The organism is Algicola sagamiensis DSM 14643 (genome assembly GCF_000374485.1).
Lineage (GTDB): Bacteria > Pseudomonadota > Gammaproteobacteria > Enterobacterales > Alteromonadaceae > Algicola > Algicola sagamiensis.
The window spans coordinates 253,194-368,536 of record NZ_KB894492.1 but is presented as its reverse complement, the minus strand read 5'-3'; the positions used below and the strand labels follow the sequence as shown (position 1 = coordinate 368,536).

General features: G+C 42.9%; 100 protein-coding genes, 2 tRNA genes and 1 pseudogene (2 of these 103 cut by a window edge). 42 read left to right on the top strand and 61 right to left on the bottom strand.

The window, feature by feature from the left end; genetic code table 11:
• On the top strand, positions 1-256 hold the 3' end of the coding sequence (gpsA, locus tag C505_RS0105305; protein ID WP_018691554.1) for an NAD(P)H-dependent glycerol-3-phosphate dehydrogenase. Its footprint begins 740 nt before the window's first position; the window shows 256 of its 996 coding nt (coding positions 741-996); its start codon lies off the left edge, out of view; the stop codon is at positions 254-256.
• Positions 257-262: 6 nt separating this feature from the next.
• Here gpsA and C505_RS0105300 read toward each other — a convergent pair whose 3' ends face one another.
• The 5 genes from C505_RS0105300 to rsgA form a co-directional block, all read right to left on the bottom strand.
• Complete coding sequence (locus C505_RS0105300; RefSeq protein WP_157368821.1) at positions 263-3,322, bottom strand: GGDEF domain-containing phosphodiesterase; 3,060 nt, start codon at positions 3,320-3,322, stop codon at positions 263-265.
• 89 nt (positions 3,323-3,411) lie between these two features.
• A complete protein-coding gene (locus C505_RS0105295; RefSeq protein WP_018691552.1) occupies positions 3,412-4,098 on the bottom strand; it encodes a glycerophosphodiester phosphodiesterase in 687 nt (228 codons plus the stop codon).
• Between the two features lie 2 nt (positions 4,099-4,100).
• Positions 4,101-4,964: a DMT family transporter gene (locus C505_RS0105290; protein WP_018691551.1), complete on the bottom strand. Its 864-nt coding sequence runs from the start codon at positions 4,962-4,964 to the stop codon at positions 4,101-4,103.
• A gap of 16 nt (positions 4,965-4,980) precedes the next feature.
• Positions 4,981-5,856, bottom strand: coding sequence for an archaetidylserine decarboxylase (gene asd / locus C505_RS0105285; RefSeq protein WP_018691550.1), 876 nt, complete (start codon positions 5,854-5,856; stop codon positions 4,981-4,983).
• 11 nt (positions 5,857-5,867) lie between these two features.
• Positions 5,868-6,920: a small ribosomal subunit biogenesis GTPase RsgA gene (rsgA, locus tag C505_RS0105280; protein WP_018691549.1), complete on the bottom strand. Its 1,053-nt coding sequence runs from the start codon at positions 6,918-6,920 to the stop codon at positions 5,868-5,870.
• A 124-nt stretch (positions 6,921-7,044) separates the two neighbouring features.
• On the opposite strand from rsgA, the gene orn reads away from it, so the two are divergent.
• From orn to C505_RS0105245, 7 genes are all read left to right on the top strand, one after another.
• Positions 7,045-7,596 (top strand): oligoribonuclease, encoded by a 552-nt coding sequence (gene orn, locus C505_RS0105275; protein ID WP_018691548.1) that lies wholly within the window; start codon positions 7,045-7,047, stop codon positions 7,594-7,596.
• 120 nt (positions 7,597-7,716) lie between these two features.
• A tRNA-Gly gene (locus C505_RS0105270) sits at positions 7,717-7,792 on the top strand.
• A gap of 31 nt (positions 7,793-7,823) precedes the next feature.
• A tRNA-Gly gene (locus C505_RS0105265) sits at positions 7,824-7,899 on the top strand.
• Between the two features lie 153 nt (positions 7,900-8,052).
• Positions 8,053-8,550, top strand: a complete 498-nt coding sequence (locus C505_RS0105260; RefSeq protein ID WP_026317764.1) for a DUF4442 domain-containing protein — start codon at positions 8,053-8,055, stop codon at positions 8,548-8,550.
• 153 nt (positions 8,551-8,703) lie between these two features.
• Positions 8,704-10,923, top strand: a complete 2,220-nt coding sequence (locus C505_RS23490) for a putative bifunctional diguanylate cyclase/phosphodiesterase (RefSeq protein WP_018691547.1) — start codon at positions 8,704-8,706, stop codon at positions 10,921-10,923.
• A gap of 39 nt (positions 10,924-10,962) precedes the next feature.
• On the top strand, positions 10,963-11,763 hold the full coding sequence (amrB, locus tag C505_RS0105250; protein WP_157368819.1) for an AmmeMemoRadiSam system protein B: 801 nt from the start codon (positions 10,963-10,965) through the stop codon (positions 11,761-11,763).
• Between the two features lie 120 nt (positions 11,764-11,883).
• Positions 11,884-12,543, top strand: a complete 660-nt coding sequence (locus C505_RS0105245; protein WP_169337005.1) for a substrate-binding periplasmic protein — start codon at positions 11,884-11,886, stop codon at positions 12,541-12,543.
• Here C505_RS0105245 and coaD read toward each other — a convergent pair.
• Positions 12,540-13,019, bottom strand: a complete 480-nt coding sequence (gene coaD / locus C505_RS0105240) for a pantetheine-phosphate adenylyltransferase (protein ID WP_018691544.1) — start codon at positions 13,017-13,019, stop codon at positions 12,540-12,542. The two genes, C505_RS0105245 and coaD, sit on opposite strands and share 4 nt — an antisense overlap.
• Positions 13,020-13,174: 155 nt before the next feature.
• On the opposite strand from coaD, the gene prlC reads away from it, so the two are divergent.
• The 4 genes from prlC (at position 13,175) to C505_RS0105220 (ending at position 19,633) form a co-directional block, all read left to right on the top strand.
• A complete protein-coding gene (prlC, locus tag C505_RS0105235; RefSeq protein WP_018691543.1) occupies positions 13,175-15,193 on the top strand; it encodes an oligopeptidase A in 2,019 nt (672 codons plus the stop codon).
• A gap of 415 nt (positions 15,194-15,608) precedes the next feature.
• Positions 15,609-16,346, top strand: coding sequence for a substrate-binding periplasmic protein (locus C505_RS0105230; protein ID WP_169337004.1), 738 nt, complete (start codon positions 15,609-15,611; stop codon positions 16,344-16,346).
• 80 nt (positions 16,347-16,426) lie between these two features.
• Positions 16,427-18,748 carry a response regulator gene (locus tag C505_RS0105225; protein WP_018691541.1) on the top strand — a complete coding sequence of 774 codons (2,322 nt, stop codon included), beginning with the start codon at positions 16,427-16,429 and terminating at the stop codon, positions 18,746-18,748.
• 105 nt (positions 18,749-18,853) lie between these two features.
• A complete protein-coding gene (locus C505_RS0105220; protein ID WP_018691540.1) occupies positions 18,854-19,633 on the top strand; it encodes a class I SAM-dependent methyltransferase in 780 nt (259 codons plus the stop codon).
• 584 nt (positions 19,634-20,217) lie between these two features.
• Here C505_RS0105220 and uvrA read toward each other — a convergent pair.
• From uvrA to C505_RS0105140, 14 genes are all read right to left on the bottom strand, one after another.
• Positions 20,218-23,040, bottom strand: coding sequence for an excinuclease ABC subunit UvrA (gene uvrA / locus C505_RS0105215; protein WP_018691539.1), 2,823 nt, complete (start codon positions 23,038-23,040; stop codon positions 20,218-20,220).
• Positions 23,041-23,206: 166 nt separating this feature from the next.
• Positions 23,207-23,356, bottom strand: coding sequence for a hypothetical protein (locus C505_RS24225; protein ID WP_018691538.1), 150 nt, complete (start codon positions 23,354-23,356; stop codon positions 23,207-23,209).
• 75 nt (positions 23,357-23,431) lie between these two features.
• Positions 23,432-23,887 (bottom strand): structural protein, encoded by a 456-nt coding sequence (locus tag C505_RS0105205; RefSeq protein WP_018691537.1) that lies wholly within the window; start codon positions 23,885-23,887, stop codon positions 23,432-23,434.
• Positions 23,884-24,207: a hypothetical protein gene (locus tag C505_RS21520; RefSeq protein WP_018691536.1), complete on the bottom strand. Its 324-nt coding sequence runs from the start codon at positions 24,205-24,207 to the stop codon at positions 23,884-23,886. The genes C505_RS0105205 and C505_RS21520 overlap by 4 nt, the downstream gene beginning before the upstream one ends.
• A gap of 13 nt (positions 24,208-24,220) precedes the next feature.
• Positions 24,221-24,880: a hypothetical protein gene (locus C505_RS0105195; RefSeq protein ID WP_018691535.1), complete on the bottom strand. Its 660-nt coding sequence runs from the start codon at positions 24,878-24,880 to the stop codon at positions 24,221-24,223.
• The gene (locus tag C505_RS0105190) at positions 24,877-25,572 is read right to left on the bottom strand and encodes a hypothetical protein (protein WP_018691534.1); all 696 of its coding nucleotides are present in this window, start codon (positions 25,570-25,572) and stop codon (positions 24,877-24,879) included. Before C505_RS0105190 ends, C505_RS0105195 begins: the two co-directional genes overlap by 4 nt.
• 2 nt (positions 25,573-25,574) lie before the next feature.
• A complete protein-coding gene (locus C505_RS0105185) occupies positions 25,575-26,258 on the bottom strand; it encodes a hypothetical protein (protein ID WP_018691533.1) in 684 nt (227 codons plus the stop codon).
• A gap of 177 nt (positions 26,259-26,435) precedes the next feature.
• On the bottom strand, positions 26,436-26,576 hold the full coding sequence (locus C505_RS24220; RefSeq protein ID WP_018691531.1) for a hypothetical protein: 141 nt from the start codon (positions 26,574-26,576) through the stop codon (positions 26,436-26,438).
• Positions 26,577-26,579: 3 nt separating this feature from the next.
• Positions 26,580-26,837, bottom strand: coding sequence for a hypothetical protein (locus C505_RS0105170; protein WP_018691530.1), 258 nt, complete (start codon positions 26,835-26,837; stop codon positions 26,580-26,582).
• 9 nt (positions 26,838-26,846) lie between these two features.
• A complete protein-coding gene (locus C505_RS0105165; protein ID WP_018691529.1) occupies positions 26,847-27,677 on the bottom strand; it encodes a major capsid protein P2 in 831 nt (276 codons plus the stop codon).
• Positions 27,678-27,773: 96 nt separating this feature from the next.
• The gene (locus tag C505_RS24815; RefSeq protein WP_018691527.1) at positions 27,774-27,899 is read right to left on the bottom strand and encodes a hypothetical protein; all 126 of its coding nucleotides are present in this window, start codon (positions 27,897-27,899) and stop codon (positions 27,774-27,776) included.
• A gap of 203 nt (positions 27,900-28,102) precedes the next feature.
• Positions 28,103-28,369 (bottom strand): hypothetical protein, encoded by a 267-nt coding sequence (locus C505_RS21515; RefSeq protein WP_018691526.1) that lies wholly within the window; start codon positions 28,367-28,369, stop codon positions 28,103-28,105.
• 9 nt (positions 28,370-28,378) lie between these two features.
• Positions 28,379-28,783, bottom strand: coding sequence for a type II toxin-antitoxin system YafO family toxin (locus C505_RS0105145; protein WP_018691525.1), 405 nt, complete (start codon positions 28,781-28,783; stop codon positions 28,379-28,381).
• Positions 28,780-28,959: a hypothetical protein gene (locus tag C505_RS0105140; protein ID WP_018691524.1), complete on the bottom strand. Its 180-nt coding sequence runs from the start codon at positions 28,957-28,959 to the stop codon at positions 28,780-28,782. The genes C505_RS0105145 and C505_RS0105140 overlap by 4 nt, the downstream gene beginning before the upstream one ends.
• Positions 28,960-29,148: 189 nt before the next feature.
• Between C505_RS0105140 and C505_RS0105135 the strand changes: the two genes are divergently transcribed.
• Complete coding sequence (locus tag C505_RS0105135; protein WP_157368815.1) at positions 29,149-29,652, top strand: hypothetical protein; 504 nt, start codon at positions 29,149-29,151, stop codon at positions 29,650-29,652.
• A 25-nt stretch (positions 29,653-29,677) separates the two neighbouring features.
• Here the strand turns inward: C505_RS0105135 and C505_RS0105130 are convergent, their stop codons facing one another.
• The 10 genes from C505_RS0105130 to C505_RS0105080 form a co-directional block, all read right to left on the bottom strand.
• The gene (locus tag C505_RS0105130) at positions 29,678-30,346 is read right to left on the bottom strand and encodes a hypothetical protein (protein ID WP_018691522.1); all 669 of its coding nucleotides are present in this window, start codon (positions 30,344-30,346) and stop codon (positions 29,678-29,680) included.
• Complete coding sequence (locus C505_RS0105125) at positions 30,333-30,824, bottom strand: hypothetical protein (protein WP_245556332.1); 492 nt, start codon at positions 30,822-30,824, stop codon at positions 30,333-30,335. Before C505_RS0105125 ends, C505_RS0105130 begins: the two co-directional genes overlap by 14 nt.
• 25 nt (positions 30,825-30,849) lie before the next feature.
• A complete protein-coding gene (locus C505_RS23485) occupies positions 30,850-31,344 on the bottom strand; it encodes a hypothetical protein (protein WP_018691520.1) in 495 nt (164 codons plus the stop codon).
• On the bottom strand, positions 31,341-31,523 hold the full coding sequence (locus C505_RS0105115; RefSeq protein ID WP_018691519.1) for a hypothetical protein: 183 nt from the start codon (positions 31,521-31,523) through the stop codon (positions 31,341-31,343). The genes C505_RS23485 and C505_RS0105115 overlap by 4 nt, the downstream gene beginning before the upstream one ends.
• The gene (locus C505_RS21505; protein ID WP_018691518.1) at positions 31,516-33,459 is read right to left on the bottom strand and encodes a replication endonuclease; all 1,944 of its coding nucleotides are present in this window, start codon (positions 33,457-33,459) and stop codon (positions 31,516-31,518) included. The genes C505_RS0105115 and C505_RS21505 overlap by 8 nt, the downstream gene beginning before the upstream one ends.
• Positions 33,456-33,770, bottom strand: a complete 315-nt coding sequence (locus C505_RS0105105; RefSeq protein ID WP_018691517.1) for a hypothetical protein — start codon at positions 33,768-33,770, stop codon at positions 33,456-33,458. The genes C505_RS21505 and C505_RS0105105 overlap by 4 nt, the downstream gene beginning before the upstream one ends.
• A 181-nt stretch (positions 33,771-33,951) precedes the next feature.
• Complete coding sequence (locus C505_RS24215; RefSeq protein WP_157368813.1) at positions 33,952-34,128, bottom strand: hypothetical protein; 177 nt, start codon at positions 34,126-34,128, stop codon at positions 33,952-33,954.
• A 218-nt stretch (positions 34,129-34,346) separates the two neighbouring features.
• Positions 34,347-34,709 (bottom strand): hypothetical protein, encoded by a 363-nt coding sequence (locus C505_RS0105090; protein WP_018691514.1) that lies wholly within the window; start codon positions 34,707-34,709, stop codon positions 34,347-34,349.
• Positions 34,706-35,017, bottom strand: coding sequence for a helix-turn-helix transcriptional regulator (locus C505_RS21500; RefSeq protein WP_018691513.1), 312 nt, complete (start codon positions 35,015-35,017; stop codon positions 34,706-34,708). The genes C505_RS0105090 and C505_RS21500 overlap by 4 nt, the downstream gene beginning before the upstream one ends.
• A complete protein-coding gene (locus C505_RS0105080; protein WP_018691512.1) occupies positions 35,014-35,268 on the bottom strand; it encodes a hypothetical protein in 255 nt (84 codons plus the stop codon). The genes C505_RS21500 and C505_RS0105080 overlap by 4 nt, the downstream gene beginning before the upstream one ends.
• A 110-nt stretch (positions 35,269-35,378) precedes the next feature.
• Between C505_RS0105080 and C505_RS21495 the strand changes: the two genes are divergently transcribed.
• A complete protein-coding gene (locus C505_RS21495; protein ID WP_018691511.1) occupies positions 35,379-35,792 on the top strand; it encodes a helix-turn-helix domain-containing protein in 414 nt (137 codons plus the stop codon).
• A gap of 766 nt (positions 35,793-36,558) precedes the next feature.
• Here C505_RS21495 and C505_RS0105060 read toward each other — a convergent pair.
• Positions 36,559-36,738 (bottom strand): hypothetical protein, encoded by a 180-nt coding sequence (locus C505_RS0105060; RefSeq protein ID WP_018691508.1) that lies wholly within the window; start codon positions 36,736-36,738, stop codon positions 36,559-36,561.
• 346 nt (positions 36,739-37,084) lie between these two features.
• Positions 37,085-38,257, bottom strand: a complete 1,173-nt coding sequence (locus C505_RS0105050) for a tyrosine-type recombinase/integrase (protein WP_018691506.1) — start codon at positions 38,255-38,257, stop codon at positions 37,085-37,087.
• A gap of 299 nt (positions 38,258-38,556) precedes the next feature.
• On the opposite strand from C505_RS0105050, the gene C505_RS0105040 reads away from it, so the two are divergent.
• Together C505_RS0105040 and ssb are read left to right on the top strand one after the other, a co-directional pair.
• The gene (locus C505_RS0105040) at positions 38,557-39,921 is read left to right on the top strand and encodes an MFS transporter (RefSeq protein WP_018691505.1); all 1,365 of its coding nucleotides are present in this window, start codon (positions 38,557-38,559) and stop codon (positions 39,919-39,921) included.
• Positions 39,922-39,950: 29 nt separating this feature from the next.
• Positions 39,951-40,583, top strand: coding sequence for a single-stranded DNA-binding protein (gene ssb, locus C505_RS0105035; RefSeq protein WP_018691504.1), 633 nt, complete (start codon positions 39,951-39,953; stop codon positions 40,581-40,583).
• A 371-nt stretch (positions 40,584-40,954) separates the two neighbouring features.
• Here ssb and C505_RS0105030 read toward each other — a convergent pair whose 3' ends face one another.
• The gene (locus C505_RS0105030; protein ID WP_018691503.1) at positions 40,955-41,683 is read right to left on the bottom strand and encodes a carbonic anhydrase family protein; all 729 of its coding nucleotides are present in this window, start codon (positions 41,681-41,683) and stop codon (positions 40,955-40,957) included.
• Between the two features lie 245 nt (positions 41,684-41,928).
• On the bottom strand, positions 41,929-42,297 hold the full coding sequence (locus tag C505_RS0105025) for a hypothetical protein (RefSeq protein WP_018691502.1): 369 nt from the start codon (positions 42,295-42,297) through the stop codon (positions 41,929-41,931).
• 167 nt (positions 42,298-42,464) lie between these two features.
• Between C505_RS0105025 and C505_RS21490 the strand changes: the two genes are divergently transcribed.
• A complete protein-coding gene (locus C505_RS21490) occupies positions 42,465-45,059 on the top strand; it encodes an ExeM/NucH family extracellular endonuclease (protein WP_018691501.1) in 2,595 nt (864 codons plus the stop codon).
• Between the two features lie 186 nt (positions 45,060-45,245).
• Positions 45,246-46,232 carry a glycosyltransferase gene (locus tag C505_RS21485; RefSeq protein ID WP_018691500.1) on the top strand — a complete coding sequence of 329 codons (987 nt, stop codon included), beginning with the start codon at positions 45,246-45,248 and terminating at the stop codon, positions 46,230-46,232.
• Between the two features lie 103 nt (positions 46,233-46,335).
• Here C505_RS21485 and glnG read toward each other — a convergent pair whose 3' ends face one another.
• The 7 genes from glnG to C505_RS0104980 all read right to left on the bottom strand — a co-directional run bounded on the left by glnG (position 46,336) and on the right by C505_RS0104980 (position 55,284).
• Positions 46,336-47,733 carry a nitrogen regulation protein NR(I) gene (glnG, locus tag C505_RS0105010; RefSeq protein WP_018691499.1) on the bottom strand — a complete coding sequence of 466 codons (1,398 nt, stop codon included), beginning with the start codon at positions 47,731-47,733 and terminating at the stop codon, positions 46,336-46,338.
• Positions 47,730-48,785: a nitrogen regulation protein NR(II) gene (glnL, locus tag C505_RS0105005; protein ID WP_018691498.1), complete on the bottom strand. Its 1,056-nt coding sequence runs from the start codon at positions 48,783-48,785 to the stop codon at positions 47,730-47,732. The genes glnG and glnL overlap by 4 nt, the downstream gene beginning before the upstream one ends.
• Before the next feature lie 70 nt (positions 48,786-48,855).
• Complete coding sequence (locus tag C505_RS21480) at positions 48,856-49,470, bottom strand: DUF4124 domain-containing protein (protein WP_157368811.1); 615 nt, start codon at positions 49,468-49,470, stop codon at positions 48,856-48,858.
• A gap of 139 nt (positions 49,471-49,609) precedes the next feature.
• The gene (glnA, locus tag C505_RS0104995) at positions 49,610-51,016 is read right to left on the bottom strand and encodes a glutamate--ammonia ligase (RefSeq protein WP_018691496.1); all 1,407 of its coding nucleotides are present in this window, start codon (positions 51,014-51,016) and stop codon (positions 49,610-49,612) included.
• 289 nt (positions 51,017-51,305) lie between these two features.
• Positions 51,306-52,784 (bottom strand): carboxypeptidase M32, encoded by a 1,479-nt coding sequence (locus tag C505_RS0104990; protein ID WP_040439441.1) that lies wholly within the window; start codon positions 52,782-52,784, stop codon positions 51,306-51,308.
• 46 nt (positions 52,785-52,830) lie between these two features.
• Complete coding sequence (locus C505_RS21475; RefSeq protein ID WP_018691494.1) at positions 52,831-54,513, bottom strand: methyl-accepting chemotaxis protein; 1,683 nt, start codon at positions 54,511-54,513, stop codon at positions 52,831-52,833.
• A 123-nt stretch (positions 54,514-54,636) separates the two neighbouring features.
• A complete protein-coding gene (locus tag C505_RS0104980) occupies positions 54,637-55,284 on the bottom strand; it encodes a glutathione S-transferase family protein (protein ID WP_018691493.1) in 648 nt (215 codons plus the stop codon).
• 201 nt (positions 55,285-55,485) lie between these two features.
• Between C505_RS0104980 and hrpB the strand changes: the two genes are divergently transcribed.
• The 3 genes from hrpB to C505_RS0104965 are packed head-to-tail and all read left to right on the top strand — an operon-like array spanning position 55,486 to position 62,512.
• On the top strand, positions 55,486-57,924 hold the full coding sequence (gene hrpB / locus C505_RS0104975; protein WP_018691492.1) for an ATP-dependent helicase HrpB: 2,439 nt from the start codon (positions 55,486-55,488) through the stop codon (positions 57,922-57,924).
• A 3-nt stretch (positions 57,925-57,927) separates the two neighbouring features.
• Positions 57,928-60,252, top strand: a complete 2,325-nt coding sequence (gene mrcB, locus C505_RS21470) for a penicillin-binding protein 1B (protein ID WP_018691491.1) — start codon at positions 57,928-57,930, stop codon at positions 60,250-60,252.
• A gap of 55 nt (positions 60,253-60,307) precedes the next feature.
• Entirely contained in the window at positions 60,308-62,512 is a 2,205-nt protein-coding gene (locus C505_RS0104965; RefSeq protein ID WP_018691490.1) for a winged helix-turn-helix domain-containing protein, read from the top strand.
• 213 nt (positions 62,513-62,725) lie between these two features.
• On the opposite strand, the gene C505_RS0104960 is transcribed toward C505_RS0104965, so the two are convergent.
• Positions 62,726-64,639 carry a bifunctional metallophosphatase/5'-nucleotidase gene (locus C505_RS0104960; protein ID WP_018691489.1) on the bottom strand — a complete coding sequence of 638 codons (1,914 nt, stop codon included), beginning with the start codon at positions 64,637-64,639 and terminating at the stop codon, positions 62,726-62,728.
• Between the two features lie 597 nt (positions 64,640-65,236).
• Here C505_RS0104960 and C505_RS0104950 point away from each other — a divergent pair.
• Together C505_RS0104950 and C505_RS23480 are read left to right on the top strand one after the other, a co-directional pair.
• Entirely contained in the window at positions 65,237-66,403 is a 1,167-nt protein-coding gene (locus tag C505_RS0104950; RefSeq protein WP_018691487.1) for an anthrax toxin-like adenylyl cyclase domain-containing protein, read from the top strand.
• Positions 66,404-66,635: 232 nt separating this feature from the next.
• Positions 66,636-67,142 (top strand): hypothetical protein, encoded by a 507-nt coding sequence (locus tag C505_RS23480; protein WP_211215054.1) that lies wholly within the window; start codon positions 66,636-66,638, stop codon positions 67,140-67,142.
• An 81-nt stretch (positions 67,143-67,223) separates the two neighbouring features.
• On the opposite strand, the pseudogene glpK reads toward C505_RS23480, so the two are convergent.
• Positions 67,224-68,656: pseudogene (gene glpK, locus C505_RS21460) on the bottom strand (glycerol kinase GlpK).
• Positions 68,657-68,709: 53 nt separating this feature from the next.
• Positions 68,710-69,075: a hypothetical protein gene (locus C505_RS0104935; protein ID WP_018691485.1), complete on the bottom strand. Its 366-nt coding sequence runs from the start codon at positions 69,073-69,075 to the stop codon at positions 68,710-68,712.
• 348 nt (positions 69,076-69,423) lie between these two features.
• On the opposite strand from C505_RS0104935, the gene ccoG reads away from it, so the two are divergent.
• The 4 genes from ccoG (at position 69,424) to C505_RS0104915 (ending at position 73,280) form a co-directional block, all read left to right on the top strand.
• Positions 69,424-70,845, top strand: a complete 1,422-nt coding sequence (gene ccoG / locus C505_RS0104930; RefSeq protein WP_018691484.1) for a cytochrome c oxidase accessory protein CcoG — start codon at positions 69,424-69,426, stop codon at positions 70,843-70,845.
• 188 nt (positions 70,846-71,033) lie between these two features.
• Positions 71,034-72,023, top strand: coding sequence for a serine/threonine protein kinase (locus C505_RS0104925; RefSeq protein WP_018691483.1), 990 nt, complete (start codon positions 71,034-71,036; stop codon positions 72,021-72,023).
• Between the two features lie 51 nt (positions 72,024-72,074).
• On the top strand, positions 72,075-72,734 hold the full coding sequence (locus C505_RS0104920; RefSeq protein WP_018691482.1) for a thiol:disulfide interchange protein DsbA/DsbL: 660 nt from the start codon (positions 72,075-72,077) through the stop codon (positions 72,732-72,734).
• An 81-nt stretch (positions 72,735-72,815) separates the two neighbouring features.
• On the top strand, positions 72,816-73,280 hold the full coding sequence (locus C505_RS0104915) for a DUF523 domain-containing protein (protein ID WP_018691481.1): 465 nt from the start codon (positions 72,816-72,818) through the stop codon (positions 73,278-73,280).
• Here C505_RS0104915 and C505_RS0104910 read toward each other — a convergent pair.
• Positions 73,269-75,641 carry a zinc-dependent metalloprotease gene (locus tag C505_RS0104910; protein ID WP_018691480.1) on the bottom strand — a complete coding sequence of 791 codons (2,373 nt, stop codon included), beginning with the start codon at positions 75,639-75,641 and terminating at the stop codon, positions 73,269-73,271. The genes C505_RS0104915 and C505_RS0104910 overlap by 12 nt on opposite strands.
• Positions 75,642-75,789: 148 nt before the next feature.
• On the opposite strand from C505_RS0104910, the gene C505_RS0104905 reads away from it, so the two are divergent.
• The 4 genes from C505_RS0104905 to C505_RS0104885 all read left to right on the top strand — a co-directional run bounded on the left by C505_RS0104905 (position 75,790) and on the right by C505_RS0104885 (position 79,422).
• Positions 75,790-76,761: a class 1 fructose-bisphosphatase gene (locus C505_RS0104905; protein WP_018691479.1), complete on the top strand. Its 972-nt coding sequence runs from the start codon at positions 75,790-75,792 to the stop codon at positions 76,759-76,761.
• A gap of 139 nt (positions 76,762-76,900) precedes the next feature.
• A complete protein-coding gene (ppa, locus tag C505_RS0104900; protein ID WP_018691478.1) occupies positions 76,901-77,428 on the top strand; it encodes an inorganic diphosphatase in 528 nt (175 codons plus the stop codon).
• Between the two features lie 365 nt (positions 77,429-77,793).
• Positions 77,794-78,651 carry an RNA polymerase sigma factor RpoH gene (gene rpoH / locus C505_RS0104895; protein ID WP_018691477.1) on the top strand — a complete coding sequence of 286 codons (858 nt, stop codon included), beginning with the start codon at positions 77,794-77,796 and terminating at the stop codon, positions 78,649-78,651.
• A 297-nt stretch (positions 78,652-78,948) separates the two neighbouring features.
• Positions 78,949-79,422 (top strand): peroxiredoxin, encoded by a 474-nt coding sequence (locus C505_RS0104885; RefSeq protein ID WP_018691475.1) that lies wholly within the window; start codon positions 78,949-78,951, stop codon positions 79,420-79,422.
• A gap of 68 nt (positions 79,423-79,490) precedes the next feature.
• Here C505_RS0104885 and C505_RS0104880 read toward each other — a convergent pair whose 3' ends face one another.
• Complete coding sequence (locus tag C505_RS0104880) at positions 79,491-81,548, bottom strand: S8 family peptidase (protein ID WP_018691474.1); 2,058 nt, start codon at positions 81,546-81,548, stop codon at positions 79,491-79,493.
• A gap of 478 nt (positions 81,549-82,026) precedes the next feature.
• Between C505_RS0104880 and ftnA the strand changes: the two genes are divergently transcribed.
• The 3 genes from ftnA to C505_RS0104865 all read left to right on the top strand — a co-directional run bounded on the left by ftnA (position 82,027) and on the right by C505_RS0104865 (position 85,226).
• Positions 82,027-82,554: a non-heme ferritin gene (gene ftnA, locus C505_RS0104875; protein WP_026317757.1), complete on the top strand. Its 528-nt coding sequence runs from the start codon at positions 82,027-82,029 to the stop codon at positions 82,552-82,554.
• A gap of 34 nt (positions 82,555-82,588) precedes the next feature.
• Complete coding sequence (locus tag C505_RS0104870; protein WP_018691472.1) at positions 82,589-83,770, top strand: BaiN/RdsA family NAD(P)/FAD-dependent oxidoreductase; 1,182 nt, start codon at positions 82,589-82,591, stop codon at positions 83,768-83,770.
• 349 nt (positions 83,771-84,119) lie between these two features.
• Complete coding sequence (locus tag C505_RS0104865; protein WP_018691471.1) at positions 84,120-85,226, top strand: DSD1 family PLP-dependent enzyme; 1,107 nt, start codon at positions 84,120-84,122, stop codon at positions 85,224-85,226.
• A 110-nt stretch (positions 85,227-85,336) separates the two neighbouring features.
• On the opposite strand, the gene C505_RS0104860 is transcribed toward C505_RS0104865, so the two are convergent.
• Positions 85,337-86,263, bottom strand: a complete 927-nt coding sequence (locus C505_RS0104860) for a restriction endonuclease (protein ID WP_018691470.1) — start codon at positions 86,261-86,263, stop codon at positions 85,337-85,339.
• 256 nt (positions 86,264-86,519) lie between these two features.
• Here C505_RS0104860 and yghU point away from each other — a divergent pair, with 256 nt between their 5' ends.
• Complete coding sequence (yghU, locus tag C505_RS0104850; RefSeq protein WP_018691468.1) at positions 86,520-87,377, top strand: glutathione-dependent disulfide-bond oxidoreductase; 858 nt, start codon at positions 86,520-86,522, stop codon at positions 87,375-87,377.
• Positions 87,378-87,508: 131 nt separating this feature from the next.
• Here yghU and C505_RS0104845 read toward each other — a convergent pair whose 3' ends face one another.
• From C505_RS0104845 to C505_RS0104835, 3 genes are all read right to left on the bottom strand, one after another.
• Positions 87,509-87,994, bottom strand: a complete 486-nt coding sequence (locus C505_RS0104845) for a hypothetical protein (protein ID WP_018691467.1) — start codon at positions 87,992-87,994, stop codon at positions 87,509-87,511.
• A gap of 214 nt (positions 87,995-88,208) precedes the next feature.
• Positions 88,209-88,679 (bottom strand): glycoside hydrolase family protein, encoded by a 471-nt coding sequence (locus C505_RS0104840; RefSeq protein ID WP_018691466.1) that lies wholly within the window; start codon positions 88,677-88,679, stop codon positions 88,209-88,211.
• A 413-nt stretch (positions 88,680-89,092) separates the two neighbouring features.
• Positions 89,093-89,740 (bottom strand): LexA family protein, encoded by a 648-nt coding sequence (locus C505_RS0104835; protein WP_040439340.1) that lies wholly within the window; start codon positions 89,738-89,740, stop codon positions 89,093-89,095.
• 490 nt (positions 89,741-90,230) lie between these two features.
• Between C505_RS0104835 and leuA the strand changes: the two genes are divergently transcribed.
• From leuA to leuD, 4 genes are read left to right on the top strand one after another with little or no spacing between them, the layout of a single operon-like run.
• Positions 90,231-91,787 (top strand): 2-isopropylmalate synthase, encoded by a 1,557-nt coding sequence (gene leuA / locus C505_RS0104830; protein ID WP_026317754.1) that lies wholly within the window; start codon positions 90,231-90,233, stop codon positions 91,785-91,787.
• Between the two features lie 4 nt (positions 91,788-91,791).
• Positions 91,792-92,856, top strand: coding sequence for a 3-isopropylmalate dehydrogenase (gene leuB / locus C505_RS0104825; protein ID WP_018691463.1), 1,065 nt, complete (start codon positions 91,792-91,794; stop codon positions 92,854-92,856).
• 9 nt (positions 92,857-92,865) lie between these two features.
• Complete coding sequence (gene leuC / locus C505_RS0104820; RefSeq protein ID WP_018691462.1) at positions 92,866-94,302, top strand: 3-isopropylmalate dehydratase large subunit; 1,437 nt, start codon at positions 92,866-92,868, stop codon at positions 94,300-94,302.
• 11 nt (positions 94,303-94,313) lie between these two features.
• Positions 94,314-94,922, top strand: coding sequence for a 3-isopropylmalate dehydratase small subunit (gene leuD / locus C505_RS0104815; RefSeq protein ID WP_018691461.1), 609 nt, complete (start codon positions 94,314-94,316; stop codon positions 94,920-94,922).
• Between the two features lie 70 nt (positions 94,923-94,992).
• On the opposite strand, the gene C505_RS0104810 is transcribed toward leuD, so the two are convergent.
• The 3 genes from C505_RS0104810 to pdxR form a co-directional block, all read right to left on the bottom strand.
• Positions 94,993-97,017, bottom strand: a complete 2,025-nt coding sequence (locus C505_RS0104810) for a hypothetical protein (protein ID WP_018691460.1) — start codon at positions 97,015-97,017, stop codon at positions 94,993-94,995.
• Positions 97,018-97,265: 248 nt separating this feature from the next.
• Entirely contained in the window at positions 97,266-97,700 is a 435-nt protein-coding gene (locus C505_RS0104805) for a hypothetical protein (RefSeq protein WP_157368807.1), read from the bottom strand.
• 18 nt (positions 97,701-97,718) lie between these two features.
• Positions 97,719-99,146 (bottom strand): MocR-like pyridoxine biosynthesis transcription factor PdxR, encoded by a 1,428-nt coding sequence (pdxR, locus tag C505_RS21455; protein ID WP_018691458.1) that lies wholly within the window; start codon positions 99,144-99,146, stop codon positions 97,719-97,721.
• A 595-nt stretch (positions 99,147-99,741) separates the two neighbouring features.
• On the opposite strand from pdxR, the gene map reads away from it, so the two are divergent.
• Positions 99,742-100,491 carry a type I methionyl aminopeptidase gene (gene map / locus C505_RS0104790; RefSeq protein WP_018691456.1) on the top strand — a complete coding sequence of 250 codons (750 nt, stop codon included), beginning with the start codon at positions 99,742-99,744 and terminating at the stop codon, positions 100,489-100,491.
• A gap of 166 nt (positions 100,492-100,657) precedes the next feature.
• Here map and C505_RS0104785 read toward each other — a convergent pair whose 3' ends face one another.
• Positions 100,658-101,182, bottom strand: coding sequence for an O-acetyl-ADP-ribose deacetylase (locus C505_RS0104785; protein WP_018691455.1), 525 nt, complete (start codon positions 101,180-101,182; stop codon positions 100,658-100,660).
• A gap of 183 nt (positions 101,183-101,365) precedes the next feature.
• Here C505_RS0104785 and C505_RS0104780 point away from each other — a divergent pair, with 183 nt between their 5' ends.
• Positions 101,366-103,414, top strand: a complete 2,049-nt coding sequence (locus tag C505_RS0104780; protein ID WP_018691454.1) for a beta/gamma crystallin-related protein — start codon at positions 101,366-101,368, stop codon at positions 103,412-103,414.
• 41 nt (positions 103,415-103,455) lie between these two features.
• Here C505_RS0104780 and C505_RS0104775 read toward each other — a convergent pair whose 3' ends face one another.
• From C505_RS0104775 to C505_RS21445, 4 genes are all read right to left on the bottom strand, one after another.
• A complete protein-coding gene (locus C505_RS0104775; RefSeq protein WP_169337002.1) occupies positions 103,456-104,469 on the bottom strand; it encodes an MBL fold metallo-hydrolase in 1,014 nt (337 codons plus the stop codon).
• Positions 104,470-104,528: 59 nt separating this feature from the next.
• Entirely contained in the window at positions 104,529-106,394 is a 1,866-nt protein-coding gene (locus C505_RS21450) for a polysaccharide biosynthesis protein (protein WP_018691452.1), read from the bottom strand.
• Positions 106,395-106,458: 64 nt separating this feature from the next.
• A complete protein-coding gene (locus C505_RS0104765; protein ID WP_018691451.1) occupies positions 106,459-107,466 on the bottom strand; it encodes a GNAT family N-acetyltransferase in 1,008 nt (335 codons plus the stop codon).
• A gap of 278 nt (positions 107,467-107,744) precedes the next feature.
• Entirely contained in the window at positions 107,745-108,431 is a 687-nt protein-coding gene (locus C505_RS21445; protein WP_018691449.1) for a glycine-rich domain-containing protein, read from the bottom strand.
• Between the two features lie 239 nt (positions 108,432-108,670).
• Here C505_RS21445 and C505_RS0104755 point away from each other — a divergent pair, with 239 nt between their 5' ends.
• Entirely contained in the window at positions 108,671-109,417 is a 747-nt protein-coding gene (locus tag C505_RS0104755; protein ID WP_211215053.1) for a substrate-binding periplasmic protein, read from the top strand.
• Here C505_RS0104755 and C505_RS24715 read toward each other — a convergent pair.
• From C505_RS24715 to polA, 3 genes are all read right to left on the bottom strand, one after another.
• The gene (locus tag C505_RS24715) at positions 109,409-110,341 is read right to left on the bottom strand and encodes a GNAT family N-acetyltransferase (protein ID WP_407636611.1); all 933 of its coding nucleotides are present in this window, start codon (positions 110,339-110,341) and stop codon (positions 109,409-109,411) included. The two genes, C505_RS0104755 and C505_RS24715, sit on opposite strands and share 9 nt — an antisense overlap.
• A 101-nt stretch (positions 110,342-110,442) precedes the next feature.
• On the bottom strand, positions 110,443-112,128 hold the full coding sequence (locus tag C505_RS0104740) for a M1 family aminopeptidase (protein WP_211215052.1): 1,686 nt from the start codon (positions 112,126-112,128) through the stop codon (positions 110,443-110,445).
• A gap of 609 nt (positions 112,129-112,737) precedes the next feature.
• Positions 112,738-115,343: the 3' portion of a DNA polymerase I gene (gene polA / locus C505_RS0104730; protein ID WP_018691444.1), read on the bottom strand. It continues 127 nt past the right edge of the window; 2,606 of the gene's 2,733 nt are visible here — the last part of the coding sequence; its start codon lies off the right edge, out of view — the gene reads right to left on this strand; the stop codon is at positions 112,738-112,740.

Genomic DNA, 115,343 nt, shown 5'->3' with positions numbered 1-115,343 from the left:
TGACAATCAATCTCGCAATCGGCGCTTTGGTCTTGCCCTTGGTCAAGGTGAGTCAACTGACAATGCGATGCAGAAGATTGGTCAAGTTGTAGAAGGATATCGAAATGCCAAAGAGGTGCATATACTCGCTAAGCGTATCGGTGTTGAGATGCCCATCTGTGAACAGGTGTATCAAGTCCTATACGAAGGGAAAGATGTCCAGCAAGCAGCCATGGATCTGTTAGGTCGTGAGCAACGTGCAGAACACGATAGTTAGGGATAACTAGATGAGAGCGGTTGGCAACTTCTCCTCCTTTAAGCACAGAATCAGTTCTTCTGGGGGGAGCGGTTTGCTAAAGTAATATCCTTGAAGCTCATCACACCCCATCACACTGAGAAATTTCACCTGCTCTGCTGACTCAACCCCTTCTGCAACAACATGCATATTCAAATATTTTGCTAGCCGAATAATGGTTGCTGTGATATTTCTGTCTTGCTCTTCTGTATCCAGGTGACAGATGAAGGACCGATCAATTTTCAACTTATCAATCGGAAAGCGTTTTAAGTAGCTCAGTGATGAATGCCCAGTTCCAAAGTCATCCAATGCAATTGAAAAACCATAATCTTTCAATCGTCTCATTTGTTGTAAGGCAAAATCAGGGGCTTGCATCATCGCTGTTTCTGTAATTTCCAGCTCAAATTGAGCAGGTGAAACACCATATTTCGAGACAAGAGAAAAAACTTCTTGAGCCATTGAGTCTTTTTGGAAATGAAGTGAAGAAATATTAATCGCCACTTTCCCACGAAGCATCCCCTGGTCCTGCCACTGTTTCACTTGCTGACAACAATGTTCCAGAATGTACATTGTCAGTGGAATGATCATGCCATTTTCTTCAGCAATCGGGATAAATTCGCCAGGACCAATTGGGTCTCCATCACGAAACCATCTCACTAAAGCTTCCGTCCCAACAACTTTTCCACTCTCAGAAGAAATTTTTGGTTGGTAAAAGACCGTAAACCCTTTGCTCTTTAAAGACTGCCACATCTCAGACTCAATGCGAAGTTGTTCTGGAGTTGAGACATCAATCTCTCGATTAAATATACAAAAGCCGTTTTTTCCTGCTTGTTTCGCATGCGTCAGTGCTGCATCCGCAGATCGCATTAAGTGCTTCGCATCCATCCCATGCATCGGAAATAATGAGATCCCAATTGAGGTTGTAGCTGTGATTGGCACACCATCAATCATAATTGGCTCACGAAAACAATTACTCAATCTTGTTGCAACATGTTCTGCGTGAAGATCCGGAGCCTCTCCAAGTAGATAAGGAGGGATCATGATGGCAAATTCATCCCCTCCCAGGCGAGAAAGAATGTGTCCTCGCTCCAAATTTTGTTCCAAAATTTGTGCCACCTGCATGAGTAACTCATCACCACTTTTTAATCCAAGCGTATCATTAATTTTGTGAAACTTATCAATATCAACAATCATGACGATAAATGATGGAAATTGCTCCGAAGCAGAGTAAATCGCTTTATCTAAGTGCTCAAAGAACAGTGTTCTATTCGGTAGTTTCGTCAGGGAATCACGTGTTGCCAGCTTTCTAAGTTCTCGTTCGTTCTGCATCCGAAAAGTGATATCGGTGAACATACCAATGAAATGGACCTGGCGATAACCAGTGCTTTCCTGATCAACCCGGGTAATGGACAAATCCATCGAAAAATCATCGCCATTTTTGCGGCGAGACCAAACCTCACCAGACCAAAAACCATATGCATTTACCTCTTGCTCGATGAGATAACCCAGTCGACGATGATCCCCTCCATGACTGAATAATGTCATTGGAGAACCGCACATTTCATCAAGAGTAAAGCCTGTGATCTCAGAAAATGCCTGATTAATATATGAAATCTCAAAATCTTGATTGGCAATCCAAACACCCTCATGCGTATTCTCAAGCAATGAGTGCAAAAGATCATCCGCTTGTTTCTGTCGGAGCCGAAGCCAAAAAACCATCGCTACCATACCGATTAAGCTCAATGCGGCAAGAAGTGCCAATATTTTTTGTACTGAAAAGTCGAAAGTTCGCCCAGATACCATGTGATTCAGTTGTATTCGAGAAATATTTTGCCAATGCTGATTCACATCCTGTTGCTGTATGATGAGTTCTGATTTCGGAGCAATATTGTAAAATTGATAGGATATTGGTCTTTCCCCTTCCAAAAGCCAATCCTTCATATCGGGAGAAAACAAGAAACGATAACGTGCTGAAGCAGGTTTAAATCTTGATATCTCAATATGCGCCTGTTGAATTTGTTTAAAAAAGTTATAACGCTCACTAAATAAATACTGCTCACTTTTATCCCCCTTCATCAGTATTTTTAATGATGAAATCCTTGGTTTTGTCAGATAGTAATCTGCAATATTTGGCTGATCATGAACAAAACTCAGATTTGACTGACTCAGTAACCAAATCCCCCCTTCACGATTCGGTACAATTGCATCGATAGAGTTCAGATTATTGTTAAGAAAAATTTGACGATGAAGTTGTGTATCAGGGTAAATATGTTGCACCAAGCTCGAATTCACTAACCATATAGAACCATCAATACCTTGCTTTGATCGAGCATGGGTCGGATAAGGATATTTTTTGACAAATTGAATCGAAAAATCGATCAGGCTGATTTTATACCATGCCCCCTGTTCTGAAAGGGCCCAAATATGCTGCTGTGTGGGTTGAAGAAAAATTATTTTTGCATCAATAATTGGATGGCGCTGCAACACATTCTTAAGTGGATTGTAATGAAAAACCATTCCATTTTGATCAAAAAACCAGACCAATTGATTTTCTGAAACAACAGGGTTCATTGGAAAAAATTGTTTATTTAGCCTTGTACTCTGAAGGACACGTCCATTTGCATCATAATATTTCAGTTGATCCTCAAATAAGACCACAAGGTGGTCATTGGGTAAAATCGCAAACTGGCTCGCATTGGCATGTGGATGAAACCGTAATACTTTTGTAAAGCGATTCGTCCTCATTGAATAGTATTCGAGATATTCTTCTCCTAATAGCCAAATTTGGTCTGGCTGGTAATAATAAAATGTTTTAAAAGATTGATTGAAAGAATCATTGACAGCAAATTGACGGAGCTTCTTCCATTGTTGGCCATCAAATCGCAAAGCACTTTCCTTAGATAAGATCCATGGGAATCCCTGTTGGTCCTGAATCATTTGATTTTCAATGGGTTGAATATCATGAGGAAGCGGTACAGAAAAATGTACGCGACCGTATGAAAAAAAGCTGCTTATTGATAAAAAGAAGTAAAGAAACGTTCTGAACACGTCCTTGTTCCTTTATGTTTGAGCTGCTTCAATCTTAGTCATGAAATGGGTAATTTTCCAGCTATCCATACTGACTGGCATCAATTAGTTTAAAGATTTTCAATCTGTTGCTTTGCACGGCTTGGATCATTGGAAAAAATACCATCGACACCAATCTCCATGAGGTGCTCAATGTCCTCAGCGCTATCCACCGTATAGACAAATACTTTCGATCCGAGTTGATGTACTTCATCAACTAGGGATTTTGTCACATAATCAACTGCAAAATTAATGGAATAGGGTTGAAAAGTTTTATATATCTGATCAAAATTTAGCGGGATACCTTCGAAAAGAACACCAATTGGAAACTCTGGTGCTTCCTCATGGACATCTTTGAGCACGCGATGGTGGAAAGAAGAAATATGGATCTGACTGGCGTTGAAACCCAAATTTAAACAGGCATCCCGTAATAATGTAACGAAATGCGTCACAGCCACCTCATTCTTGATTTCAACATTCAATAAACACTGACCATGAATTTGTGATAATACTTCAGCCAATGTTGGAATTTTCTGTCCATCGACCCGTAGTTGCGATGGATTATCGCATGTTGCGAGCGTTCCGGTATTCCCCGTTAATCTCATCAGATCTCGATCATGAAAAACATACAGCACATCGCCGACTTGCTGCACATCAAGTTCAATTCCTTCAACGCCCTTGTCCAATGCACTGCAAAAAGATAAGCAAGTATTTTCCGGAAAGTGAGCACTATCACCGCGATGAGCTATCACCAACATATTTAGTTACTCTGTTTTGTCGCCAAACGAGTCTCAATAATCGCTGTCGTAACAACGAGGATGCCACCAAGAACCGTTTTCCAATCAGGGATTTCTTGAAGAAGTAGTATAGCTAGAATCGTCGCATATAAAGGTTGCATACAGGAAATTAGACTCACTGTTTTGACTTTTAGGTGGCGGAAAACGCCTGCAAACATCGCATGGGGCAAAGCGGTGAAGACTGTACCAACCAATAATAATAATAGAATTGAATCCATCGTCAGCTCAGTTGGTGAGGTCTCCAACCCAATCACAAGTACTGCACTGGCAACAATTGTCTGGTAAAGCATCGCATGCTGGCCGCTATATTGGGAAAATTTGTGTTTATGCAGAATATTTCTCAGCGTAAAAAGCAGCGCAGAGAGAATGCTGATAAGAATTCCCTGTGTCGTATGATTGTCGATACTAAACTCCGGCATCATCAAATAGATGCCAAAAAATACAATCAAACCTGCAAATAAGTCAGTGAATTTTGGCAATTGCTTTGAAAACAGCGGTTCCAGTAATATCGTGATCACTGGATAGCTAAAAAAGGCAATGATCCCAATCGCAACTGTTGATAATTGCATTCCCTGGAAATAGGTTACCCAATGAAAACCAACCAATAAGCCGAGAAGAATCGCAATAAAATAGTCCTGAATACGATGCAACCGGATCCGCTGTTTAGCCAATATAAGAAATGAAAATAGAGCCAATGCAGCGACAAAGGCACGGAAACAGGTTATATCCCAGGCTGGAAGTGGGATCAGCTTAGAAAACAGCGCTGTACCGCTAAACAACAGTACAGACGCATGGAGAGATAAAATGCTTTTATGCTTATCAATCATTCAGTTACCACAAACATCAATCGTCCGTCTCAGACAATGTGGCAAAGTGTTCACCCATTCTTGTCACAGTACCGGATTGATTTTCAGGTAGGAACGCTAAAGTTTCTGATGGAAAACAAAGGATCACAGTGGAACCGAGTTTAAACCGTCCCATCTCCTCGCCTTTCTTCAGATGAATCGCTTTGTCACCTTCTGTCGGGTACGACCAGTCACATATTTGTGGCCCAGTCGGTGGTGTTACTGTGCCTGCCCAAACCGTTTCAATACTTGCAACTATCGTTGCACCTACTAATACCATGGCGAAGGGACCGATTTCAGAATCAAAAATCGCTACAACACGTTCGTTTCGTGCAAAAAGATTCGGCACGTTCTCTGCGGTAAGCGGATTCACAGAAAATAGATCCCCTGGAATATACACCATCTCACGCAGCGTTCCATCCAATGGCATATGGATTCGGTGGTAGTCTTTTGGTGCGAGATAAATTGTCGCAAATTTACCCGCCTGAAAGTCTTGAGCGCGCTCTTCGCTTCCCCCAAGCAACTCTACAAGACTAAATTCATGCCCCTTGGCCTGAATCAACTGCTCATCAACAATATCACCCAACTGGCTTACAGTGCCATCTACAGGGTGAACGATATGGTTTTGTGTCATATCAATTGGACGAACACCATCTTTTAGCTGACGGGTAAAAAACTCATTGAAGGTTTGATAGTGAGAAGCTTGCGAGTATTTCGCTTCCTCCATGTTGATCCCGTAAGCTTTGATAAATGCTTTGATCACACCAGTAGTGACGGGCCCTGCTTTCGCACCCGCAAAAGCACCAACAAGACGAGAGAGGCTATGTTTAGGCAAAGCATATTGCAAACCAATTTTAAATTTGTCTAAATTCACTGTGTTATCTCTTATTTCTCAAATTTTCGCCCTGTGGGCTTATTCGCCAAGCTTTCGATAATCCGTTGATAGCTATCAAATCGTGCTTCGCTGATTTTTCCAGCGTCCACCGCTTCGATCAACGCACAGCCCGGATCGTTTTTGTGTTGACAGTCACGAAAGCGACAACAACCAATCAAGTCACGAAACTCAATAAAGCCATTTAGAATCTGATCCTGAGACAAGTGCCAAAGTGAAAACTCTCGCACACCAGGAGAGTCGATCAGTTGCCCCCCCTGCGGTAATTGATGTAATCGTGCAACCGTCGTTGTGTGTTGTCCCAGGCCACTGTTTTCGGAAACAATTTGTGTCAGGATATTCGACTCAGGATAAATTGCATTGACCAAAGAAGATTTACCGACACCAGACTGACCAACAAATAAATTCACTTTGTCTTTCAACTTTGAGGTAACATTCTCCATACCTTCCTGTGTTTTCGTCGAAATATAGACAACCTCATAGCCAAGCTCTCGATAAGCATCCATTGTTTCATCGACAATATCTTTCATATCCGGTGTGATCAGGTCAATCTTATTCAGAACAAGGATGGGCTGCATCCCCATTTCTTCAGCCGCGACGATATAGCGATCGATAATGGATGGCGTCAGTGCAGGTAAAATGGCCGATACTACCCATAATTGATCAATATTGGCTGCTACTGGCTTGATCCCATCATAAGCATCTGGTCGGATCAGTACACTTTGTCGTTCATGAACGGCAACAACAACACCTGCAATATCATTTTCAGATTCCAAATTTTTTGCGCGACGCCATTCAACATGATCACCACAGACCAAGTTGTCGATTGCTCGTCGAATGTTACAACGAACAATATCGCCATTTTCTCCCTGAATATCTGCATGTTGGCCAAATCTGCTGATCACAACACCGGGTTCTTGCGGCCCAAATTGCTCGTTCGATAAGTCATCAATGAAGCCTTTTGGTTTTCTATTTTCGAGACATTTTTGCAGATTTGCCTGTATTCGACGGGTCTGGGTTTTGGTTAGTTTCTTTCGTTTTGCCACATTTGCTCTATAACTAAATTATATTGGTAACGGATAAAGCGGTTTCATTCAAGGTTCTGGCGTAATATGATATATCAAATTAAGTCAAATGATAAAAGGGATTTCCACCTAAGGCGTAGACTGTATGTCATTTAGCGATAATAACCTTGTCTGGATCGATCTTGAAATGACTGGCCTAGAGCCACGTCATGATAAAATTCTTGAAATAGCGACCATTGTAACAGATAGCGAACTCAACATTCTTGCTGAAGGACCTGTCATTGCCATCCACCAAACTGATGAAGTATTGGATAACATGGATGAGTGGTGCGTCAAACAGCATGGAAAGAGCGGCCTCACAGACCGTTGTCGACAGAGTAAAGTCGATGAGCAATATGCAATAGACGAAACAATCAGCTTTCTGAAGCAGTATATTTCTCCCGGTAAATCTCCGATGTGCGGTAACAGTATTTGTCAGGACAGACGCTTCTTACATCTTCACATGGAAGAGTTGGAGTCGTATTTCCATTACCGTAATCTTGATGTCAGTACGATTAAGGAGTTAGCAAGACGTTGGCGTCCTGAATTGCTCCAGAATTTCAAGAAAAAAGGAACTCACCTCGCATTAGAGGATATCCGCGAGTCTATCCAAGAGCTGCAGATGTACCACGATTTATTTTTCGATTTACCAAAATAATTACATAAATCGCTTGCAATCATCTCTCAATTTTGTAGAATGCGCTCCGCTTTCGATAGTTTCCTATGGAAGGCGGTGTGTGTTTGCACAGCTGTGTATTCATACCTCAGTACAGTTGATGCGGGAATAGCTCAGTTGGTAGAGCACAACCTTGCCAAGGTTGGGGTCGCGAGTTCGAGTCTCGTTTCCCGCTCCAAACGTCAAGCCGTACAATCATTCTTATCGATGCGGGAATAGCTCAGTTGGTAGAGCACAACCTTGCCAAGGTTGGGGTCGCGAGTTCGAGTCTCGTTTCCCGCTCCAAAGATTCATCACTCAAATCACTTTCTTAAAACGAATCTTCTCATTGATTTCAATCTTTGTATGCTTTCCTTTCATCTGATGAATGAATTCCTTCTTGAAAAAAAAGTTCTGTCACGGCATGCTTGCTTCACCTTCACTCATCGGACCTGTATTATGAGCCAAAAAAATCGCTTAGCCAAAGCAACAAGTTTTATCAGCCGACTTCCACAAAAGTGGCAATCTTTTCTTTTGAGCCAGCTCTTCAATCGCCAGGTTAAGTTTGCAGGTACAGCTGGGATCCGCGTCATGTCCCTTTCCAATGATGGTTGTCACCTCCAACTCAACAATAAAAAGCGGGTACAAAATCATATTGGTTCTGTTCATGCCGCAGCAACGGCTTTACTTGCAGAGTCAGCGAGTGGTATCGCATTCGGCTACCACGTACCAGACGATAAAATCCCACTATTGAAAACCATGCATATTAACTATGTGAAGCGTTCTAGTGGAAACTTAACAGCACAGGCTCAATTAACACCAGAGCAAATTGAGCAAGTCACATCACAGGAAAAAGGAGATATCTCTGTACGGGTCACAGTCACGGATGAGGCAGATATTCAACCTGTCGAAATCACGATGGAATGGGCTTGGATCCCTAAAAAACGTAAATCTTAAGCTCTCTTGGCTTTCAGTAGATGATTGAAAGCCTTGTAAAAAATTTTTCAATTGCGCCGTTGGTGCGGAAACTTCAAGCTAAGTCGTTCGATTTAAACCCAGCTCAACTATACTTTATCATTAAGTTTCTGGCATATTTTGGGTGTATAGGTATTGAAGTTTCCGTATCCGACAGAGCTGCATAAAACTCAGCAATGGCGGCGACCCGCTCTATACGCATTTATTTCGAGTGCATTTGTCCTGTTATTCACATTTGGACTTTATTTCGAGCAGGACAAACATGAACGCGTCATTTATGGGCTAGAAGTTGAAAACAGACTCGATGCCCTATCCACAAAAGTTGCTGGTTTAGTTGAGCGGAATATTGCCATTCTCTATGGCCTTCGCGCAGATATCGCTGCCAATTCTGGTATTTCACAGGCTCGCTTCGAACATCTGGCTATCGCACTCATGTCTCAAGGGCTCCATGTTCGCCATATTGGGCTTGCCCCTGATTTAATCATTCAAATGGTTTATCCAATGGAAGGGAACACGCTCGCCATTGGCTTGAATTATCTTGAGCACCCGAAACAAAATCAATCCGTGATCCGTGCCATTGAAACAGGCAAGATAATCATGGAAGGACCTGTTCAACTCATTCAGGGTGGTGAAGCTTTCATCACTCGAGTTCCAGTGACCAATCTGAGGACCAATGAATTATGGGGTGTCATATCAGCGGTAATCGATTATCGATCCCTGTTCCATGAAGCGGGTATTCATAACCTGCCAGAAGGTACTCAGGTTGCAATTCGCTCCATTGAAATTGACCAACAACAAAGTGGTGTTCAGCTTGGCGATCAATCTATTTTTCATCAAGCCTCAACCAAAACAGAATACATTCATCTGTCCATTGGCAAATGGCAAATTGGCTTGCATGATGATGCGCAGTCATATGCCTCTAGAATATCTTTTTTTATCATCGTCATTGGCATAGGTGCTTCAATATTGGTTGGTACGACTGTATTTTACGGCATGATACAGCAAGTACACCGAGATGCAGCACAGAGAAAAGTGGAGCATCAAGCTGCATTTGATAATCTAACTGGGCTATCCAATCGTTACCTCTTTAATCAGCGACTTCATAATATGATTGCCGAAGCAAAGCGCTTTGATAAACAGCTTGTCCTGATGATTATCGACCTAGATAACTTCAAGAAGATTAATGAAAGCTGTGGTCATGAAGTCGGTGATGAGCTATTGAAACACGTTGCGATTACTTTACGTCGCGAATTTCGTGGCAATGATTTAATCGCACGCTTAAGTGCTGATGAATTTGCTGCTGTCATCAAAGACTCTACCGCTGCTGTACAAATAGAATTGGTTGCGGAGCGGCTGATTGAATCACTGTCAAAACCTATCAAGATCGGGGAACATGATCTTGTGAGTAGCGCCAGTATAGGTATCGCAATCTTCCCCGATGACGGAGATAACAATATCTCTATTCTTCAGCATGCTGATCGAGCAATGATTGCAGCCAAAAAAGCTGGGCGAAATACGATTCAGTTTTTCAACACAAATATGCGTTCAGAAGCTGATCTCTATGTCCGTATTCATCATGAAATTCTCACCGGGATCCCAGAAGAGCAATTTATCATGATGTATCAACCGATTCTGGATATTAAGAAAAATAAATTTACCAAATGTGAAGCCTTGGTACGCTGGTATCACCCGCAACGTGGGATGGTCTCGCCTGCTGAGTTTATTCCAGTTGCTGAAAGCACAGGTTGTATCCGTCAATTAGGCCACTGGTGTCTGGAACGTGTTTGTAAGGACTTTATCCACTTTAAAGAACTGGGCTTTGAGTTGACCATTTCAGTCAACCGTTCCGTTGTTGAATTTAATTCCGTGGAACAAGCGAAACGTTGGTTGGATATGATGACGGCCTATCAAGTTCCAACCTCGCATTTAGTGTTTGAGATCACTGAATCGCTCTTCATGGAAACTGGCTCCCACCAAGATGCCTGTATTGAATTACTCAAAGAAAACGGGATCCGATTCGCTATTGATGACTTTGGTACAGGTTATTCCGCGCTGAATTACCTTCGTCGTCAGCCGGTCGATTACGTCAAAATTGATCAGTCATTTATTCGTGACATGGCTGAGATACAACAAGACCGCGCCTTAGTTGAATCATTGATCCAGTTATCACATATCCTCGGAATTGAGGTCATTGCAGAAGGAGTCGAGTATCAGGAACATTTATCATGGTTGCAGACTTGGCAGTGCGACCATGCTCAAGGATTTCTATTTGAGAAAGCTTTACCGCCAGAGGAGTTCGTCGCGTTCTTGCGGGCACATCAATCCGGTTTTTCGGAGGAAGACTCTTCGCAGTAGCGCATCAAGAAGTAACGTCAGATATGACAGGTGATGTGAGTGATCAAAGTTTGTATGAAAGTCAGACCTCCAGCTGTGGCAGGTATTTATTACCCTGAATCAAAGAAGGAACTCAAAAAACACATGGATGAGTTAGTCAAAGGCAAAGCAATCTCCATGTCTTTGCCAAAAGCACTCCTTGTGCCTCACCGCAGTATTACCACAGAGGGCGCTCTCGCTGCACAAGGGTATAAATTATTGAAGAGACACAAAGAAACCATCACAAAAGTAATTATACTTGCACCTGCACATCATTACCCACTCGTCGGTTGTGCAGTATCCAGTCACGATGCTCTCGAAACACCATTGGGTGAAATTCCGATTGATAAACCTCTACGTCAACGTTTACTCAACAGTGCTATCGTTGTCACAAATGACTTACCGCATGTGATGGAACACTCAATTGAGCTTCAATTGCCTTTTTTACAAACTTGCCTCAAGTCCTTTTCGATTATTCCCATTGCGGTCGGTAAAGTCAGTGTGAGAGATATGCTTGCAATGTTCCGCATGATCCCTGAGCAACAGTCCGTTCTATTTGTATTTAGTGCTGAACTGAGCGGCTGTTTTGATAAAGACACCGATATGGCGCCAATCGAATCCATCACGAATGATATTTTAACGCAACAACCCATCTTAAATCGGCAAGGGGTCTGTGGCGGTTCTTTGTTGAATGCAATGATTTCTTGGAGCGAGCTCTGTGGCTGGCGACCAAATTTTCTGGCATGTAATGGTGTCTCTATCGAAACCGCCTCTTCGGTCGTTTTCGCTTTTAATCCACCCAAGAAGTCAGCGGATGAATAAATTTAGCACTATATTTTTATGAAAAATCATCAAGACCTCTATGAAATGAAGTGTAAATTTCTGTTGCTGCTTGCTTGCCTCTGTATGCTTACTTGTCCTGCTTCCGCCAAAGAATTTCAAATGGTAACGGAAGAGTATCCTCCATATAACTACTTGAAAGATGGGCGTGTTGAGGGCGTTAGCGCTGATATGGTCCGTGCTGTGTTAGCAGAAGTAGGGATACAGGCGCCCATGAATATTTACCCGTGGGCACGCGCTTATGAAATGGCTCGGGCACAGGAAAATGTCATGATATTCTCCATTAGCCGTTTCCCACAACGTGAACGTCTTTTTCAGTGGGTTGGTGTCATCGCGCCAATTAATTTTTATATTTTTGCGTTAAAAGATAGAAATGATATACGTATTGACTCATTAGATGATGCGAAGAAATTTACGATCGCGACGGTTCTCAGAGATGCCTTGGAACAGTTTTTAACATCAGAAGGCTTTCAAAAAATGCGAAAACTTTCCTCCAACGAACATGCAATGGAGATGATGATGAAAAAGCGCGTTGACCTTTGGCCTAATTCAGAGCTTGCGGGATATCATATGCTCCGCAGTAAAGGCTACTCAAAAGATATGGTTCGCAAAGTCTATCATTTAGATGGATTCTCAAAAGGTGATTTGTATATCGCATTTGGACCAAAAACATCAAAAATTGTTGTTGATAGTTTTCGTGACGCGCTTGAGCGCGTCAAAAAGAAAGGTGAGTATGATAAAATACTCAGTCGGTTTCGCTAAGCAAGCTTTTTCTTTAGTGCCTCATGGATCAGAGGTGAAACAAATTCCGTCACATTCCCACCATGCAATGCGACTTCTTTGACCAAGGTTGAAGAAATGAATGAGTATTCCTCTGCTGGCGTCAAGAACACACTTTCTAAATCTGGATTCAATCGACGATTCATATTTGCTAATTGAAATTCATATTCAAAATCAGAGACTGCTCTTAAACCGCGGATCAGAATATTGGCACCTTTATCTTTTGCGAACTGCGCCAGTAATCCCGAAAACCCAATAACGCTCACATTTGGAATGTGGGTTAACGCTTTTTCACATAGATCAACGCGTTCATCCAGCGAAAATAAGGGTTGCTTCGTCGGATTTGCTGCAATCGCCAGGATCACTTCATCAAATAGCTTCCCCGCTCTTTCCACTAAATCGATATGCCCTTTTGTGATTGGGTCAAATGTTCCAGGATACAATGCAATTCGTTTCATTTTTTATTCACTAATCAAGAGGAGTTATTCCTCGTCATACGTTGTCCCAAAGTCTATCATGTTTTCAAATCAATCAAAGTGCTGCATATCAGTTGAAACTTGAGAGGATCACCCTCACATAAACACAAAGACTTCGAAGGAGGAATCAAGGGCCCATGACAAAACTGCCTCAATTTTCACAAATCAAAACTGACGAGATCAAAAGCAACATCGAACAAGCGATCGCACACTGTAAAAAAACAATTGATAATGTGCTCTGCGATCCTGCCCCAATTTCCTGGCAGAATAAGATTGTCCCAATGGATGAAGCTGATGATGCCTTTTCTCGCCTCTGGTCCCCAGTTTCTCATATGAACAGTGTGGTCAATTCACCGGAGCTTCGTAACGCTTATGAGTCCTGTTTACCGCTTCTTTCGGAGTACAGCACGTTTATCGGGCAACACAAAGGACTCTACGATATTTACCAATCGCTTTCTGAACAGGATGACTTCAAGTCGCTCTCCAAAGAGCAACAGAAGACGATCACTGACCAACTCAGAGATTTCCAACTCTCAGGGATTGCACTACCAGAAACGCAGCAGAAGCGATATGGCGAGATTGTTGCACGTTTGTCTGAGCTAAGCTCGAAGTTTTCTAATAACGTCTTAGATGCAACGCTCGCTTGGCACAAACACATTCAAGATGAATCACAACTCAGTGGCTTGCCAGAGTCTGCAATTGCAGCCGCAAAACATACAGCAGAGCAAAAGTCGCTTGATGGCTGGGTCTTTACCTTAGAGTTTCCAAGTTACTTGCCTGTGATGACTTATGCGGATAACCGCGAACTTCGTAAAGAAATGTACGAAGCATTTACAACAAAAGCTTCCGATCAGGGACCAAATGCAGGCGAGTTTGATAATTCAAATTACATGGAAGAAATTTTAGCATTGCGCCATGAACTGGCACAGTTACTCGGCTTCTCTTCTTATGCTGATAAATCGCTTGCAACAAAAATGGCTGAATCGCCGAAGCAGGTCCTAGAGTTTCTTGAAAACTTAGCAAAACGCTCTAAAAAACAAGCTGAAAAAGAACTCGCTGAATTGCAGCAATTTACAACTGACAACTACCAAATGACGGATTTGCAAGCCTGGGATATCGCATATTACAGCGAAAAATTGAAGCAGGAAAAATACGCAATTTCTGACGAAGAGCTCCGTCCTTACTTCCCCGAAAGACGAGTCGTCTCTGGTCTATTTGAAGTCATGAATCGTTTGTTTGGATTAAAGATTTCTGAACAAACTGGTGTAGATACCTGGCACCCAGATGTACGTTATTTTAATATTACCGATGCACAGGGTAACCACCGTGGTAGCTTCTATTTGGATTTATTTGCTCGTGAACATAAGCGTGGTGGCGCTTGGATGGATGAATGTCATGTTCGCCGAATCAATCAAGAAGGCGACCTACAACATCCAGTTGCCTATCTCACATGCAACTTTAATAAACCGATTGGGGATAAGCCTGCCCTATTCACTCATGACGAAGTTGTGACGCTCTTCCATGAGTTTGGTCATGGGATCCACCATATGCTGACCCAAATGACTGTACCATCTGTATCAGGCATCAATGGTGTCGCATGGGATGCTGTCGAATTGCCGAGCCAATTTTTAGAGAATTGGTGCTGGGAAGAAGAAGCCCTCGCGTTTATTTCGGGTCATTATGAATCTGGAGACCCCCTGCCAAAAGATATGTTGGATAAACTGCTTGCTGCCAAGAATTTCCAATCAGCCATGTTTATGGTTAGGCAGTTAGAATTCGCACTCTTTGATTTCCGTATGCACCATGAATACGATCCAGCATCAGGTGGCAGGATCCAACATATTCTTGATCAAGTTCGAGAATCAGTTTCTGTCATCATTCCACCAGCATTTAACCGATTCCAACATGGTTTCTCACATATTTTTGCAGGTGGCTATGCTGCTGGCTACTACAGCTACAAATGGGCTGAAGTTTTATCGAGTGATGCGTACGCCCGCTTTGAAGACGAAGGGATATTCAATCAAGAAACTGGCCGCTCATTCTTGCAAAATATCTTAGAAAAAGGCGGCAGTCAGGAGCCTATGGATCTCTTTAAAGCCTTCCGTGGTCGAGAGCCAGAAATTGATGCCCTCCTTCGCCATTCTGGGATTGCTTAAACCTCAGTAACCCCCTTTCTCTTGACCAGCGATCCCCTTCGCTGGTCTATACTTGTTTTATATGCTGCGCATACTCTGATATTGCTTACATTGGCTTATGAAACACGTTGTTATCTCAACCCGGCTACCCGTCATTATTCTTCCGCCCGTGTTCGCAACAAACCTTGTTCAACCCGTTTCTGGTGCATACCCGCCTTTTATGTCTGAGAAAATGCCTGACAAAGGAATGAAGTCAACAATGCTCGAGAATGATTCGTAAAGAAGGATGCACCGATACATTTATACAAGTAAATAATCTAACATTCAGGAAATTAAGAAAATATTCAACCATGCTTCTATGAAGGAATTTAACCCGATACTCCAACAGCTCAAAGATAGCGGAGAGTTTGCAAAACGACTTGAATAGATGAAAACGATGAAAATTTACATAATGATTTTTCTATTTAGCATCATACTCCCACTCAAGGCAGCTAACCCCATCAAGTTTACTGTCGGTGAATACCCGCCTTTTACCTCAAAGGATCTTCAGGGTTACGGGCTAGTAACTCAGACTGTCAAAGCAGCCTTTAAAACACAAGGTTATGAAATCGAAATTAAATTTTATCCATGGAAACGTGCTTATGAGTTCGCAAGACACGGTGAACATTACAACGGAACTTTTATCTGGTATAAAACGCCTGCCAGAGAAAAACATTTTCTCTATAGTGATCCCATCATGATTGAGGCGCAGGTTCTTTTTCATTTAAAGTCGTTAAACGTCGAGTGGAAAGAACATGACGATCTGAAAAAGTACCGTTTGTGCGGTGTTATCGGCTACTCCTATGGTAGTGATATTGATTTTCTTCTCAAAGCCGGGAAGCTGCGCATGGATAGATATCCAGAAAGCCCCCAATGTATCAAGATGATCTTAAAAGATCGGGCAGATATCATGATTCAGGTGAAGGAAGTGGGCCTTGCTGAAATCCATGCAGCTTTAGGTGATGTGAATTCGCAAGCATTTACTTATCACCCGGAGCCAACGTATGCAAATAGCTCGTTTCTTCTCCTGTCAAAGTCGCGTGAAGAGAATAAGAAGATCTTAGAAGTTTTCAACAAAGGACTTGCTGAAATCAAAAAGAATGGCACTTATCAAACCCTATTTTCAACAAAGTAAAGAAATCTCAAGCCTACTTTCGCGTTTCATATTTAGAAACTAACCTTTGTAGACAGAATGCAAGGTTTTGAGTGAGTTTGATGGAGGCATATCAGCACGTCAACAGTAATCCAAATCGTAAAATTGCAGTCAAATGCATTTTTGCGTTACTTGTGCTTATCTCCATCTTAACCATCGGAAAACTAACGATACAGTATTTCATCAAAAAGGAAGATGATAGCGCTCGATATGTTGAAATGGCAGCTCACCTTCGGATCCTCAACTTAAGTATTTCTCACAAATCGCTCGATATCTTGCTTTCAAATCAAAAGTTTTCATCTTTACAAAATAAACCAAACCAGCTCAAAAGTTTGTTGGCTCAAGCAGAAAAGACCCTCCATGTCGTGATCTACGGGGATCCAGCTTTAGGGTTACAGAGCATCGACTCTCCTGAGATTCATTCATTATTTTTCGGAACAAAGAACCTTTACCAACAGATGCAGCTGCTGATTACAATGAGCCAAAAAGCTTTGAGTGCTGCATACCTCCCACCCTCGTTTCGCGATATCAATGTCGTGAAATATTTTCAAAGCAATGCGATTGATATCCTTGATCAGTCTTTCATGGAAGCGGAGTCCATCTTTAAGCAGCAAACGGAGATCTATCGTCTTCAAGTCTCTCAATGTGTCATGATCACTTGGCTCATCGTTTTAATCGTCATTGTTCTCGAAGCTTGGTTTATTTTCCGGCCAATCATCCTTTCCATTGGGAATATTTGGAGTTCACTCAGTCATCAACGCTCTCAAGCACAAGATGCGCTCGCAAAAGCGCAACAGGCGAACATGACAAAAAACCAGTTTCTAGCCAAAATCAGCCATGAATTAAGAACACCACTTAATGGTGTCATGGGGATCTTACTTCTACTCGCAAAAACCCGCCTGAATGAACATCAGATTTTCTATGTCAAAAAGGCCCAAACATCAGCCAAGGTGTTATTACATCTCATTGAAGACTTGCTTGATTTTTCAAAGATTGAAGTTGGTATGATGGCCATTGAATATAAAGAATTTAACCTGCTTGAATCTATCGACACAGTGATTTCCATTATCGAGCTGGAAGCTAGGCGAAAAAACCTGACTTTTCGTGCAGATATCCAAACACAACTGCCGGAATCAATTCTCGGTGACAAATATCGACTGAAACAAATATTGCTCAATCTTTTATCCAATGCCGTAAAATTCACTCACGTTGGTGAAGTTTCGCTTTCATGCTCCTACTATATTGATGAAAAACAAACTTGGTTTGTTTTTGAAGTCAAAGATACAGGCGAAGGCATTGCGATGGACGATTTGCCCCGCTTACTTGAGCCTTTTGAACAACACCAATCTCACCATACGCTTGAAAGTCGTGGTACTGGTCTTGGACTCGCAATCGTAAACCACCTTTGCCATTTAATGGGGGGACAATTGACTTGCCAAAGTGAGCAAGGTAAAGGAACTTGCTTCTCCGTTCGACTGCCACTGCGTGTTGTTGAACAAGAAGAAGATATCCCTTTAGAGCACTTTAAGGAAATCGTTCAATCACTCAACGTACTTATTGTTGATGACGATGATGCCATCTGCCGACTGATTAAAGCCATATTAAATTGCATGGGTGTTAGCGCGAAAATCGCATCAACCGCTGAAGAAGCCATGGCGCTTTTCCAACACTACTACGAAGATGGCCACGCATTAGATTTGATCTTTGTGGACTGGGATCTTGGAAAAATTAATGGCGAACAGATGGTCCGTAAAATGCGAAACTATCTTGAAGATGCTGAAGAACAGCCCCCTGCATTTGTCCTAGTTAGTGCCTTTCGAGCCGGAGAAGCATCCAGCTATGACAGACGTCTATTCGATGCAGCACTGAGTAAACCATTTGAAACGAATGAACTCGTCAGAACTATGCTGGCCGTCCTTCGTGTTCGTATTAACTTTATCGATGAGGAGCAAATGAAGAAAATGCGCCTCGTTGGTAAACGGATATTAGTCGTTGAAGATCAAGAAATAAACCGCCTCGTCGCCCAAGATATGCTGGTGAATCATGGGGCTGAAGTCATCACTGCGAATAATGGAAAAGACGCACTTGAACATTTTATTGGTTCTCACTTTGATGCCGTATTAATGGATATTCATATGCCAATTATGGATGGATTAGAAGCAACCCGCCTGATCCGCCAGGAAGTTGGTTATTCTGAGCTGCCAATCATCGGCCTATCTGCCAATGCCAGTGAACCAGATCGTTTAAAAAGCCTGGAATCTGGAATGAATGGCTATGTTGTAAAACCACTCCTCGAAAATGAACTGATTGATGAACTCGCGAAGTGGTTGAGTGAAGATCAAGATACTTACTTCATTGAATCAACGAAATCAGAATTGTCTTAGCACCTTTTTTCTAGCATCAATCAGCCTTCGTGGTTTCTGTGCATCGATCATTTGGAATGATCAACACAATGCCGATATACTAGCTCAGCAAATCATGAGGGCCGTATGCAAGATATCTTTCTCATCACAACACAAACTGAATTATCCAAACAGGCAGAGGAGATCGCCACACAATGGGGCTTCTCATATATCGATGTATTGCCATCCGCTGCAACTTTGTATCTCGAATTAAGCCCTGTGGGTCTTTCCCTCAAAAGCCTAACTGAGCCAAATCTGAATGGCGTCATCGTCGATTTTGTGACTGGCGCCGCTGCACATCGGCGTAAATTCGGTGGTGGTAAAGGACAATCAATTGCAAAAGCGATTGGATTGAATAAAGGTGTTACACCCAGTGTGCTAGATGGGACAGCTGGACTCGGGAGAGATGCATTCGTCCTTGCCGCACTTGGCTGCCAGGTCACACTTGTGGAGCGCCACCCTGTTGTTACTGCACTGTTAGAAGATGGCTTAAAACGTGCTTATGCAGATCCAGAAATCGGCCCCTGGATGCAAGAGAGGATGATATTACAGCACTGGAACAGTCTCGACATTTTACAGGGCCAAATCAGCCCACCCGATGTTGTTTACCTCGACCCGATGTACCCTGAAAAAAAGAAATCGGCACTCGTGAAAAAAGAAATGCGCCTCTTTCATGAACTCGTTGGTTCCGATTCAGATGCAGATGGGCTACTGATGATTGCTAAAACCCTTGCAACTAAGCGTATTGTAGTGAAGCGACCCAGCTATGCCGAACCACTTGATGGACAAGACCCGACTCTCACATTTCCAATGAAGAAGAATCGATTTGACGTCTATGTACTGGCAGGCTTTCATACTCAAGATTGATTTTTCTGTATAATTTTCTTTTTTTCTCTCAGTGACCATCGCTTGAAAAGCGCTGTATAAAAAACGCCTCCATTCTTTTTGGGGCAAACATCGATTGAGGGAATGGCAATGAAAAATTATTATTGGCAACACATCTGTGCATGTTTGCTTAAACTGCAATTGCTGAAGGTACAAACGCCCAAGACAATATTCAGACGCCCTCAGCTATTCCTAGCTTGATGCTGCAATGAGTGGTAATGAATCAGAGTTTGATGCATAGATTCAGGAAGACTTCCTGAATCGCCTTGATATGTATGTGCTCGATCAATCAGTCATTCAAACGGTGATTTAAGTACGTTTCGCTGAATGATCGCAAAAACAAAGTATTTATAAATTTAAGTCGATAGAAGTGTCGATTGTCCGGACTATGCGATTGGTAGTGCTTCCGCAAGACGTGCTACCAAACATGAACTATGTGTCAAAGCAAAAACTGCGGCTTATGCACCACGTGGCTGTTAACGTAAACACTGTCCGCCTTATACTTACAGCTACTAGCAGGACCGCATACAGCGTGGACGTCTATTTTCCACGCTGTACTTCCATCATCACAGCATTGGTTTCAAATAGCGTCCAGTATGAGATGCTTCATGTTCAGCAACTTGTTCCGGTGTCCCACTCACCAGGATGGTGCCACCACCAGAACCGCCTTCCGGACCTAAGTCAACAATCCAGTCTGCTGTCTTAATCACATCCAGATTATGTTCAATCACAACAATTGTATTACCGTGATCTCTTAAGCGGTGTAAGACCGTCAATAACTGTTGAATATCGTGGAAGTGCAGCCCTGTTGTCGGCTCATCCAAAATGTAAAGGGTCTTACCTGTATCGCGTTTCGAAAGCTCACGTGCCAATTTCACTCGCTGTGCTTCACCACCAGAAAGCGTCGTCGCAGCTTGACCCAAGCGAATATAAGACAGCCCCACATCCATCAATGTTTGCAGTTTTCTCGCAATTGCAGGGATGTTATCGAAAAATGCCCGTGCATCTTCGACTGTCATATCAAGAACTTCGTGGATACTTTTCCCTTTGTATTTGATTTCCAACGTCTCACGGTTATAGCGCTTGCCTTTACACACATCACAAGGAACATAAACATCGGGCAAGAAGTGCATTTCAACCTTTATGACCCCGTCCCCCTGGCATGCTTCACAACGGCCACCACGGACGTTAAAGCTGAATCGACCGACCTTGTAGCCACGAGAACGTGCTTCTTGTGTCCCTGCGAATAACTCCCGGATCCCAGTGAATATTCCGGTATATGTCGCAGGATTTGAGCGTGGCGTTCGACCAATAGGACTTTGATCAATATCGATGACTTTATCTAAATGTTCTAGGCCTGTCAGGCTCTCATGAGGCGCAGCTTCACCCGTTGTTGCACCATTTAAACTATGATGGGCAATTGGATACAGTGTGTCATTAATGAGTGTTGATTTACCAGAGCCGGAAACTCCTGTCACACAAGTCATTAAGCCTACAGGAATATTTAATGTGACATGTTTGAGATTATTGCCCGTCGCACCAGTCAAGGTCAGCCAGCGATCATCGTGGTTTTCATGGCGTGTCTGAGGTACTGCGATGGACTGCTCACCACTCAAATACTGGCCTGTGAGCGACTCTGGCGTATTCAAAATATTATCCAGCTGACCAGAGGCAATCACCTGACCGCCATGGACACCTGCGCCTGGGCCGATATCAATAATATAATCAGCGCTACGGATTGCATCCTCATCATGTTCAACCACGATGACAGTATTACCCAAATCGCGCAAATGGGTTAACGTTTTCAGCAATCGATCATTATCTCGCTGATGAAGGCCAATCGAAGGTTCATCCAAAACATACATGACACCAACCAAGCCAGCCCCGATTTGACTTGCCAGTCGGATCCGCTGTGCTTCGCCACCAGAGAGAGTTTCTGCACTGCGGGCCATCGTCAGGTAATTCAGCCCAACATTCATCAAGAAAGATAAACGATCTTTGATTTCTTTGAGGACCTTCTCCGCGATCGCTGCTTTTTGCCCGGTAAATTCAATGTGCTCGAAGAAATCGTGTGCATCTCCGATAGACATATCGGTGATCCGAGGTAAAGGCGTATCTTCAATAAAGACATTGCGTGCTTCTTCGCGAAGTCGTGTGCCAGAACAATCCGGGCATGGCTGATTATTCAAATATTTCGCCAGTTCTTCGCGAACGGCATTGGATTCCGTTTCCCGGTAACGACGTTCCATGTTTGGAATAATTCCTTCAAATGGATGACAACGGACTGTCTGGTCACCTTTGTCATTCACATATTTGAATTCAACTTTTTCTTTACCGCTGCCAAATAATACGCGTTTCTGTGCATCACTATCCAAATCTTTGAACGGGGTATCAATCGCGAATCCATAGTGCTCCGACAGAGATGTGAGCATTTGGTAATAATAAAAACTTCGTTTATCCCAGCCTCTAATCGCCCCCCCAGAAAGACTGACTTCATCGTTACTGACAACACGTTCTGGATCGAAAAACTGGCGATTACCCAACCCATCACAAGTCTGACAAGCACCGGAAGGATTATTGAAGGAGAATAAACGTGGCTCAAGCTCAGCCATGCTATAACCGCACTGAGAACAAGCAAAATTTGCTGAAAAGATGATTTCTTCTTTTTCTGGCTCATCCATGTAGGCGACTTGTGCGATGCCACCGGAGAGCTCTAATGTGGTTTCGAAAGACTCAGCTAAACGTAATTGAATATCATCTCGAACTTTAAAACGATCGATAACCACTTCTATCGTATGTTTTTTATGGAGCTCTAATGTTGGTGGGTCAGAAAGATCACAGACCTCGCCATCAATCCGTGCGCGAATATAGCCCTGAGCCGCTAGGTTTTCCAACGTCTTTACATGCTCGCCTTTGCGGTTTTGCACAACAGGGGCCAACAACATTAACTTCGTCCCTGCTTCAATTCCCATGACCTTATCCACCATCTGACTGATTGTCTGGGCATTCAGTGGGATATTGTGTTCTGGGCAACGAGGTTCACCAACGCGCGCATAAAGCAAACGCAAGTAGTCGTATACTTCTGTAATCGTGCCAACGGTTGAGCGCGGATTATGCGACGTTGACTTTTGTTCTATAGAAATCGCAGGCGATAGGCCTTCAATATGGTCAACATCTGGCTTTTCCATAAGTGATAGGAACTGCCTCGCATAAGCTGACAAAGACTCAACATAACGGCGTTGCCCCTCAGCATATAGCGTATCAAACGCTAAGGAGGATTTTCCGGAGCCCGATAACCCCGTGATCACAATCAGTTTATCACGCGGAATCGTCAGGTGAACATTCTTCAAATTATGGGTCCGCGCCCCTCTCACTTCGATATTTTCCATAGCCCGCTACCGTCAAACGAAAACCGCTAGTATCGCATACTTTTGGGGAAAACATAAAGAAAATAGAGCTTTTCTATTTATAATCAACAACTTGAAAACAAAGAGGATTTTATGAAGTATCACATAGAGTGTCATTAAGAAAACGCCAAACATCGGCGTTTATCAATTACTTATGCTCAAGCATTTTTAATCTTTCATCCAGCTTTTTTAACTCTTGCTTAATCCACTTGATATCTGTTTTATTCACAACAACAGCAGCTAAGGCCGTTAGAACAGGCGTGGATAATAAATTAACCAAATCACCCGTGAATTCCATATCACCACCCCAGCACGAACTTGACCAAGAAGGCGCTAATGACTGCGCCGATAACGTTCATCACCATTTGTATCATCATGCCAGTGATACTCCTAATTTGATAATGCGTTCTGAGTAGTAATCACCACCACTCTCGTGATGCGCCATTGCTGCAAGGAGTTTTGGCAAATCCTGTTCAAAGTTCAGCGGCTCCGCTGGGGCTTTCCCAACACGCTTGGACACTTGGCGAATGTACGAGGCCGTATCATTTTCACTCGGTGGTGCCCAACGCGTCACGATTTGTTCAATCGTATTCAGGTCATACTTGTTCTTGTAGTTGGTCATCAGCTTTGCGGCTGCTCTGAATCCATATGCTGGATTGAGGAACGTTACAAACGCATCGTCCTGTGACACGGGGCTTTGCCCTTCCCATTGGTCATTGGTTTTGCGAATGTTCAATGGATTGTTGTTTCGTACACTTCTTGGTATTTGAGTCATGATAATTGCTCCTAATAGTGCGGCACCTGCCGCAATCATGAGTTGGGTTTTCATGGTTGAATGGCGTGAAGTTGTTCTTGGGTTGGATTGTCGCTTTCCGTCCAGTCACGCACCTTGTCGATAAAGGTAAACATTTTGGTCTTTTCAGCATTACTTCCCACCCGGTCAATCGTCAGTTGTCGCCAGATTTCGTAGTATCTGGTGATGTAGTGGTACGCGATACCGTTGTAGTAGTTGTTTTTGGCCTGCTTAATTTGCGCCTCTGTGCAACCGTGTGCGCGTAACTCTTCTTCAGTGCAGCTCACGTATGACTGATTGCCATGAGTGAACGAGTAGCGCGGTGCTGTGCTGTTTTCTTCGTTTATTTCATGCATTGTCTTGGCTTCCTTAAAGGTTTGAATTGTTGTTGATGTTGGTCAGCAGTGAACCGCCTGCGGCGAACATGGCTCTTGCTGAGGTGGCGACTTGGAACATATCCATTTCATGCTCTGACGTAAAAGCACCACGGTAGGCATTGAGGAAACCGACACCCCAGTCAATTTTTGCAACAGAAACGGCCTTGTTGCCTTTTACAGTGAGGCCGTGCGTAAAGGCAATCGACGCATTGTTATTTGCCTTGAATATCCCACCAACAGCATGCTGCGGACTGGCGGTGACTGGTACTTGGAACGTGAGTTCACAGCCCCAGCAATCCACCACAACCGTTTGCACTTGTGTCAGTTGGTCACCGATGATGATTTCACCGTCACCCATAAAGTTCACCACGTCTCCTGCATTGAATCGCGCTGTCGTGCTGTCTTGTTGATGCAGTGAATATTGACCTTCACCCAAGACGATATTCATTCTGAGGGTAAGTTGCTGGTCATTGGCGTTACGCCGGAGTGACAGCGCTTTGCCAATCGTTTTGTAAGGCTTGTCTTGGGTGCCATTGCCGTAAGTGTCACTCCCTTTGTGGTCAACGTAGATACTGCTCAATGCAGAGGCGCGAATAACCTCTTCAATCGCTTGAATACGATTGAGTTCACTGCCTGGTGTCATAAAACTCATGATGTGATTTCCCCAATGTGTAATCTATCTGATGGAATTTCAGCAAATGCTTTGACGGCTGCTGATGTGGTAAGTACGAGCGCTTCGCCTGCTCGCATCGGTATCCCGTTGTTGATGGCTGAGCCAATCCATATCATCCCCTCATTGGTGTGACTGGCTTTTAGGATAAGCTCCTTGCGCTTAGTGTTGCCCGCAATGAAGTGTTGCCCATTGCTGAGGGTTTCCGATGGCTTTCCGGCATACTGCGATGGTGATTTGATGTGGATAGACCATTCACCGGACTGCCTGACTTGCCAGCTCCCGGACTGCTTCACTTTTTGAATATCTGGCAAAGTGAAATCTGGCATGTTTGCGATTTCAACGGGGTTGTTGATATGGACTTTCCATTGCCCAAATTGCTTGACTGGCTGTTGGGCGGGGAGGTTCGTAATATGAACACTCCGCCCATTGCCACCGCTGCGAAACTCACCATGTCCACAATACAGCGTGATTTCTTGCGTTTCCCCAAGGTTAAAGACCTTAATACGCTCAAATCCTTCTGTGATTTGAACCTGCTCCCCTTGCTCCAGCGAGTACTGCTTTTGATTCACAGTGAGCTTAATCGGATATTGTGCTTGTTTGACATAAATAAACTGCCCTGTCACGAACAGTTCGCTTTGGCTCAGTTCAGCTAATGTAATGACGTGTTTCATCCTTAGCCTCCCTTCGTCATGCCAATTGCAATCACAACACCCGCCAAACCAAGTGCGACATAAGCAATGTTTTTTGCACTGTTGGCAATCACGGATTGACCACCCGTTGCGGAGGTTTCTCCCAACCGTGAAATGGTATCCAGTGTCCGGCCATTCATACTCGTTTGCGAGGTAAACATATGACTGACCGCACCCGATGCTTTATTCACCACTTCATTGATGCTGTCGGTAAAAGCCGTCATGTTTTCACGGTTGTTTTTCAGTGCAGTTTCGGAAACCGTCCGATTTTCTAGCATTGCTGCCCGAGATGACTTCCCAAGCTCTTCAGCGAAGTCTCCGAGGGTACTTCCATAATCTTTCAAAGCACTCTCAGCAAAACCCATCGCACCTTCAGCGTTTCGTCGCATCCCATCAAGCGCATTACTCGTGACCTCCTCCCCTTTGTCCAATGCATATTCACTGGCGCGTCGAGAACTCAGCAAGGCTTCTTTCACTGCACCACCATCCGTCAAATTGATAGTGCCGCGATTGCCTGCATATTCACCGTCATAGCGAATATTATCTCCGCCAACATAGTCACCATCATTCGCTACAACAGAGCCTGTATTCCCCGCAAATTCACCGTCATTAATGACCCGGTTATCATTGTGGGTGGTTGAACGTTTTGAGCCGCCAAAAAGCCCCATTTCATATCCTCCGCGTGAGACATAAAGTAAATAGGATGGCAGCGCCAAGCCCCATAAATAGCGTCATGCTACTGACGCCGGACTTGTAGTTGGTGTAACTCCCCCCGAAGGTGTTATCACCATCGGCGCTACTGTTTGCACTCAAGGAATTACCCTTGCCCATTTTTAACGCTGACATTAGCGGTGACCTCCCAGAGCGTGCCACAGTGCCAGACCTATCACGCCCAGTAGGAGGAACTTAGACGTACCGCTGGTCATGTAACCTGTGATAAACCCACCGATACCCGCGACCAGAGGCCAAATTATCATTGGAGGCATCCGCTACCTCCTCACAAGCAATGAAAAGACCATGACCGCCATACAAGCCGCACCCACCCAAACCCCCGGATGTTTCCAGCTTTGTGTTGCCGAGGTATGCATCACGGGCGTGCCGTCTGCATCTTCACCCGTTATCACAGGCGTATGGGTTTCTGGATTTGCAGAAGCTTCTTCAGCATGAACCTTTGGTGAAATATGCTCCGCCAACACTTCTCGCCCTCCTTCAGACATGGATTCCCACATATCCCCTAATAAACTCATGTTGCCCCCTTAAAGAAATGGGTTGTGGTCTTTGGGCAAGACACGCTCTTGCTCAACTTCTTCAACCAGAATTTCAATGGTACCGACAGGCTCATCCAGCGTGACAGAGAATTTCAATTCACTCTGATGGGCTGTCGTGAAACGCTCATTCCATGCGTAGCCCGACACAACCGGGTCAAAAATGAAATAGTCGTCATTGGGCGCACGTCCAAGGCGCGTTTGCTGAAAACGATTCAGGCGCTGGTCGCACTCAAAAACCCGTCGATTGTCCCGGTAGATTTCCAGCTTTTTGATTTTGTCGCACTTGAAATACATCCGCTTGACGGTCAATTGCGGACCATGAGGGAGTGATGTGAATTCATTTAAGCCCGACGCATGGGCCTGCATGATATGTTTCCGAAAACGTGGCAGAAAATAGCGCTCATTTTGTGCCATCCCCATAAATGCGTGAGCTTCTAATTGCAATTGCTCACGGTTACTGCCCGGGGCCAGCTCGACTAAGTCTACTTCCAGTGTCAGGTTGTCGGTTGATTTGGTTACCAGTCCTGTATAACGTGTCCCGACGATAGATTGCGCAGTTAAGTCGTAAAATGGCAGCACAAAAATACCATCTTCCACATAGTTGCATTTGTAGCGCTCTAACATGTCCAGTTCGAAACCAGATAAACGATAAAAGTTGTCGCCATTCAACAACAGGCGAACTTCCCGGATATCTTCTTTTTTCAAATTGGTAAGCAGGTGAATTTCTTCATAGACCGGACCCGTTTGCAAATGGAGAACTGCTGTCTTTCCCCATTCTGCCGTCGTGAAGTTATTCAGTTTTTTCGGCATACGAAACATATAAAATCCCCTTAGTCCACAATATCTTTGACAGCGTCAACGTTGTTGGAAGCCCAGACCACGACCAGCGCGACAGCTAGAGCAATCCCAGCCGTTTTAATCATTGTTTTGTTCATTCGATAATTGTCCTGATTGTTTGATGGTTGATTTGATAGCGCGAACAGCGACGAATCCACCGAGGGCGGCAACCAGTGTAATAATCAATGTGTGATGTGTTTTCATTGTCCCCTCGCGGTGGTTCGTTGCTGACGAGGGAAATTGAACAAAACCGTTTCGGCTTCCGTCAATGGGGGGTAAACCTATAGGCTTCGGGAAGCCTATAGGTTTAAATTGAGAGTTTTTTCTGATGAAAAAATTGGTGAATTCATACTTTTTTCAGGCATAAAAAAAAGCACCCGGAGGTGCTTTCCTTACGTATATAAAGCTTAATCAGCTTCAACCCATGAATCTTCTTCACCATCATCTTTTGGCTTGTAGTCAATTTCTGGGTCCGGCTCTGGCCACTCGATATTGAAAATCTTACTTAACTTGTATGCATCAACAAAGGCAATTACATCACCTTTTTGCTCTGTAACCCAGCGCTGACCGTCCCAATCAAGATAATCAAAATTTCCTGCTAATGGCCCAAGTTTGAAAGCAACAAAATATAACCCTGCTCTCTCTGGTGTTCCAGTTTCCCAATCAATCTTCATAATTAGTTCTTAATGTTTATTTTGAAATTTATCTGCAACAGAAGCATATTCTAACAAGAGAGTATGCTGTTCTCTGCACCTTTCATGCGCCCCATCGATGACCGCAATTAGCAAGTAATGGTTAGGGTTTGAATATCCCGCACAATAAACCAGCGCTGTATTACTAGTACGATACCGAAGGATTTTTATCCTATTAAAGTCTTTTGAGGAAGTACTGTCCCTCAAGTGAATATGTCTTAGGCCAGACATTTTCACACTTGGTGGATATGTATATTCTGAGTCCTTCCCAAAGTCTTCGACGAGTTCCCCTGTATTTATAAACATTTTAAATTTATCGGATAGGATTTTAACTTGTTCCCTTGGTAAGGCATCAGTTAGGTAATGATGCCAAAACACTTTAAGCTCCTTGCTCAAGAGTCAGCCTCCTCATAAATCAAAATATGATTTTTATTGTTATTCTTAACTGCACGCTCAATCTTTTTTGCTGCAAGTTGCAACTGAAGTGGGTCAAGTTCTGAATCTGAGGGGGTTTCTGAGAAGAAGTCTTTTGGTAGTTTTTTTTCTATGATGGCCTTTCTATCTACAGACATAACATAGTTCCTTTGTTAAATAATTCCACGCAGGATCGTCGCATGTTATTGAATTGCTTTTATATAGGTAAAATGGGTTAATTTCTGGTAAGTGGCTTTTGCTAGGTAGGAAAAGTTTAAACATCTGATTTGGCTAATGAGCTCACAGTATCTAATGTATCTAATATCATTTTAATAATGGTGGAAAATATGTTCAGCAAAGAAGGTGGTAAATTTCATTGGATAAAAGTGGATAGCACTGAGCAGATTGATAGTATCACAGGTGGGCATATTCCATTCATTGGGGTGAAAGAGGCCAACCATTACCATTTAAGTGTATATATACACATGGAGAGTACCCATGAGAATGGTAACACTACAGAGATAAAAGACGGGCTTTTCATTGGTATTCATAAAGACGAATTCTACCCCTCAATCCATACTTTTATATCATCTGACCCAATCCTTCACCTTAAAGAGCCTTTTCCTAAGGGTCTTTCGTGCGTGTACGTGGCATCATCTTCAGACTTAGCAATACAAGAATGCTTATACGTTTCTCAGATTCCATCTGTTAATAAAAAAGTGCTTCTCATCCCATTTTCAATAGAAGCAAACCAAATAGCTGTTTATATTGGCCCTAATACGCCTCATGAGTTATCTAGCTCAATAAACCAACACCTGAAGCAAAATAGCGGCCAATTCATAGTATTTTAATTAATTTTACCAAGCTGAATTTTATCTAACTTAACCCTGCTCTACTTAGCTTGCCTTTCGTGTAATTGCCTATCCCCGGCTTTTTTAAGAAATATTGCAACGGCTGTAACGCCAAAATGTCCTCTATCGGTATATCAGCCTCATCCGCCATTCGTTTTGCATCAGCCCTGCTATTTTGAATGCCAATCCACTTAATCGGGCTTTGTGAAAGGGTCGTTTTGGACATCTCAGTGGTTCGCTGTCCGATGCTGTGGACGATAAAGCCGAACTTCCGGCCGACTGTCATGAGCCAACCGTACGAGCCTTTTTCTTTGCCTATTCCTTCAGTCACTTGCGGTAACTCTTCAATCACCACATGTAATCGCTTGGGGTGGTCTCCGTCGCCCTGGGTTTTGACGATTTCACAGAACTTAAGGAAGTTCTTACGGGTTTCTTCCACGGTTAGAGCGATTTTAAAGCCCCGCAGTGATTTGCGTGATTCATGTAATGCTTGGAAGAAGCGCTTGAAGCAAGTGTAACGGCGGACTGGACGTCCGCGAAATTGGTCATAATCTTGATGAGGGTCCCAAAATACAACTTGGTCTTTTTCTTTGGGGCCGAGTTTCTTCACCGCCGTTGTTTTGCCACCTCCAGTCCCGGCAACGTACAACGTATGGAGCGCATCGAGTGCATTGTTGGCGTTAATGGGTTGCATCGTGCTTTGCCTCTTGTTTGTCGTCTGCGGCTTCTTTTTGCATGTCTTCGATTTTGAGTTGCTTCAGTTGCTTATATGACTGGACGGCAAGTGTTGCTGTGAAAATTCCTGCGCTGATTTCTGCTTGATATTGCCCCATCAGTGACATCATTTGAGGGCCATACTTTTTGATAACCGGGCCGTAATTTTCAACAGCTTTGTCCTTCACTTCTTTCGTGAGTTTAAAATCAGAGTGCGCCATTTTCAGTACGGATTCATAGGTGTTGATTGCCATATATGCGAAGGCGTCAGCGCCTTCATCTATGTTCTGTTGCTCGGCTTTTTCAGCCTCGTTTGCGGCTTCCTGTTGGTTGATGACTTCTTCCGGGTCGAAGTCTTCCGCTAGCGTGGCTGCAAATGCTTTTGCTTCTAGGTCTCTTTCGGTTGGCGCTTCGGCTTCTAAGCCTAGTTCTAATGCGGTTTCTGCGGTTTGCGTCATGGTCATATTCTCCGTTTTCGTTTTCTTAAGCCACTAAGCCCACAACCGCACCAAATAAGCCACCAATGATGGCGCAAATAATAGGTTTGGTTTTTGGGGTGTCGTTGGTTTTTTGTACTTGTTTTGGGTCGGGTTGGTCGGTTATAATATCGTCAGTTTTTGAAACCGTAGAAGCCGCATTGATACTTGGCTTCGAGGTAGGTTTTGGAGCCGAAATGGAAGCCGTATCAGATGGATGGTTTTTCTCCTCTTTTTCTCCCCCTTTGGCTTCGGCTTTTTCCAGACTTTCAATGCAGGAGTGCATATTTGATTTTATTTTTTCTTGGCGGGATTTACCTGCGGATTGGTCCGTTCCACACTCATCACAGATGAGATAAACCAAACCCTTTCGGTTGCCTTGCGCTTTGTGAACGGTGGCGACACAGTCACACCCGAAGCCCGGGCAGCGCACAACACCCACAACCGGATTCTTGCTGTTTCTGGCTGGGATGGAGCCATGTTCGTTTTGGGTTGTTTTCATATCTTTCTCCGGATTTCATCATTGAGCGCTTCAACTTCATCAATGAGCATGGCGATAAGTCGATTGCTTTCATCAATCGCATCCAATGCAGCTTTTTTCATATCCAGTACATTTGCGCGTCTCGCTTCATCAATCTTTGATTGAACCCTGTGATGCTGTCTTGTTAGTTTGCTACCCATAATCAGCCCCTACGTTGATAAGTTGGTTATTATTGATTTTGAAAAGTCCGGCAAACGTCTTGAGCCGGGCACCACCTTTGAGAATTTTCCACCCGAAAGCATCTATCCCTAATCGACTCAGCTTTTCTGGCGGCTCTTCGTCCTGATTACAGTTATTTCCACAAGTCCAAGATAAGTGGTCGCGCCTACGGCGAGACCACGAAAAAAGACGGGTGAGGAGTGTTTGATTCGTTTCGGTGTCTAGCACACCTTTGATTTCTTTTGATGCTTCGGCGTAATCATTTGCGGTTGGTGTCACTTCATAGTGCGTTTTAAATCGAGCATCCCGCCCAATATTCATCCCTCCCATGAGTTTCACGAACTCTTTCCATTGCCCCTCATCCGCTACACTCCGAATTTCTTCCAATCCCTCTTCTTTTACTGGCTCTCGGATGCGTCGCAATTCACGATAAACAGTAACGCTTGGTGAGCCTTGAAATTGAAACTGGCGAATGTTCCACGTTGAAGCCCATGCGAGCACTGGATTCACTTGCTGTTGAAGTTCTTTTCCAGTTTCTTCATCTTCGTGATTTTCAAGTTGATGACCGTCGATATTTTTGGAAATGTACTTGGCAATATAAGCCGCTGCGCTTCCTTTGTTTGGGTCGATAATTTCGTAATCAAAACGAGGACGAAACACATCTTTGGGCTTGCGAGGCTCTTTGGTGTGAATGCCTTTCGATTTCTTTAACCCCCATATTTGCCGCGCTTTTTTGTATGCTGCAAAACGCTCCTTTTTTTGTGCGCGACGCGCTGTCAGCTCTCCCCTATCAACAACAGTAAAGTTTTGCCTCATTATCGAGGTAATTTGCCTTAAATGTTCTTTAGGGAAAAACAACAGCATATGCCAGTGTGGACACCCATCCGCATGCGGTTCAACAGTGCGAACACCAAAATATGGCACTGGCTCACCTCTGACAAATCGGCCACTTGGTTTGTAATGCCCACTATTGAGATGTAAGCGGCATCCCGCCCAGTGCTCTACAAGATAATTATTCGCCTCTTTAGGGGTTGTACCATCCCAATTTGGAGAGTTTCGATGCATTCGAGAAGGGCAGGTAATGGTAAAGAAAACGCTGATATACCCCATTTCTGTTGCTATCTCTTCGGTTTCTCGGATACGCAACATTAGCTCGTTTCGACGATTTACAGGATTACTCACACCAGCATTTGCAGCAGCTTCCATTGGTATGATATCCCCGTGTTCATTCACAAGGTCCATCATTTCTAACCACTTTTGACCACTCTGACGCATTGCAGTAAATTCGTTCTGTGCAAACTCACTAGAATACGCACTCGTCTCACGCCCAACATTTCCCAAAGCAATTTCCAGCGCCTCAAGTTTATGTAAGCGAAGGCGCTTAAGTTTTCTGAGCCACCATTTTTCACACTTCATTTTGAGTACTGCGCTTTCTATCTCTTCTTGTGGTATTTTTCTTTTCTTCACGGCTTGAAGTGGGTGAACCATATCGTGGTCATTCACAAACCGAACCAACACTTGAAAGGCTTTCACTAAACGCTCAAAATAACTTGCGTCTTCCGGCATAGTATCCCCAACATCTAAAACCTTTCGCAGGCTTTCACGCGCCAATTCATCCGCATATTTTTTGAGGGAGTCAGGATTTGCAAGTCGGTTCATGTCTACTGCCGTATTCAATGTGCTCGACATTAAGTCAGTCACTTTGCGAAGCCATTTATTTGCATGATAAAGACGCTGCCTGCGCTTTATGTGATAAAGCCTTGCATATTCTCGGGCAATTTTTCCCTGATAGAGGCGGGGTAGTACTGACAATCTACCCTGTGCAAAATTATACGAGCCGTTATCGTCAATTTCCGAAAGCGCATGCTCAACTGGCGCACTCAACGTGGGATAATTGCGAAACTCGCGAAAGTTCATAGCTCAACCCCCCAGAGTTTCATTACTCTATTTGCTTCTTCATCATCTCCTTTTTCAAAAGCTCTCAAACAATAAATTAACCTCGAAATATAAAGTGCAGAAACCGCATGATATTCAGGGTATGCAGACTTAAGCTCCATCTTGGCACGCTTGTAATATTCAGAAATTGGCTGCGCACGGTGCTCAACAGCGTAGCAATCCAAGCAAAGCCAAGAGTAACCTTCTATACAAGATGCGCACTCCAATACCCCGTCTTTACCGCACTTTTCGCAGGGCCCTTTTGCTCTGCCACTGGTTAATTTCACAATCATTCTTCCACTCTCCTAGAAAACAAAAAATCAAACGCACCATAAACCGATAAAACAAACCCCAAAATCAAAGCCGCGCTGAGCAATAATTCGTCAGTACTAATCGGGCTGATTGCAAAGATGAAACCCAGAACGCAATATGACAGTATGAAAAGCGCAAAAAACATGAAACGGATAACTAAACTCATAATTCAATCCCCCATTGCTTTATCAGCTTCTCTGCTTCCTGTGCATCACCGTTTTGAAGTAATGAAGCAATTTCAGTCAAGCGCTCGATGTATAACTTCGAAACCTGTTCAACTTCATCCCTACGGGTATAGTGGTCTTCAAGAAGGAAGTGATATAGGCGAGTCGTTGGCAAATTTTTACGTTCCTCTGTAAGGCATTCATGACATAAAAATTTGCCACGAAAAAAGTAACGGTCATCTGGAAATAAATGGTTTCTACATACGCTACATGGGGTTATTCCTACCTCCGCTACTGATAAGTTGTGGCAGTTTAAACATCCAAACCAAGTTCCATTAAAAACCTTTGGCCCATGCACTTCGCAACAGTGCGCTCTATAATCCGTATCATTACTCATTTCTCAATCCCCCATACGTCACAGAAATCATCCAAATTATTGATGACTCGCAAACCAACAAATACCAATGCCAAGTCAAGAATTTCAACGATTGCTTCTCTAAGCATCAATTTGATTTCATCTGGAAAGGACTCGAAGTCTGTTTGCAGAAATTCACTATCAGGATTAATCCCTGCGCGATATGACAACATTCTTTTGTCACGCTCTTTCAGTAGCGCCCAGCGTTTGGAGAGATCCAGTTGGATGACTTGATGACGATAATTGCGACTTAATGCTTCATGTTCTTTGAGGTGTTGCGGAAGAATAGAAGATGCACTTTTGTAACCCTGTTTGTTTTGGAATGAAACGATGTTGTTCATGCTGCTAGCCTTACATTGTTGGTTTTGCCGTATTGCTCTGCCCAGGCGTGAATTCCTCCGATGCGGATAAACTCTTGAACATCACTCAAACGCCAGCCATTGATGGTTTTTGAAATAGGAATTGGTTTTGGGAAATGGCCTGAGTTAACCAAATCTAAAAGTGAGTTGCGCCGGATGTTGACCATTTCCATAACTTCTCTAACGCGAATAATCCGGTCGTTGTGTTCTTTGATAATCTCTTTCAACTCTTCTGCAAGGCTTTCAATTAGTCCAGATGCAGCTATTGATTGTGCTGTTTGCAGATTCATGCAGCACCTTCCATTTTGACTTGAACTTCCATCCCACAGCTTTTGGCTGAGCTAGTAATTACCTCAAATACGTTGATGTATTTTTTTCTACGACCCTGTTTTTCATTTGCCTTTGATGGAGGGGTGTATGTAGGCCACTTTCCTGCTTTGACTTGCTCCCTGACAGCCCTTACAGACTGCCCTGTTTGCTCCGCCCATTTTTCAAATGTTACGAGAGGGGTTTCTAGGGTTAAATTTATTTGCTGCATCATGCTATAGTTCTCCTGTAGTAAATTTCGTAGAGATTCATAAGAACTTTATTTGGCTGATATGAGCTTATGAATCTTAATGTGATTCACAATCTAGATTAATGAATCTTAAAATGCAAGATAAAATTTCAAATGTATCCACCAGAGATATTTGCGAGCGCTTAAGAAACGTATGGGAAGCCAAGAGCAATAGGCATTTAGCCGAAATTCTTGGGGTGGGTTCTACAACGGTAAATACTTGGGTAAGAATCAATACAATCCCAATAAAAGAGTGTATCTACACATCGCAAGAAAAAGGCATATCTCTTGATTGGCTGGTTACTGGAAAAGAATCAAGTGAATCTTTAAGTGATTCATCTCTTGAGGGCGTTATTAAAGAAACCTTGATTGATGCATTTGAAATTGACGTCATTCCAAATCTTGATGCTCAGATGATGAATATCCTCACCAAAATGCTAATGAAGAACATCAGTCAAGCTAAGGATGAGCAAAGAAATAAGTTACTTGAGGAACAAAGAGCAGGGTGATTATTTCACCCTGCGTATTTCGTAACTTGAGTTATTAGCAGCTTGAGAGTTTTGCCTCTCTTCAAAAATATCCAATTTTGACTTCCATGTTTTCATAGCCTCTAGTTGACTGTCTTGAGGCAGCTTTCTGATTCTTATTCTTTCCATAATTAGAACACTTGCTAACTCTTCCAGGTTATCCGCGCTTTCGTAATAGAGCTCTATTTTCTTACAGAAAAGAGCTATAAGAATAGAAATTACCCAGAGCTGAATGAGAAATAGTATTTCCAACGACTAAAAACCTCGCTCCAACTTTTTTTCATAAAGAGAGTGATAACCATGATGATATCTAACGCATTGACTCCGTATGAGTAAATTGTCCACAGGAACCAATACCTAAGATTTGAGAGCACATTAATATCTATATGCATTGCAACCTGCAAAGTCATGCTAATCGCAAGAATTCTATATATGATTACAGCTTGAACGCTTTGCTTTATCCTGAACATCATATGCAATAGAAACAGACTTATAATGGTGATTGCATCAAACTTCATCCATAACAAATACACTTCCTGAGTCTTGATTGGATTTGCAAGGCTATTGATGAAGTCATAACCAAATGTTGTCAACATATACGAAACCGCTAAAACAGCAGAGGTAATGCATACAGAGAAGTTGTCACTCCTCTTTAATATATTGAACAAAAATGAAGCCAAAAACATTAACGCTGTAGCTTCGGAGATATACTCAGTAACAATCCCTAGTTTAAAGTACATATGACAAGCTAACCCTCAGGGTCAGTCGGCAATGAAACGCCACCACCACCTCTGCGAGAATACCTCACAACAACGCTCCTAGCATTCATTGATGTAGACACTTTTCTATCTGGGACACTAACTCCGCCGCCCCCTCTGCCACCAGACACTTCATCTAATTCTTTATGACTTACTTCTAGAATTTCCATTTTAGTACCTCAAAAAAACGAACCTATTATGATTAACAGTTACGACACCTTATTTGAAGTGCTGCTGTAACAGGTCATCGGTGATGAATTGGCAATGCATTACGTCTTCTCGGGATCTGTAGGTCTGACAACCCCTCCACCTCCAACATCTGAGTAAACTGACAAGCTTATGCTTCGATGTTCTTCGGGTGCACTAATACCACCCTCTCCACGTATACCACCGCAAACTTTTTCAACTTCCACAGAGCTTAATTCCAATACTTCCATCTTTCATCCCTCAAAAACATTAAACGCATAACAAACTAAAGCATCTAAATTTGATTTGAAATAATCCTAATGTTTGAATTTATTTAACGATATCTTCTAAAAAATCAGTCCAAATACTCATAGCTTCTCTTTTTTCACGCAAATAATCGTACCTATCATAGTGAATGGTTGCAACATCTTGTTTGAGGTGCTGTTGTAGCAGGTCCCGGTGATGAATTGGAACCCCCGCTTTTGTCATCAGAGTTTTACAGGTCCTTCTCAAATCTCTTGGGCAAAACTCATTAACACCTTCGATTCTTTTAAACTCGTATGTAAGTGATCTGCTAGATAAATGCTGGTTATGAACATAAGGGGAAGGAAAAACCCACTTGTTTGATGAGCTTCTTTTCAACTCTTTGATGATTTTAATTGCAAGTTCAGAAAGGGGTACAACATGTTCTGAATAATCCTTCATCTTTATCCGCTCTTTAGGAATAATGAAAACCTTCTCTTCCAAGTCAAACTCATCAAAGGTTGCAAGCAACAACTGCCTTACGCGTTGACCTGATAGCGCCATTTGTAACCTAAAAAAGTTTCGATAATTAACCCCCAACTTTTCATTATTCCAAATTGCTTTTACTTCAGCTTCATTCAACACTCTGTCCATTCGGCGATGCTTGTGTGTATAGGGGACCATATCAACAACGTTATGTTTGATACCACAACTGATTTTAACAGGGCTATCCGGAGAGTTTTCTAAGTAAATCGCATACTGAATCATCAGCCTCAATTGACCTCTAAGAATCTTTGTTGCAGCTCGCGAGCCTCTAGAAAGAGGCCTAGAAAGGACTTCTTTGACATCATCAATAGAAATTTCAGATACCACTTTATCGTCATCAAACATTGGGTCAATATCTCTCTCTATAACACCTGAAAGAACTTTGAACCCTCTATAATCTTTGATTTTTTTAAAATATAACTTTCTCAACTTACCGTAAGTGAGCAATTCAAAAGATAAGTCCTTGTCATTCTGTAAATTGGTGGACTCCCTTCTAAATTTGTCTCTCGCATCGGCAAGGCTTAACGCAGGATAATTGCCTAAGACCTTGAAACGCTTTTTACCATTCTTAAAGAATTGCATTTGGAACGAAATTTTACCTGACGGGTAAACCTTCACTTGGAACCGCCCTTCTCCACGCGTTTTCGTATCTTCTGAGACTATATAGGGCTTGTCGCGAGGCTCAATTAACCGCAATTTTCTGTCAGTAATCATTCTTCATCTTCCTGAATCAAAAGTGTCATATCTAATGTCACATAGACCCCAAACAGAAACAAGAAAAAACAAACAAGAGGACACGGAATTTCAAGTTAAGAAACTGAATAAAAAGGCTTTTTTATGGCACACAAACAACATCAAACAACTATGAAATCAAATGTAATTTTTTGGGGAATTATTGAAATACTCACAGAATCAAAAACTTTCCAACAAAATCCCTGGAGATGAGTGCGAACGATGTGGTTTGTGGTAGAATGCGCTCACTTTTTATCGTTCAGTGATACGTCTTAAGGTTTATGGTTTCCTCCGATCGTCTTACATCGCTAGAAAAACGTGTGGCTATTGCGCTATCAGCCGTTTTTGGCCTACGTATGCTGGGGCTATTTATGCTCTTGCCAGTGCTTGCTATCTATGGTCCTTCGCTCACTGGATTTTCCCCACTTTGGCTCGGACTTGCGATTGGCGCTTATGGCCTGACGCAAGCGGTGCTCCAAATCCCAATGGGACTGTTGTCTGATCACATTGGACGCAAACGCGTCATCATCGGTGGATTGCTGGTTTTCTGCCTCGGTAGCATCCTTGCAGCACTCTCCGACTCTATTTACGGTGTGACTGCTGGCCGTGCACTTCAAGGGACGGGGGCAATTGCGGCTGCTATTTTGGCACTCGCAGCCGACCTCACCCGGGAAACGCAACGCCAAAAGGTCATGGCGATGATCGGTGCGAATATTGGACTCGCATTCGCGGTTGCCATGGTACTCGGCCCTGCCGTTGCCGCTTCGGCTGGTTTGTCTGGCCTTTTCTGGCTCATTACAATTCTTGCACTTGTCGGCATGTTTGTGATGGCTTTTTCTGTCCCATCTTCTATTCAGAAGGCACCAAAAGGTGAAACAATCGCTGTTCCAGCCATGATCAAACACGCCTTTTTGCACCCTCAACTCCGTCGATTAAATCTCGGTGTATTCTTCTTACATTTCATGCTGACTGCGATTTTTATCATGGTGCCAAAACTCTTGGTCGACTCAGGAATTGAATCTTCATCTCACTGGTTAGTCTACCTCCCTGTCTTCTTGCTGAGCTTTGTGTTGATGGTGCCCATGATGATCATTGGTGCAAAAAAAGGAAAAGAAGCCTTTTTCTTCCAAAGTGCCATTAGTATGTTGATCACGACACTCGGAATTTTGGTATTCTTCCACAATGATTTTACAGTCCTCGTTCCAGCACTCTTGATATTTTTTGTGGCATTCAACTATCTGGAAGCATCCATGCCAGCAATCGTATCTCGCATTGCACCAGCTGGACAGAAAGGCACTGCGATGGGCGTTTTTTCCAGTGGGCAATTTCTCGGTGCTTTTGCGGGTGGCGCAACGGGCGGAATACTCGTTCAACAATTCTCAAACCAAGTCTTATTTGCGGTGACCGCAGGACTCGGTTTAATATGGTGGATCATTGCGCAAGGAATGAAAATGCCAGCTCGGTCTGAGCGCATTACCATCGAAACAAGGGTCATTCATGCGGATGAAGCAGACTCTCTGGCACATCAGTTGTCCCAGCTAGAAGGCGTGATGGAAGCGATTGTTGTGCTCGAAGAAAAGCGCACTTATTTAAAAGTCGATGCTTCTCAATTTAACATGCAAGCCGCACAGGCAATTGTAAATTAAAAGTTTTTGAATATTTTTGGAGACAAATCATGGCGCGTGGCGTAAACAAGGTGATTTTGGTCGGCAACCTGGGACAAGATCCTGAGGTACGTTATATGCCGAATGGTAATGCAGTTGCAAATATTAGTATTGCAACAAGTGAATCATGGAAGGACAGAAATACGGGACAACAGCAGGAAAAAACGGAATGGCATCGCGTCGTGATTTTTGGCAAGCTTGCTGAAATTGCAGGTGAGTATCTACGCAAAGGCTCACAAGTTTACGTCGAAGGAAAACTCCAAACTAGAAAATGGCAAGATCAATCTGGTCAAGATCGCTACTCCACTGAAGTTGTCGTCGATATGGGTGGTAACCTACAGATGCTTGGTGGTCGTGGTGAAAACATGGGCGCACCTATGGGTGGCGGTATGCAACAGCAGCAACCACGGATGAACCAACAACCACAGCAGCAAATGGGCGGTTACAACCAGCAACCTTCACAGCAACAGCCGATGCAACAACCGCAAGGCAACTTTGGTCAACAACAGCAGCCAATGTCACAGCCACAGCAACAACATGCACCACAGCAGCAACAACACGCTCCACAAAACCAAATGGGCGGTGTGAGCAACAATGCACCAGCTGAGCCACCAATTGACTTTGATGATGATATTCCGTTCTAAGGAATACACAAATAAATGCATAATTTTTAAGGGTCTATTTTTAGACCCTTTTTTGTTGATTATAAATTCTCATGCAAAAACACTTTCTAACGTCAGCATATGAATACCGCAAACCTGCATTGAATCAACCGCTAGCACATGCGTGATTGGGTCGACTGTACATACGCACTCTTCGATAATCTTAAGGTTATATTTGACAGCGGTAGGGGATAATGCCGTGTGTAACACAATTCAGGAAGATATTTTTAGAGCATGTGGCCTTAAGAAAATGGTCTGCAATCTAACGTTGAATCAACCGAACATAAAGTAATCATAACTTCAACATATGATTACTTTGAGATGTAAAAAAACTCCAATATCAAACTTTCGGATTAATTAAAAAAATCCACTTTTCCATTTGAAATATTGTACATCGCTCCGACGATCTTAATCTTTCCTTCTTTCTCAAGTTTTGCAAGTGTCTCACTGTTTTTACGGATTTCCTGGATCGTCATTTCAACATTGGTTTTTGCGACAGCATCAACAAAGTCATAGTTCTCAGCTTTGCGCTCACCCTTAAATTTTGTTTTGGCAATGGAAGGTTCTATCTTATTGAGTAGTGTTGTGAGGTTACCCATTTTAACTTTTGCTATGGCACCTTGTACTGCACCGCATTTGGTATGCCCAAGAACCAAAACAACTTTCGCACCAGCCACGGCACACGCAAATTCCATACTTCCCAGAATATCAGCATTGGATACATTTCCTGCAACACGGCTGTTAAACATATCTCCAATCCCCGCATCTAAAACAATCTCAGCAGGCACACGAGAGTCAATACAACTAAGGATAACTGATGAAGGATACTGCCCATGTTGGCTTGTTTTCTTTTGAGCAATATAATCGTGCTCCATACGCTTATTTGAAATAAAGCGCTTATTTCCCTCAGCAAGCGACGTAATCACTTGATCAGGCGTCATCTTATCTCTTGCTTCCTTTGTCAAAGAAGCAGCATATGAGAGTGTTGGCAGGGAGCCAAAAGCTGTAAACGCTGCTGCACCAGCAGAGTACTTCAATAGGTTCCTTTTGGATGGATCTTTTAAAAGGTTTTTATCGCACATGATTTTCCTCGCATATTTGTCATGAACTTTCAAACTGGAAACATATTTTATTCCTTTTTATAAGATAATTGGAACCAACTTGATTTACATCGCGATGAGGATTATCCAAAAAAGAGATATATCAAGGAATAAGACATAAACAAGTTAGTTGAGATACTTGGAAGTGTCGAAGAGATTCTGAATGTGATGTCTGTTGAGCTTACATTGCATGAGATCATAAAAACTTGCCAAAACCAGTAAGTCAATCAAGACGGTTGCTGTGGTGTTTCTATCTGGGGCTTAATATGCACCATTAACGAGTCTAAATCTGCATATCCATTCAGTTGCTCTGGTGAAATCAGCACACTGAGCTGCTGATTTGTCACAGAGAAAACGACTGGAAATTGGCCTTGATACTCCCATTCCTCATAAAATTCATCTTTATGTAAAAATTGGCAAGGGATCGCCAATGATTGATAAAAATCACGCCATTTTTCTTCTTCCGAAAAGTTGCCCCAAGTCAGAGCACATAAGGAGCAGGGATAGGTTTTTGGTGAAAACCATTTGTGAAAAGCATCTTTCAATAAATTCAGCAACCCACTGTCTGCGTTATAAACAAAAATTAACTTTTCCATCTATTTTTTGACCTTTATCAAAGAGAATAAGTGAGTGTTTTTTATTCAAATGAACCGAAATAATAAAAATTTATTATTTTTTGACTTTGCTTTTTAAAAAAAATCGCTATAATCCGCGCCGAGTTGCTTAGCGATTAATCAAATATAACAATATGAGATACACAACAATGTATAGACTCTGTACCCTATCAAAAGCAATCGCGCTTTCGTGCGGTTTCTTCGCGTCGACCAGCGCATCCAGCCAAATCTTTCTGTCGGAATATGTTGAAGGGAGTGGGCAAAATAAAGCGTTAGAGCTTTTCAACCCAACACCTGATTCAATAGACCTTGCCAATTACCAAATAAAAATTTACTACAACGGAAACACCTCCCCAAAAACAATTATTCCTCTCTCCGGTCAACTTCCTTCAAAATCAACTTACGTTCTCGTCCATAAACACCAAGACACTTCCGAAACACTCAAGTCACTTGCTCAAAAAGAAACACATTTAGGCTTTAATGGTGACGATGCAATTGTTTTGGTAAAAGGCAATTCAGTCGTTGATTCGCTGGGTGTTGTAGGTGAAGATCCAGGAAAAAGCTGGACAGAAGGCCGCATTAACACAAAAGATCAAACTCTGCGCCGCCGTTCTATTGAATCTGGAAATACAGATCTGCATGACGCAATTTCTTTGGAAGCGGAATGGACCAGTTCGGCAAAAAATGATTTTAGTGATCTTGGCAAGCACCTTGGTTCAGAAAATGTGTCTACAGGAAATCAAGGTGGCCAACCCACAACGCCAACGATTCCTGTAGGCTCTCAAGTCTGTGGTGAAGAAGCAACACTCATCTCTGCAATTCAAGGGGAAGAGAGCAACAGCCCACTCAATAACCAGCATGTGACCATTGAAGCAATTGTTACCGCAGATTTCAAAGCAGGCCTGAAAGGCTACTTTGTCCAAGAAGAGCAAACTGATCAGGATGAAAACGCACAAACATCAGAAGGTTTGTTCGTTTACGATGAAAATAACCTAGCTGATTTTTCTGTTGGCGAATTAGTACGTATTCAAGGCACTGTTAAAGAAGCATTCGGTAAAACTCAGCTGACCAATATATCTTACGCTTCGGCTTGTGATACAGGCTACAGTGTTACACCAGCTACTGTCACATTACCAGTCAGTGATATTTCTGATTGGGAAGCTCACGAAGGTATGTTGGTTCAATTTAATCAAAACCTGAACGTCGCACAAAACTACTTTTTGGGTGTTTACGGAGAGCTTATTCTTTCTTCAGAACGTCTGTATAAGTCCACACACGTATATCGTCCTGGTACCGAACAAGAAAAAGCACTTGCCCTGAAAAACAGCCGCTCTAAAATCTTTCTAGATGATGGCAGCTCGAAGAAAAACCCCGAGTTTGTTCGCTACCCAACAGGTGGACTGACTTATCAAAATACACTTCGAGCAGGGGACAAGGTAACTTCTCTTATTGGTGTTGTTGATTACTCTTTCAATCAATATCGAATTCAACCAACAGAAGAACCAAATTTTGTGCATTCGAATATCCGTCCTGAAAAACCTGAGCTTTCAGGTGAGGGTGATATGCGTGTTGCAAGCTTTAATGTCCTGAACTATTTCAATGGCGATGGCAATGGTAGTGGCTTCCCAACAGCTCGCGGCGCAAAAAAATACTCAGACTTTGTACGCCAGCGGAATAAAACGATCAATGCAATTATTGGGATGGAAGCTGATATTGTTGGTCTGATGGAAATAGAAAATGATGGTTTTGGTACTGAGAGTGCAATTCAAGATCTATTAAATGGTTTGAACAATAAGGCCGTTGCTGAAAGCCTCAACATTGAATATGCCTATGTGAAGCCAAACAACGCCGAGCGCATTGGTTCTGATGCTATCGCTGTTGGTATGATCTATAACACCAGAACAGTGAAAGAGCTTGGTCAGGCGGTGACAATTTCTGAGGCGCCTTTTGATGGTAAAAATCGCCAACCATTAATTCAGACTTTTGAATACATTGCTTCAAAAGAAAAAATGACCATTGTCGTCAACCACTTCAAATCAAAGCGTTGTAGCAGTGCTTCCGGTGCAAATGCAGACCAAGGTGATGGACAAGGCTGTTGGAATCCAGTTCGTAAAGCTGCCGCTCAGTACTTAGCTGGCAACCTGGGCACAGGAATGACAGGTGTTCCGACCGAAAACGTCATTGTGCTTGGTGATCTCAATGCTTATGCAAAAGAAGATCCGGTCGTTGCTTTTGAAGATGCAGGTTACATTAACCTTCCGTTTCAAGCACATGGATACAAAAACTACTCATATATTTTCGATGGTGAATCGGGCAGCTTGGATCATCTTCTCGGTTCAGCATCGGTCGCAGAGAAAGTCATATCCGTTGTCGATTGGCATATTAATGCAGACGAGCCTGCCATCCTTGATTACAGCACACGATTCAAAACCCAAGTACAGGCAGAAACGATGTACAGTGTTGGCCCATTCCGTGCTTCTGACCATGATCCAGTTGTTGTTGAGTTGAAGCTTTCTCAATCAGTCAAAAATCCAAAAGGAAGTCAATCAGAGGGTAATGACACTAAAGATACACAGTCAGACAACGATAAAAGTTTTCATGATGACACAAGCAAGAATGAAAATTCTGATCATGTCTCACCAAATGATAAAAAGAATACACAAGAAGGCAAAAAGGAAACGCAAGATCTTGAAGGCTCTTTCTTCTATGTCTTTGTCATTCTTTATCATTTAATCTTTAGTTAAATCTTCTTGGGAAGGGCGCGAAAGCGCCGTTTCCTCCCTCAATCACCGGATCCATATTACCGTTTTGAAGGATCATATTCTCACAACAATAGCTCCCCAAAAAACAAGAAAACGAATAGGAAAGCAGTTATAATCCCACCTTTCTATCAACCCTTGTTTATCTGATGTAAATTGGAAATGGTGCTCATGCCACAAGTATCTGTTCTTATGTCTGTCTACAACAGCGCAGACTATCTTAGTGAAGCGATCGAATCGATTCTTTCACAAACATTCACTGATTTTGAATTTCTGATCATTGATGATGGTTCATCTGATGAAAGCCTGTCCATTCTTCAAGAATATGCTAAAAAAGATCAGCGGGTTCAGGTGATCGAAAATGAACAGAATATGGGCCTCAGTCTTTCACTCAACAAGGGACTAAAATTAGCTTCCTGTGAGCTTGTTGCGCGTATGGATGCGGATGATGTATCTGAACCGAAACGACTGGAAATGCAAGTTGCGTTTATGCGCGAGAATCCAGATGTCACTGTTTGTGGTGGTGCGATTACAGTGTATGAGGAACCGTCCCAAGGTTTTTCAAACCCTGTTACACATGAAGAAGTCATGGCAAAAAATCTCTTCTCATGTGCTTTTGCTCATCCCGCAGTCTTAATGCGAAAAACACAAATTCTAGAGCTTGCTGGTGGTTATGACGCAGAAGAACTTTACGCCGAAGATTTTGGTTTATGGGCCCGTCTAGCTATTTCGGGTAAAGCAAAATTTGCCAATTTAAGAGAATCCTTACTGAGATATCGATTGCACCCGGACCAGCCAAGAAAATCCTATAAAGATACGCAGCTACAGACAGCCTTCCGGATCGTAAAAAAACAATTTTCAGCACTGGGAGTAGCGATACCCGATGAAGATATCGCCCTGCTCTATCAGGTCGATGAAAAATTATCTCGTGAGCGAATCAAACAATGTGAAAAGTGGATGTCTGAATTAGAGCAGGCCACCAAAAACATTTCAAAAGAAGCCGCTGAAGCATACGGAAAGGAAATCAAAAGACGTAAGATGGGACTATGGCGTCACATTGAGAGAAACTCTCTGTCAAATTACATCATGTATCTGCAATCCAGAATGTATCTTTCTGCTGAAAAGAGAAAAAGCAAAGATCTTTTCCCGCGATTATAAACCGATTCCGCAGTTGCAGATAGAACTGTGTCTATTCAAATGTATTCGTTCAGACAAGATCTGCAACTGCACTCACTATCTGCGGATCAGCACTAGACTAACCTTAACCTTCTAATAACTTGAGTTTTCGCGTTAAGGTATTTCTTCCCCAGCCCAAAACTTGAGCAGCCTCCAGTTTCTTTCCGTTCGTAAACCGTAATGCCTCTTGTAGAAAAGTCCGCTCGATTTGTGGCATTACTTCTGATAACACCTCTTGGCGGCCAGCCTCTAGCTCCTTTCTGATCCATAACGCTAGCTGATGTTGCCAGTCATTCATTATATCGGTTTGTACAACTTGGACATTCATATGTAGTTCATCAGGTAAGTCTTCAGCCATCACTTCATGACTGGCTGCCATCACACAAAGCCATCGGCAAGTATTCTCAAGCTGACGGACATTCCCTGGCCAGCCATAATCGCAAAGTTGCCGCATTGCGCCTGCAGAAATATGTTTGGGCTCGACTTGAAGCTCTTTCGTTGCTTGTTTTAAGAAAAAATCTGTCAATGCGGGAATATCTTCACGTCGCTCTCGCAAAGCCGGTACTTGGATCCGGATCACATTTAAGCGATGGAACAAATCTTCTCGAAATTTATTTTGTTGAACGAGTGATTCCAAATTCTGATGCGTCGCGGCAATGATCCGGACATTCACATGAACAGGCATATGCCCGCCGACACGGTAAAACTGACCTTCCGCAAGTACTCGTAATAATCGTGTTTGAACGGAGAGTGGCATATCACCAATCTCATCGAGAAATAATGTCCCACGGTCCGCTTGCTCAAATCGCCCCTTTCTCATTTGATTTGCGCCAGTAAAAGCACCTTTTTCATGGCCGAAAAGTTCTGACTCAACCAGATCATGGGGGATTGCAGCCATATTTAATGCAATAAACAGCGCATCCTTTCTTGGGCTATGCTGGTGAAGCGCATTCGCGACCAATTCTTTCCCTGTGCCAGACTCACCATTAATCAACACACTCATACTTGAACGACTCAATCGACCAATTGCGCGAAAGACATCCTGCATCGCAGGTGCTTGGCCAATGATACCCACCATTGATTCTGTTTGGTTTTCATGTTGACGAATCGATGGTGCTTGATGAGCCAATGCTCGTTTCACCAATTCAATTGCATCTTGAATATCAAATGGCTTGGGCAAGTATTCAAAAGCGCCTTTTTCGTAAGCAGAAATCGCACTTTCCAAATCAGAATGGGCCGTCATGATAATCATTGGGATATCAGGGTGATGTTCTTGAAAGTGCTGTAATAAAGGTAAGCCCCCAACATGCGGCATTCGAATATCTGAAATCACAACCTGTGGTTGTGATGACATGAGTTTATCCAGTAGCTGTGCCCCATCTGAAAAAACCTCAACATCCATTCCTTCTTTTTGAAGTGCTTTTGCCAGAATAAAACGAATGGCATCATCATCTTCAGCAATCCAAACCCGTTCCGTTCTCATTCGTTTTCCTCCAACAAGGGCAAATAAATTGAAAACATGGTGTGACCTGGACAACTCTCACAGTCAATTCGGCCCCCATGTTGATTCACCAATGTCTGTGCAATGGAAAGACCCAAACCACTGCCTTTATCTTTTCCACTTACCATTGGGTAAAAAACCGTATCCATGAGATCTGAAGGTACTCCTGGACCATTGTCAGTAATACTAATGACAACAACTAGGCGATGCTTTACCCCCAATAAAACCAACTGGTGCTCAATTCTTGTTTTAAAGCTCAAGGAAGCAGATTCCTGCGTCTCATCTTCAAAAGCTTCCACTGCATTTTGCGCGATATTGAGTATTGTTTGAAAAAGTAGATCAGCATCAAAACTAAATTCAGGAATACTGGGGTCATAGTCTTTCATAATCGTCACCCCTTCAGCTTCGACTTGAATTAACCGAATCACCGTCTCAATTGCTTCATGAATATTCTGGACTCGTTTTTGCAGTTTCTGACTGGGGCCGAGGAGTCGATCAACGAGGCTTTTTAAACGGTCAACCTGATTGATGATGATTTGGGTATACGCTTGATGTTCTTCATCCGTGCAAGGGTCTTCAAGTAACTGCGCAGCGCCACGGATACCACCTAAAGGGTTTTTAATTTCGTGAGCAAGCCCGCGGATCAACTCTCTGGATGCAATATGCTGGTGTTCATGTAAATTGTCCATTGTTAGTTTTCGTTGTGAGTCGATAGGTTGCATTTCTAACAGGATCATGTCTTCAGCAATTTCACTTGCTGTCAGCTCAACTGTGATTGTCCTGCCATCCCTACATATAAAGTGCACATCACTATCGCGAACTGTACTACGTTCATGCAATTGTTCCTGAAGAGAAATAACGGAGAGTGTGGAAAAACTAAAAATTGACGAAAAAGGTTTACCAAGCGCACGTGAGGTACTGACCCCTGCCAAAGAAGAAAAAGCAAGGTTTGCCTCAACAATATGTGTCGAAGCATCGACAACCACAATGGCTGTTCGCAGCTGATGGATGAGTGTTTCTAAATTGAAAGTCATAATGAATGCACCAAACTAGTGCATTCATTATCTCGAACTTATCGAAATGGTGCAAGATAAGTAGAATAGACTAGTTGAGCTTCGAGTTCCTAAACATATAAATCGTGATCATCTCACTCTCAGCAATAACCTTGCCAGAACGATCCATCAGCTTCAATTGTAAGCTGTGTTCACCACGGTGAATGTTTCTTAATGGGAATAGAGCTTTGCTTTGTGCTTTGCCGTATTGTTTTCCGTCGACCAACAAAGTCACACGCATCCCAGGCTCGAATTTTGGTGTAATACGGCCTGAAACGTAGAATGAACCTGTATTGTCTCGGATCGTTGATTTCTGAACTGGATCGACAATACTGATTTCCGTTGCCTTTGCCGGTTTCGGCTTAGACAAGTCCTGATCTAGAATAGATGTGTCATACGAAGGAGTCGTGATCGGGTTCACATTCATATTTACTTCAGAAGATGTATCCGTTGGGCTATCAGTAAACACCAATGAGCCATCCTCATTGCGATACATATACACTTTTCCGACCTTGCGCGGCTTTGTCGCCTTGCTCTTGCCAGATTGTGCAGATTTCGCTTTGCTTTTTTGTTGTGTCCCTTTTTGCTCCGTTGCAGCCAATGCGACTGTCGACAAGCTAAAGGACATCAGAATAATTAATAATTTCATCAAACGACTAGACATCATCTCTTATTCAAACTCGAAGAAGGTTTAACAAATTCGTAACGTTTAACTACATAAAGTATATAAAATACGTCAGAATTACAATATCTATCAATAAAAAAGCCCACTAATTGTGGGCTTCTATCAAACTCCAGTTTATTAATTATACACTGTAATACATATCAAACTCAATGGGGTGAGTCGTCATATTTAATTTTTCAACTTCTGCGCGTTTCAAATCAATGTAAGCATCAATTAAGTCATCACACATCACACCACCCGCTTTCAAGAATTCACGGTCTTGATCCAGCGCATCTAATGCTTCTGAGAGTGACGCTGCAACTGTTGGAATTTCTGCTGCTTCTTCTGGTGGCAAGTCATAGAGATCCTTGTCCATTGCATCGCCCGGGTGAATTTTATTCTTAATCCCGTCAAGTCCAGCCATCAGCATTGCAGAGAAAGCAAGATATGGATTTGCAGTTGGATCTGGGAAACGCACTTCAATACGACGAGCTTTTGGTGATGGAACCACTGGGATACGAATGGACGCAGAACGGTTTCTTGCTGAATATGCCAACATGACTGGCGCTTCAAATCCTGGCACTAGGCGCTTGTATGAGTTCGTAGAAGCATTCGCAAATGCATTGATTGCCTTCGCATGCTTGATAACACCACCGATATAATAAAGAGCTTCTTCAGATAAGCCACCGTACTTATCACCTGCAAAAATATTTTCACCATTTTTGATCAGGGATTGGTGACAGTGCATCCCCGTTCCGTTGTCGCCTACAACTGGTTTTGGCATAAAGGTCGCCGTCTTTCCATAATGGTGCGCAACGTTATGAACCACATACTTATAGATTTGAAGTTCATCCGCTTTTTTCACAAGCGTATTAAAGCGTGTTGCGATTTCATTTTGTCCTGCTGTTGCAACTTCATGGTGATGTGCTTCTACGACCAGCCCCATTTCTTCCATCACTAGTGACATCGCACTACGAAGATCATGTGCAGAATCGACCGGAGGAACAGGGAAATAACCACCTTTTACGCCAGGACGGTGACCCATGTTACCGCCTTCATACTGCTTACCGGAGTTCCAATCCGATTCTTCAGAGTCAATCTGATAGAAGGACCCCGACATATCTGTATTAAAGCGAATATCGTCAAATACGAAAAATTCTGGCTCAGGCCCAAAGAATACTTCATCCGCGATGCCCGTTGATTTTAAAAACTCCTCAGCACGTTTTGCTATAGAACGCGGATCACGATGGTAGCCCTGCATGGTTGTCGGTTCGATGATATCGCAACGGATATTCAAAGTTGTGTCTTCCGCGAATGGATCCAATACTGCTGTTGTCGGATCTGGCATCAGGATCATGTCAGACTCATTAATTCCCTTCCAACCTGAAATAGAGGAACCGTCGAACATCTTTCCATCTTCAAAGAAGTCCTCATCTACTTGATGATGCGGCAAAGTTACATGCTGCTCTTTCCCTTTCGTATCTGTAAATCGAAGATCAACAAATTTAATATCGTGCTCTTTAATCAGCTCAAGTACCGAACTAGGCATGTGTTCCTCCACTATCAAAACGCTAAAGAATTTAATTAGGGTATGCGCACCCATAGATACGTATTTGAAAGCAATACTTATGCCAATTATAACAATCCTTTATAAACAACAAGTTATAGATTTCCAGGAACTGCTGCATTGATTTCGCGCACCATAATTGTGCAAACGCACCAAATGAGTGAATATTTTCAATTTAGATCAGCCCTAAGTGTAGTGAGGGAATCGGAATGGCGCAAAAAATGCACCACCGATATTTTTCGCTTAACTCAATGAATATAAAGAAATAAACTTAATTTAAGTACCGACTCTCCAAATGCAGTTTGAAGTACTTGAGGTTGAAAGGCTCTCCTGTCGCTTTCTCAATGATTGCTTCTGGCATCATTAAGCTTCCTTTCTGCCAAATGTTTGTTTTGAGCCATTCAAAGACGGGATTGAAATTACCTGTTGAAATAGACGCGCTCAGGTCAGGGGTCTGCTTCACAATCGCAGCATAGAATTGTGCTGCATAAAACGCTCCTAATGAATAACTCGGAAAGTAACCAAATTCACCAAATGTCCAGTGAATATCCTGCATACAGCCATTTTGGAAGTCACCCTTTGTCGATATCCCTAAATAGGACTGCATCTTTTGATCCCAAGCTTCTGGAATATCGTCCACTTCTAGGGAGTTATCCAATAAGCTTTTTTCTATTTCAAAACGAAGCATAATGTGCGCTGGGTACGTCATTTCATCTGCATAAATTCGGATATGCCCTGGTTGAACACGCGTATTGATATTGATCAGCTCATCTATACCGAATTGCGTCTGTAGATGTTGATTCATTAATGGCAAAAGCTGACGCAAAAATGGCTCGCTTTTCGCCAGTTGCATTTCAAAGAACAAGCTTTGGCTTTCATGGATCCCCATAGAAATCGCTTCCCCTATCGGTAAACCTCGCCATTGCTTGGGTAAATTTTGTTGATAACAACCATGGCCTGCTTCATGGATCAGTGAGGAAAGGCCTGGTTTGAAATCCTCTTCGATGAAGTTTGTTGTCAAGCGTGCATCTTCCGGTATCCCACAACTAAATGCATGTACACTGGTATCGGTTCGCCCACATTCAAGTTGAAACGGCAATAACGATAACACTGACTGGCATAACATCTCCTGATTTTGTATTGGATATTTGCCCAATGGTTTCATGCGTGGTTCAGACTTTTGCTTCTCCACGACCTGTTGGATCATATCAGGGAGCCAATTTTTTAATTCCGCGAAAATCGATGCCAGCTTTGCCGAGTTCATTCCTGGTTCGTATGCATCTATCATTGCGTCATAAGGTTGGCAACTATATGCATCTGCTTTAATTTGCGCTTCTGTACGCACAAGTGCAATCACTTGCTTTAGATTCTTTACAAAACCAGCCCAGTCATTTTCTTTCCTTTGTGTTCTCCAAGCATGCTCACATTGCTGTGTGACGATAGTTTTTTCTCGAACGAGTGACTCAGGAAGGACTGTCGCTTGAAACCATTGCCGATACATCCCTTGCAGATTGAGGGTTTCCTCATGACTTAACTCTTCTTGCTTTGCAAGCGCAAACCAATCTTCGAGTTGCGGTTGAATTTTGAGTTGATGAACATGAACTTGCAGCTCTGCCATTGCTTCCGCGCGAGCTTGACTCGCACCTGTAGGCATCATTGTCGCCTGGTCCCACTCCCCCAAAGCAGACAAGTATTTGAAACGTGAGATTTTCTGCCAATGTTTGCAGAGGGACTGATAAATTGATTCCATTGTGCTTCCTTCACTATTTGAAAGGATCATAACATGCTGATTTTTATTAAATACTAAATTTATTTAACTCTATTTTAATCGTTTCTGCGGATTGCCGTAATGATTCAGCCAGTAGGGCTAACCCTTCTATATAATGAGTTACTTCATGTTGAACCTCTGCCATCCGAACCATATTCGAGTCCATTTCACCCGTGACAGAGCTTTGCTGTTCAATCGCAGCAGCAATGGAAGCTGTCATCCCACTCGCCATCTCCATTTTTGAGCGGACAGAATTAAAGTGATCCTGCACTTTAGAGACTCTGGATACACATACATCCGTATGTTCTTTACTCGATAAAACTGCGCCACTTGCCTGACGTGATTTATCTTGAAGTCGTGCAACCATCGTCTCAATTTCTTTCGTGGATTCCTGTGTTCTATGTGCAAGCGCACGAACTTCATCCGCAACAACAGCAAAACCTCGACCTTGTTCCCCGGCTCTCGCGGCTTCAATCGCTGCATTCAAGGCGAGCAGGTTCGTTTGTTCCGCGATTGCTTTGATCACATCCAAAACACTACCAATATTGGCACTCTCGATACTTAATTCATTGATATCCTGCACCGCATTATCAACACCACGGGCGAGCTCATCAATAGAGTTTACTGTGCCGTGAGCTTCATTCATGCCCTGCTCAACATTACCCTTGGCCTCATCGGCAGCGTCTGCCACTTGGTTTGCATTTTGTGCGATTTCTCCAACAGTTGACGTCATTTCATTGACCGCTGTCACGATTTGTTCCACTTCTCGAGTTTGATTTGTCACTTTATCTTGGACACTGAAAATATTGTCCATCAAGTCGGTTGATGCTTGTTGCAAAGAACCAACGACACTATCCAAGTTTTTGACAACACCCAGCATATTATCTTCAAAGCGATTAAATTGATGGGCGATTTGACTGATTTCATAACCTGCCCCTACAGCTAGTTTTTTGGATAGATCACCACGGCCATCAGCCACATCTTCCAACGACTGCGCGATTTTCTTCAATCGATCTGAAATATGAAGTTTAAACATCAAAGTGATCATAATGAGGATTACACCAATTCCCATCGCGACAATCCCCATAATTTTCCATCCAATATTCATCGCTATGGATGCCCCTCTATCCATTGGGACTTTCACTTCCAAAATGCCTCGAACATCACCAAGCTTCCAGTCTGTTTTTGGGGATTCTTTGTGTGTGTTATGACAGTCAACACATGCTTTTGCCTGCATGGTATCTGCAATTGCGACTCTAAGGACTTGCCGACCCGATTCACTGTATAAGTCGACAAATTTTTCATTTGGATTTTTGGTTAAGAATTCCCATGCCTTTTTCTGGAATTGGTCAAGTTTACGATCCCCTCGATTTGGGAATGGATAGCCACTATACAAATCGAGTTGCGTCTCTTCATTTTTTAATAGTTCACTGACTTCGTGGATCATCGTGGCTGGTAAGGGAATATGGTTCGCAGGTGCATGATTATAGTGAAGCTTCATTCCAGATGCTTTTGCTTTTTTAATCACGTTCTTTGTGTAATAACCACGTATTATTTTAAATTGTTTAGTTGTTTGTACAGCAGAACTCACAAGTTGTTCCCTTACAGCTTCTCGCAGCTCATTTGGGACGTACCAGATCAACCCGATGATGATGCAAATCGAGACAGCCAAGATAGGAATAAAGAAACGCCATAAGATACTCGTATTCATTGACCCGAGAACTGTTATCGTTTCATGATTCTGTAAAGGTAGTTGAAGTTAAGTGAAAAGTCTCTTTCATAAGAAGCGGCAAACAGTGCCACTTCTCGATGCATATTTTTCTCTATATTTTGGCTACTTCTGAGCATTTTCCCAAGCTTCCAAAGCGGGCTTGACTTCTTCCATGAGTTGTCGATGGGACTGGCGATCTTTTGCTCTTTCCACATACTTTTGTATATTCGGGTAATCATTGTATGGGTAGATATTTGGTGCATAAAATAGCCCAGGGATTGCAGCACAATCTGCCATTGTGAACTGCTCACCCATTATCCATGTATTTTCTCCAAATCGTTCGTTCAAATGCTGATATGTCACATCAAGATAGAAGCGCATTTTATCCAGACGTTCATGATCGCGTTGCTCTTCAGGCTTCATACTTGAAAAAAATAATGTACCGATTGGATCCAATAGATATTGATCCATCATACGATCAATAAAGCGAACCTGTCGAGATGCGTCTACGCCATCAGTAATAAGCTTGGTTCCAGACTGGTGATGTCCTTCTAGGTATTCAATGATGATGGATGATTCCGGTATCACATGATCATCCGTAACTTGTAAAAATGGGATCCGTCCAAGTGGGTAAATATTGCGATATTCTTCTACTTTTTGTGGGTTCATCATATTGACAACTTCGCGTTCTACCTCAATACCCTTTTCATAAAGTGCCAGTAATACTTTTTGTGAATACGTTGACAGGGGATGGTAATATAGCTTCATCATTGTTCCTCTTCTTATTTTCGGTCCAATCTCAGCTCTGGCTATCATCGGATTTCTTTCATAAAAATTTCAAAAGCTTAACCCATACAAGAGCTATCACTAACAACTGAACTAGCATAGTGTGAGTCACTTCAAAAAAAAAGCTTAAAACATTATGCCTGCCCCGTTAAAATAAAGACTATTTCAACTTGATGTCATTTTTTTGTGTATCCAATCGAATCTGCTATTCCGGACATTCTTGAAGCATTAAAGACACATAACCGAATTGTGCTCAGTGCCCCGCCAGGAACGGGAAAATCAACCGTATTGCCTCGATATATCCTCGAAGCGCTCAAGGGCTGTGGCCAAAAACTCATCCTACTTGAGCCTCGGCGAATTGCTGCAAAGCATATTGCTGAATATCTAGCCGAGCAGCTCAATGAGCAGATAGGACAAACGGTTGGCTACATGATGCGTCAGGAGATTAAGATTTCTAAACAAACCCGGTTATTTGTAATTACTGAAGGGGTTTTGACAAAATTGATCCAGGACGATCCAGAGTTGAATGGCGTTGAACTCATTCTCTTTGATGAATTTCATGAGCGTTCGTTGTACTGTGATCTTGGATTGACACTTGCCTTAGATATTCAAGAGAATCTGAGAAACGACCTCAAAATCATTCTGATGTCTGCAACGCTGGACCTTTCTCAAATCACAGGCCGACTGAACGCACATTCGATTCAGGTTGAATGCCCCGCTTTCCCTGTCGTAGAAAAATATGATGCAGGTCCAGCAAAAGGAACACTGTCTACTCGATGTAGCTACCTCACAAAGCGTGCCATTGAAGAAACAGATGGCGATATATTAGTTTTCCTACCCGGTGTGAAAGAAATTGAATCTGTTACAACACTGCTCAGTCCTCACTATCCACAACTAGAGTTTCACCAACTCTACGGTGCTTTACCACTGACAGTACAAAAGAAAGCACTGATCCCAAGCAAAAATAGAAAAGTCGTTTTATCAACAAACCTTACAGAAACCAGCCTCACAGTTGCTGGAATTTCAACCGTTGTTGATTGTGGTTACGAAAAACAGGCGCAATACCAGCCTCGCCGAAAAACAACACAATTAATGCTTAAGGAAATCTCAAAAGCTTCAGCAACACAACGAAAAGGTCGTGCTGGTCGATTGATGGCAGGCACCTGTTATCGGCTAGGCACACAAGAACAATGGGAAAGAAAAGAAGCACACTATTCTCCAGAAATTACCCGAAGCGATCTGAGCCAATTGCGCTTTGAACTTGCACGTTGGGGTGTAAAGCACTTTTCTGAACTACAATGGCTCACGCCACCCAAAGAGGCATTATGGTCGGAAGCAACCGAGTTTCTCCAACAGCTCAAACTGCTCGATAAGAAGTTGAGCTTAACTCAGCTTGGTCACCAAGTCGCTATGTCGGGACTCTCCCTCAGAGATGGTGTTATCTATTATCAAGCGCAGGATCACCTGCGGGGGCTTGCACTCACTATTGGGATTGTGTTGGATGAATGGCACCGTATTTCTGGGATAATTCAATCAGCTCGTTTCGATCATGGTATCGATTGGTTGCTCTCCGAACAGGCAAAAAAACACCCGCTTCACCACCAATGGCAGCAACGCCTCAAAAAATATCAATGTACACTGCCTAGTCAGGTCCTCATGGAGGATCTCGCAGCACTCTTAGCCGCCGGATTTATTGACCGCTTTGCTCAGAAAAAACAACGTCAATATACACTGGCAAATGGTCAATCTGCATTGGTGCACAACTCAGAAGATCAACTTGAAGCACCATGGGCTTTTATTCTTCAAGATCAATTGGTGGAACAAGGATTGTTTGTCCGCTGTATTTTTCCAGTTTCCAGTGATCTGTTTGCTTGTGTTCTCGAACCACACGTGACAACCGAAACCATCGTGTATTTTGATGAAGCGAAGGCAGAGCTTCGTGGCAAAATAGTCCATTCATTGGGTAAGGTTGTAATTAAGGAACAGGGCAGCTCAACTCAATTTTCTGAACGAGAGCAACAAACGGCCTGGCTCACTCTCATTCAACAAAAAGGCTTCTCGTTCTTTGATCACCATGAAGAAGCAATACAACTGTTCGCGCGAGTACACCTTTGCGCGACTCATATCGATGAGTTTTCATCTCTAAATGAAGCACAGCTCTTACTAGATATAGATGAATGGCTCACACCTTATCTTACCAACGTGAAGAAAGTTGAGCAGTTAAGGAAATTAAAAATTCATGACATACTGCTGGCACTGTTGCCCTATCCATTACAGCAAAGATTAAATGAACTGGCACCAAAGCATCTGGCCGTCCCATCGGGCAAAACACATTCGATCTATTATGAAATCGGACAACAACCCGTGATGATATTGCGTATACAAGAAGTTTACGGCCTTCAGGAAACACCGACAATTATGAGTCAGAATGTTCCTATACAACTCCATTTGCTTTCACCTGCAAATCGCGTGATCCAGATCACATCAGATCTGAAAAACTTTTGGCAGACCAGCTACGATGTAGTCAAAAAAGAAATGAAGAGCCAATATCCAAAGCATGTTTGGCCTGATGATCCCGCGAACGCTATCGCATCAACTAAAACAAAAAAGCAGCTAGGACACTGACGTATGGCAGCGCCACAAAAAAAATCTCAAAAAGCTTCACCAAAGCGGAAAAAGTCAGTCAAGAAAAAAAGTAAGATACAGAGCCAAGACACGTGGGTAAAGAAGCTCATCAAGCCAGCAATGAAGATCAGTATCGCAGGTATTGCCTTTTTGTCCGTCTACTGTTTGTATCTGGATGCCAAAATTACTGAGAAGTTTGAAGGACAGCGTTGGAAGTTGCCAGCAAAAGTCTATGCTCGCCCCTTTCAGCTTTACCCAAATAAATCGATACGTGTTCGAATGTTCCATCAAGAATTGAATCTACTTGGATATCAACGTGTCTCCCATGCCAGACAACCAGGTCAATATGCAGCTAGCCAGCATCAAATTGATATCTATTTACGTGAGTTCCAGTTTAATGATGGATATCGCCCCCCTCGATTTGTATCAATCCAACTGAAGAATGGTCAAATCACACAATTATTGGATCATAAAAATAAACCTGTATCATACGCTAAGATAGAACCACTTTTGATTGAAAGAATCACGAATGACACGGATGAAGATAGGGAAGTAATCGGCTTAGAAGTTATTCCTGAACCAATTCTGGATGCGCTTATTTTGGTTGAAGATAAGAACTTTTATCATCATACTGGCGTTTCTTTAAGGGGTATTTTTCGTGCACTTATCGCCAATATGAAAGCAGGAAAGACTGTACAGGGAGGGAGTACATTGACACAACAGCTTGCAAAGAATTTCTATCTGACAAGAGAAAAGTCGCTCTGGCGAAAAGCCAATGAAGCGCTCATCGCACTGATCTTGGACCATAAATACAGCAAAGACCAAATTCTAGAGGCTTATATTAATGAAGTCTATTTTGGTCAAAATCACCAAAAAGGGATCCACGGCTTAGCCCTTGCCAGCCAGTTCTATTTCAATAAAGAACTGTACCAGCTTCAACACCATGAATACGCATTACTGATTGGACTGATCAAAGGACCATCTTTCTATAACCCAGGTCGACATCCTGTTCGTGCCAAGGAGAGAAGAGATCTCGTGCTTCGATTAATGTTTCAAAATCATCAGATCACAAAACAAAACTACCTAACTGCAATCAAAAAACCTCTTGGAATTCAAAGAAATAGTTTTATCCGACGTCAGCAGTTTCCTGCGTATCTTGACCTCGTCAAGCGTGAGCTCAGAGCAATTTCGTTATCACAAGAAACGAAAAATGCTGGTCTTCAACTGATCACAGGACTTGATCCCATTCTGCAACTCAAAGCGAATAAAGCGATTCCCAAAGGCATTTCCATCTTGCAAAACCGACCAGATCGCCCACAACTTCAGGCTGCATTTGCCGCAGTGAACTTCGAAGAAGGAAGTTTTGCAGCAATTGTCGGTGATAAAAACCCGACCTACTGGGGATTTAATCGTGCCTTGGATGCGAAACGCCCCGTTGGTTCACTGATTAAGCCATGGGTATATTTAACCGCCCTAGAACATAGTCATCACTATCACCTAGGGACAATGCTCAAAGACAGTCCAATTCAGTTAAAGAATGAATCGGGTCAGATGTGGGAACCAAAAAACTTTGATCGACGATATCGACAACAGGTTCTGTTGCATGATGCGTTGACACAATCGTTAAACATTCCAACTGTCAATTTAGCGATGCAACTGGGTATCGATCAAATTGCAAACAACATCGAGCGTCAACCAGAAATATCAGATCTGCCAAGAGTTCCTTCTTTAGTTTTGGGAAGCGCAATGCTTTCAGCACAAAATGTCGCTCAGATGTACGCAACACTTGCATCTCAGGGCATCTATGAGAGAATCACGGCTATTACCTCAATTGGAGACGGGAAAGGACGTACGATTTGGCAAAAATCGGTTGAGGCTCAAACATTGTTTGACCAAAAGGCAGTTAGTCTAGTGAACAACACTTTAATGGATGTCATTGATGAAGGAACGGCAAAAGCATTACACCGCCGCTTTCCAAACTTAAGCATCGCAAGTAAAACTGGCTCTTCAAATGATTTGAGGGATAGCTGGTTTACAAGCTTTGATCAAGATATCGTGACTGTTTTTTGGGTTGGCAACGATCAAAATAAACCAATGGGGTTGACAGGAAGCCAGGGAGCTATGTATCTATATGAAACACTTCTTGGTCAGTGGGAAGCGCTGCCACGATATAGAACATTACCGCTGGGTGTCGAACTCGTTTATTTTGACCGCAAAACAGGAAAACCTGCTACCCAAGCGTGTCACCAAAAGGTAGAATTGCCAGCCATTGTCGCAGGTCTTCCCGATAAAGAACAATGTCTTCCAGAACAAAGCGGGTGGTTTTAGACTTGAACCGATTATGGAATAACGATTTGACAATAGAGATGGTATACATGGCATCATGACACATCGACAAGCGATTCGATATTTAATCGGTGAATGGCGTTTTTCACCTGATGAAAACAAACTCATCAAAGAAAATGAGTCTGGTGAACCCACCGTCTCGGAGCTTGACAATTTGTGTCAGAAAGTTCTGAAATACCTCGTGGAGCATGCAGGTCAGCTCGTTTCGAAGGATGAACTTTTGGAAAAGGTCTGGGGAGTCAGTTCCGTTTCCGACGGACGTGTCACGCGCGTGATCCGTGCCCTTCGAATGGCATTGGGAGACGATGCGAAGAATCCATCCTATATCGAAACACTTCCAAAACGTGGATATCGCTTTATCGCACTCACCCAGCTAGAGGAATTTGAGATCCAAACGCCGCAAATTGTTCGATTGGAAGAACCAATGCCAGCAGGGGATCGCGAGCTACTTCCCATTGAGTCGCCTTCACAACAGCCTCAATCGGAAAATAACTATCAGCGCTTGTTGCTATTATCATCTTTCACCGTTTTCGCTTTAATCAGTGCGATTGCTTTATTATTTCTCATCCCCCAATACAATCAACCTGCAGATGTCCCATTTGTACGAGTCGAGCCACTTCTGAGTCTGGAAGGTCACGAAATCGACCCAAGGATTTCCCCCGATGGCAAAAAAGTGATTTTCCGCTACGGCGGTGCGAGTGGCGACGATACACCGTCATTAGTCGTCATTGATATCAAAACCCGAGATTGGATGAAAATCCAGGCAAAAGAACGTCATATCTTTTACTCTGCAGCTTGGAGCCCTGATTCTCAGCACATCATTATCCGTGAACTTGGGATGGATAATACTTGCCGATTAAAGTTATTGAATGGGATTTCTTTTGATTTTCGATCTTACCAGCTCACTGATATTATTGAATGCGATCCGTTGACCAAAGGCGCCACGATCAGTTGGGATCGTGGTGGCGACACCATCTATATCACTGAACAAAGCAAAGAAGACAATACCCACAAAATTTACAGCATGTCGCTCAAAACAGGGAAACGTACCTTGATGACCGCTCCTCCCGGTTCTGGAGTTGGTGATTATGTTGTGAAAGCCTCCCCAAATGGAAAGTATCTCGCATTTTTAAGAAATCACGCGCAGCGGAAAACTCAGCTTTGGATCATGGATCTGAACACGCGCGAGCAGCGATTGATTACTGAGTTAGACTTTTCTTTGATCCATATCACCTGGTCACATGACAACCAAAAAATCTACTTTGGGAATCATAATGCCCAGGTAGAGTCAGTCAATATCAAAGACAAATCACGTCAAGTGATCGCAAAGCTCGGAGATAAGCTGCGTGCGCTCGATTCTTCTGATGATGGTCTCATTATTGGGCTATCAGGCAGCTTTATGAAGTATCACTTTAATGTTTCTGCCAATCCTTTGACCCATCCAGAACTCAATACAAGTGAAAATATCATTGCACCGCTTCAGTCTAATCGATCTGAGTATTACGCAGACATGGGCGCATCCGGACAGCAAATGGTGATTGTGAGCAGCCGTACAGGTTTGCAACAGATCTGGTTGCTTCGTCACGGCAAAACGATCCAGCTGACACAGTTTGAATCTTATCGTCAAATTACAGACGTAGAACTCACAGCCTCTGGCCGACTCGTTGCAGCAATCATTGATGGTAAGCTGTGTATTATTGATGTGGATTCCAAAAAACTTCAAACACTCGGTATTGATGGGATGGAGATCACAAATCCAGCTTGGTTCTACCACGAGAATAAGCTCCTTTTCTCAATGCGAACGAAAAAAGGTGTCTCACTCTGGAGTTATAATCTGAACGACAAAAAAGTGGTCCAAGAAATCGCAAATGCGACTTCCGGGCAGCCTTCTGATAAAGCCGACGATATTTATTATCGTCTGGAAAACGATCATCGAGTCTATAAACGTAATCGCGAGACTGGCACAACTGAAGTTATTCTGCAAAATATCGCTGGCGAGTTTGGCCAAGAGCTACAAGTCGTCAATCAGCACCTTTACGTCGGTACAGTCGCTGAGAATGACCGCCTAAAGATCCGTTTTTACGATCTGAACACAAAGGCAATTTCTTCGGATGTTTTCACAGCAGATACATCGCTACTCCAGTATAGTGTTTCGCTAGATGAGAAGTGGATCATGTATTCCATGTCATTCTTGACAGACTTAGATACAGTAATGCTCAAAGACCAAATACAAAAGATGTGATCTCCTGTCTCAATGCTCAATCAGGAAGTGTAAATCTGGAGCTGTAAGGATATGCATGATCAAGTCAACGACCAAGCTAAGAAACTGTAATGAAAAACCGATGACCCAGTCATGAAGGTTAAATGAAGTGATGAAAAGTGCTGCCGTGAGAGTCGATTAAAAAAAGAAAAACCCCACAACAATGTGTAGGGTTTTTCTCATCAAGCTCTTCACTTACTTTGGCTCTTTTTTCTTGAAGTCATGTTGTTGTGTTGAAAGGTTCTCAGTATCAATCAACTCAACAGTTTGATCTACTTGGCTCTTAATATAATCAACAAGTGGTTGATAGTAGAGCGTCCCTGTATCCACCCAAAATTCTTCACCTTTCTTTTTAATCTCAGCAAACGTCGCATATCCATCTTGTCCACCAGCAATATAGTTGTTTGTCACAACCAAGTACTCTTTTGTTGATGAAATTGGCTTCCAGTCACCAGCTAGACGAGCGTTGATCTCTAAGGTACCTTCTTTGATTTTTGAACCCTCGATCTCCCAACGTAAGCCAGCTGCATAAGGATAAGCACCGTTTGATGAGCCAGAGACAGCGTTAGTAATCGCTTCTTGAAGTACTTTCTCAATCTCTGCACCTGTCATTTTGAGTCGAGCAAGCTGATTAGGATAGCCTAAAGCGGTATAAACCATCTTCAGGTTGATTTCCCCTTGTGGGAAACTACTTCGAATTCCACCTGCATTTTGGATTGCGACATGAGACTGTCTATCTGACTCAAGAAATGCTTTGGCTACTATCGCCCCCATATCCGAACCATAATCTCTAGTTCTCGTATTAAAGCAAGAAACATCTTCAGGAACGCCAGGAACGCGTGCTAAACAAATATCATCTGCCGCTTTACCGAGGGGCTCTTTAAATTTTTCTTCAGCTTTTGAGTCCCATGGTACCAATTTATCAATTGTCGCTTGATCTTTCTTGGTTAAACTCAATGCAGGGTTCTCTGAAATGGTTTGTTTGGCAGTTGCTAATTCTTGACCTTCAAGTAAGACTTTACTGCTATTACCATCTGCATCTTTGACTTTCTTCTTCAGCTCCTCAGATAAAAGAAGATGTGGCGTACCATCACATTTCGTGACCTTGCCATCTTTATCAAAGGTAACTTGTAGCTCACCCAATACAGTTCCGTGCTTGTAGGCCTGAACAACACAAGCCTGATCGCCATCTGCATTCTTCACAACTGTTGGATATTTACCTTCAACAGGTAAGCCAAACTCTTTCAATTCTTCACCAAGCAGTGTATGAGAATCACCACCAATGATGACATCCACACCCTTTAAGGATTCGGCTAATTTTACTTCATTCTTATAGCCATAATGGCTCACAACAACAATGCGATGCACACCTTGTTTTTTCAAGGTGTCAATTTCTGCCTGAGCTGTTTCGGTTTCATCAAGAAACTGAGTTGTTTCAGAGGGGAATGACGAGCCTTTGGTTTTTTTCGCCGTATCAATCCCAATAAAACCAACTTTTTCTCCATTTGGAAGTGTTTTTATTGTTGTCCCTTTAAACTTATTGAAGATTTCTGAATCTTCACTTGGTTTCACATTCGCAGCTAAGACTTCCGTCTTACATCCATCCTCATTGAAGTTACCAATAAAACCGCTCAGCGCTTCCTCACCCAAATCAAATTCGTGATTACCCAAAGCAAAGATGTCAAAACAAGAATGCTGCATCATTTTCAAGTCAGCTTCGTATTTAAACATTGTATAATAAGCACCACCGCTGAATGCATCACCAGCGTGGACTTTGAATACATTATCACGGTTTTCCGTCAGCTCGTTCATCTTCGTGATCAAACGAGGAAAGCCACCAGCTTCGCCATATACTTTTGTTCTTTTAGGGACTTCGACTTCATTTCCATCTTCGTCAGTAATTTTTTCTTTATCAGATAAATCAAGCGGCATTTTGAGAGTAATGTCTTCGCCGTTGACGTGAGAGTGGTGATCATTGATGTGCAGGAAGGTAACAGTAATTGGGTCAGATTTGGCTTGGTTGTTTTGGTTATTATCATCACCACCACAACCCGCTAATAGAGCGGAAGTAACCGCAAGGGTTAGCGCAGATTTTATATAATACTTCACGTGTGTATCCTCATTGTCTCATTGCAGAAATCTTTCATTCTCATCGAGCAGTCGGGTCTTGATACATCGCCCTCATTCTACATCCGGCTGATTGATTCAACTCTTTGGACGTGAAATGCGTTTTTCCTTAAATCCTCTGCTTCAATTCTGAACTCAGAAAATTGGGCGAATTTTATGTGTTTTTTGTAAGGATGATAAGCACTATTTTGAATTTTTTTGCATTTTCCAAAATTGTGACTTTGGGACAAACATTTATTTTTGATTGGAATATCTAGCGAAAACGCTCTGATATAGCCATTCAACTCACAACAACTTTCCATATAAGCCACTGAAATTATTCATAAAAGACTGATTTACAGATTTTTAATTTATTTTTTTAATCACGTCAATCGATTTTTTTCTAGGTATAAAAAGCAATCAAGTCCGGTTTTATGTGACTTACAAGATGAGTGAATGGTTCTAAAGTATGATTTTCTAAACAGAGAATCAAAATACAAGCAACATAAAAGCGAACAAAAACCGAATATCAATTCATCTAGATGATGAGTGATTTTTTGGACACACATTCTTAAATTGATGCATAGAGAGGTTATAAAGATGCATGGGATTAATGTGAAACCGAGTTTCAATCACCAAGAATTAAATCAAGTCGAAACTGCGCGTCCAACTTCAACACAAAGTAAACATGTCAGTAAATTTCAAGACGTTCAACACATCGACAAAGTCGGTTTCCCAGAAAGTCATTTAAAAGTCATGGCACAATACGCACAAGAAAAAAATATCATATTTGGCATTCGGCCAGTCGATGCAATGAACAAGACGCTCCTTGACGAAGGCTATCCCACGAAAGATTTAACGATTAAACCAAAGAGTTCCACTTGGGGCCCAATGGCTGGATTTATCCCATGTGATCAGGCATTCAGTAAGCTTGAAGCAAAAAAAGGCTCTGAAAAAGGGCAACAAGCCATCGAAAACTCAAATGAGAAGGTAAAAAGTTGTCTAAAAGACAAACATGCAGTTTCTGGGCAACTCGTGATTAGTAAGAATCGAATTAATGAACTCGTATCCAAAAGTGCTGGCTCAATAGAATCAACCACCACAAGTCAAAATCAAATCTCTTTATTTGTCACATCTCCCAGTGGAGAAAAGTTTACTTTCCAAGCTATCGAGTCTGCAAAAGAGCATGGAAAGTTTTCCATATTTCTCGACGATGAGCCATTTCATGTTTTATGTGATAAAAACTCGAAGCTTCCAATTACAGCAGATTATGACCTGTTACTCGTCGCACCAAATTTATCTGATTACGGGGCAGGAGATTTAGCGAAAGGCGATCCTAGCCAATCTGTTTTAGAGTCTCACCTGCGTAACTTTAATGCACCAAAAGAAACAACGCAGCCAAAAGCACCACAGGGGTTTATCTCTTCGAGAGTGAAAGAGCTAGGAGATGATATCAATGCCAGACTGGATCGTGAGTTGAACAAACTTATCCACCATGGTGCAGATGATAAAAATCCGTTCACAGACAAAGATGCAAACTTCCCAGCAACATTCTTTCTGCCTGAACCTATTAATGGTTTTGGGACAACTGTTGAAGGTCATCAAGGTGCCATCAGTGTGATTGAGCAAAACGAAATGGCAGCATTCATTCAATCTGCAAAAGATCAAGCATTCTTTGTTCCTGTTCACAATGAATGGGGGCAAGATGTCCAAAATATTAAACGCGGCTCCTTTCAGGAGTCTCTTGACTATTTTCAGAAAGTCTAAGCTATAAAGCACCAGAATGAACCACTGTTATATCATTCTGGTGTTTCTCTCATCATTCATTTCTTTCGACGAACCTCTACCCATATGGATTAAAACATTTTAATTACCATATAAAAACATTTCATTATCAATGAATTGATTCCGAAATCCATTGTGTGCGATGCTAATACAGAAACTTATTCAAAAAATATGCATCTAATCCAAAACATTAAAGAAGTGAAGGACATGTATGATGATGAGAACAAAATTAAGTTTATGCGCTGCAACGCTTCTAACACTTGGGCTTTTAAGCCAGGTTGCTGTAAGTAAAAGCCTCACAAAAGAAGAAGAAACCCAATTAAAGCAAGAACTACAGCAACTACAGAAAAAAGCTGAAGAAGCAGAGAAAAAGCAAAAAAAAGAGAGTGATCCAAAAGAAAAGAAAAAAGATCATGAGCGTTATCAAATCTTACAGGCAAAACTAGATGAATATACTGCAACAAAGCCTTGTGAGACTGCCGCACAATGTAAAGTGATCTCTTTGGGCAATAAACCATGTGGTGGTGCGTGGGGGTATGAAATTTATTCTACACAAACTGTTTCTGAGGCCGATATTTCCAAAGTCATTTCAGAGATGGATGCGATTAAGAAGAAAAACATGCGCAAAGGGATGGTCAGTACATGTGAGCATATTCCCGAACCTATTGCTCAATGTGTTGAAAATCAATGCACCGCACAAAAAAAGATGCTGCTTTATTAATCTTTCATCAAAACCACAAATGGGAATGATTTGAAAGGCGGTTTAAACCGCCTTTCAACATACAAAATGAAACAGTATCAATTAACGCTCAACTTTACTTCGAACGCGTTCAACTGCCTCGAGCCAACCATTGTACAATGTCTTTCGTTGTGCCTCTGAGATACTTGGTTGAAAACTGGCTTCATGACACCACAGCTTTGAAATTTCTTCCAAAGACTGATAGACACCTGCTTGTAGCCCAGCAAGATATGCAACACCCAAAGCCGTTGTTTCCGTGACTTCTGGCCGTTCAACAGCCACACCGAGAATATCTGATAATGACTGGACAACAAAGTGATTTACGACCATTCCACCATCCACTCTCAGTGCGGAAGGTGTCGCTGCACCATCTGCTTTCATCGCTTCAAGTAGGTCTTTGGTTTGATAACAGACGGACTGAAGTCCAGCAGCAACGACATCTGCAATTCCTGTGTCTCGGTTCAGTCCAAAAATTGCACCGCGTGCATTTGGATCCCAATAAGGCGCGCCTAGCCCAGTAAAAGCAGGCACCATATAAACGTGAGACTGTTTGGCTTCATTCGCTAAAGATTCTGTGACTGAAGCATGCGGGATGAGTCTCAATCCATCGCGAAGCCATTGGATCGCAGCGCCAGCAATAAAAATACTGCCTTCAACTGCATAAGTGACTTTCCCATTTAATCGATAGCCGATCGTTGTCAACAAACGATTTTGGGACGTGACAACCTGTTCCCCTGTGTTGAGGATCATGAAGCAGCCTGTCCCATAGGTTGACTTGACCATACCTGGCTGAAAACAGGCTTGCCCAATAAGTGCAGCTTGTTGATCACCAGCAATTGCACCAATAGCAACAGGTTTTCCTAGCCATTTTTCATGAATTCGGCCAAAGTCATGCGCACAATCTTCTACTTGTGGGAGCATATTTGCAGGGATTTCAAATAAGTCGAGTAGCGCACTATCCCAGGTTTGTTCATGAATATTAAAAAGGAGTGTACGTGATGCATTTGTCGCATCCGTCTTATAAACCTTGCCATCGGTTAAACGCCACAGCAAAAATGTATCGACTGTGCCAAACCTTAGTTGGCCCTGTTCAGCTTTCTCTCTTGCGCCGGGCACATTATCCAAGATCCATTTGATCTTGGTGGCTGAGAAATAAGGGTCAATCAATAGTCAGCCGTTCTTCGGTCTTGCCAGACAATCGCTGGGTAAATGGCTTCACCTGTCGTAGCATCCCAGACAAGCGTTGTTTCTCTCTGGTTCGTAATCCCGGCGGAGATAATTTTATCGGCAGAAATATCGCCTTGCTGTATCACATCACGACATACGTTCAGTGTTGTTTGCCAAATCTCTTCTGGATCGTGCTCAACCCAACCATCCTGAGGGTAGAATTGCTGAAACTCTTGCTGTGCTGTCCACTGGACATTTCCTTTGGAATCAAACAGGATTGCACGTGAAGAAGTTGTTCCCTGATCAATTGCCATCAAAAAACCCGACATACGGTCCTCCCATGTCATCTCTTCGAGTCAATTATAATTGACTTCATTTTTTATTATTTACTCAGACGACGGGCATTTCGAGATAAAACACTGCAAACTTCAGATGCGCGGTCTGGATGAATATTGGGGTTAAAATCCCCACGACGGCAATAATTTCTCAAAAAACCTTCTGCTTTACTATCAGAAGAAAGTACATCTCTTACGTAATCTCTTTCAGCTTCTGTATAGTCCCGAATAATAGGCTCCACTTCTCTTAATGTTTCTGCTGCTAATGACTTATCTGATTGCATACTTGTCGTATCAGAAATAAAAATATTGATACTATCAACAATGACACTTTTAATCCTGCCTACAGAAGGATGATCGATCACGACCAGAATCGAAATAAATACAATGATCCCAATAATAATTTTCTTCATAATCTCTTAACTCCGCTCAGTTACTTTCATTGTATGTTATCCCAATTCACTTGAATAGGGGATGTTAATTTTTCATTAATCTTACAATAGGAATAGTGTCTTTCCGAGATCTCTAGTGCTCAACGAATGGGTTACATTTTTTTAAGGGAAATCATAAGTTTTTTCTATCAAACTCAGACTAAAAGACCACAATATTTATGGTAGAATTTGCGCGCTAGCGCATTTTATTTATACGATGGTCCACGCGAATTGATCTTCTCTTCTTTCTGGCAGTCAGAAATAAGAATTAGTTCAGTTTGGTATTATAATCATCAAGGAAAGGGGTACTTTGCCCTGAGGTAGCTTTAGATGAGTGACAAAATAGAAGTCAGAAATATTCCTGCCAAAGTCGAAATTCATCAACCGGACACTGCGAAGGTTGGTCAATATAACCCTAGAAGTCGTATTTATGTTCGTGCAGTCCAAGGGGTTCATCAACTCCTTCGACGAAGGATGAATATGGTTTTTATGGCGGTCTTTATGATCCTGCCCTGGATCCAGTTTAATGGTCGTCAAGCGATTTTACTTGATCTTGCTGAACGACAATTCAATATTTTTGGGTTAACCCTATGGCCACAAGACCTGACGCTATTTACGTGGCTTTTAATCATTGCTGCTTTTGCTCTGTTTTTTGTGACGACTTTTTACGGACGAGTTTGGTGTGGTTACATGTGCCCACAAACAGTCTGGACATTGATTTTTATCTGGTTTGAAGAGAAATTTGAGGGGACCCGTAACCAACGAATAAAGCTCGATAAAATGCCAATGAGCTGGACAAAGTTTCGAAAAAAAGCCGCCAAACATACTGCGTGGTGGTCGTTCTCCTTCTTAACTTCCCTGACTTTTATCGCCTATTTTGTTCCCGTTGAAGAATTATTTATTGGCTTCTTTACCGGGCAATCATCCGCACTGATTTATGGTTGGGTAATATTCTTTGCTGTATGTACGTATGGTAACGCCGGTTGGATGAGGGAAATCATGTGTACGCACATTTGTCCGTACGCACGTTTTCAATCTGCGATGTTTGATAAAGAGACCTTTACCGTTTCTTACGATCCCAAACGTGGTGAAAGCCGCGGCCCAAGACCACGAAAGAAGGATCCAAAAGAGCTAGGATTAGGCGACTGCATTGATTGTAACTTGTGTGTCCAGGTTTGTCCGACTGGGATCGATATCCGAAATGGTTTGCAATACGAATGTATCAACTGTGGTGCATGTATTGATGCATGCGATGGTGTCATGGATAAAATGGGTTACGAAAAAGGACTGATTAGTTATACCACTGAACAGCAATTAGAAGGGAAAAAAACTCATATCATACGACCAAAGTTGCTGGGGTATTTCATTGTGCTTCTTGTAATGCTCAGTGCATTTGCTTACACAATCGTGTCACGTATTCCGCTCGATGTTGACATCATTCGAGACAGAAACACGCTGTATCGAGAAAACTTCGAAGGTTGGATTGAAAACACATTTACGTTGAAAATTCTGAACAAATCTCAGCAAGATCATGCTTATATCATCAGTGTTGAAGGTTTGAAAGGCTATAAGTTTCAAGGTAGAAAGTCGGTGATCATAAAGGCTGGAGAAGTTTATACACTTCCGGTAACTGTTTCCGCAGATCCTATGTTACTCAAAGAAAGGATCACGGAAATCCACTTTATTGTTCAAGATAAAAACGATCCGGATGTGAAGGTAAAAGAAGAGAGTAATTTCTTTAACCGAATTTAGGTTCGGTAAAATAAACGGGGGTACAATCAATGCCCCCTATCCTATCAAAGATGGTCGATTTGTCTCATGGCTGTTCTCCTTTCTTATCCTTAAACACAAAATATTTTTGTTTAAATATAGAGTTCCTGAGAGAATTACACCTTGTGATATAAAAACGTGAATCTCACGCAGGTGTAGCAACAACTTCTATGACACAACAAACATTTCATTTTCAGCAATTATCACCGGATACAATCTTAGATGCGATTGAATCTGTTGGTATTTATCCCGAATCCGGGCTTCTTCCCCTCAACAGTTATGAGAATCGAGTCTATCAGTTTAAAGCCGATGATGGGCAACGCTATGTCACTAAGTTTTATCGCCCTGAGCGTTGGTCTCAAGCACAAATTCAGGAAGAGCATGATTTTGCTTTTGAGCTGATGTCAGAAGAAGTGCCTGTTGTTGCACCTATTCAACGCGATGGACAGAGCCTTTTTACTCATAAAGACTTCTGGTTTTGTCTTTTCCCAAGCGTTGGCGGCCGAATTTTTGAAGTGGACAATCTCGATCAGCTTGAATGGATGGGAAGATTTATCGGACGTATGCACGGCGTTGCCAAAAGAAAGCCATTCCAATATCGCCCCGAAATTTCCATTCAGGAATACTTACATGATGCCCGTCGTATTCTTCTAGAGAAATCGTTTGTACCACAAACACTCGAAGTGTCTTTTTATACAATCCTAGAACAAGTGATCCAAGCAGTTGAGCCACACTTTGTCGATTATCAGTCACAACGACTGCATGGCGATTGCCACTCTGGAAATATTCTTTGGTGCAATGATGCGCCAGTTTTCGTCGATTTGGATGATGCGCGATCCGGCCCTGCCATCCAAGATCTGTGGATGATGCTTTCTGGTGATCGACAACAACAGCTTATACAACTCGAAACATTGATTGAAAGTTACGAAGAATTCTCTCCATTCAATATGCAGGAACTAAAGCTGATTGAGCCATTACGTGCTTTAAGAATTGTGCATTATATGGGATGGCTGGCAAAACGCTGGGAAGATCCGGCTTTTCCAAGGAACTTTTCCTGGTTTGCACAAGACAAATACTGGGAACAACAGATCCTGATCCTCAAGGAGCAGTTGGCTGCCTTGCACGAAGAGCCGTTGACTTTAATGCCTGGTAACTTTTAAGCTGTGGTGTTGAAATCATTCACCCTTTTGTAGATATTTGGGACCAACATAATGAAAAAATTAGTATCTTTTGCAGCATCAATGCTGCTAATGACAACTGCCTTTTACTCTCAGGCGAATACATTTGTGAAAGGAAAAGACTACATCGTCATCAATGAAGCCGCTTCAGAACAGCAAAGTGTCACCGAGTTCTTTTCATTTTATTGTGGCCATTGCTATAACTTTGAACCCTTTGTGAAGTCACTCAAGAAGAAGTTGCCTGAAAATGTGAAGTTTACGAAGAGCCATGTCGACTTCTTAGGTGGCGCAACAAAAGAAATTCAACAAGCACTCACAACGGCTTATGTTGCTGCTGAACAACTCAAAGTCGAAGACAAAATTGCAGCAGCAATCTTTGACTACATTCATAAACAACGTGCCACATTCGCAAGCACAAAGGATATTCGTAATATCTTTATTGCAAATGGTGTAAAGGGCGAAGACTACGATAAAGCTATCAATAGTTTTACAGTAAAAACGAAAACAAACCTTTTATTTAGAGAACAAGATAAACTGAACAAACAAGGCGTTTTATCTGGTGTTCCAGCATTCGTTGTGAATGGTAAATACAAAGTCACACCAGAAAACTTTACGATCAAGCCAAAATCTTGGGATGAGTTGTTTCAGCACTATGAAAAAGTAGTTCTTTTCTTAACAAAGCAGAAAGGCTAATCATTTTCGCTCTGGAAAGCCTTTCATCGGCTTTCCTTCTCTTCACAACATCAAGCTAAGTATTTTCGCAGGAATGTCATCATGAAAAAGGTGTTTGTAAGTGCTTGCTTACTAGGCCAGCCTGTCCGATATGATGGCCAAGCAAAACCATCTCATCACCCGGCACTCATACGATGGCTGTCTGAAAATCGTGTGATCACTTTATGCCCGGAAGTTTCTGGTGGATTACCGATCCCAAGGCCCCAAGCAGAACGCCAGCCTGATCAGCGAGTGATCACTATCCAACACCTTGATGTGACTGCTGAGTTTGAACGCGGTGCAGAAGCTGCGCTTCAACTGTGTTTCAAACACAATATCCGTATTGCGGTCCTCAAGGAAAATAGTCCTTCCTGTGGCAGTCATCATATCTACAGTGGGCAATTTAATGGGGAAACCATCCCCGGAGAAGGACTGACAACACAGCGGCTACGCCAATCCGGGGTTCTTGTTTTCTCCGAGAATGAATGGGACAAAGCCCAAATTGCCTTATCCAAACTAGATCGGTGATCCAGGCGGGATTGCCAAAGGTTTGATCAATGGTTGCCAGTTCCCATGTTCAAAATAATGTTGTATATGCCGTTTGACCCGCTGCGAAACAGGATCTTTCTGCTCTTTAGATACTTTCAAAACGGATAACAGTGACTGCTCTACACTCGCAACAACCTCTGGCGCAGTTGCAGCGTGATGGAGAAGCTGGCCCAATTGTTCAATATAGAGAAGTGCGACCCGAACTCGAATCTGTCGAGTTTGCCGTGATTGTTTCTTATATGTTGAAACAACCAGGTGATTGGTGAGATGCGCCAGCAGTTCATCAACATTAAGGCGCTTTCCCCCCAACGCAGTTTGCTGCTCTAGTCGTGACAATCGAGTTGGATTTAATATCAATGATAACGTGTGCTGTGATGCAACTTCTGCTGCGCCAAGTGGATCAAATGTAACACCTGTCCGTGATGGGAAGCTTTCTCGTGTTTTTTGATAACCATATGCCTTTGCAGGAATGAGATCACGTAATTTTTCTGGTAATAGGAGTGTATCTGGTTTGAGTGTTTCAAGGAGTACATCTATTGCTTCTCTTTGACGTTGATCATCCACAGGTTGAGTGCCAATTGGTGACTCATTTGAGACAGTTTCATATTGATATTTCATTCCTGCAATCAGCTTACTGACTGCCTCAACCTGATATCGATGCAGTAAATACAAAGGAACAAGTGCTTCATCCAAAGAAGATAACGGCATTCCTTCACCAAGCACCCGCTGATCAAACTGACTCAGAGCATGCTTCCTCACTACAAGTGTTTTATGTAACTCTGCTATGACATCCCGACCATTATCCCATAGATGTGCGTCCAAATGTGCACTACCCGCATCCCGAGCATCTTCATCAGAGATAAAACCAAGATCGAGTGAGTAGTTTTGTTTAAGGACTTGAGCCAAATATTCTTGCTCTTGTGCTGCCTGTATGTCCGCATATCCATAAGCAATAACCTGCTTGTCCCAAAGACCGACACCTCTAGCATACGCTTCTTGTAATAAAACTTTATTCCCAGCTAGGTGAAGTAGTGGATGCGGATAATCCATCACTGAAGCACGGTTGTTCCGGCTGGCTGCAAAGTTATGCGCAATGCCAAGTGTATGCCCAACTTCATGGGCAGCTAATTGTCGGATCCGGTCAAGCGCCATATCGATTGCTTCCTGACTATTGTGACTCCCCAATAAAGCATTTGCGATTTTAATGTCTTGGCGAACACGCAGCGATCCAAGTGTCACGTGGCCTTTGATGATTTCTCCTGTTCTTGGATCTGCAATTGCGTATCCGTAGGACCAGCCTCGTGTTGCACGGTGGACCCATTGGATCACGTTATATCTTACATCCATTGGATCCGCTTCGGGTGGCAATTCTTTTACTTGAAAAGCATCTTTGTAGCCAATGGCACTAAAAGCCTGATTCCACCAACTCGCACCTTCTTTGAGTGCAGAACGAACAGGCTCTGGTATTCCTGGATCCAGGTAATAAATAATGGGACTTTTTGCTTCACTAACCGCCTTCTCAGGCTCTTTTTTTTCCAAGCGATGCCTAAGGATCAAGCGTTTGGTCATCGGTTGATCCAATGGCGATGCATAATCCTCAAACGTGAGAGGCAAGTAACCACTTTGTGGATGAAACTGACGTGGTTTGTATTGATTATCTGGTAAAGCAACCAAGGAATGATGAAAATGCAGCGTGATTGCGCGTGCATCGGGTGCCACCTGTTGTACCCACTTCCCTTTTCCATCACCAAAAAACGTGACACTCGCTTCCAGCTCCGTATTTTTCGGGAAGGCTTTACTTCGGGGCATGAAGACGGCAGAGCGAGCTTTCGACAATTGATAATCACCCTGCTTCAATTGAGAAAGACGCGCAGCAACACCGTGGCTATCCGCTATCAAATAAGGTGTGTAATCAATCAAAACTCGACTCGATTGCGTGGTCAATACAGGAAACCCCCAAAGTACTGACTCAGCAAACGCTTCTTGTACACTTTGACGTTCCAAAAGATTATCACTGTGGGCAACGTAAGTTGTATTTTCCTGTATCAAAAGGATCTTATTGCCTCTTCTTTCGAATCGAACTAATTTACCAGCATCGCCAAGTTGCCCACGATCTAGTCCAACATCATTCGATCCCAGCCCTCGCGGTAGACTATGAAGCAATAAAAATGACTGATTGAACTGTTTGATTTCCAGAAGAACTCTGTCGGATTTTTCATCATAATAAAAAGCATAAAATCCGTCATCGTATTGCATATTCTGAGTCTGCTCAGCGTAAGAAACCGCATGGGTAAGATGACTGACACAGAAAAGAAAAACAAAAACAATTTGTCTGTACATCTGAATACCTTATTATTTTTATTCAATTTTTATGGATTGAGTATTACAAGAAATGAAAAAGAGTAAAAGTAAACCTGAAACCCGATTCGTTTTCTTTTAAAATAGACAACAAAAATCTGACCCTACTAATCATTTCAAGGAAATAACCATGCGTCGACTTGCGCCAACACTTCGTGACGATGGGGTGAATTCCGACCTCATTTTTTTGATCCGAACGATCCTCGCTGCCTGTAAAGAAATCTCTTTTCGCCTGACTCAAGGTGAACTTGCCGGTGTGCTTGGCTCCACTTTGAATGAAAACATTCAAGGGGAAACTCAGAAAAAACTGGATATTGTTTCCAACCAGTTGATTAAAGATGTATTGCTGGAGTCTGGCTTTGTCCGTTCTATTGCCTCCGAAGAAGAAGAGCACGTCGTTGCTGGTGATCCAAATGGGAAGTATATCGTTGCATATGATCCACTAGATGGTTCATCGAATATTGATATCAATAGTTTAGTTGGAACTATTTTTTCCATTCATTTAGCAGATGATCAGCTCCCAGCAGATGATGATCGTCAGTTTCTCAAGCCAGGCTCAGCGCAAGTTTGCGCTGGATACGTTTTGTATGGCCCATCGACCATGCTTGCACTGACAACCGGGAAAGGCGTCAAGATTTTCACGCTGGATAAAACGCATGGTGGTTTCTTACTCACACATGACCAGGTCACTATTCCGAAAGACACCCAAGAGTTTGCGATTAACGCATCAAATCAGCGATTCTGGGAGCCTCCCATGCAACAGTACATCAACGATCTTTTGGCTGGTAAAGAAGGCCCAAGGGAAAAGAACTTCAACATGCGCTGGATTGCGGCCATGGTCGCAGATGTCCATCGAGTGCTCAGCCGTGGTGGACTATTCACCTATCCTACCGATCACAAAAACCCAGAAAAACCATATAAACTCAGACTGCTATATGAGGCAAACCCAATGAGCTATCTTGTTGAACAAGCGGGTGGTATTAGCTCGACGGGCTACGAGCGGATCATGTCGATTCAGCCGGAAAGCTTACACCAACGTGTTTCTGTGATCCTCGGCAGCGAAAACGAAGTGCGCACTTGTGAAAAGTATCACCAACCCTAGATGCTTGTTTATCCACATGAGTCTTGATTTGTGAAAGATAAACAAACCCTGAGATGGTCATTTGTTATCTGATCAGTATAATATTGCGCTGATATGAATGAATCGGCCTATCCGGCCATACATAAATAAGGATAAGACAATGAGCCTAAGCGCTGTTTCTGCTGGCAAAAATGTGCCTGAAGAAATTAACGTCATTATTGAAATTCCTGCAAATGCAGATCCAATCAAATACGAAGTTGATAAAGATACTGGGACTGTTTGGGTTGATCGTTTTATGGCAACACCAATGTTCTACCCGTGTAACTACGGCTTCGTGAACGAAACGCTTTCTCTGGACGGCGACCCGGTAGACGTACTTGTACCAACACCATACCCGCTCGTTCCTGGTGCAGTGATCAAATGTCGCCCTGTTGGTGTATTAAAGATGACTGACGAATCTGGTGAAGACGCAAAAGTTGTTGCGGTACCCGTTAGCAAGCTGACGAAAATCTACGACGACGTAAACGACGTTGATGATCTTCCTGAGCTACTGAAACAACAGATCCAACACTTCTTCGAGCGCTACAAAGAGCTTGAACCAGGGAAGTGGGTTCGCGTTGATGGCTGGGCAGACGCAGCAGCAGCAAAAGAAGAGATTATGACTTCTTTTGAGCGTGCGAAAGGTTAAACAGCACTTCACTGTATCCTTGCTTCACAGCTCAGATGAGAGGAAAGTCATTTGCTTTTCTCTCATACACCTTCCATTCGTTTTCACACGAATTATCAAGTACAAATCTGATTTATTTTTCACCAAACTCACTTTTCTTCGTCTATCCTATGCAACTCAGCCAGCTATCTTGTGTCATAGATAAAGAATGCCATGTATATGTTGACTGGGATTCTTTGTTATAACAAGACAAAATGGCTTAGAACCAATTTGGTAAGTTATTGATTTACATACATTTTATATTGACATAAAATGTCATTTTTCCGTTGACATCCGGAAAGCGCCAGTGCTAAACTTGGCGACAGTTGAATGATTAGAGGTGACAGATGAGCACAAACATGCAGTCAATGGCGTTGACAGTACCATCTGGTGGCAGTATTGAGTCTTATATTCAAGCCGTTAGCAGTATTCCTATGCTTAGCGCTGAAGAAGAACGAGCGCTAGCAGAACGGTTACATCAGGATGGAGACTTGATGGCAGCAAAGCAGTTAATTATGTCTCACCTAAGATTCGTCGTCCATATCGCAAAAGGCTATTCCGGTTATGGACTACCGCAGGCAGATCTCATTCAAGAAGGAAATATTGGTCTCATGAAGGCCGTCAAACGATTCGACCCAACCGTTGGTGTTCGTTTGGTTTCTTTCGCGGTTCACTGGGTCAAAGCAGAAATTCACGAATTCGTCCTCAAAAACTGGCGAATTGTCAAAGTCGCAACCACCAAGGCACAGCGTAAGCTTTTCTTCAATCTACGCAAGTCTAAGAAGCGCCTCGGTTGGTTTACCAATGACGAAGTGAATACTGTTGCAGAAGAGCTTGGTGTTTCCAGAGCCGAAGTCATGGAGATGGAATCACGTATGAGCAGCCAGGATATGGCGTTCGACCTCGGTAGTGATGATGATGAAAGCTCAAGCCACTTGCTTTCGCCTTCTCAATACCTTGAAGATAACAGCTCAGATCTTGCGACAAATTTTGAAAATAAGCAGTGGGAAGATCATTCTGCAAACCGCTTACAGCTCGCGATAAAAACGCTGGATGAGCGTAGCCAAGACATTATTCAAAGCCGTTGGTTAACAGAAGATAAAGCGACACTGCAAGAGCTTGCAAATAAGTATCAAGTCTCTGCCGAGCGTGTTCGTCAGCTCGAAAATAATGCAATGAAAAAGCTTCAGGCAGCAATGCGCTAATCCTGCGCATTGCTTTCTTCCCTTCAATCACACACGCTTTCTCAATAAAACCTCGCATGTTGACGCCTTGAATCAACGGGTGAAAGGGTGTGTTTGCCTTTCGGAAATAAAGTCAAAAAATATAAATAGGTCACACATGGCAAAAACACTGTGCGAATGGAAAGCAAAAGATATTGTCCAAAGTCTTGGAAAATTGCAAAAACACTTGCTTCCACCAGAGGTCGTATGTCAAAAGTGTGCCCGTTGTGCTTCACATAAAAAATATCTGTGCAAACCCATGAAACTGGAGAAATCATCATGATCCAAGTCGGCGATCGCATTCCTGAAGCTACGCTGTCATATCGTGAAAATGGCGATACAAAAACAATAACAACCCAAGCGCTCACGGAAGGAAAAACCGTTGTTCTTTTTGCTGTACCTGGTGCATTCACCCCCACTTGTTCTGCTGCACACCTCCCTGGTTACGTTGTATTCCACCCAAAATTTATCGAAAAAGGTGTCGATCATATTGCTTGTATTTCAGTCAATGATGCTTTCGTCATGAGTGCATGGGGAGAATCCCAAAATGCAGAAGAAATTATGATGTTGGCGGATGGTGATGCAAGCATGACCAAAGCGCTAGGTGTCGAGAGTGACACTGGTAACTTCGGAGGGATCCGTAGTCAACGTTATGCCATGATCATCAAAGATGGCATTGTGACACACTTTAATCTGGAAAAACCCAAAACCTTTGAAGTGAGCGATGCAGAAAGCATGCTCGCACTATTGTGAATCAAAAAAGCGCCAGATGGCGCTTTTTTGCTCTTTATCTCATGACAAGGAATTGTTGTTCATGTCGATTATTGATAGCTCACATTCATCGTCACCCCATAGTAAGTCGAAAATGCCCGAAGGCTGATAAACCACTCACCTTCCTCAGGAGCTACAATCGTACAAGTCTCTGACGTACCTTCATTTTCTGATAAGCATCTGTAAGTGAGTTTGCGCCCCTCTGTCGCATAGTTGACAAAGAGATCGACATCTCCACCACCACCAGATAGTTTTACTTTGAGTTCTGAAACACCTGCCGGTACATCTAAGGTGTAATCATCCCAGTTTCCTTTGAAAGCAGACAACTCATTCACCGTCTTATTAAACGTACCTGATCCCGAGCGCTCATAACTCGCCACAAGCGTTGCGCCTTCAAAGTCAGAGTAAGCGGAAACTAATACATGATAAGTATCTGCTTCTGGAGTAGCCAGCGTACACTTTTCACTTGTTTTGGAATTTTCAGATTTACACACATAGCTCGTAGTCGTTGCAGCAACAGCTTTCTGAACATACAGATCAGCGTCTCCAAGACCACCTGTTAGCTTAAAGGCTGCATTTTTCGCGCCTGCTGGAATCTTAAAAGTATAGCGAAGCTCGTCGCCTTTTTTCCCTTTCAGTCCGGTCACGGGTTTATTATTTTCAAGCTCACTGGAGGGTTGATCATCGTCATCATCGCCAGAAACACGCTTCACAGCAGCATGTGCATCAACCAAACCGTCACCACAGTTATAACAGCTATCTGCACGTGAAGTGCTTTTTAAGATTGATTCGACTTCAGTCGGTGTTAATGCAGGATTAAGCTGATACATCATCGCAGCAACACCCGCAACATGAGGTGCAGCTTGGGAGGTCCCTTGTGAGAAAGCATATGCATCACCGGCAGGTCCTTCCATCCCTTCATCTACGGTTGATAATATCCCATCTGGATCATTGATTTTCGTCATCGAGCCGCCAGGTGCAGCAACATCGATCGTCTCTCCAAAATTTGAATAACTTGCACGAGAACCATCACGGGCAAGCGCTGCCACAGTCACCACACCATTACAGTTTGCAGGCGTGAACTGTGATGCAGGACGATTCGAGTTGCCCGCAGCAACAATCACAGTGACACCTTTGCTACGTGCAAAGTCAATTGCAGCTTGGGTTTCATCCTCACAAGTTCCTTCTCCACCCAAACTCATGTTGATTACTTTAGCTGGGTTTTGATTATCTGGAACACCTGGCACAGAGCCGCCAGCGGCCCAGATAATGCCATCTGCAATATCTGAAGTAAGACCACCACAACGTCCTAGTACCCGAACGGGCACAACCTTCGAATCATAAGCTACACCGACAACCCCCGTACCGTTCTTCGTTGCTGCGATTGTTCCTGCAACATGGGTTCCATGCCAGGAACTCTCAATATCCCGATCTGGGTAAATCGGGCTACTGCTACAGGCGCCTTTTTTGATTGCATCGCCAGGATCTCTCGCATCAGCATCACGGCCATTGCTATCATTCGCAACGAAGTTATCACTGATCATGTCGTAACCAGGTAAAATATTTCCGACAAGATCAGCATGTGGACGATAGCCTGTATCAAGCACAGCAACGACAATACCATTACCTGTTGCTTTATCCCACGCATTGGGTAGGTTGAGGCCTGCCGCATCTTCAAAATAGTGCCATTGCTTACTGTAATGCGTGTCTATCGGCTCAGAGAAGGCCCGGAGAAGACGGTCCTCTTTTACAGATTCAATATTGGGGTCTTGCTCAAGTTGTGTGATCAGCTCAGACTTTTCAAGCTCACTCATTTGTTCTTTCACGCCAATCACATGAAATTCTCGTAGTGCCATCGCGCGAATATATTCCACATCTTTAGACGAATCATTGGAAATATCTGCAGTTTTGGAGCGCATGGCAGATTCAGCAGTCAATCGAGAAGTCGAGTTTGCACTCATCATCGATGGTGAAGGTTGTTTATATTTGACAATAAAGCGGCTTTTAAAAACATCCTGTTGCACGGTTTCATTTGCAAAAACAGAAGTTGCAACAAGAGCAGTAGGAACAGCGAGCGCAATCAGCGTTTTGGAGAAGCAATTTTTCATTATTTTAGTTCCCTTAACTTGTTATTGAATTATTTAACTTGTTATTTCGTTGTTATTTTATGCATTGATTTGAATATTTGGAAACCCATAATTTATTCACGGCATTTCCAAAACACTCAACCATAAGTTCTTGATAAAAATCATACAAATTGGTTAAGTAAAAAACAATGTGAATCAATTATTGCCACAAAGTTTGGGTAAATACAATAAGAAAGTTTGTATATTTTTTACTATTTTTCGTATATAAATTCACTAATTCCAATAACTTATAAATTATTCAAATCAGTTATATATCGGTTTATATGCACAATGACCGCATAAAAAGTCACTTCGACATATTCAAAAAAAATGAATATTATGCATCAGGCAGACAAAAAATATGTCTCCAATACTAATTTTTAACAAATCAGGGATTGAATAATGCTGCAAAAAGAAAGATCATATGCGGTTTAATCTTTTTCTGATGAGAGAACTGACGATGCTTGCAGCCGAAATGGTTTCCAAATTGAACGAACAGATCAACTTAGAGTTTTATTCCTCCAATTTATATCTGCAAATGAGTGCATGGTGTGAAGACAGAGGATTTGATGGTGCTGCTGAGTTCATGCGTAAGCACGCTCTTGAAGAAATGGATCATATGAATCGCTTATTTACGTATGTTTCAGAAACTGGTTCTCTACCGATCCTTGGTCAGATTGCAGCCCCTCCCCATGAATTCGAATCCCTCGGAGATTTATTCCGCGAGACTTATCAACATGAGCGTCTGGTTACGAGCAAAATCAATGAACTCGCTCATACTGCTTTCACGACTCATGACTATTCAACGTTCAATTTTCTGCAATGGTACGTTGCTGAGCAACATGAAGAAGAAAAGCTGTTTAAAGGGATCATTGATAAAATTGAGCTCGTTGGAGAAGACGGGAAAGCGCTCTTCTTTATTGATAAGGATTTGAAAGCAATGGCCAGTGCTGATAGCGACAGCATTATGACCCCTGCATCCGCATAATGCGAATTGAATTATAAAAAGAGAACCTGAGATCATGAAGAAGTACGATGTAATCGTGATTGGCGCAGGTGCTGCCGGAATGATGTGTGCCGCAACAGCTGCTGCAAGAGGACGTCAGGTTCTCATTATTGAGCACGGGAAACGCCCGGGCCGAAAAATACTCATCAGCGGAGGCGGTCGTTGTAACTTTACAAATATGTACGCAGACCCAAGCTGTTACCTGTCGCAAAACCCACATTTTGTAAAGTCAGCACTCAGCCGATATACACCATGGGATTTCATTGCTCTGGTCAATGAATATCAAATTCCGTATCACGAAAAAACACTCGGCCAACTCTTTTGTGATGATTCAGCCAAAGCGATCGTTGAAATGTTGGTGAGTGAATGCCAAAAGTCAGGCGCAGCATTTGAATATCAGTGTGAAGTACTGAATATCAATAAAATTGACTCACAATTTCATCTAGAAACTTCGCATGGCGATTTTTCTGCTAACTCTGTTGTGATTGCCAGCGGTGGTCTTTCTATGCCGAAGCTGGGAGCAACACCTTTCGGGTATCAAGTTGCAGAGCAATTTGGCTTAGAGGTTCTGCCAACTCGCGCTGCATTGGTTCCTTTAACTTGGCATGCAGAAGATAAAGAAAGGTACCAATTGCTTTCTGGCGTCAGCGCATATTCAACAGCAAGTGCGAATCAAACCTTTTTTAAAGAAAACACCTTGTTCACCCATAGAGGCTTGTCCGGCCCGGCGATTCTTCAAATCTCATCATTTTGGACACCAGGTGATCCGCTCATCATCAACTGGTCACCCGACCAAGATATCAAAGACTACCTAGAACAATCCCTTGCCGAATCTCCAAACCAGCAAGTTAAGACAGCACTAGGAAAATTGCTTCCTAAAAGGTTTCTTGATGAACTATTTTCACAGAACCAATTCTACGAACAAAAACTAAACGCACTGGGTAGCAAACAATATCAAGCCTTCGCAAACACAATACACGAATGGCAAATCTTACCCAATGGCACAGAAGGCTACCGCACAGCAGAAGTGACACTTGGTGGCGTCAATACAGATGGTATTTCCTCAAAAACAATGGAATCAAAGACGACAGATGGCCTCTACTTCATCGGCGAAGTTTTGGATGTCACGGGTTGGCTCGGCGGATATAATTTCCAATGGTCTTGGAGTTCTGGGTGGGCGGCTGGGCAGGTTTGTTAGTTGCGTTTAGGAAAAATATACTTTGAAATCAAAACCCTAAAGCTGAAAACTTTATTTACCTTCATTACAGCGATAAACTGCATTTCAAATAATAACTGGAGATAACTTCTGCATCTATGTTCTTATATTTCCATTTGAAGCCGCTACGATTTTTCGGTGAGATTACAGCATGAGCACATCTCGTTGCATCATGTATTAGATGTTTCTGATAATTTTTCATGCCATCAGTCCTAGATTAAATTCAGAAAGAACCACTCATCATATCATCTCTGAAAGCACCATATCTGTGATAGCATATTTCGTACTGACAACCTGCTGCGATTTTTAATCAAAAGGAGTTATTTTTCAAATGAACCTCGCACAACTCGATACACCTGCTTTAGTTGTAGATCTGGATAAGCTGGAAAGTAATTTAAAGACCATGCAAACCCGAATCAATACTCTTGGACTAACGCTTCGACCACACACAAAAGCCCATAAAATTCCTGCGATTGCCCAGATGCAAATTGAAGCCGGCGCAAAGGGGATTTGTACGTCCAAGCTCGGTGAAGCCGAAGTCATGGCAAAAGGTGGGATCAAAGATATCTTGATCACAACACCAATTGCCGGAGATAAAAAAATCCAACGATTGGTCACATTACATCAGCATTATCCAGATTGTCGATTGATCCAAATCGTGGACCATATTGAGCATGTGAAGCAAATCGCAATAGCAGCCAGCAAAGCAGGCTTAATTATCGAATTAATGATCGAAGTGGAAAGCGGTCAGCAACGTTGCGGTGTCGCAGTGGGTGATGAACTGATTACCCTGATTCAGCTGATCCAACAAACAGAAGGGGTCAGTTATGCAGGTGTCCAAGCGTATAGTGGGCACTTACAACATATCAAAGGCTATGATGCGCGTAACAAACAAGCAAAAGCAGCAGTCCAAGACCTTTTTACCTTGATTGAATCAACATTGAAGCCCAAAGGCCTTGCACCAGAGATCATCAGCGGTGGTGGGACGGGGACTTATGCCGCGTATCAAGATCTAAATTACACAGAAATCCAGGCCGGCTCTTATTTATTTATGGATGCCTCTTATCGTGCTATCGGTGATGAGCACCATGATGAAAAAAACACACAGTTTCAAGCTGCACTCAGTGTATTAAGCACGGTGATCAGCCACCCAACGTCGACTCGCGCAGTTGTGGATGCAGGGATGAAATGTTTATCCATCGATTCCGGTATGCCTATTATCGAAGGACGAGAGGATATCACCTACCAAACCGGCGGTGATGAACACGGTATCCTTCATTTAGAAGAGCCAAACACGCAACTCGAAATCGGCCAACAACTTACTTTCATCCCAAGCCATTGTGATACCACACTCAACAACTTCGACACCTTATATGGCGTGCGTGATGGTGAAGTGGTTGAGCAGTGGGAAATTTTGGGTCGTGGGCGGTCGGATTAAGAATTCACGCTTCAATGCAACACAACTATAGTGCGATACAAAATCTTTTGATGCTTTGTATCGTTCTCTACATATCAGCTATCGAGTATTCACTTTATTGTTGGCTGTACTCAACTCTCAAAAAATTCTTCATCAATCTTCTTCACATACAATACTTGTTCATCGCGGCTGCCAATGTTGTATCGGAGCATCAGTCTCGCGAGTTCTTTGCCATTGATTAGGACAATCCGACTGCCCAAGTCTTTTGCGGTTTGGGTCGCGGATGCCGTGAAGTCGGATGTAGTAATAAATATGCCTTTTTGGGCTTTCTTTAGATTTAATGCGCCAAAAAAATCACGAATGTCACTCGCACCGACATTGTTTTTCTTGTCGTATCGTTTGGCCTGAATATAAATCTGGTCTACACCCAAAGGATCTTGGTCAATAACACCATCAATACCATTATCCCCTGTTTTGCCAAGCGCATGTGCTGTACCTTCACCTGTGCCGCCATAACCCATTGCCAAGAGAAGCTCGATCAGGAGTTGCTCGAAAAAATCAGGTGTCACTTTTTGGGTTCGGGTTAGCAGTTCTTCTGATAATGACTCGTTGATCTTTTGGTAAGCCGTTCGAAGCGCTTCATCTGGGGTTGCCTCATCGTGGATAGACACTTCAACCTCCGGTCGCTCACTGATTGGCATACTTTTTTGATATTTGAATGCGACAAATTCGTCAAACTTCCTTAAATAATTTTCGTCGATGACAACCTGATCATCTTTGAGCGCCTCAATACCTCGAGCTGTAATTTGAAAGTGCGCCCGGCGGGTGGATTCTAACAAACCTGCTTTCATTAAATACGTCTTTGCCCAGCTAACTCTGTTATCCAGGATGGTTTGTTTGCCACTGGGTAATTTCTCTGCTCTATCTGCCTCAGACAATTGGAAGCTATCGGCAAGTGTTTGCGTCATATCACGAAGTTTTACTTCTTTACCTTTCGATGCATAGGTCGCTTCTAAAAGTGGACGCATAAATTGCTGGTAATTTGGGATCACTAACATTCCTTTTAAGATAAACAAAACAAGGGATAAGCCTATTGGTTGGAGAGAATATGGGAAATATGAAGAACATACAAGAATGTGAATCGCTTCATCAAGCTTGAAAATCAAAATTCAGATGATGTTACGTATTTGCAAATGCCACAGCTTCTGCCACCATTATTTCTCATAACCAAAGCTTCTAATCGTTTGCCTTTATTTTCTTTTTCAATGGACAAATATCTTTTAAATCGTCGTCAATTCAAGAAGAGGTAGCCCCATGACAAATGAATATATTCCCCCAAAAGTTTGGACAATGGATGAAGACAATGGTGGGGAGTGGTCTGGGATCAATCGTCCAGATTCCGGCGCAAGACATCAACAGCAACTACCGAAGGGTGAGCATGACTTGCAGCTCTACTCGCTCGCCACGCCAAATGGGCAAAAAGTCACCATTATGTTGGAAGAGTTGTTGGCAGCGGGTGTTGATGCAGCCGAATATGATGCTTATACCATCGACATTGGGGAGGGAGATCAGTTTGGTTCCGGGTTTGTGGAAATCAACCCAAATTCAAAAATTCCAGCATTGGTTGATCATGGTGGAGACGCACCAATTCATGTCTTTGAATCGGGGGCAATTTTGGTTTATCTGGCAGAAAAGTTTGGGCATTTTCTCCCTAAAGATGGGGCAGAACGCACAGCGGTAATGAACTGGCTCTTCTGGCTACAAGGATCTGCGCCTTTTCTGGGCGGTGGCTTTGGTCACTTTTATGCTTACGCGCCAGAAAAATTTGAATACCCAATCAACCGTTATGCCATGGAAGCGAAACGACAACTCGATGTGTTGGATAAACAACTTGCGAAAAACAAATACATCGCTGGTGCGCAATACAGTATCGCAGATATGGCAACCTGGCCTTGGTATGGAAATGTAGTCTTAGGAAAGGTGTATGATGCGGCAGAGTTTTTGGATGTGGCCAGCTACACACATGTGATGCGCTGGGCAAAAGAGATAGAACAACGAGAAGCCGTTAAACGAGGCAGGCTTGTCAATCGTACCTGGGGAGAAGAACGGGAGCAATTGGCAGAACGGCATAGTGCTGAGGATATTGATCGAATAATAGAGCAACAAAATTAGAGATATCTTCAACACCCCCAGCGCAAAATCAGAAAGGCGACTCATGTCGCCTTTTCTTTATCTTAATACAATACCAAACCATACATCCATTGAGATGAAAATGAACATGAAAGCAACTCTTGCTGCCTTTGTCACTTTTCTTGGCTTGCACTAGAACCATAAAAGAAACCAAAAATGCCGGCGAGCACTGTTCCTAGCAAAAAACCAAGCACCGTATCGGCAAAACGAATATTCTGCGCAGGCAGTTCAGAAAATGTCACCAAAAATAGATAAAGAAATGCGAACACACTCCAGCCCATAGCAAATAGATAAATAAACCATTTGGAAAACCGATCTTCTTGCTGCACAGCAATTGAATCCGTCCAACCCTGATAAGCCATTTTTTCCATTTCTGCTTCCCTGTCATGCATCATCTCTTCAAATGCAATGAGGCTTTCGGTATCTCCTTCTAGTTTCTTTTTTGCAAGCTCTGGTGTTGATTCACCCGTGACTTCTTTCGCAATTCCAAAAACAGCGTCGACAATTGCTTTGCCATTATTTAAACCTACCCAGCGGGTGATTTTTTTATCCAACCCAATCATACTGCTTAAGCTCAAAACGAGTGTGATCGATTCCATCGATTTTTCCTTTTTCCTGTATACGAATAAATGTGCAATATTTTCATTGCTTGAACTGAATTCGATATATCAAATTCAGAAGCATTGCGTTTTTCGGCAACAATTGTGCCTTCCAAATGATTCATCTTCCATTGCACAGATTATTTATGAAGGGTATATCCCATCTCGTAGAGGTTAGATGCGAGGTTGACATGAATCACCTCCCTTATCATCATCAAACTGTATCTGAGTAGCCAGAAAACCAAAGACCACTTTGTATTTGATCTGCATGCCTTTGCGCACGGTTTGGTGTTTGTCTAGCCCACCTGCTATCTAACATTTCATTTTTTGCATCAAGCCAATGGTTTCGTTGAATTGCATGAAGTGCCTTCTTAAATTGGGTGAGGCCAGAGACACCCATTTGATATGCCATTGAATACAAGACAGATGCGCGTGCTTCATTGCATTGCGCTAGTGCAGCTTGAATATCAGAATACCCTTCCATGCTGTCTTTCAACATTTCTAGGTATGCCTGTAGCCAGGCTTCTCCTGCGACTCTTGGTAGAGTAAATTGGTATTGATTCAATGGCGCGCTCTGTGGGCCTACCCGAAAGCCAAAGCCGATTGTTGGATATCCTTCAGAACAATAATAAGGCTTACTTCGCCAACCTTCTTCGTAAGCAATCAGTTGGGTAATTGAGCTCATTGTAGAACCTCCTTGGTCTAGTGACGACAAAGTTTTCAAAGATAAAGTATTTTATGCGACATCCTTCTTCACGTTCATTTAGAAGGAACAATCATCTGATCCAAACATCACGCCATCGAGTTCTATCAATAGAGCGCGTATCAGTGTGAATCACACACCCGTCAGTAATGTAAGAATCAAAACCGAGCTGATAAATGAGGATCGCCAAGCATGTTCATCTTAGCTGAGGGAGAATAAAAACAAGGGATATAAAAACCGCTATAGGGTTGAGCGAGGTGTTACCTAGAGTTCTCGTACTTTAGAAAAAGGGTAGTATAAGCCGTGTTGTTTATCAATATAATAATTAAAATAATTTAACTATCATAAGAATTAACTTCGCACCAACATCAATTCAGACTCTTCCAAAAAGCCCATTATTGGTTACTTAGGTGATATACCATATCAAATACAACCCCACAGATAAGTATCTCCGTTTCAATTTTTATCAGAGGGTATTGTGGATTTAATGGTTTTAGATATTTTTCTGAACCATCGATGATAAGCTGCTTAAAAGACGCACAATCTGCATCTTTTTGTATTGCAATAACAAAAGACTTATTTTTAGGCGTCGCGTTCGGGTCAACAAAAATAATACTGCCTTCTGGAAAACTGACACCATATGGTGATTGCATACTATCACCACGTACTTCAAGCGCAAAACAGTTCGGGATTGACTTATCTCTTGGCAGGATCACCCAACAATCATGTTCCATTGATAAAGTAAAAGAAGGTGATTCTATCCAATAACCTGCCTCAGCCCAAGATACAAGAGGAACTCGAAGATAGTGATCTGTGTGCGCCTCTGCCAAAGGACCGCCATTAGCTTCCTGTAGAATATGATCAAGTGAAATATTTAGCGAAGCTGAGATTGCATGTGCAATAAAAATATTTGGTGCTAAATCATCCCTCTCGATTCTGGAAAGATGACCAGTTTGAATGATATTTCCCATTTCATCGCACAAGCGTTGTAGCGTCCATCCCTTATTTTTCCGTAGTCGTCTTACAACATGACCAAATTGCATTCTATCAATTCCTTAAAACCTTTCAATTTCTTACTATCGTAATAATTACAGAAAATTGGATTAAAAATTTTTATAATTGTATAAAAATTCATTGTCAGAAGAAAGGGACCTTATTCGTTGTAACAAGGTAATCCCATATTTGTTCAGCACACCTGACTTATTTCGAAGCACAACTTAATCTAGACATTTTATTCCTATGAGTCAGAAGAGGGCAGCAAAAAATCCTTGCATATATCCTGACAACCTGATATCAATTAAAAAGTATTCCAAATTGAAAACAGAATTGATAATTTTTATGCGTACAGCCAACATGACAAACAACCTCCTCCTCCTCGTGCTCCTCAACAGCGCGCGGGATTTGTTGTCGTACTCATAAAATAGACACAGATTAGATAAACCCCGCGCCGAAAGACGCGGGGTTTTTTTATGCCTGACATCCCGCGACTGGTTCGGAAAGCGTTCAAATTTTTAACCAATCGAGAATGACATGATGGATGACGGCAATAAAATCTGGATATTCGACACCACATTACGTGATGGAGAACAAGCACTAAAAGCAAGTTTGACTGAAGTCGAAAAGGTCGCAGTCGCACAAGCGATTGCACGACTAAATGTCGATGTGATGGAGGTGGGGTTCCCTGTCTCTTCTCCAAGTGATTTTAACGCAGTTTCCCGGATTGCGAATGAAGTACATGGGCCAATTATTTGTGGGCTAGCAAGAGCCGTAAAAGCGGATATCGATGCTTGTGGAAATGCCTTAGCTGGTGCTGAAAAACGCCGTATCCATACGTTTATCGCCAGCAGCCCCATTCATTTAAAACATAAACTAAGAAAAACGCTGGCCGAAGCAACAGAACAAGCGGTTGAAGCCATCCGTCATGCACGACGCTACACCACTGACGTTGAATTCTCTTGTGAAGACGCAGGCCGCACCCCGATCGAAGACTTGTGCTACATGGTCGAACGCGCGATTGCAGCCGGAGCGACAACCATCAATATCCCTGACACGGTTGGTTATACCCTACCTCATGAGTTTGCAGAGACCATCTGGGCATTAAAAGAAAAAGTCCCAAATATCGAAGAAGCCCGCATATCCGTCCATTGCCACAATGACTTAGGGTTAGCCGTTGCAAACAGTATTGCTGGTATCGAAGCTGGCGCACGTCAGATTGAATGTACGATGAATGGCATTGGCGAACGAGCAGGCAATGCAGCCTTAGAAGAAGCTGTCATGGCTTTGAAAATTCGCCAGGATAAATTTAAGGCCCACACGCAAATTAAATCCGACGAAATCTATCGTTGTAGCCGCACCGTCAGCCAAATCTGTCGTATGCCAGTGCAACCAAACAAAGCCATTGTCGGTGAGAACGCATTCTCGCACAGCTCAGGCATCCACCAAGATGGTGTTTTAAAGGCCGAAAATACATATGAAATTATGCGCCCAGAAGATGTCGGGGTTCCCACAAACGAGTTAAATCTAACGTCTCGCTCCGGTCGTCATGTTATTCAACATCGCTTGCACAGCTTAGGTTATGCCAAAGAAGACTATGATATGGAGCGCGTTTACGCAGACTATCTAGAACTTGCTGATAAGAAAGGTACTGTCTACGACTATGATCTAGAGGCTTTAGTCTTCTTCAATACGATCTCACAAAATAAACACTACGATTTGTCCTATTTCCAAGCAAATGCGAGCAGTGAACAAGTCGCCACAGCGACAGTGGCTATCGAGTTTGATGGACAAGTTCAGGTTGAAGCCGCAACAGGAAATGGCCCGGTTGAAGCAGCTTTCCAAGCCATTGAGCGGATCACAGGACAGACATTCACCATCATCGACTATACCATTGACTCTAAAGGAAAAGGCGCGGATGCACTGGGGCAAGTGGACTTGATCCTTGAAAGTGACAATCAGCGTTTTCATGGTTCTGGTTTAGCAACTGATGTTGTTGAAGCGTCCATTCAGGCTTATATCCACGCATTGAATGACATTCACCGTTCTGCTCAGATCCATCAATTTAAACATCAAAATTTAAGAAAAACAGGTTAACGTCATGCCATATCAGTACAATATTGCAGTATTACCCGGAGATGGGATTGGTCCTGAGGTCATGGATGCGACCCTGAGTGTCTTAAAAAAAGTCGAGCAAACATTTGATATTCAAGTCAGCACAGAGTTTGCTGATGTCGGTGGTATCGCCATTGATCGTCATGGAGAAGCGCTACCTCCTCACACGATGGAAGTTTGCAAAAATAATCAGGCAATTTTATTTGGGAGTGTTGGGGGGCCAAAATGGCAAAACTTACCGCCAGAAAAACAACCTGAGCGTGCTTCTTTATTACCCCTTCGCAAACACTTTGAATTGTTCGCGAACTTACGTCCTGCACGTTTGAACCCGGCGCTTGCCAGTGCTTCACCATTACGGGCTGATATTTCCCAAGCAGGCTTTGATGTCACCGTTGTCCGTGAGTTAACGGGTGGTATTTATTTTGGAGAAAAACGCAGAGAAACAGATTTTGCATCCGATGTTCAAACCTATTCCCGTGCAGAGATCGAGCGCATCGCTCATCTTGCTTTCCAGGCAGCAAGCAAACGCAATCGTAAAGTAACATCCATCGATAAAGCCAATGTGTTGGCCACCAGCGTGTTGTGGCGAGAAGTCGTCAATGAAGTTGCTAAAAAATATCCCGAAATCACTCTAGAGCATTTGTACATTGATAACGCAGCCATGCAGCTGATCCGGGATCCGGCGCAGTTCGATGTATTGCTTTGTGACAACTTGTTTGGCGATATCCTATCGGATGAGTGCGCGATGATCACTGGCTCCATGGGGCTTTTGCCTTCTGCCAGTTTAAATCAATCTGGCTTTGGTTTATATGAACCCGCTGGCGGCTCTGCCCCAGATATTCAAGGAAAAGGAATTGCGAACCCTGTTGCACAAATTTTGAGTATGGCTTTGTTATTCCGTTTTAGCTTCAACAGAGATGATATCGCAAAGTGTATCGAACAAGCCGTAGAAGCAACTATTGCACAAGGTTTAGGGACACCCGACATTCAACCCCAAAACTCAGTCTCTACGATGGAAATGGCTGAGGCTATTGCATCGAACATCGCTTGAGGGAAGATCATGACAAATAGCCAAATTTCAAAATCTCACATATCAAAAACCTATTTTCCAAAAACATTGTACGAGAAAATCTGGGAGCATCATTGTATCCAGCAGTTAGGGCATGGTACGGACCTTGTGTACATTGATCGGCACTTAGTTCATGAAGTCACCTCTCCACAGGCCTTTGCAGGATTAAGACAAAAGAACAGACGTGTTCATGCCCCAAGCAAAACGTTTGCAACCATGGATCACAATGTCTCAACGCGCTCTCGTGAAATTGATGCCATTGGCGAGGTCTCTGAGAAACAATTGATGGCGCTGACCAATAACTGTCACGACAACCAAATTCAGCTATTTGATTTAAAACATGAGGATCAAGGGATCGTGCATGTTGTTGGTCCTGAGCAAGGGTTAACATTACCAGGAATGACCATCGTTTGTGGTGATAGTCACACCTCAACTCACGGGGCTTTTGGTGCGCTTGCATTCGGAATCGGAACATCTGAAGTCGAGCATGTCCTTGCAACCCAAACGCTGCAACAACAGCCATCCAAAACAATGCGGATCCATGTTTCTGGTCCAGTCAGTAAATCTGTGAGTGCCAAAGATATCGCCTTGCACATGATCCAAAAACTAGGTACCGCTGGTGGAACGGGCTATGTCATCGAGTTCTGTGGACCTGGGATCAGCGCATTGACGATGGAAGGACGAATGACGCTGTGCAATATGGGTATTGAAATGGGCGCAAGAGCAGCGTTGGTTGCACCGGATGAAACAACATTCAAATACTTAAAAGGGAAAGATCACGCGCCAAAAGGCCAACATTGGGAACAAGCTGTCACGTTCTGGAAAACACTAAAGTCAGACGAAGATGCCGTATTCGATCAGGAGATCCAAGTCGACGGCAAACAAATCAAACCGCATGTCACCTGGGGAACCAGTCCAGAGCAAGTCATCGCAATCGATGAGCCGATTCCAGATCCTGCAAGCGAAGCAAATCTTATCAAACAACAAGCAATGGAGAATGCCTTAAAATATATGGGCTTGGAAGCAGGACAGAAGCTATCCGATGTCCCCGTTGATATTGTCTTTATCGGCTCTTGTACAAATGGAAGAATCGAAGATTTCCGTGCCGCAGCTGATCAGGTCCGCGGTAAACAAGTTGCGCAGGGTGTTACTGCAATTGCCGTCCCAGGCTCAGGTCGAGTCAAACGACAAGCAGAAATAGAAGGGTTGGATCAAATCTTTATTCAGGCTGGATTCGAATGGCGTGAGCCAGGATGTTCTATGTGCTTAGCGATGAATGATGATCGTTTAGAGCCAGGCCAACGATGCGCTGCGACCAGTAATCGTAACTTTGAAGGGCGACAAGGCCGGGGCGGACGTACTCACCTTGTAAGTCCACAAATGGCGGCCGCTGCTGCGGTTCATGGCCGTTTCACACACGTTGCTTAGGAGAAAATCAAATGCAATTTTTTCATTCAGGCCAGGTTTTACCCTTAGATCGCAATAATGTCGATACGGACCAGATCATTCCAAAGCAGTTCTTAACCTCTGTCGATAGAGATGGATTTGCAGAAGCTCTGTTTTTTGATTGGCGCTATCATGATGATGGCTCAGAAAATACAGATTTCATCTTGAATCACCCAGACTATCAACGCGCTTCTATTTTGTTGACCCAAGAAAACTTTGGCTGTGGCTCCAGCCGTGAGCATGCACCTTGGGCGCTTCAGCAATGGGGTTTTGAGGTGATCATTGCACCTAGCTTTGCGGATATTTTCTTCAACAATTGCGTGAATAACAATATGCTGCCCATCACACTGCCGAAGAAAACAATCAATGATTTGTTCGCACTGACAGCGAATATCACTTCAGTTCAGCTGGATATCGATTTAGCCAATCAAATGATCCATTGTGGTGGATTTGCACCAATCGCATTTGACATAGACCCTGAAGTGAAACGCCGTTTACTTTCTGGATTAGATTTTATCGGTCAAACCGAACAACATGCCAGCGCAATCCATGAGTTTGAACAGCGCTATCATGAGAAGTTTCCTTGGTTGAATCCATTCTAAAAACGACCCAACCGGGTGGCTTTCTCATCGAGAGTTTTCGAGAGTCAGCCGCCCCCTTTAATCAATCGATTTAACCACCATATCGGGTATTTGGAAAACCGATATGTTTTCCTGTCGCGTAAACTTCATAGCGATCTGCGCTAAACGTTGGAAACGGATCAAAGACCATTCTTGGTAAGCGAGGAAACTGGACTAAATAGCCCTTCGGCGCAGAAATAAAGCCAACCCGGATACCATGACGATCGAGCGCCTGTGCCAATTGTTTCACGTAATAACCGCCACCCACATTACAGGATTGTAATTTTAAAACGCCCACTTCTCGCAATCCGGAGAAGTGTAATTGCTTCGCAAGCTCCGGCGCCGATAGGGTTTGATAGAGATGGTGACTATTAAACGACACTGGCCCGTAGGGATTGCCATGGGCAACGATATCCAATCTGTCCGAAAACGTCAGGTGAGAGAGTTGTTTATTTTCGCCCAATGCGGGGTAAATATGACGAAGCTCCCCAGAAACGGCATGCCCATCACTGTAGAAGTTTGATGCTGGGATCCCATATCGTGTTTGAACACTCGTAGCATAACGTTTGAAAAGCGAAGCGGGCTTTCCTTTTCCAAGAAGTAATACATGACGGTGTAAACCACTAGTCGTCCAATTTTCAAAGCTCTCTGATATCGTTATCCCCCATAAACCCGCCGCTGATGGTCTGACCGGGAATTGTCCGAACGAACCATACCCTTGATATAAAGCAAAATCTTCGGTGTGTGGGAAGCGGCGAATTCGGTGTAAGCGGTCAGACATTTCGATGACATAATCCATCCCAGAAACACCATCAGCCCCTGCGTAATGGTACAAGTTATCACCAATATGTTCTCCAACAAGTATTGGGTTCGTGATCAGGCTCTCTTCGAGTGCATCGTCCATCGTATATTCAACACTATCAATAATGGACTCCAGAACTGCCAAGTCTTCCGCTGCTAAGGCATGTGCTTCACTTGCAACTTCAGCCCCAACCAAAGCAACTTCGCTAAACACTGTTTCCTGTGCAATACGCCCTAGAATCAGCTCTCCAACACCTTCAGGAAATGTTGCAATCCCAACCGCAAGAAACGCAATATTTAAGTATTCATGGCTCTCATGATGAGGCAGGTTCATCGCTCTCCGAAGTGCTAGCGTCAGCGTTTGACCATGATGAGAATAACTATGTAATGAATTAGGCAATGCTTCCAGCGCGTCATACCAAAGACGTAACACTGCTTCATTGCCCGTATGATGTGCAATGGCATACGCTAATGGACGATAAGCAAGCTTTTGGACTTTTGCGTAAGCCGCAACACGCGCATAAGGGTGGGCAGGGCTCACCATTTCCCCATCTAAATCAAACTTGAGCTCCCATCGTTGTATTTCCTGTACAAGAAAATCCAGAAGTGCTTTCTCTGCTTCACGAATTTTGTTTGTTTGGCGGTGCGTAAATAAGTTAATTAGCCAGCGAACAAAGGAATCAGTTCTACGGATACCAATTTGATAAGACAGATTTTCGATTGCACGCTGCTCTCCAAAACGCTCTTTATAGAGTTGAAGCGCAACGGATAATATCGATGCTTTCATAAAGTCATCGCCATAATATCTTGCAAAATAATGCTGCTCTACATTGTGTTCAACCGGATAAAGCTCCAATTGGTATCGCAATGCTTTCAGAAACTTTTGTCGCAGGCTCGGTAAATCGGAGAGTTCGTGATGAATGTATTTGGGATGGTGCGCATTAAAAAATAAAACAGCCGCTTCATTCAATACAGCAATTTGTCTAGACGACAAAGCCTGATTGAGCGTGAGAAACTGCCATCGTTGTTGTTTTAATTTTTCATAAAAGTCAGCAGTTAAGAAGTCAGTTCCATATCGATGTTTCACGGCATTTAATGCATCCACCGGTGAGAGATCAGCATCGATAGCCTCTACATCCACCCACGAAGCAAGCTGTTGTTTTACAAGGTAATGGTGTTGCTCTGGATCGTAGGCAGCTTCTACGATGAATGAACAAAAGAGAAAAAATAAAGCGGTAAAGTAATGTCGTATTTGGGAGTCGTTAATCGTTTTCATTTAATTTTCTAATTATTCGGCACATATTTGTGCTAGCTTTGGGTAAAAAACATTCTAAAGAACCAAAATGATATTTTAATCAACCAAATTGCTTAATTTTTATCAGTAAAAAAGTTGAATCGATCAGTAAAATTCATACTTAGATTGAATTTACAAAATTGATAGATGGTGTATCAGTTCCCTTTCAACATCGTTCTCCATTCGCCGAACAACCCAACCGGATGGCTGCGCTTCTCATCCTTCAAGAGTCAGCCATCCATCTCATATGAAGGCTCTTGCATCAAGCTTTCCCAAATCGCTTTCGATTCGAATGCATACAACCATAAAATCAAATAGATCACTGAGTAAAAATAAACACTTGTGAGTAAAGCAATAAAGTTTGGATGGACATCATAAAGCTCCACCCCAGAATCATAAAGCATATACAAAAGGGAGATTAGATAATTGATGATATCGACAAAAAAATAGTATCGCCAAAAAATGGCCTTCCCTGCACTGATACCACCAATAAAAAAAGTAATCACACACAATTGAGTAACTTGGAAAACATGATCAACTTGTAACCAAAAGCTTTCAGTATTGACCAGAAATAATGGGTCAAGAAAAAACATGGCGACAAATGCAATATAGAGTGGGCAAGTTGGAATGATCCACCAAAGACGCTGTTTTCGAAAAGCAGTCACTTGGAATATCATATCGACTTATTTGTGAGAGATTTGTGACAAGAAATCAGCAAGATGATTTAATCCATATCCAATCTTATCCTCTCTCGTATTTGCAAAACCAATCACAAGGCCCTTCATCGCTGGCTCGTTTAAATAATAATACTCCAGCGGTGCTGCACCATACCCTTTTTTCTGTAGATAAGCCGCTGCATCATAGCCAGAGACATCATGCAACCATGTGATCACAAGGTGCATGCCGGCATCTTTTGCCAACAGCTGGCATGAATCCGGAAGTAACTCGTCAACTTGCTGTCTCACACTGTCATGTAGCTTCTGGTAGTGTTGCCGCATTCGTCTCAAATGCCTCGCAAAATGACCTTCTTCAATAAAGTCTGCCATCGTAGCTTGAGTCAAGAGCGGGGTTTCACCAGACGTTGAAGCCTTAATAAATCGGCAAACATCAATGAGTTCATCGGGCACAACAAGGTAGCCCAAGCGCAAAGCAGGAAATGTCACCTTACTGAATGAACCAACATATAGCACTTGTTGCCCTTGGTTCAAGCCTTGCAACGACGCAAAAGGACGGTGTCGGTATTGAAACTCGCTGTCATAATCATCTTCGATGACCCAAACATCATTTTCTTTTGCCCAAGTTAATAGTTCAACGCGACTGTCCAGAGGCATGATCCCACCTAAAGGATACTGATGGGCTGGCGTCGTATATAAGACTTTCGCATCAGGGTGTGTTTTTAGAGCAGTTAAACACAGCCCGGTTTCCTCATTCGCTGGAACACCAACGATATTTGCATGCGTCAAATGGAATGCATTGCGGAGTCGACGATAACCAGGATCTTCTATTAATGCTTTTTCACCCGGTTTTAGCACAGCACGTGCAGCAATAAATAACGCTTCTTGGGCACCACAGGTGATGATGATATTTTTTGCATGACATGAAACCTGCCTGCTATGCACTAAATATTCGGCCAAAATCTCACGAAAAGGCAGATAGCCAGCTTCTTCATCCATACCCATTAATGCAGGCCTTCCCTGATGGCGATTTTGTATTCGCTGCCAGATTTTAACTGGAAATGCAGCGAGCTTCGGTACTCCAAGTTGAAAAGCGATATTCCGCCGACTCTTCCCAGGCGTACCCTCCTCTAAATCCTCTTCAATTTCTTCAATGACAAAATCCGGTGTTGCCAGTTGCTCTGGCAATTCTGAACAAATGTAATACCCTGATCCTTGTTGCGCTCGGATATATCCTTCTGCTTTGAGTTGCTCAATCGCTGACATGACAGTATTTCGCCCAAGCCCAAGTTCTTTCGCCAACTCTCTTGATCCAGGAAGGCGGCTACCTTTTGGTGCAGTGCCAGCTAAAATCCCTTGGCGAAGCGCCTCATAGAGTTGTTGGTATTTCGTGCCACGCCCTGAAAGTTGTAGTTGTGATAGCTCACAAAGAATCATTGGATTGGTTCCTATGTATTTCCAATTTTGCTCAAAGTATAAATCCAAATTTATGATTTATCCGGTGAATTGGCAAGCCCCCAAATACTCCATAATATAGAATTCGTACCTTTTTTGGTTTCGCTTAGTATTAGCCAGTCTTTCGTATGAAATATCAACTCGGGCTAGACATTTATGGATAACTTAATCTCAACCCGTACACTCGACGAATATATCAAGATATGCGAAATTGAGTCATTCACTGAATTTGCTTCGTAGCAAATCTCCCACCCCCCTTACTGCACAAGGGCAGGCAGCATATTCCCAAGCAAAGATATCTCCCTCTAAATTTGACAGTCATACACCGTAATCACCAGCTCCTGGTGAAATCATTTATCGTGATGAGCGACGAAAATGTAACTGGCGAAAGTGCGAAAAAATAAAGTCACTCATGATGCAACTCACTGGTGGCCCAAATGATGATCCTGAAGATGATCCATGGGATATCTGGCGTGGAATTATTACCCTTCATCATACTGGGGCAAACCAGAAGCATTATCAATGATCCCCCTTTGTGGTAAGCTCCCGGGACTGAGTGTTGAAAAAGGCAACCGCCATGATCGTTCGTACAGATGAAGAGTTTGTTGGGCTGAAAAAAATCGGTCACGTTGTTGCGCAAACCATCGAAACCATGCGCCAACAAATTACCCCAGGGATCACAACCGGAGAACTGGATGAGATTGGCGCAAAAGTACTTGCGCAACATGGCGCGCAATCCGCCCCAAAGGTCATGTATAATTTTCCTGGGTTTACCTGCATCAGCATTAATGAAGAAGCGGCTCATGGTGTCCCGGGTGATCGGGTGATCAGAGAAGGGGATATTGTCAATATTGATGTTTCCGCAGAACTTGCTGGTTACTTTGCTGACTCAGGCAGAACTTTCCTTGTTCCCCCATTTACTGAAACGCAACAACGACTGGTGACATGTGCAAAGCAAACCCAAGAAAATGCTATGTTGGTCGCAAAAGCAGGAAGAAAACTCAATGTTATCGGTAAATCGATTGAGCAGAGTGCAGAAAAGTTTGGTTTTGAAATTATCGAAGATCTCGGTAGTCATGGGATTGGTAAAAAGCTGCACGAATCCCCAGACTTTATTGCTCCCTATTTTGATGCCGATGACAAACGCGTGTTACAAGATGGGCTTGTGATCACCATTGAGCCATTCTTATCCCTCAGGTCACGCTCGACAACAACGGCAAACGATCAATGGACATTACTCACAGAGCAAGGTAACTTATCTGCTCAATTTGAGCATACGCTCATTATTCGTAAAGGAAAGCCTTATATTCTTACAAGTTACGAATAAGGCAGAAAAAAGGAAAAGCCATGGAATATAATTTCTCTCCGATTCATTCACCAACGGATGCTTACATTCAAGCACTATCTTTTTATCTCAATTGAGACGCTAAAAAGTATGGTGAGTTGGAAAACTATCCGCCTCACCACACCACTTCTTTTCTATGCAAAAAGAATTAAACCACTGCATGATCGAGTCTATCCAGTGCTAATAAAAAGGCACTGGCCGTCTGATCATCAAAGCATGCCAGAATAATCTCATCTAAATCCCAATGTTGCGCTACATATGCAGAAATTTCCGTGACCGCAACTTTAGCTGCTTCTTCAACCGGATACCCATATGCACCACAGCTGATAGCTGGGAAAGCAATGCTACGGATACCTTCTTCCACCGCAAGACTTAAGCAAAAGTGATAACAAGAAGCCAATAATTTTGCTTCATCATTGTCACCCCCTTTCCAAACTGGCCCGACTGTATGGATCACATGCCTCGCAGGTAAGTTAAATCCATCCGTCATTTTCGCCTGACCGACCTTACAGCCACCTAATTGCTTGCAGGCCTCTCGTAGCTCTGGCCCTGCAGCTTTATGGATCGCCCCATCAACACCACCGCCACCGAGCAATGTTTCGTTTGCTGCATTCACAATAGCATCTACATTGAGCGTCGTTATATCGCAGACTTGTACTTTTACTCTATCCATCTTCCACACCTATCTCTTTGATTTTCATACGCCACCGCCCAAGAATAGTCAAAAAAATTGACTTTTTCTTTCATTCTAAAGTTTAAATTCGATCAATTATTCCACTCTTTGCCCGATTGTTCGCCACTGTGAATTCAGGTTCTCTGTTCTTCGGATAAGACAATAAAAAAAGAAGGACAATTTATGAAGCTAAAAAATATACTCGCGACTACCCTCCTTTGCAGTGTCACTGCAAATGCGACCCCACCAACGATAATCCTCTACCAACATGGCGATTTTTCCGGTCAATCCATTCTAATACAAGGAACAACTGAGGCTTTGCCAGTACTTGATGATCAGGTCAGCGCGATTCAGGTACTTTCCGGTCACTGGAAAGCTTGGAGTGGACCCCAAGGAACAGGGGAATATATGTACTTACAACCAGGTTTATACGATATCAAAGACTTAAAGTGGAATGATGCCATTTCTTCTATTGAACAGGTTTACGCAACACGAACTCCACCAGCGGTTGAAGTCTTTACCCATGACAATCAATCCGGCGAAAGCTATGCCATCAGACATCCAAACAACCCAGATTTATCGCGCCTTGTTCGTCAGCCCAATATCCGCAAGCTTGATTTTCATGAGAAAACCTCTTCAATACGTGTTCTTTCTGGCCAGTGGCAACTGTGTTCGGATCGTTTTTACGAAGGGAAATGCACAACCATACACACGCATCATGAACCGATAGAAAAGAACCTGTCTGATCTCCCTATTGAGCATCTTGGTTCAATTCGTAGGCTTTCGGAAGCGCCATCACAACACCCAATTCTTGATGAGATCGCTGCTGTGATAGAAGGAGATCGCGGGATCCAGGTATCCGGACACGATGAGCGTTTTAAGGGTAAATCCTGGCAGTTTTCTACATTCAATCAACTTCAAGAAAACTGGCTGATGGCGACTCCAAAACCAGAAACAACATTTGGGGAACATCCTGATAAATTCGATAAGTCACGGATGGTGACGGAATTGTATGAACAAATCCGCAGCGCACAGCAATTCGTTGATATCACCACGCTCACTCCTGCGACGGGTGCATATTTAACAGCGATTGAAAATGCAATTGCAGATCTTGCTGCCGATCCGGAAACTTCCCCAGATTTAACCATCCGTATCCTCTTCGGCAACTACTATACAGCAGGGGTCGATGCCGCAGAATTTCTGGAAAAAATTAGTCAGGAACGACACATTCCATTTCAAGTTCACGTTGGCGCCATTGAGTCATCATTAACCTCATGGAATCACGCCAAGATCATCGCGGTTGATGGAAAGAGAGCGATTATTGGTGGCGATAATCTCTGGGAAAATCACTATATGCGGGACGAACCCGTTTTTGATCTTTCCATGAAAGTCGAAGGAGAAGCCGTAAAACATGCCCACGCGTTTGCTTTATATTTGTGGGAATATGTAGAAAAGCCGAGCCACTGGCGCTGGTTTTCGCCCCGGATCACGTTTGACGCACAATGTGCAACACTTTCCCTTGGTAGAGTTGTCTCAGGCCGTTTGGATGACTGCCCCACACTTTATGGTGAAAAAGGGGCGTATCCACGTTTAACATCCATCCCTACCTTTGTTCCGACACAACCAACCATACCTGTTTTATCCGTCGGCCGCTTTGGCGATATTGTTTCCGGCGGAGATCAAAGCGATCATGCAATCCTCTCGCTGATTGCCTCAGCAGAAGAAACGATTCATTTTTCTCTTCAGTCCATTCAAGGCCCTTTACCTGTGCCCAGCACCTTATTTAATTTCTTTTGGGACAAAGATTTGCTGAGAGAAATCAACAACGCCCTTGCACGTGGGGTCCATATTTACATGACGCTTTCCAATAAGAGCGCAAGAATCGGTGGCGGTGACACACCTGGCACATACTATGGTGACAAACTCTGGGTTGTTTATGAAAAACTCAACGGATTAGATAATCGAACAGATAAAATTCGCGATCACCTACACCTCACGCACTTGCGATACAATGACAACGATAAATATCCCTCAGGACGCAGTATTCCAAACCATGCGAAAACTATCATGGTCGATAAAAAAGCCTTTTACATCGGCTCGCAAAACCTCTATCCAGCAGATTTAACAGAATTGGGATTGATAGTGGAAGATAAAGACGCAGCAGAGAGTTTTTACAAGCAATACTGGGAACCACTTTGGCTGTATTCGCAAAGGACGTTGTATCGTCCGTAATCTCAGTCGTGGTACGTTTTCGACGTACCACGACGATAACTTTATATTCGTTTGCTTTTCCCCACCTCAGGCACCCAAAACATAATTTCTGGTCTGGTTTTTAGTTCTAGTTTCAATTGGTCTGGTGCCGTGGTTTGTCCATCATTTCCAAGATCAAATGTACCAAAGTGGATCGCCATTGCTTGCTTTGCCCCCAAATGTTCATACGCTTCTATCGCATCTTTGGGAGACATATGGTTGTCATGCATAAACCACTCTGGCATGAAAGCACCAATGGGTAATAATGCGAGGTCGGGTGAACCAAGCTTATCCTGAATTTGTGCGAAATGAGTACCGAGTCCTGTATCTCCTGCAAAGAAAACACTTTTGGTACCTTGGATCCAATACCCACCCCATAAAGTTTTGAAGCGATCAAATAACGTCCTTGTTGTCCAATGTTTTGCGGGCGTCATTGTGATGGAGACCCCATCTATAATCGGATGTTCCTGCCACCAATCAAGCTCTTTCACATGAGTCAATCCCTCTTCTTTCAACCAGCTTTCCTCTCCTAACCCAACAAGAAACAAAGGTTGAAATTGCTTCTCCAACATTTGTAGAGACTCAAGGTCCATATGGTCATAGTGATTATGAGAAATCAGTACTACATCAATATCGGGTAAGTCATCAAATGCAATCCCTGGGGCATGAAATCTTGCAGGACCTGCGAAATCAACTGGGCTTACACGCTCAGTAAAGACTGGATCGGTGAGTATATTCTGTCCATCCATCTGAATCAGCGTCGTGGCATGATTGATATAGGTGACTTTCAAGCCTTGTTGAATACGAGCATTCGGGTTTGTATCCGCTTGGATCTCACGCCACTCCCAGTCATCAATTTTTCCACCACTCAGTTTCCATTTGATCACACTCCAAAAGTTTTTTTCTTCATAAGGTTGCGGGTTGAAGAATTGATTGCCATCAAAATGATCACTGAGTGGATAATTGAGGGGGTGATAAGAGGCGCAGGCAACAACAACCAAAGCAGCAGATAAGGCTGCCAAAATCAGCTTTTTCAAAAGCGAACTCCTGTCAAAGATTATCATATGGACTCTATATGGTTTTTATAATGACTAGGTTAGCCAACTTCGTCTGGCGGAATTGGTTGATAATCAAGTGGAGCCTGAAGAAGTGTATCAATAATATCATCATAATCTTGATTTGAAATCGCAAAGTTCAGATGATCAAGATGGAGAAGAATCGCCTCCCAGCTTACAGGTGACTCAACAGAGATCTTCACCCTCGGATGTTGGGTATCTTTCACCTCATTGCCTGAAGAAATCTCTTCGTATAGCTTTTCACCGACTCTCAGTCCAATGTACTGGATCTCTAAATCACCTGCAGGATGGCTGATATCTTTAATGGTATAGCCCATCATATGCGCCATATTCCGACCCAGCTCCTCGATCTTCACAGGCTCCCCCATATCAAGAAGAAGGATATCGCCATTCTCTCCGATCGCCCCTGCTTGGAGGATCAGCTCTGTTGCTTCGGAAATCGGAATAAAGTAGCGAATGATCTCAGGATGGGTCACGGTTAACGGTCCACCCGTCTCAATCTGTTCTTCAAACCTTGGTATCACTGAGCCAGAAGAGCCCAATACATTCCCAAAGCGGACAATCGTGAAACGTGTACTTGATTGAATACCGGACATCGCCCGGATCATCAATTCAGCAAAACGCTTCGTCGCGCCCATCACATTGACAGGTCTCACCGCTTTATCTGCTGAAATAAATACAAATGTCTCTACATCCAGCTCCATCGCAGCTTGTGCGACTTCTGCAGTCCCAAAAATATTATTCCGTACGCCAGAAATCACATTTTCTTCCACTATCGACACATGCTTATATGCTGCGGCATGATAAATCGTTTGAATATTGTGCTCCGCGATAATACGCCGCATTAAAAGCCCATCTTGGACAGAACCAAGGACTAAAACCAGCTCAGTTGGGATATGCTCCAGTTGGATTTTTTTCTTCAGCTCATACTGAATCTGATCCAGTGATAGCTCATTAATTTCGAGTAATACGAGTCGCTTCGGCCTGAGCTGAAAAATCTGATAACACAATGCCAGTCCAATCGTACCACCAGCCCCCGTGATCAACACCGACTTATTTGTCGTATTGGCAGACATCAACTCAAGTTTAGGTGGAATTGGCTCACGGCCCAATAGGTCTTCAATGGGAACATGTTGTAGATCATCAATCTCCTTATGCCCATTCAAAGAGTCTGAAATATCAGGGATTGTGAGCATTTCCAGCGCATAAGGCTCGAGTTTCTGAAGAATTTGTTTCCGCCGCTTTTTAGAAGTGCCACTGACTGCAATGAGCACTTTTTTCACATTATAAGTCGACATCAACATGGGGATCGCTTGTCTGGGGCGAACGGGGACCCCAGTAATACTCCGCCCTTGTAAGACACCCTTTTCATCAATAAACGCGACAGGGTAATAATGGTTCCCTTCACTGAGTGCTGCTGCGAGTTGTCTTCCCGCAGTATCTGCCCCATAAATGATGACTGGTTCTCTCTGACTAAACCATTGGTTTAAGAGCACAAGTCTGACAACAAAACGACTACCGCCAATGGTGATCAATGCAAATGACCAGAAAACAATAGGTACAGTTCTCGGTACTTCAGCTCGAAATTGCGTACCAGTTAAATACATCATGGCGGCAGAAAATGCGAGGCCACCCAGTATAATCCCAATCGCTTTCACACTCATATATCGAACAATCGTTTGATATAAACCCGCGATAAGAAAGAAGAATAACGTTGTACAAAGGACAATAACAAAAAGAAATATTTCTTCGCTATGGATATTTTCTAAAGAAAAACCGAAGTGGAGCCAGTAAGCACAAAAAAACGATCCTGTCAGTGCCAGTGCATCATAACCAACTGCTATCCAGAGTTTACTTCGAGCCGACAGCGCTTCCAAGTCCAGCATGTCCCTTTCTCCTTCACGCTACCCAAAGCCAGATATCAAGCATGCTTACCTAAAGATGCACACTTTAACAACCCCCTCGATAGCTGGGGAAAAGACATTGTTGCATCGACTTACTTGTCATCACACCGATGGCACCATCGTGGTGTGTCGAGATTTCATCATACGCAGCATGGTTTAATATTTCGGTTTTCATATGGAGTGGAAAGGTATGCTTCGCTTGCTTTACATCAGGAATATCTTCAAGAATCGCTTCATCATCATCACCAAGGATGAGCCATTCAAACTCGCGTAACTTCGCCCAGTTATGAATTTCCTTCAACATTAAACTTAAAGGGGATAACGCTTGGAAGTTTGGATGAAATCCCCCCAATACATAATGCAAAAAGTCCCCTTTTCCAACAAAAAGCCCACCAGCTATCGGGCGCTGCGCTTTCTTAACAATACAAATATATGTCCCAAAATCATGTGCTGTCAGCAGTCCTTCCCAAAGCTCCAGCTCATTACAATATCTTGCTGAGCTGCGATCTGCCTTCGCCCATAAGTACTGAAGATCATCTAGTGCCGCATGGGATTGCGTGATTTCTATATGTATGTCTTGAATGTGTTTTGAACAAAACGACTCTTTACGTTTCTTCGTCTTAGATGCTTCGGTACTCGGCTTTAAATGAATCGCATTTAAGACAAATTTTTCACTTACAGGCGTACCATTCACTTCATTTTGCGGGATAAGAATAGGATGAAATGCACTGGTTAAGCTAACATACTCGCGGTTTTTTAAGTCTTTGACCAGCTGTTGCCAGCATCGACCAAAATGGTATGACGGGTGAAATAGGGGGCCTGCAAAATAAGATGCAGAGACAAGTTCCTTCCCACCAGAATCTGGTGCATTTCGTTCAAGCAGTGGGATTGCTATTGGAGTTAGCGGACCATCTTCACTAAAAATCAGAACCGGGACACCTTCTCCCCTAACTTTATGAATTGCGTGATAATCCCAACTGTGAAAAACGTCAGAACCTTCAAATCGAGAAAGAATCGTGCGCCATTTTTTTGGTTCATAGCACAGTTCAAACATGCCCATGTCTCCCGGCATTTACGTTGATTAACGATAGAAGTGAGCCAGGGATGAAATGTCGTACAAAAAGACGCTTTTGAATGATGCTCATTTCAAAAAAATACGAAAAAAAAGCACTAGCCATTCCTTTTACTGAGATCATACGAGTTTTCAATCACCTTTAATAATAAAGCGTAGATGATAAAGCGTATAAGATCCCTTTATAGAACGTATTTCAAAAGATTTTTTTGTGATGAAATCATGATTTATTGTTCTATGCACCAAATGCATGATAATCGTCAACTGCTACACCCACCACTGCAACCAGGCCCACTATCGTCCGGCAATGAACTTGAATTTTCATTCCCTGAAACGCCATCAGAACTGTGTTTTTTATCTAAATCACAAGAACAACACGGGCTTCCATCCATCTTCAGTTGATAGAGCTTACTTTGAATTACATCATAACGATAACCATCTTGGATCCCACAGCGTTCATCAATCGAGAAAATATGAGGCATGCGGTGCGGCTTTTCTGAATCAATGCTTTCTCTATCACATGACAATTCCCAAGCTTTTTTTAGGAATACTTCTTGTTGCTTCGGAGAGCTACTTGTTGAGGAAGGTGCATGATGTAAAAATCTCCCAAAAGCTTTCTGGCTGAACTCATGGTACTCACGGGTAGACAAAATAAACTCATGCCATAAAACATCGATACCTTTCGAAGGCATGGCAATCTTTGAACGACCTGAAAGCAGGCATAGTTGCATAAAATTCCGCAACCCTTGATGGATCCAATGAATTTGGACATGCGTTAGAGAGGGATACCGCTCTAGAAGCTTCTCATTAAATTGTGCAGAAAACTCATATGTCTCAATGAAGTTTTGCCTTCTCTTTCTTCGTTGAGACTTCACGACAAGTAACCCAATCACACTACAGAGAACAAAAAAACATAAAACTACCAGTTGAGGAAAATCAAACAACATACTTTGCTCCTTCAAGGGATATGTTGAACTCTCATCATCACAGTCTCAGCATTATTAACGAGAACCAACTTGATCCCAGTATTCTTTCCTTAAAGAGACAGACCCTTTCATCTTAGCAATTGGTCATGCTCTTCCATCATTCTTAGACTAAAGTCATCAGATAATATCATAAAAAGTCCTCAACAAACTTTGTAATGAAACTAGAGCCAATATCAAAGCGATGGATAGCCTTATTACTGGTGCTCACGAGCATCTGGCTGACACCTGCGCATGCGAAAAACACGCTGACGCTTGTGACTCTCGATAAATTTGAGCCTTATAGCTGGCAAGAAGGTGGAGTCAAACAAGGGATTGATATTGATATCGTTCGAGAGTTATGCGAGCGCATTCATAAGAAATGTGTGATTCAATATCTCCCTTGGAAGCGAGTCGTAAGTGAAGTAAAACACGGAAAAAGTGATGGTGCTTTTTCATTTTTTATCACTGAAGAACGGAAACATTTTGTCGATTACACACAGTTCCCTTTGCACGCGAGTACCTATAAAGTATTTGTGAAAAAAGGATCTGAATTTTCTTTTCGTTCTGTCCAAGACCTCTTTGGAAAAGTTATCGCAAAAAATGCTGGCTTTAAAACAGATGCAGCTTTTGATCTAGCCGTCAAAGAAGGCAAAATCATCATTGATGAATCTGCCGTCCTAGAGACGAATATCAATAAGTTACTCAAAAATCGCGTCGATGGCGTTTTGGCAAACTACCATGAAACACGCCGAGCGCTGGTGAAGATGAATCAACTGGATCATGTGGTCGATTTGCCAAAACCGATTAATGAGCCCAGAAATGCTTACTTAGTCTTATCGCAAAAAGCCGTGATACCCAGTCGCGAGAAGCTGATTTCTGAGATTAACCTTCATCTCAAAAAAATGCATGAGGATGGCACGATTGACGCCATCCACCAAAAGTATTTATCAAAGAAGCGCTCACAATAAATTTGAAAGTGTCTTTTGAATAAATGGTGACTTCTGTGCACCATAGTGCTGATGCTCAGTCTCCCCATTATCCAAAATGGTTTGTTTTTGTGCTTCGTAAAACTGTCTTGCAGCTGGGTTATTCAGCATGTGATCGCGAAACGCAATTTGCTTTTGGTGCTCTTCACACCCTTCTTCGATGAGATGCACATGCAAGAGAAATGTTTCGCCCTTAAACTCAATTGCACCATCTCGACGTGGTCTACGGTCAGGAAATGGTTTCCCATTCGTTTGTGATTGAAAACCAAACTGATCCACATGTGCCAGCGCCTGTTCAAATTCCCCAGGCTGATACAAGAGCGATAAATCTATCACACCCTTTCCACTCACTTTGGCAGCAGTACTGCCAATATGGATCACAGACATATTGGCCGTTGATAACTGCTGAGAAACAACGCCTGCTACTTCTAAATATTTTGGCTGCCAAGGCGTGAAGGATACGGGCCGATCAACATAGGGCAGAATCTTCATCTGATATTCTTTTCCTGTTAAAATCTCCGCGATCATCTCTCCATCCTCATCAAGGCCTACTTCTTGAAAACCAAAGCTGGCATAAAAAGCAATGGCAACTGTATTTTCCAGCTCATAACAAATCGTGATCCGTGACACATGAGGCAGTTGCTGAATCTCATCAAGTACAAGTTGCATTGCCTGCCGACCTATCCCTTGATTTTGGAATTTCTGATCAATCATAAAGCGAAATAGATCGTATTCATGGGGTTTGCCCGCCTCGATCATCTGCTCAAACATTAAAAATCCGACTGGTTCTTCTCCTTGATAAATTGCCAGCGGTTGATAGGTTGGGTGGTAGTGAGCTTCCGCCAATGAATAGACATTGCTTGCGACAAAATCTTCTTGATCAGGTAAAACCTCTAAATCGGCGATCTGGTTAAAGTTTTCTCTTGTGATGGATCTCAGCGTAACAGCTTACATATGGAACTCCTTTTCCACTATTGATTTGGGCTTATGACTGATATTTCAAGACACTACATTCTGATCTGACATACTGACTTCTTCGAAGCAGTCGCCCACTGCATAATACGGCTTTTATCTTTTCGCCTTGCATCAGCAATTAAGCGTGTCATATCGAGGCGATTTGCTCGGCATTCACGGCTATTTCGAATCGCTTCCAAGGCCCAATATCGGTCAGTGGTCGATTCAGCAAGTTTTAAATTGAAGCTCAGTTGTTCAAAAGAAACTGACTCCTGTTGGATCACCAAGGGCAGCGTGTGATGTGTGTCAAACCAGACACCCATAGGTGCCTTTGCTAGCTTCACAGAAACGGCTTGCTGTTTTTGGGTTAATTCGATCTTGGAATGGTATCGTTTCCGACCATCGCTCAATGACATCCAAAAAGATAATGGTCTCGCTGTTTTTTGAGATTGCTCAAATGTTGCTGTAAAAACACCTTGTCTATAATTGGTTTTCACCGTCAGGCGAATATCTTGCGGTGTGTAGATCCAATCGATAAAAAATTGCGTCAGTTTCCGACCAACCGCTTGTTCAAACGCATTTTGCAGACCCGCGGTTGTCGCATTCCCTTCCCAGAACATCTGGCTATAATTTTTTATCCCTTGCCAAAACGCAGTTTCGCCAACTTCATCCCTTAACATATGAAAGAAATAAGCCCCTTTGGTATACGCCAAACTTCGGTACTGTTCTTTAAACGTAACAAAGTCAATTGGTTTCTTCGGATCAACAGGGGGTAATGCTCTTTGATCTTCCTGCATCTGGATCATCGCACGTTTGAATAGGATCATTTCTCGATCATATTCATCACGACCATATTGCTGTTCTTTGAAAGCAGCAACCATAAACTGAACAAGGCCTTCGTTCAGCCAAAAATTTGAGAAATCAGTTGCTGAAATACTATTGCCCCACCACTCATGAGCGAGTTCATGAACAATCAGCCAGCTTTCACGAGGGTCTTTTAATGCCGCATTCGCATAACGACGTCCAATCAAGCTAAATCCACTGGCTTCCTGCTTGGAATTTGCATCGGTAAGCACAAATGTATATCGTTTTTCAGATAATGGCTTCCCAGAGATCTTTTTAAAAAATCGATACATCGCATCTACATCGGCGAATATTTTCTCAATATCATAGCGATTTTCACGAATATAAAAATAATGGAAAGCAACCCCATCGATACGACGAATGGATTCTTGAAAATAACCGGCAGCAAAACCGAATGTAAACGTTGGACGCGGTCGTTTCTCGCGCCAGTGATGCACTTCCTGATTCCCATCAACTGTTGTTGAGATATGCTTACCATTCCCCACAACTTCTAGCCCCTTTGGCAGGGTCAGCTTTAAATCAAAAGCAGCTTTATCTCCGATATCAGGATGGATCACCATCCAGTCCTCCGTGTGATAGCGGGTATACATATGTCTTGAATCATACTTCAAACCATACTTTGGTTTGGTTTTATAGTGAACGCGAATCGAAGAAAACTGCTCTTGAGCGATCATACCTGGCTCAAAATCGATATAAAGTAGCTCTCCTAAATGTTCGTAATGACGAACATGCTTCCCAACAACAGATATTTCTTGGTGGCCACGGGCCTTGAGTGTAAGCCTCTTGAGTGGTTGCTTTGCCTGAAAACGGATCAAAACGTCACCTTTCACGCGCTTTTTATAAATATCGGGATGAATTTTGGCGTGATAAGACAAAAAGTCGATTTCCGAAGCCAATACAACCGAAGATGAAAGTAAAAAAATGCTGGAAGAAACTAAGAAAAGTGAAAGTTTCAAACAAAACAATAGACGCTGGGAATTCAAAACAACCTCAAAGCACACCACAAACAGCCATCATATGAAGAAGTAACAATCAGATCAATGGGGGTTCCACGGATTTCAGGCAAAAAAAAACCCACTAGGAGGACCTAGTGGGTCGTGAATATGACCATTTCAATCACGTGAAATAATAAAGGTCTGAAAGATAGAACATCTTACCTCTGTACCCTACGCCGCATATCCTACCTCATGATTTTTCATTATGAAAGTGTTTTTTGTAATTTTTTTTCAAAAAAGTTCATTTTAAGCAATTTCGCTTAGTAAATAGGCTTTATTTTGTCGCAAAGATACATTTTGAAAATAAAAGAACATGAAAGACGAAAGTCGGTTTGAAATGTGTAAAACTTCTAAACAGTCTTACATGCAAAAAAAAGCCCTTCACAAGGAAGGGCTTTGGATTACGGAATTAAAGATAACTAACCAAACTATAAAGTCAGACTCTGTCGATTTTGATTAGTTCAAACTTTTTTCAAAAACTTTTTTAACCTAATGCGCCTCATCCCAATGTACACCTACGCCCGCTTCAACAACAAGTGGCACATCCAATGATGCCGCTTCACTCATCACGCGACAGATTTCTTCTCGATATGCATCCACTTTATCGGCTTTGATCTCGAAAACCAGCTCATCGTGCACTTGCATGATCATTTTCACATCATCGCCTTTATCTTTCAGCCACACGTCCATTTGGATCATTGCCAGCTTGATAATATCGGCTGCGGTACCCTGCATCGGTGCATTAATCGCTGCACGCTCAGCAGCCTTTTTACGCATTGCATTTCTCGCTTGAATATCAGGCAGGTGTAAGCGTCGACCAAAGAGCGTCTCAACATAGCCTTTTTCTTCCGCTTTCTGACGCGTATTTTCCATATATGTTTTCACGCCTGGGAAACGTTCAAAATACAAGTCAACATATTCTTGGGCTTCACCACGAGGGATCCCTAGCTGTCGGGATAAACCAAATGCAGACATACCATAGATCAAACCAAAGTTTACGGCTTTTGCACGCCGGCGCTGCTCAGAGGAAACGTCCTCAAGTGGCACACCAAAAACTTCTGCCGCCGTTGCCTGGTGGATATCTTTCCCTTTTGCAAAGGCATCCAATAGCCCTGCATCTTGCGATAAATGAGCCATGATCCGAAGTTCAATCTGGGAATAGTCCGCAGCGAGTATTTGATATCCAGGAGCAGGAATAAACGCCTGGCGGATCCGTCTTCCCTGTTCATTTCGAATTGGGATATTTTGTAAGTTAGGATCCGTCGACGATAAACGTCCTGTCGCTGTCACCGCTTGGTTATAAGATGTGTGTACGCGCCCTGTTTCTCCATTCACCATCAGCGGCAATTTATCGGTATACGTGGACTTGAGTTTTGCCAATCCTCGATGCTCGATGATCACTTGCGGTAAGTCATAATCATGGGCCAACTCAACAAGAACTTCCTCAGCGGTTGATGGAGCACCCTTTGGCGTTTTCTTGATCACTGGGAGACCGAGCTTTTCAAACAGGATTTGCTGCAATTGTTTTGGGCTACCTAAATTGAAGGTCTCGCCTGCGAGATCATGGGCTTGTTGTTCAAGCTCACCCAAACGCTGTTCCAATTCCATACTGAGTTGATGAAGATGATCGCTGTCGATGAGGACGCCTTGACGCTCAATACGTGAAAGAATCGATAATAATGGGACTTCTATATTTTCATAAACATATCTAAGCGCGTTATCATCACGCACACTTGGCCAAAGTTTTTCATGTAGTTGTAGCGTAATATCTGCATCTTCTGCTGCATATGGTGCCGCTTCAGCCAATTCAATTTGATTGAAAGTTTTTTGCTTCGCCCCTTTACCTGCAATGTCTTCGAAACTGATATTTTTATGGGAAAGGTATTTGAGTGCCAGACTATCCATATCATGTCGCGCTGCAACGCTATTAAAGACGTATGAAGCTAACATTGTATCGTGTTGCACGCCTTTCAAATCAATACCATGACGTGCGAGGATGCTCATATCATACTTGAGGTTTTGACCAACTTTTTTTGCTGACTCAGATTCCAAAATTGGTTTTAATTTTTCGAGCACAAAGTCTTGAGATAGTTGAACAGGCGCACCTTCATAATCATGCCCAATAGGAATATAGGCCGCTTCTCCTGATTCAACAGAAACGGATAACCCGACAAGCTTGGCCTGCATATAGTCTAGGCTTGTTGTCTCTGTATCGAGTGCAAAAAGCTCCGCCTTGCTGAGCTTTTCAAGCCATTTCTCGAAAGCGGATTCCGTGAGAATCGTTTCATATTCAGCTGGTTGCTTTTCTATTTGAGATGACTCATCTGGTGCAGCGCTTCCCGTTGATTTGCTGAGCACATCATCCAGCCAACGACGAAACTCACAAACACCATATAATTGCGCCAATGCGTCGAGATCAGCCTCTGAAACGTGGCAATCATCCAATGTAATCGGTAGGTCAACATCCGTTTTGATCGTTGCAAGCGCGTAGGATAGTTCGAGTAACTCTTTGTTTTCCTCAAGCTTCTTGGACATCGTTTTGGAACCACGGAAACCAAGCGCTGCTATCTCATCAATTCGCTTGTAAAGCGTGCTGACACCACCAATCCCCTGTAACATTGCAAGCGCCGTCTTTTGTCCTACACCAGGGACACCAGGAATGTTATCTGATGAGTCACCCATCAATGCAAGATAATCAATGATCAAATCCGGTGGGATCCCGAATTTTTCCGTTACACCCGCTGGATCCAATACCGTATCGGTCATCGTATTGATAAGGGTAACATTTTCACTGACAAGTTGTGCCATATCCTTATCACCAGTACTGATCAAGGTTGCACGACCCTGACGGCAAGCTTGCGCAGCGAGCGTTCCAATGACATCATCCGCTTCAACACCTTCAATTGAGACCAACGGGATCCCCATCGCACGAATGATATCGTGTGTCGGTTGGATTTGAGAGCGCAAGTCATCTGGCATTGGTGGGCGATTTGCTTTGTATTCAGCATACATGTCATTTCTGAAAGTTGGGCCTTTCGCATCAAACACAACAACCATTTCTGTTGGCGAAAACTGCTTTTGCAAGCTTTTGATCA

Bases quoted from the DNA above. Each gene is read 5' to 3' on its own strand.
- C505_RS0105295 (WP_018691552.1), bottom strand. From the start codon at position 4,098: ATGTTGGTGATAGCTCATCGCGGTGATAGTGCTCACTTTCCGGAAAAT.
- C505_RS0105290 (WP_018691551.1), bottom strand. From the start codon at position 4,964: ATGATTGATAAGCATAAAAGCATTTTATCTCTCCATGCGTCTGTACTG.
- orn (WP_018691548.1), top strand. From the start codon at position 7,045: ATGTCATTTAGCGATAATAACCTTGTCTGGATCGATCTTGAAATGACT.
- C505_RS0105260 (WP_026317764.1), top strand. From the start codon at position 8,053: ATGAGCCAAAAAAATCGCTTAGCCAAAGCAACAAGTTTTATCAGCCGA.
- C505_RS0105245 (WP_169337005.1), top strand. From the start codon at position 11,884: ATGGTAACGGAAGAGTATCCTCCATATAACTACTTGAAAGATGGGCGT.
- coaD (WP_018691544.1), bottom strand. From the start codon at position 13,019: ATGAAACGAATTGCATTGTATCCTGGAACATTTGACCCAATCACAAAA.
- prlC (WP_018691543.1), top strand. From the start codon at position 13,175: ATGACAAAACTGCCTCAATTTTCACAAATCAAAACTGACGAGATCAAA.
- C505_RS0105230 (WP_169337004.1), top strand. From the start codon at position 15,609: ATGAAAATTTACATAATGATTTTTCTATTTAGCATCATACTCCCACTC.
- C505_RS0105225 (WP_018691541.1), top strand. From the start codon at position 16,427: ATGGAGGCATATCAGCACGTCAACAGTAATCCAAATCGTAAAATTGCA.
- C505_RS0105220 (WP_018691540.1), top strand. From the start codon at position 18,854: ATGCAAGATATCTTTCTCATCACAACACAAACTGAATTATCCAAACAG.
- uvrA (WP_018691539.1), bottom strand. From the start codon at position 23,040: ATGGAAAATATCGAAGTGAGAGGGGCGCGGACCCATAATTTGAAGAAT.
- C505_RS24225 (WP_018691538.1), bottom strand. From the start codon at position 23,356: ATGGAATTCACGGGTGATTTGGTTAATTTATTATCCACGCCTGTTCTA.
- C505_RS0105205 (WP_018691537.1), bottom strand. From the start codon at position 23,887: ATGAAAACCCAACTCATGATTGCGGCAGGTGCCGCACTATTAGGAGCA.
- C505_RS21520 (WP_018691536.1), bottom strand. From the start codon at position 24,207: ATGCATGAAATAAACGAAGAAAACAGCACAGCACCGCGCTACTCGTTC.
- C505_RS0105195 (WP_018691535.1), bottom strand. From the start codon at position 24,880: ATGAGTTTTATGACACCAGGCAGTGAACTCAATCGTATTCAAGCGATT.
- C505_RS0105190 (WP_018691534.1), bottom strand. From the start codon at position 25,572: ATGAAACACGTCATTACATTAGCTGAACTGAGCCAAAGCGAACTGTTC.
- C505_RS0105185 (WP_018691533.1), bottom strand. From the start codon at position 26,258: ATGGGGCTTTTTGGCGGCTCAAAACGTTCAACCACCCACAATGATAAC.
- C505_RS24220 (WP_018691531.1), bottom strand. From the start codon at position 26,576: ATGCCTCCAATGATAATTTGGCCTCTGGTCGCGGGTATCGGTGGGTTT.
- C505_RS0105170 (WP_018691530.1), bottom strand. From the start codon at position 26,837: ATGAGTTTATTAGGGGATATGTGGGAATCCATGTCTGAAGGAGGGCGA.
- C505_RS0105165 (WP_018691529.1), bottom strand. From the start codon at position 27,677: ATGTTTCGTATGCCGAAAAAACTGAATAACTTCACGACGGCAGAATGG.
- C505_RS24815 (WP_018691527.1), bottom strand. From the start codon at position 27,899: ATGAAAACACATCACACATTGATTATTACACTGGTTGCCGCCCTCGGT.
- C505_RS21515 (WP_018691526.1), bottom strand. From the start codon at position 28,369: ATGAAGATTGATTGGGAAACTGGAACACCAGAGAGAGCAGGGTTATAT.
- C505_RS0105140 (WP_018691524.1), bottom strand. From the start codon at position 28,959: ATGTCTGTAGATAGAAAGGCCATCATAGAAAAAAAACTACCAAAAGAC.
- C505_RS0105135 (WP_157368815.1), top strand. From the start codon at position 29,149: ATGTTCAGCAAAGAAGGTGGTAAATTTCATTGGATAAAAGTGGATAGC.
- C505_RS0105130 (WP_018691522.1), bottom strand. From the start codon at position 30,346: ATGCAACCCATTAACGCCAACAATGCACTCGATGCGCTCCATACGTTG.
- C505_RS0105125 (WP_245556332.1), bottom strand. From the start codon at position 30,824: ATGACGCAAACCGCAGAAACCGCATTAGAACTAGGCTTAGAAGCCGAA.
- C505_RS23485 (WP_018691520.1), bottom strand. From the start codon at position 31,344: ATGAAAACAACCCAAAACGAACATGGCTCCATCCCAGCCAGAAACAGC.
- C505_RS0105115 (WP_018691519.1), bottom strand. From the start codon at position 31,523: ATGGGTAGCAAACTAACAAGACAGCATCACAGGGTTCAATCAAAGATT.
- C505_RS21505 (WP_018691518.1), bottom strand. From the start codon at position 33,459: ATGAACTTTCGCGAGTTTCGCAATTATCCCACGTTGAGTGCGCCAGTT.
- C505_RS0105105 (WP_018691517.1), bottom strand. From the start codon at position 33,770: ATGATTGTGAAATTAACCAGTGGCAGAGCAAAAGGGCCCTGCGAAAAG.
- C505_RS0105090 (WP_018691514.1), bottom strand. From the start codon at position 34,709: ATGAACAACATCGTTTCATTCCAAAACAAACAGGGTTACAAAAGTGCA.
- C505_RS21500 (WP_018691513.1), bottom strand. From the start codon at position 35,017: ATGAATCTGCAAACAGCACAATCAATAGCTGCATCTGGACTAATTGAA.
- C505_RS0105080 (WP_018691512.1), bottom strand. From the start codon at position 35,268: ATGATGCAGCAAATAAATTTAACCCTAGAAACCCCTCTCGTAACATTT.
- C505_RS21495 (WP_018691511.1), top strand. From the start codon at position 35,379: ATGCAAGATAAAATTTCAAATGTATCCACCAGAGATATTTGCGAGCGC.
- C505_RS0105060 (WP_018691508.1), bottom strand. From the start codon at position 36,738: ATGGAAATTCTAGAAGTAAGTCATAAAGAATTAGATGAAGTGTCTGGT.
- C505_RS0105050 (WP_018691506.1), bottom strand. From the start codon at position 38,257: ATGATTACTGACAGAAAATTGCGGTTAATTGAGCCTCGCGACAAGCCC.
- C505_RS0105040 (WP_018691505.1), top strand. From the start codon at position 38,557: ATGGTTTCCTCCGATCGTCTTACATCGCTAGAAAAACGTGTGGCTATT.
- ssb (WP_018691504.1), top strand. From the start codon at position 39,951: ATGGCGCGTGGCGTAAACAAGGTGATTTTGGTCGGCAACCTGGGACAA.
- C505_RS0105030 (WP_018691503.1), bottom strand. From the start codon at position 41,683: ATGTGCGATAAAAACCTTTTAAAAGATCCATCCAAAAGGAACCTATTG.
- C505_RS0105025 (WP_018691502.1), bottom strand. From the start codon at position 42,297: ATGGAAAAGTTAATTTTTGTTTATAACGCAGACAGTGGGTTGCTGAAT.
- C505_RS21490 (WP_018691501.1), top strand. From the start codon at position 42,465: ATGTATAGACTCTGTACCCTATCAAAAGCAATCGCGCTTTCGTGCGGT.
- C505_RS21485 (WP_018691500.1), top strand. From the start codon at position 45,246: ATGCCACAAGTATCTGTTCTTATGTCTGTCTACAACAGCGCAGACTAT.
- glnG (WP_018691499.1), bottom strand. From the start codon at position 47,733: ATGAGAACGGAACGGGTTTGGATTGCTGAAGATGATGATGCCATTCGT.
- glnL (WP_018691498.1), bottom strand. From the start codon at position 48,785: ATGACTTTCAATTTAGAAACACTCATCCATCAGCTGCGAACAGCCATT.
- C505_RS21480 (WP_157368811.1), bottom strand. From the start codon at position 49,470: ATGATGTCTAGTCGTTTGATGAAATTATTAATTATTCTGATGTCCTTT.
- glnA (WP_018691496.1), bottom strand. From the start codon at position 51,016: ATGCCTAGTTCGGTACTTGAGCTGATTAAAGAGCACGATATTAAATTT.
- C505_RS0104990 (WP_040439441.1), bottom strand. From the start codon at position 52,784: ATGGAATCAATTTATCAGTCCCTCTGCAAACATTGGCAGAAAATCTCA.
- C505_RS21475 (WP_018691494.1), bottom strand. From the start codon at position 54,513: ATGAATACGAGTATCTTATGGCGTTTCTTTATTCCTATCTTGGCTGTC.
- C505_RS0104980 (WP_018691493.1), bottom strand. From the start codon at position 55,284: ATGATGAAGCTATATTACCATCCCCTGTCAACGTATTCACAAAAAGTA.
- mrcB (WP_018691491.1), top strand. From the start codon at position 57,928: ATGGCAGCGCCACAAAAAAAATCTCAAAAAGCTTCACCAAAGCGGAAA.
- C505_RS0104965 (WP_018691490.1), top strand. From the start codon at position 60,308: ATGACACATCGACAAGCGATTCGATATTTAATCGGTGAATGGCGTTTT.
- C505_RS0104950 (WP_018691487.1), top strand. From the start codon at position 65,237: ATGCATGGGATTAATGTGAAACCGAGTTTCAATCACCAAGAATTAAAT.
- C505_RS23480 (WP_211215054.1), top strand. From the start codon at position 66,636: ATGATGAGAACAAAATTAAGTTTATGCGCTGCAACGCTTCTAACACTT.
- C505_RS0104935 (WP_018691485.1), bottom strand. From the start codon at position 69,075: ATGAAGAAAATTATTATTGGGATCATTGTATTTATTTCGATTCTGGTC.
- ccoG (WP_018691484.1), top strand. From the start codon at position 69,424: ATGAGTGACAAAATAGAAGTCAGAAATATTCCTGCCAAAGTCGAAATT.
- C505_RS0104925 (WP_018691483.1), top strand. From the start codon at position 71,034: ATGACACAACAAACATTTCATTTTCAGCAATTATCACCGGATACAATC.
- C505_RS0104920 (WP_018691482.1), top strand. From the start codon at position 72,075: ATGAAAAAATTAGTATCTTTTGCAGCATCAATGCTGCTAATGACAACT.
- C505_RS0104915 (WP_018691481.1), top strand. From the start codon at position 72,816: ATGAAAAAGGTGTTTGTAAGTGCTTGCTTACTAGGCCAGCCTGTCCGA.
- C505_RS0104910 (WP_018691480.1), bottom strand. From the start codon at position 75,641: ATGTACAGACAAATTGTTTTTGTTTTTCTTTTCTGTGTCAGTCATCTT.
- C505_RS0104905 (WP_018691479.1), top strand. From the start codon at position 75,790: ATGCGTCGACTTGCGCCAACACTTCGTGACGATGGGGTGAATTCCGAC.
- ppa (WP_018691478.1), top strand. From the start codon at position 76,901: ATGAGCCTAAGCGCTGTTTCTGCTGGCAAAAATGTGCCTGAAGAAATT.
- rpoH (WP_018691477.1), top strand. From the start codon at position 77,794: ATGAGCACAAACATGCAGTCAATGGCGTTGACAGTACCATCTGGTGGC.
- C505_RS0104885 (WP_018691475.1), top strand. From the start codon at position 78,949: ATGATCCAAGTCGGCGATCGCATTCCTGAAGCTACGCTGTCATATCGT.
- C505_RS0104880 (WP_018691474.1), bottom strand. From the start codon at position 81,548: ATGAAAAATTGCTTCTCCAAAACGCTGATTGCGCTCGCTGTTCCTACT.
- ftnA (WP_026317757.1), top strand. From the start codon at position 82,027: ATGCTTGCAGCCGAAATGGTTTCCAAATTGAACGAACAGATCAACTTA.
- C505_RS0104870 (WP_018691472.1), top strand. From the start codon at position 82,589: ATGAAGAAGTACGATGTAATCGTGATTGGCGCAGGTGCTGCCGGAATG.
- C505_RS0104865 (WP_018691471.1), top strand. From the start codon at position 84,120: ATGAACCTCGCACAACTCGATACACCTGCTTTAGTTGTAGATCTGGAT.
- C505_RS0104860 (WP_018691470.1), bottom strand. From the start codon at position 86,263: ATGTTAGTGATCCCAAATTACCAGCAATTTATGCGTCCACTTTTAGAA.
- yghU (WP_018691468.1), top strand. From the start codon at position 86,520: ATGACAAATGAATATATTCCCCCAAAAGTTTGGACAATGGATGAAGAC.
- C505_RS0104845 (WP_018691467.1), bottom strand. From the start codon at position 87,994: ATGGAATCGATCACACTCGTTTTGAGCTTAAGCAGTATGATTGGGTTG.
- C505_RS0104840 (WP_018691466.1), bottom strand. From the start codon at position 88,679: ATGAGCTCAATTACCCAACTGATTGCTTACGAAGAAGGTTGGCGAAGT.
- C505_RS0104835 (WP_040439340.1), bottom strand. From the start codon at position 89,740: ATGCAATTTGGTCATGTTGTAAGACGACTACGGAAAAATAAGGGATGG.
- leuA (WP_026317754.1), top strand. From the start codon at position 90,231: ATGGATGACGGCAATAAAATCTGGATATTCGACACCACATTACGTGAT.
- leuB (WP_018691463.1), top strand. From the start codon at position 91,792: ATGCCATATCAGTACAATATTGCAGTATTACCCGGAGATGGGATTGGT.
- leuC (WP_018691462.1), top strand. From the start codon at position 92,866: ATGACAAATAGCCAAATTTCAAAATCTCACATATCAAAAACCTATTTT.
- leuD (WP_018691461.1), top strand. From the start codon at position 94,314: ATGCAATTTTTTCATTCAGGCCAGGTTTTACCCTTAGATCGCAATAAT.
- C505_RS0104810 (WP_018691460.1), bottom strand. From the start codon at position 97,017: ATGAAAACGATTAACGACTCCCAAATACGACATTACTTTACCGCTTTA.
- pdxR (WP_018691458.1), bottom strand. From the start codon at position 99,146: ATGATTCTTTGTGAGCTATCACAACTACAACTTTCAGGGCGTGGCACG.
- map (WP_018691456.1), top strand. From the start codon at position 99,742: ATGATCGTTCGTACAGATGAAGAGTTTGTTGGGCTGAAAAAAATCGGT.
- C505_RS0104785 (WP_018691455.1), bottom strand. From the start codon at position 101,182: ATGGATAGAGTAAAAGTACAAGTCTGCGATATAACGACGCTCAATGTA.
- C505_RS0104780 (WP_018691454.1), top strand. From the start codon at position 101,366: ATGAAGCTAAAAAATATACTCGCGACTACCCTCCTTTGCAGTGTCACT.
- C505_RS21450 (WP_018691452.1), bottom strand. From the start codon at position 106,394: ATGCTGGACTTGGAAGCGCTGTCGGCTCGAAGTAAACTCTGGATAGCA.
- C505_RS0104765 (WP_018691451.1), bottom strand. From the start codon at position 107,466: ATGTTTGAACTGTGCTATGAACCAAAAAAATGGCGCACGATTCTTTCT.
- C505_RS21445 (WP_018691449.1), bottom strand. From the start codon at position 108,431: ATGTTGTTTGATTTTCCTCAACTGGTAGTTTTATGTTTTTTTGTTCTC.